Here is a 115,343-nt window from a genome sequence, read left to right as displayed (position 1 = left end):
TCTATTGGTTGCAGCACACTGGATGTGGTGCGCCATAACCCAGACAATTTCCGCATTGTTGCACTGGTGGCGGGTAAAAATGTTACCCGTATGGTCGAGCAGTGCCTGGAATTCACCCCGCGTTACGCCGTGATGGACGATGAGAATAGCGCCCGTCAGGTGAAGGCGGCGCTTTTGCAGCATGGCAGCCGTACTGAGGTGCTGAGCGGGCAACAATCGGCCTGTGATATGGCGGCGCTTGATGACGTTGATCAGGTGATGGCGGCGATTGTTGGCGCTGCCGGTCTGTTGCCGACGCTGGCGGCTATCCATGCGGGGAAAACCATCCTGCTGGCGAATAAAGAGTCGCTGGTGACCTGCGGGCGTCTGTTCATGGATGCGGTGAAACACAGTAAAGCCCAGCTTTTACCGGTAGATAGCGAACATAACGCGATTTTTCAGAGTTTGCCGCAACCTATTCAGCACAACCTGGGATACGCTGACCTCGAGCAAAATGGCGTGGTGTCGATTTTGCTTACCGGGTCTGGTGGCCCGTTCCGTGAAACGCCATTGCGCGATCTGGCGACGATGACGCCCGATCAGGCATGCCGTCATCCGAACTGGTCGATGGGGAGAAAAATCTCTGTCGATTCGGCCACTATGATGAATAAAGGTCTGGAATACATTGAAGCGCGTTGGTTGTTCAATGCCAGCGCAAGCCAGATGGAAGTGCTGATTCATCCGCAGTCTGTGATTCACTCCATGGTGCGTTATCAGGACGGTAGCGTCCTGGCGCAATTGGGAGAGCCGGACATGCGCACGCCAATTGCCCATACGATGGCATGGCCGAATCGAGTCTCTTCTGGCGTGAAGCCGCTTGATTTTTGCTCGCTCAGCGCGTTGACGTTCTCTGCGCCGGATTATCAGCGTTATCCGTGCCTGAAACTGGCGATGGACGCCTTCGAGCAGGGACAAGCCGCCACAACAGCGCTTAATGCGGCGAATGAGGTCACTGTCGCCGCATTTCTTGCTCAGCAGATTCGTTTTACCGATATTGCCAGTCTGAATTTGTCGGTACTGGAGAACATGGATCTGCAGGAGCCACAAAGCGTAGACGACGTACTGAAGGTCGATGCCATCGCACGGGAAGTCGCCAGAAAACAAGTCACGCGACGCGCCATATGACGATAATCCATCTACAGTAGATCGTGCTATTTGTTAGCGTTGTGCTTCAGTGATATAGTCTGCGCCACCTGATCGCAGGTATTTGGCTTTTTTCGGTCAGGTAAGCCGTGGTTTGACACGGCTTTTTTTTGTAAAGGCTTCAGTATTCCTGAGTACCGTTAAATCCTTTCAGGGACTAAAAACGCGTTATGTTGTCTGCAACTCAACCATTAAGCGAAAATTTGCCAGCACATGGCTGTCGTCATGTTGCGATCATTATGGATGGCAATGGTCGCTGGGCGAAGAAACAAGGGAAGATTCGAGCCTTTGGGCACAAGGCCGGGGCAAAATCTGTCCGTCGTGCTGTGTCTTTCGCTGCCAATAACGGTATTGACGCGTTAACGCTGTATGCCTTTAGTAGTGAGAACTGGAACCGACCAGCGCAGGAAGTCAGTGCGTTAATGGAGCTGTTTGTGTGGGCGCTTGATAGTGAAGTAAAAAGCCTGCACCGCCATAACGTGCGTCTGCGCATTATTGGAGATACCAGTCGATTTAACTCGCGTTTGCAAGAACGTATTCGCAAATCTGAAGCGCTCACGGCCCAGAATACCGGGTTGACGCTGAATATTGCCGCGAACTACGGCGGACGTTGGGATATTGTCCAGGGAGTCAGGCAACTGGCGGAACAGGTGCAGGAAGGTCTGCTGCGCCCTGATCAGATCGATGAAGAAATGCTAAGTCAGCAAATCTGCATGCATGAGCTGGCTCCTGTGGATTTAGTAATTAGGACTGGGGGAGAGCATCGCATCAGTAATTTTTTGCTGTGGCAAATTGCCTACGCCGAACTTTACTTTACTGATGTTCTTTGGCCCGATTTCGATGAACAAGACTTTGAAGGTGCGCTGCATGCCTTTGCTAATCGAGAGCGTCGTTTCGGCGGCACCGAGCCCGGTGATGACAAAGCCTGATGGGGGTCGCTTTTGCTGAAGTATCGCCTGATTTCTGCTTTTGTTTTAATACCTGTTGTCATCGCGGCACTTTTTCTGTTGCCGCCGGTGGGGTTCGCCATTGTTACGCTGGTCGTTTGTATGCTGGCCGCCTGGGAATGGGGACAGTTAAGCGGTTTTGCCACTCGTACACAACGGGTCTGGCTGGCGGTGCTGTGCGGGTTATTGCTGGCACTGATGCTATTTTTATTACCCGAATATCATCACAATATTCGCCAACCGCTGGTTGAAGCCTCGCTTTGGCTGTCGCTGGGCTGGTGGATTGTGGCGTTGTTGCTGGTGTTGTTTTATCCGGGCTCAGCCGCAATGTGGCGTAACTCGAAGATATTACGCGTTATTTTCGGCGTACTGACCATCGTTCCCTTCTTCTGGGGAATGCTGGCGCTGCGCGCCTGGCACTATGATGAGAATCATTACAGTGGCGCTGTGTGGCTGCTCTATGTCATGATCCTCGTCTGGGGAGCAGACTCCGGGGCGTATATGTTTGGCAAACTGTTTGGCAAACATAAGCTGGCGCCTAAGGTTTCTCCCGGTAAAACATGGCAAGGTTTTATTGGTGGTCTGGTGACCGCTGCGGTGATCTCATGGGGTTACAGTATGTGGGCTAACCTTGATGTCGCGCCTTCAACCTTGTTCATATGCTCTATTGTTGCTGCGTTGGCCTCTGTGCTGGGTGACTTAACGGAGAGTATGTTTAAGCGTGAAGCGGGAATTAAGGATAGCGGTCATTTGATCCCAGGACATGGTGGTATTCTTGATCGTATTGATAGCCTGACGGCTGCAGTACCGGTCTTTGCGTGCCTGCTGTTGTTGGTATTCAGGACGCTTTAACGGAAGGTATTATGCTGAGTATTCTCTGGAATCTGGCTGCATTCATCATCGCACTGGGTGTGCTTATCACCGTGCATGAATTTGGTCATTTCTGGGTTGCCCGGCGCTGCGGCGTTCGTGTCGAGCGCTTTTCCATTGGTTTTGGTAAAGCGCTTTGGCGACGCACCGATCGTTTTGGCACTGAGTATGTCATCGCTCTTATCCCCCTCGGCGGTTACGTCAAAATGTTGGATGAGCGCGCAGAGCCGGTAATACCGGAACTGCGCCACCATGCATTCAATAACAAAACCGTTGGACAGCGGGCGGCGATTATCGCCGCAGGTCCGATTGCAAACTTCCTTTTCGCTATATTTGCTTACTGGCTGGTCTTTATCATCGGTGTCCCTGGTGTGCGTCCGGTCGTTGGCGAAATAACGCCCAACTCCATTGCTGCCCAGGCGCAAATTCGGCCAGGTACGGAACTTAAAGCCGTTGATGGTATCGAAACCCCTGATTGGGATGCCGTCCGTTTACAATTGGTGTCGAAAATCGGCGATGAGCATACGACAATCAGCGTGGCGCCGTTTGGGAGTAACCAACGCCAGGACAAAACGCTGGATTTGCGTCAGTGGGCATTTGAGCCAGACAAAGAAGATCCTGTATCGTCTTTAGGGATTCGACCACGCGGTCCACAGATTGAACCCGTGTTGTCAGAAGTGCAGACGAACTCCGCAGCAAGTAAGGCGGGTTTGCAAGCTGGCGACAGGATCGTTAAAGTCGATGGTCAATCGCTAACGCAATGGATGATGTTCGTGACGCTGGTGCGCGATAATCCGGGTAAACCGTTAGCACTCGAAATCGAAAGACAAGGGAGTTCCTTGTCTTTGACGTTAATTCCGGATACAAAACCGGTTAACGGTAAAGCAGAAGGTTTTGCGGGCGTGGTGCCTAAAATTATACCTCTGCCAGATGAGTACAAGACAGTACGCCAGTATGGGCCGTTCAGCGCCATCCTCGAAGCCACGGACAAAACGTGGCAGTTGATGAAGCTGACGGTCAGTATGCTGGGAAAATTGATTACCGGTGATGTGAAACTGAACAACCTCAGTGGGCCGATTTCTATCGCTCAGGGGGCTGGGATGTCAGCGGAGTTTGGGGGCATTTATTACCTGATGTTTCTTGCGCTTATCAGCGTGAACTTAGGGATAATCAACCTGTTTCCGTTGCCCGTTCTTGACGGGGGGCATCTGCTGTTCCTGGCGATTGAAAAGCTGAAGGGCGGTCCGGTATCCGAGCGGGTTCAAGACTTTAGTTATCGCATTGGCTCGATTTTGCTGGTGTTGTTAATGGGGCTTGCACTTTTCAATGATTTCTCTCGGTTGTAAGAGAGTGTTAGGAAGAACGCATAATAACGATGGCGATGAAAAAGTTGCTCATAGCGTCGCTGCTGTTTAGCAGCGCCACCGTATACGGTGCTGAAGGGTTCGTAGTGAAGGACATTCATTTCGAAGGCCTGCAGCGAGTCGCTGTTGGTGCGGCCCTCCTAAGTATGCCGGTGCGCACAGGCGACACGGTTAATGATGAAGATATCAGTAATACCATTCGCGCTCTGTTTGCCACTGGTAACTTTGAGGATGTCCGTGTCCTGCGTGACGGTGATACCCTTCTGGTTCAGGTAAAAGAACGTCCGACGATTGCCAGCATTACTTTCTCCGGTAACAAATCGGTAAAAGAAGAAATGCTTAAGCAAAACCTCGAGGCGTCTGGCGTACGTGTTGGCGAATCTCTGGATCGCACCACTCTGGCTGATATCGAAAAAGGACTGGAAGACTTCTACTATAGCGTCGGTAAATACAGTGCCAGCGTGAAAGCGGTTGTCACGCCGTTGCCGCGTAACCGTGTTGACCTCAAACTGGTGTTCCAGGAAGGCGTATCGGCGAAGATCCAACAGATCAATATCGTCGGTAACCATGCCTTCAGCACTGACGAACTCATTTCTCACTTCCAACTGCGGGATGAAGTACCGTGGTGGAACGTCGTGGGCGACCGTAAGTACCAGAAACAGAAACTGGCGGGCGACCTCGAAACGTTGCGCAGTTACTATCTGGATCGCGGTTACGCGCGGTTCAACATTGACTCTACGCAGGTAAGTCTGACCCCAGACAAGAAAGGGATCTACATCACCGTTAACATCACCGAAGGCGAACAGTACAAGCTTTCAGGTGTTGAAGTGAGCGGTAACCTGGCGGGTCATTCTGCTGAAATTGAGAGCCTGACGAAGATTGAGCCGGGCGAACTCTATAACGGCACCAAAGTGACCAAAATGGAAGATGATATCAAGAAGCTTCTGGGTCGCTATGGTTATGCATATCCGCGTGTACAGTCGCAGCCTGAAATCAACGATGCTGACAAAACCGTAAAATTACGTGTGAACGTGGACGCGGGTAACCGTTTCTATGTGCGTAAGATCCGTTTTGAAGGTAACGATACCTCCAAAGATTCCGTTTTGCGCCGTGAAATGCGTCAGATGGAAGGGGCATGGTTAGGCAGCGACCTGGTCGATCAGGGTAAAGAGCGTCTGAGCCGTCTGGGTTACTTTGAAACCGTCGACACCGATACACAGCGTGTTCCAGGCATCCCGGATCAGGTTGATGTGGTTTACAAGGTTAAAGAACGTAACACCGGTAGCTTCAACTTCGGTGTGGGTTACGGTACGGAAAGCGGCGTCAGCTTCCAGGCCGGCGTTCAGCAGGACAACTGGTTGGGTACGGGTTATTCCGTTGGGATCAACGGTACCAAAAACGACTATCAAACCTATACTGAGTTGTCTGTAACGAACCCGTACTTTACCGTTGATGGCGTTAGCCTCGGTGGTCGTGTCTTCTATAACGACTTTGAAGCTGATGATGCTGACCTGTCCGACTATACCAACAAAAGCTATGGTACGGACGTCACGCTGGGCTTCCCAATCAACGAATACAACACGCTGCGTGCCGGTTTAGGTTATGTGCATAACAAACTGTCTAACATGCAGCCGCAGGTAGCGATGTGGCGTTATCTTGATTCGATGGGAGAAAATCCAGACCCGACGAATGATAACAACAGTTTTGCTGCAGATGACTTCACCTTCAACTATGGTTGGACATACAACAAACTTGACCGCGGGTACTTCCCGACGGAAGGGACGCGTATCAACCTGAACGGTAAAGTGACCATTCCGGGCTCAGACAACGAATACTACAAAGCGACATTGGATACGGCGACCTATGTGCCGATTGATGATGATCACAAATGGGTGGTTCTGGGTCGTACCCGTTGGGGTTATGGTGATGGCTTAGGCGGCAAAGAAATGCCGTTCTATGAGAACTTCTATGCGGGTGGTTCAAGCACCGTGCGTGGTTTCCAGTCCAACACCATTGGTCCGAAGGCACTGTATTTACCTGCGAACAGTCGTCATGACGGTGACGATGATTTCGAAAACGAGTGCGCAAGCACTAACACAGCGCCGTGCGAATCTGATGATGCAGTGGGCGGTAACGCGATGGCTGTCGCCAGCCTGGAATTCATTACCCCAACGCCGTTCATTAGCGAAAAATACGCCAACTCGGTCCGTACCTCTTTCTTCTGGGATATGGGTACCGTGTGGGATACTAACTGGGATTCCAGCAAGTATGCCGGTTATCCGGACTACAGCGATCCAAGCAATATCCGTATGTCTGCAGGTATCGCATTACAATGGATGTCCCCATTGGGGCCGTTGGTCTTCTCCTATGCCCAGCCGTTTAAGGATTACGATGGAGACAAAAAAGAGCAGTTCCAGTTTAACATTGGTAAAACCTGGTAATTGTTCTTCGCAAAGGAATGTAAGTGTTGTGTAGCGATGACTTTTGGCGATCCCATTAAGGGTCGCCTGGCCACGCAAAGAGCTGTACCTTCGGGTGCAAATGGGATGGTAAGGAGTTTATTGTGAAAAAGTGGTTATTAGCTGCAGGTCTCGGTTTAGCAATGGTTACGTCCGCACAGGCTGCTGACAAAATTGCAATCGTCAACATGGGTAGTCTGTTCCAGCAGGTTGCGCAGAAGACGGGTGTTTCCAGCACGCTGGAAAATGAGTTCAAAGGCCGTGCCAGCGAACTGCAGCGTATGGAATCCGATCTGCAATCTAAAATGCAACGTCTGCAGTCTATGAAGGCTGGTAGCGATCGTACTAAGCTGGAAAAAGAAGTCATGGCTCAACGTCAGGCTTTTGCTCAGAAAGCACAGTCTTTTGAGCAGGATCGTGCGCGCCGTTCCAACGAAGAACGTGGCAAACTGGTTACTCGTATCCAGACTGCTGTGAAATCCGTCGCTAACAGCCAGGATATCGATCTGGTCGTTGATGCTAACACCGTTGCTTACAACAGCAGCGAAGTGAAAGATATCACCGCTGACGTACTGAAACAGGTTAAATAAGTAATGCCTTCAATTCGACTGGCTGATTTAGCAGAGCAGTTGGATGCAGAATTACACGGTGATGGCGATATCGTCATCACCGGCGTTGCGTCCATGCAATCTGCGCAAACAGGTAATATCACGTTCATGGTAAATCCTAAGTACCGTGAGCATCTGGCTTTATGTCAGGCTTCTGCCGTCGTGATGACGCAGGATGATCTTCCTTTTGCTAAGAGTGCCGCCCTGGTAGTGAAGAATCCCTACCTGACGTATGCGCGAATGGCACAAATTTTAGATACCACGCCGCAGCCAGCGCAAAACATTGCACCCAGTGCAGTGATTGATGCAACGGCGACGCTGGGTAACAATGTCTCCGTAGGTGCAAACGCGGTGATCGAATCTGGCGTAACGCTTGGCGATAACGTGGTTATCGGTCCGGGTTGCTTCGTTGGAAAGAATACAAAAATCGGCGCAGGTTCACGCTTGTGGGCAAATGTGACGATTTACCACGACATTCAGATTGGTGAAAATTGTCTGATCCAGTCCAGCACGGTTGTGGGTGCAGACGGTTTTGGCTATGCCAACGATCGTGGTAATTGGGTGAAGATCCCGCAACTTGGTCGCGTTATTATCGGCGATCGCGTGGAGATCGGCGCTTGTACAACTATCGATCGTGGTGCGCTGGACGATACCATTATCGGTAATGGTGTGATCATTGATAATCAGTGCCAGATTGCACATAACGTCGTGATTGGCGACAATACGGCGGTTGCCGGTGGCGTCATAATGGCGGGCAGCCTGAAGATTGGCCGTTACTGCATGATTGGCGGCGCCAGTGTGATCAACGGGCATATGGAAATATGCGACAAAGTCACGGTAACTGGCATGGGTATGGTGATGCGTCCTATCACTGAACCTGGCGTCTATTCCTCAGGCATTCCGTTGCAACCTAATAAAGTATGGCGTAAAACCGCTGCGCTGGTGATGAACATTGATGATATGAGCAAGCGTCTCAAAACGATTGAGCGCAAGGTTAATCAGCAAGACTAACGCTTCACCTTTTGCGTGCCAAACTTTCCGGCCTGTCAGCATTCTTTCGATTGCGGCAGGCCGTGTTATTATTGCCTTTTAGTATATTTAGACAGGAAGAGTATTTTGACTACTAACACTCATACTCTGCATATTGAAGAGATTTTAGAACTTCTGCCGCACCGTTTTCCGTTTTTGCTGGTTGATCGTGTGCTGGATTTTGAAGAAGGTCGTTTTCTGCGCGCAGTGAAGAATGTTTCCGTTAACGAGCCATTTTTCCAGGGCCATTTCCCTGGCAAACCGATTTTTCCGGGCGTGCTGATTCTGGAAGCAATGGCTCAGGCAACAGGTATCCTCGCCTTTAAAAGCGTAGGAAAACTGGAGCCAGGTGAACTGTATTACTTCGCAGGTATTGACGAAGCACGCTTTAAGCGTCCTGTCGTGCCAGGCGATCAGATGATCATGGAAGTCACTTTCGAGAAAACACGCCGTGGCCTGACCCGCTTTAAAGGGGTTGCTCTGGTTGACGGTAAAGTCGTTTGCGAAGCAACTATGATGTGTGCCCGTAGCCGGGAGGCCTGATACGTGATTGATAAATCCGCCTTTATTCATCCTACCGCCATTGTGGAAGAAGGCGCCTCTATTGGCGCTAATGCTCACATTGGCCCTTTTTGTATTGTTGGACCCCATGTAGAAATTGGTGAGGGTACCGTACTGAAGTCTCACGTTGTCGTGAATGGCCATACTAAAATTGGTCGCGATAATGAGATTTATCAGTTCGCCTCTATCGGTGAAGTTAACCAGGATCTGAAATATGCGGGTGAACCGACCCGTGTGGAAATTGGCGATCGTAACCGCATTCGCGAAAGCGTCACCATTCATCGTGGCACAGTGCAGGGTGGTGGGCTGACGAAGGTGGGCAGCGATAACTTACTGATGATCAATGCCCACGTGGCGCATGATTGTACGATAGGTAACCGCTGTATTCTGGCCAATAACGCGACCCTTGCGGGCCATGTTTCGCTTGATGATTTTGTCATCATCGGCGGCATGACCGCTGTGCACCAGTTCTGCATTATCGGTGCGCACGTGATGGTTGGCGGTTGTTCTGGCGTTGCTCAGGACGTTCCGCCGTACGTTATTGCTCAGGGCAACCACGCGACGCCGTTTGGCGTCAACATCGAAGGGCTGAAGCGCCGCGGTTTCACCCGCGAAGCGATCACTGCGATTCGCAACGCCTATAAAGCGTTGTACCGTAGCGGCAAAACGCTGGAAGAAGCCAAACCGGAAATCGCCGAACTGGCGAAGCAGTACCCGGACGTTCAGCTATTCAGTGATTTCTTTGCCCGCTCAACACGCGGTCTGATTCGTTAATGGCTGAACAGCGCCCTTTAACGATTGCCCTGGTCGCCGGAGAAACCTCCGGCGATATTCTTGGTGCAGGTCTGATCCGTGCTCTCAAATTACGTGTGCCCAACGCCCGTTTTGTCGGTGTTGCCGGCCCACTCATGCAGGCCGAAGGTTGCGAAGCCTGGTACGAAATGGAAGAGCTGGCGGTGATGGGCATTGTTGAAGTGCTCGGACGCTTGCGCCGTTTGCTGCACATTCGAGCCGATCTCACGACGCGTTTTACCGACCTGCAACCGGATGTCTTTGTGGGTATTGATGCCCCGGATTTTAACATCACCCTTGAGGGCAACCTCAAAAAGCAGGGTATTAAAACCATTCATTACGTCAGTCCGTCCGTCTGGGCGTGGCGACAGAAACGTGTTTTCAAAATAGGCAGATCCACCCATATGGTGCTGGCGTTTCTGCCTTTCGAAAAAGCGTTTTACGATAAATTTAATGTACCGTGCCGCTTTATTGGTCACACGATGGCGGATGCCATGCCGCTGGATCCGGATAAAAATGCGGCCCGCGATGTGCTGGGGATCCCTCACGATGCCCATTGCCTCGCATTGTTACCTGGCAGCCGTGGCGCAGAAGTCGAAATGCTCAGCGCTGACTTCCTGAAAACCGCGCAGTTGTTGCGACAACACTATCCCGATCTTGAAGTCGTGGTGCCGTTGGTCAATGCCAAACGTCGCGAGCAGTTCGAGCGAATCAAAGCTGAAGTGGCACCTGATCTCTCAGTCCATTTGCTTGATGGAATGGGACGTGAAGCCATGGTGGCGAGCGATGCAGCCCTGCTGGCGTCGGGAACGGCGGCGCTGGAGTGTATGCTGGCGAAATGTCCGATGGTGGTGGGTTATCGCATGAAGCCCTTCACGTTCTGGTTAGCGAAACGACTGGTAAAAACCGACTATGTTTCGCTGCCTAATCTGCTGGCAGGAAGAGAGTTAGTCAAAGAGCTGTTGCAGGAAGAGTGTGAACCGAAGGCGTTGGCGGAAGCATTATTGCCCCTGTTGGCAAACGGTAAAACCAGCCACGCAATGCACGACACATTCCGCGCACTGCATCAGCAGATCCGTTGCAATGCCGATGAGCAGGCAGCGGATGCAGTTCTGGAGTTAGCACGATGATTGAATTTGTTTATCCGCATACCCATTTAGTGGCCGGTGTGGATGAAGTCGGGCGCGGGCCTCTGGTCGGCGCGGTCGTTACCGCCGCCGTCATTCTTGATCCGGCCCGCCCAATTGTGGGGCTCAACGACTCAAAAAAGCTTTCAGAAAAGCGTCGCCTGGCGCTGTATGACGAAATTAAAGAAAAAGCGTTAAGCTGGAGCCTGGGGCGTGCGGAGCCGCATGAGATCGATGAGCTGAATATTTTGCACGCGACCATGCTGGCGATGCAGCGAGCCGTTGCGGGCCTGCATATTGCGCCGGAATACGTGCTGATAGACGGTAATCGCTGTCCGGCGCTGCCGGTGCCTTCTATGGCCGTGGTGAAAGGCGATAGCCGGGTGGCGGAAATAAGTGCCGCATCCATTCTGGCAAAAGTGACGCGAGATGCTGAGATGACCGCGCTGGACGCCGTATTTCCCCAATATGGCTTTGCGAAACACAAAGGTTATCCAACCGCTTTTCATCTGGAAGCGCTGGCCGAATATGGTGCGACGGAGCATCACCGACGCAGCTTTGCTCCTGTCAAACGTGCACTGGGACTTGCGTCCTGATTCTTGCGTCGAGAATAAGTAAACCGGAATCTAAAGATGTCTGAACCACGTTTCGTTCACCTACGGGTGCACAGCGACTACTCTATGATCGATGGGCTGGCGAAAACCGGACCGCTGGTGAAAAAGGCGGCCGCGTTGGGCATGCCTGCGCTGGCGATCACCGATTTTACTAACCTTTGCGGTCTGGTGAAGTTCTACGGAGCGGGCCACGGCGCGGGGATAAAACCTATCGTCGGTGCTGATTTTCACGTTCAGAGCGAGCAACTGGGCGATGAACTCACCCAGTTGACGGTACTGGCGGCGAACAATACCGGTTATCAGAATCTGACGTTATTGATCTCTAAAGCGTATCAGCGCGGTTATGGCGCAGCCGGGCCGATTATCGATCGTGACTGGCTGGTCGAATTAAAAGAGGGATTGATTCTGCTCTCTGGCGGGCGGATGGGCGATGTGGGGCGTTGCCTGTTGCGTGGTAACAGCGCGCTGGCTGAAGAGTGTGTCGCGTTTTACGAAGAACATTTTCCCGATCGTTACTTCCTTGAGCTTATTCGCACCGGCAGACCGGATGAAGAGACGTACCTGCATGCGGCGGTAGAGCTGGCTGAAACGCGCGGCTTGCCGGTCGTGGCCACCAACGACGTCCGTTTTCTCGAAACGGGCGATTTTGATGCGCATGAAATTCGCGTCGCCATCCACGATGGCTTTACCCTTGACGATCCAAAGCGTCCACGTAACTATTCGCCGCAGCAGTATATGCGCAGCGAAGAGGAGATGTGCGAGCTTTTTGCCGACATCCCGGAAGCGCTGGAAAACACCGTTGAGATAGCCAAGCGCTGCAACGTGACGGTGCGCCTCGGTGAGTACTTCCTGCCTCAGTTCCCGACCGGCGATATGACCACCGAGGATTTCCTCGTGGCAAAATCCCATGAAGGGCTGGAGGAGCGTCTGGAGTTCCTGTTCCCCGATCCTGAAGTCCGCGCGCAGAAGCGCCCGCCTTACGATGAACGTCTGGAGATTGAACTCAAAGTTATCAACCAAATGGGCTTCCCGGGTTACTTCCTGATCGTTATGGAGTTTATCCAGTGGTCGAAAGATAACGGCGTGCCGGTCGGGCCGGGACGTGGTTCCGGTGCGGGCTCACTGGTGGCCTATGCACTCAAAATTACCGACCTTGATCCGTTGGAATTTGACCTGCTGTTCGAACGTTTCCTTAACCCGGAACGTGTTTCTATGCCTGACTTCGACGTTGACTTCTGCATGGAGAAACGCGACCAGGTAATCGAGCACGTGGCGGATATGTATGGTCGCGATGCGGTATCACAGATCATTACTTTCGGTACGATGGCGGCAAAAGCGGTTATCCGTGACGTTGGCCGCGTGCTGGGGCATCCGTACGGCTTTGTGGACCGCATATCTAAGCTGGTGCCTCCCGATCCGGGCATGACATTAGCAAAAGCGTTTGAAGCAGAACCGCAACTGCCAGAAATTTACGAGGCAGATGAAGAGGTTAAAGCGCTGATTGATATGGCGCGTAAGCTGGAAGGCGTCACACGTAACGCCGGTAAACACGCCGGTGGTGTGGTGATCGCGCCAACCAAAATTACCGATTTTGCGCCGCTGTATTGTGATGAACAGGGGCTGCATCCGGTCACCCAGTTTGATAAAAACGACGTGGAATATGCCGGGCTGGTGAAGTTCGACTTCCTGGGCCTGCGTACGCTGACTATCATTAACTGGGCGCTGGAGATGATCAACGCCCGCCGTGAGAAAAACGGCGAGCCGCCGCTGGATATCGCTGCGATTCCGTTAGACGACAAGAAAAGCTTCGACATGCTGCAGCGCTCGGAGACTACTGCAGTCTTCCAGCTTGAATCCCGCGGCATGAAAGACCTGATCAAACGTCTGCAGCCTGACTGCTTCGAAGATATGATAGCCCTGGTGGCGCTGTTCCGTCCTGGTCCGTTGCAATCAGGGATGGTAGATAACTTTATCGACCGTAAGCATGGTCGCGAAGAGATTTCCTATCCGGATGTTCAATGGCAGCATGAGTGTCTGAAACCGGTGCTGGAGCCAACCTACGGCATCATCCTGTACCAGGAACAGGTCATGCAGATTGCCCAGGAACTCTCCGGCTATACGCTCGGCGGCGCGGATATGCTGCGTCGTGCGATGGGTAAGAAAAAGCCGGAAGAGATGGCCAAGCAGCGCGGCACCTTTGAAGAAGGGGCGAAAAAACGCGGTGTTGACGGCGAACTGGCGATGAAAATCTTTGACCTGGTGGAGAAATTCGCCGGTTACGGGTTTAACAAATCTCACTCCGCCGCTTATGCCCTGGTATCGTATCAAACGCTGTGGCTGAAAGCGCACTATCCGGCGGAGTTTATGGCCGCGGTAATGACCGCCGATATGGACAACACCGAGAAGGTAGTTGGCCTGGTCGATGAGTGCTGGCGCATGGGGCTGAAGATCCTGCCGCCGGATATCAACTCCGGGCTGTATCATTTCCACGTCAATGATGACGGTGAGATTGTTTACGGCATCGGCGCGATTAAAGGCGTGGGCGAAGGCCCGATTGAAGCTATTATTGAAGCGCGTAACGAAGGCGGCTATTTCCGGGAGCTGTTTGATCTGTGTGCGCGTACGGACACCAAAAAACTTAACCGCCGGGTGCTGGAAAAACTGATCATGTCCGGGGCGTTTGACCGCCTTGGGCCGCATCGGGCCGCACTGATGAATGCGTTGGGCGATGCCCTGAAAGCCGCCGACCAGCACGCGAAAGCCGAAGCTATCGGTCAGGCGGATATGTTTGGTGTTCTGGCGGAAGAACCGGAGCAAGTAGAGCAATCCTACGCCAGTTGCCAGCCATGGCCTGAGCAGGTGGTGTTAGATGGGGAGCGAGAAACGTTAGGGTTGTACCTGACGGGACACCCCATCAACCAGTATTTAAAAGAAATTGAGCGCTATGTCGGAGGCTACAGGCTGAAAGACATGCATCCGACAGAACGTGGTAAAGTCACCACGGCTGCGGGGCTCGTCATTGCCGCAAGGGTTATGGTCACCAAGCGCGGCAATCGTATCGGCATCTGCACTCTGGATGACCGTTCCGGGCGTCTGGAAGTCATGTTGTTTACCGATGCCCTGGATAAATACCAGCAATTGCTGGAAAAAGACCGCATACTTATCGTCAGCGGACAGGTCAGCTTTGATGACTTCAGCGGGGGGCTTAAAATGACCGCCCGCGAAGTGATGGATATTGACGAAGCCCGTGAAAAATATGCTCGCGGGCTTGCTATCTCGCTGACGGACAGGCAAATTGATGACCAGCTTTTAAACCGACTCCGTCAGTCTCTGGAACCCCACCGCTCGGGGACAATTCCAGTACATCTCTACTATCAGAGGGCGGATGCACGTGCGCGGTTGCGCTTTGGCGCATCGTGGCGTGTCTCTCCGAGCGATCGTTTACTTAACGATCTCCGTGGCCTCATTGGTTCGGAGCAGGTGGAACTGGAGTTTGACTAATACAGGAATACTATGAGTCTGAATTTCCTTGATTTTGAACAGCCGATTGCAGAGCTGGAAGCGAAAATCGATTCTTTGACTGCGGTGAGCCGTCAGGATGAGAAACTGGATATTAACATCGATGAAGAAGTCCATCGTCTGCGCGAAAAAAGCGTAGAGCTGACGCGCAAAATCTTCGCCGATCTTGGCGCATGGCAGGTTGCCCAACTGGCACGCCACCCACAGCGTCCATATACCCTGGATTATGTCCGCCTGGCGTTTGATGAATTTGACGAACTGGCGGGCGATCGCGCTTATGCAGATGATAAAGCTATCGTCGGCGGTATCGCACGTCTGGAAGGTCGTCCGGTGATGATCATTGGTCACCAGAAAGGCCGTGAGACAAAAGAAAAAATCCGTCGTAACTTCGGTATGCCAGCGCCGGAAGGCTATCGTAAAGCGCTGCGTTTGATGGAAATGGCCGAGCGTTTCAACATGCCGATCATTACCTTTATCGACACCCCTGGCGCCTATCCAGGTGTCGGTGCGGAAGAGCGCGGTCAGTCCGAAGCTATTGCCCGCAACCTGCGTGAAATGTCACGTCTTAGCGTCCCGGTTATCTGCACCGTTATCGGTGAGGGTGGTTCCGGCGGCGCACTGGCGATTGGCGTGGGTGACAAGGTTAACATGCTGCAGTACAGCACTTATTCCGTTATCTCTCCGGAAGGTTGCGCCTCTATCCTCTGGAAGAGCGCAGACAAAGCGCCGCTGGCTGCAGAAGCAATGGGCATCATCGCTCCGCGTCTGAAAGAGCTGAAGCTTATCGATTCGATCATTCCAGAACCGCTGGGCGGCGCGCATCGCAACCCGGAAACCATGGCGGCGTCTTTGAAAGCGCAATTGTTGTCTGATTTGGCCGATCTCGATGTGTTGAGCAAAGACGATTTGAAAAATCGTCGTTATCAGCGTCTGATGAGCTACGGCTACGCGTAACGCGCTACTTTTCTGAAAAGGGCCACTTTTTGTGGCCCTTTTTTTTACCTGCGGTTTGACCAGGCTATGATTAGCTAAGGATTTTCCAGGAGGAACGCATGAATATCATTGCCATAATGGGGCCGCACGGGGTTTTTTATAAAGACGAGCCCATCAAGGAGCTTGAACATTCTCTGCAATCACAGGGATTCCAGATAATCTGGCCACAAAATAGCGTTGACCTGCTCAAGTTTATCGAACACAACCCGCGGATCTGCGGCGTGATTTTTGACTGGGATGAATACAGCCTCGAACTGTGTAGCGATATAAACCAACTGAACGAATATCTTCCCCTTTACGCGTTTATTAATACGCACTCGACCATGGATGTGAGTGCGCAGGATATGCGGATGGCGCTGTGGTTTTTTGAGTACGCGCTGGGTCAGTCCGACGATATCGCAACGCGCATTCGCCAGTACACCAACGAATACCTGGAAAACATCACACCGCCGTTTACCCGGGCGTTGTTTACCTATGTGAAAGAGGGGAAGTACACCTTTTGTACGCCAGGCCATATGGCGGGGACGGCATACCAAAAGAGTCCTGTTGGTTGCCTGTTCTATGATTTTTTTGGCGGTAATACGCTGAAAGCCGACGTCTCTATTTCTGTTACCGAGTTAGGATCTTTGCTGGATCATACGGGCCCACACCTGGAAGCCGAAGAATACATTGCCCGCACATTTGGCGCAGAACAGAGTTACATGGTGACGAATGGAACCTCGACATCGAATAAAATTGTCGGGATGTATGCGGCTCCGGCAGGCAGTACATTGCTTATCGATCGCAACTGTCATAAATCTCTCGCGCACTTGCTGATGATGAGCGATGTGGTTCCCATTTGGTTGAAACCCACGCGAAATGCGCTTGGCATTCTTGGCGGGATCCCCCGGCGAGAATTCTCCCGTACCAACATTGAACGTAAAGTGGCAGAAACGGCACGGGCGCAGTGGCCGGTACATGCGGTCATCACCAACTCGACCTACGACGGCTTGCTCTATAACACAAACTGGATCAAGCAAACGCTGGAGGTGCCTTCGATTCATTTTGACTCTGCCTGGGTACCGTACACCCATTTTCATCCGATTTATCAAGGAAAAAGCGGAATGAGCGGTGAACGGGTGCCAGGGAAGGTGATTTTCGAAACGCAATCTACGCACAAGATGCTGGCGGCCTTATCTCAGGCATCCCTCATCCATATTAAAGGTGAGTACGATGAGGATACCTTTAATGAAGCGTTTATGATGCACACCTCAACGTCACCCAGCTATCCCATTGTGGCTTCTATCGAGACGGCGGCGGCAATGCTGCGCGGCAACCCGGGTAAGCGCTTAATCAACCGTTCGGTGGAACGCGCGCTCCATTTTCGTAAAGAGGTGCAGCGGCTACGGGAAGAGTCGGACAGTTGGTTTTTTGATATCTGGCAGCCGGAAGAGATTGATGAAGCGCAGTGCTGGCCTGTCGCGCCAGGGGAAGCGTGGCATGGATTTTCCGATGCCGATAGCGATCACATGTTTCTCGACCCGGTCAAAGTCACGATCCTGACGCCGGGGATGGATGAGCAGGGCACGATGAGCGAGGAAGGGATACCGGCGGCGCTGGTGGCGAAATTCCTCGATGAACGCGGTGTGGTTGTTGAGAAAACAGGGCCATATAACCTGTTGTTCCTGTTTAGCATCGGTATCGATAAAACGCGGGCGATGGGTTTGCTGCGCGGTCTGACGGAGTTCAAGCGCTCTTACGATCTTAACCTTCGCGTTAAAAATATGCTGCCGGATCTGTACGCGGAAGATCCCGATTTTTATCGCAATATGCGGATTCAGGATCTGGCTCAGGGGATCCATACCCTGATCCGTCAGCACGATCTTTCTGGCCTGATGCTGCGGGCGTTCGATACCTTGCCTGAAATGAAAATGACGCCTCACGAAGCCTGGCAGAGGCAGATCAAAGGTGAAGTCGAAACTATCGCGATTGATCAACTGGTGGGGCGTATTTCGGCCAATATGGTGTTGCCTTATCCACCGGGAGTCCCGCTGCTGATGCCGGGGGAAATGATCACCGAAGAGAGTCGGGCCGTGCTCGATTTCCTGTTAATGCTGTGTTCTATCGGCCATCACTATCCTGGGTTTGAAACGGATATTCATGGTGCGAAACAGGATGAAGATGGGGTATACCGTGTGAGAGTCCTAAAAATGGGTTAACCGCTTGCTTTCGCCCGTGATTGACGGGTAACGTGTTGATAACATGCCTAAAGGAGACGCTATGCTGGGATTAAAACAGGTTCACCATATTGCGATCATCGCGACAAACTACGCCGCCAGTAAGGCATTTTATTGCGATGTGCTGGGTTTTACGCTGATGAGCGAAGCGTACAGAGAGGAGCGTGACTCCTGGAAAGGTGACCTGGCGTTGAACGGGCAGTATGTCATTGAACTGTTTTCGTTTCCCTTCCCGCCAGCGCGTCCCAGTCGACCGGAAGCCTGTGGCTTGCGTCATCTTGCCTTTAGCGTCGATGATGTGGAAAAGGCCATTGCGCATCTGGAAGAAAACGGCGTGAAATGCGAGCCCGTGCGTATCGATCCGTTTACCCAAAAACGCTTCACCTTTTTTAACGATCCTGACGGGTTGCCGCTTGAGTTATACGAGCAGTAAGACTTGTCATTACGGCTTCAGCCCGGTAACGTGCCGGGCAACGCCACAGTAAGTAAGCATCATGACGACACTCACCCTGAACACTTCACTCCTGACCAGTCGCCAGATTCTGGTGGCTTTTAGCGGTGGTCTGGATTCCACTGTGCTCCTGCATCAACTGGTGCAGTGGCGGCAACAGAGCCCAGGTCTCACTCTGCGCGCGATTCATGTCCATCATGGACTCAGTCCCCATGCCGACAACTGGGTGGCACACTGTGAGGCGGTGTGTCAGCAATGGCAGGTGCCGCTGGTGGTGGAGCGCGTCCAGCTTCAGGATTCGGGGCTGGGGATTGAAGCGCAGGCTCGCCGCGCGCGGTATGACGCTTTTGCCCGGATATTGCAGCCCGGCGAAGTGCTGGTCACCGCCCAGCATCTCGACGACCAGTGCGAAACCTTTCTGCTGGCGCTGAAGCGCGGCAGCGGCCCGGCGGGGCTTTCGTCGATGGGGGAACGTTCGCCGTTTGCCGGTTCGTCTCTTATTCGCCCGCTGCTGATGGAAACACGTAGCGCACTTGAACAGTGGGCAAGAGCGCATGAGCTACGCTGGATTGAAGATGAGAGCAATCAGGATGATGCCTACGATCGTAATTTTTTACGGCTGCGTATCATCCCGCTCCTGCAACAACGCTGGCCGCACTTTGCCGGAGCGACAGCCCGTAGCGCGGCATTGTGCGCGGAGCAGGAAAGCCTGCTGGATGAGTTGTTAGCTGACGAGGTCATTGGCTGTACCACGTCGCAAGGTTCGCTACAGTTGCAACCGCTCATGGCGATGAGCGATGCCCGCCGTGCTGCAATATTACGTCGTTGGCTGGCGGCGCAGAATGCGCCGATGCCCTCGCGTGACGGGCTGGAGCGCATCTGGCAGGAAGCGGCGCTGGCGCGAGAGGATGCGTCCCCGTGCTTGCGTTTTGGCGAGTATGAAATCCGTCGTTACCAGTCACAACTGTGGTGGATTAAATCCGTTGCAGGGCAAAGCGATACGGTGTTGAGCTGGTTGTCGTGGCAAACGCCGCTGGAATTGCCCGCCGGTCTTGGAACGGTACACCTGGTGGCCGGTGGTGAGCTGCGAACGCCGCGTGCCGACGAGCCGGTCAGTATCCGTTTTAAAGCATCGGGGTTACTGCATATTGCGGGACGCAACGGTGGACGCAAGTTGAAGAAAATCTGGCAGGAGCTGGGCGTTCCCTCCTGGCGACGGGATACAACGCCGATGCTGTTTTATGGCGAAACGCTGATTGCGGCTGCTGGCGTATTTGTTACGCGTGAGGGGCTTGCAGAGGGGGAATCGGGGGTGAAATTGGTGTGGGATAAGAGCATCTGAAATGCCTGATGACGCTGCGCTTATCAGGCCTACGTATCGCATGGCGCGTAGGCCGGATAAGGTGTTTGCAACGCCATCCGGCAACACATATTCAGGATTCGCTGACCACCACGGTTCCAATTTGCGGGTGGCTGAAACTGGAAATTTTGTCGAGACGTAGCTCACGCGTTTCGCCTGAGACATCTGCAATCAGGTATTCCACATTTTTACGAGAGACCAGATCGTTGGCTTTTGCCTGCATAACCTCGCCATCTTTCAGCGTCAGCGTCAGTATTAAATGATGCTGGCAGGCGAGCTCAAGATTGTCGTAGTCATCGCAATTGATGGGTTGATATGTTTCATTCATTGACATAATCGCTCACCAGTAAGTTCGCGGCAGCATAGGCCGCCTTTTCCCTGACCGACTCTGAAATGGCGCTGTCTTCTGCCACTTCATTAAGCACTTTCAATACGCAACCCAGCGCATCCGGGATATACCCTAAGTCTCCGCTGGCGATTTCCGCATACCGCTTGCGTATTAACTCACAATATTTTTCCACATGCCCTCCTGTCAGCATTCTGACTTAACCGTGGATGCAAGTCTAAGCCTACGAAGATAAACTCTGTTTAGCAAGGTGACTATACCATACTCATTCAAGCAATATCAGCGTCTTGATAGCACAGACATAAGGCATCCGTTAACAGCCTTTTGCCGCCGATTTCGTTACAATGTGCGCCTGATTCGAAAGGAGCTCTCTCATGGCGCTTAAAGCGACAATTTATAAAGCTGTTGTCAATGTGGCGGATCTGGATCGCAACCAGTTTCTTGATGCGACATTAACGCTGGCGCGTCACCCCTCTGAAACGCAGGAGCGCATGATGCTGCGCTTGTTGGCGTGGATTAAATATGCCGACGAACGGCTACAGTTTACGCGCGGCCTGAGTGCGGAAGATGAGCCTGAAGCGTGGCTGCGTAACGATCACCTCGGTGTCGATCTGTGGATTGAGCTTGGACTCCCCGATGAGCGCCGTGTTAAGAAAGCCTGTACTCAGGCCGCAGAGGTCGCGCTGTTTACCTACAATAGCCGCGCAGCACAAATCTGGTGGCAACAAAACCAGAGTAAGTGCGCGCAGTTCTCTAACTTGTCCGTGTGGTATCTGGATGATGAACAACTGGCGCAACTGAGCGATTTTGCCGGTCGTACCATGACGTTGCAGGCGACCATACAAGATGGTGCTATTTGGCTGTCGGATGCTCAGAATAATCTGGAAATTCATCTGACTGCGTGGCAACAGGCTTCATGATTGTTATCTCCCGAAACGTCTCTATTCCCGATAATGAGCTGGAGATCACGGCGATTCGAGCTCAGGGAGCGGGTGGGCAGCACGTTAATAAGACCTCGACGGCTATCCATTTGCGTTTTGACATTCGGGCATCCGGGCTGCCAGAGTATTATAAGGAACGCCTGTTAAGCGCCAGTCACCATCTGATCAGTCAGGACGGTGTCATTATTATCAAGGCGCAGGAATACCGCAGCCAGGAGCTAAACCGGGAAGCCGCGATTGCCCGGTTAGTGGCGGTCATTAAAGAATTAACCGCAGTACAGAAAAGCCGTCTGGCGACGAGACCTGGGCGCGCTGCAAAGGAGCGTCGGTTGTCGTCGAAGGCGCAAAAGTCTTCCGTGAAGGCGCTACGCGGTAAAGTTCGCCATTCTCAGGATTGACGAGCGAGATTGAAAATTTTTATAAGGAATTCATGGTGAAAACAGCGATTTTGTCCGTCGTGGCAGCCTGTACACTCTTTTCATTAATGGGGTGTAATAATCGTCACGACGTGGAGGCGTTACAGCCCGCACAGGCAGCAGAATTAAAACCAATGCAGCAAAGCTGGCGTGGTGTGTTGCCCTGCGCGGATTGCGAAGGTATTGAAACGTCTCTGTTTCTTGAAAAAGACGGAACATGGGTGATGAACGAACGCTATCAGGGCGTGCGCAAAGAACCTTCATCATTTGCGTCATACGGCACATGGGCGCGTACTGCGGATAAGCTGGTGCTGACGGACAGTAAAGGCGAGAAGTCTTACTATCGTGCGAAAGGCGATGCCCTGGAGATGCTCGATCGTGAAGGGAATCCGATTGAGTCGCAGTTCAACTACACGCTTGAGTCTGTGTCTGCCAGCCTGCCGGTGACGCCAATGCCCATGCGCGGCATGTATTTCTATATGGCGGATGCGGCGACCTTTACTGATTGCGCAACCGGAAAACGGATGCCGGTAGCGAATAATGCCCAACTGGAACGAGACTATTTGTCGGCGCGTGGGGAAACGGGCAAACCCGTTCTGCTGACGGTTGAAGGTCACTTTACGCTGGAAGCCAATCCGGATACGGGTGAGAAGGTAAAAACACTGATGGCGGATAAAACGATGAAATTTATTCCGGGTCAGGATTGCGCCAGTAAATAACGCGTGAATCTTTGCGAATAACGTTATAAAAAAACCCCGCATCTGCGGGGTTTTTCATGACTTAACCTTTAATGGCTTTCACCAGATAGTTAAGAATGTCACCGGTTTTGATCAGCTGTTTCTCGCCGTTACGACGGTATTTATATTCGATATCGTCGTTGTCGAGGTTACGGTCGCCCAGCACGATGGTATGCGGAATACCAATCAGCTCCATGTCGGCGAACATCACGCCCGGACGCTCTTTACGGTCGTCCATCAGCACTTCGATACCTTGCGCACGCAGCTCTGCGTACAGCTTCTCGGCCAGTTCCTGCACACGGTAGGATTTGTGCATGTTCATTGGCAGAATCGCGACCTGGAACGGGGCGATGGCGTCAGGCCATACGATACCGCGATCGTCGTAATTCTGTTCAATCGCAGCCGCCACAACGCGAGTGACCCCGATACCGTAGCAACCCATGGTCAGGGTCTGGTTACGGCCATCTTCGCCCTGCACGGCGGCTTTCATTGCTTCGGAGTACTTCGTACCCAACTGGAAGATGTGACCAACTTCGATACCGCGTTTAATCAGCAGCGTGCCTTTACCGTCCGGACTTGGATCGCCTGCGACCACGTTACGGATGTCCGCGACTTCCGGAGTAGCAACGTCGCGATCCCAGTTGATGCCGAAGTAGTGTTTACCGTCGATGTTCGCGCCCGCGCCGAAGTCGCTCATCGCCGCCACGGTACGGTCAATGACCATTGGAATAGGCATATTCACCGGGCCGAGAGAACCCGGGCCTGCTTTCACCACGGCACGAATTTCTTCTTCGGTCGCGAAGGTCAGCGGGCTGGCAACCTGCGGCAGTTTTTCTGCTTTCACTTCGTTCAGCTCGTGGTCGCCACGAACCAGCAGCGCAACCAGCGGGTACGCGCTTCCTTCCACCGCTTTCACCAGCAGGGTTTTCACGGTTTTCTCGATAGGCAGATTGAACTGTTCAACCAGTTCGGCGATGGTTTTCGCGTTCGGCGTATCAACCAGCGTCATCTCCTGAGTCGCAGCAGCGCGTGGTTCTTTCGGCGCGACGGCTTCAGCGAATTCGATGTTTGCTGCGTAGTCAGAAGAGTCAGAGAAGATCACATCATCTTCACCGCTCTGCGCCAGCACCTGGAATTCATGGGATGCGCTACCGCCGATTGAACCGGTGTCAGCCTGCACAGCACGGAAATCCAGACCCATACGGCTGAAAATTTTGCTGTAAGCTGCGTACATGGCATCGTAGGTTTCCTGCAGGGATTCCTGAGAAGTATGGAAAGAGTAAGCATCTTTCATCAGGAATTCGCGGGAACGCATCACGCCGAAACGCGGGCGCACTTCGTCACGGAATTTGGTCTGGATCTGGTAGAAGTTCAGCGGCAACTGTTTGTAAGAGCTGAGCTCGTTACGAATCAGGTCGGTGATCACTTCTTCGTGAGTTGGGCCGAGTACGAACGGACGATCGCCACGGTCTGCAATACGCAGCAGTTCCGGGCCATACTGTTCCCAACGACCACTCTCTTGCCACAGTTCAGATGGCTGAACGACCGGCATTAACACCTCGATGGCACCGGCGTTGTTCATCTCTTCACGCACGATGTTTTCGACTTTTTTCAGGACGCGCACGCCGGTCGGCAGCCAGGTGTATAACCCGGAGGCCAGCTTGCGGATCATCCCGGCGCGCAGCATCAGTTGGTGGCTGATAACCTCGGCGTCGGCAGGTGTCTCCTTCAGAGTGGAGAGCAGGTATTGGCTAGTACGCATGTTGTTACGGTTCCAGTTGGACGATCGAACAGGCTCAACGCGAGCCTGACACAAAAAAAGTGATTTACCCGTCATACTTCAAGTTGCATGTGCGTTGGCTTTCCTGCAACTCGAATTATTTAGGGGTTAGTTTACCAGCGAGAAAGGGATGTCAAAAGAGAAGGCCGCGAAATTACCGTGGTTCCAGCGCAAAGACTTCAAAACCCTCTTCAGTGACGCGCCAGCGCACGTTGAAATCGTGTAGCCAGACGGCGTAGGTTTTACCCGTCTCTTCACCCTTACGATAGGCAGGACGCGGATCCTGCGCCAGCACTTCACGAATAAACGTTTTTAATTGCGGATAATGCTTTTCCAGTGCCAGAAGCTGTTGCTCTACCTCTGCGGTGAAACTCACCGCCATTTCGGCAACCGGGGCATGTTGCGCGTAGCTTGCGGTGGCATCGGGTAACGCCTCGGCAAAGGGCAGATAGGGTTTGATATCGACAACCGGCGTGCCATCGACCAGATCCAAACTGCCCAGCTTTAATATGACGCTCTCTTTCTGGCAGACGATGCCTTTCAACTCAACCAGCGACATGCCGACAGGGTTAGGGCGAAAGGTCGAACGCGTGGCAAAAACGCCCATTCTGGCATTTCCCCCCAGGCGAGGCGGGCGCACAGTGGGGCGCCATCCACCTTCCATTGTCTGATGAAAGACAAAAATCACCCACAAATGACTAAACGCCTCCAGGCCGCGAACGGCATCGGCCTGGTTATAGGGTGCGAGCAAATGCAGTTCACCGTTGGCGCTTTTCACCAGACCCGGCTGGCGCGGAACAGCGAACTTTTCTTTATAAGGAGAGCGGATAACGCCTATTTGCTCGAACTGAAAATGGCTCATTTAGACGAAATGTTCAGGGCCGAACCAATACAAACCGCCTGACGGTAGCAACCTGGCGTACCACTGGTGACTTCGCAGCTGTGCTGCAGAACCGCATTAGCTTTCATTTTAGATGCGTTAATCTGCATGCGTTTGCGTGCGGTTGGAATGCTTGGAGGGGAGTCCTGATTCGATGCCTGGCAGGATTCTCCGCTGACTTCGCCAAGATCGCGGAACGGTTTACCCACTAAATCTTCAGCGTTGGTAATAATTCTGACCGGTGTCGCGCGCGGTGTTTTTGGTTTTTCCGGCTCCGCTTTAGGCGGGGTTGCGGTGCTTTGAACGGGTTCAACAGGGGATCTGCTTAACATAGAACAGCCGCTCAGCATGAGTGCTACTAAACAGATCGGTAAAGCACGCATAATATTTCCTCAATGAATGATCTAATCGTCAGATATTGAATCAGTTGCCTGCATAAATGACAAGACGGGCTTTCGCCCGTCCTGAATAATATTACAGATTGTGCAAACAGCCTAAAATTACCAGCCTTTAACCGCGCCGCCATTGAAGACTTTATTTGCTGCTTCGTAGACTTCGTCAGACTGGTAAGCCTGAACGAATTTCTTCACGTTTTCAGCATCTTTGTTATCTTCGCGAGTCACGACCAGGTTTACGTACGGGGAGTCCTTGTCTTCAACAAAGATACCGTCTTTTGCCGGGGTCAGGTTAATCTGGCTTGCATAGGTGGTATTGATGACGGCCAGTGCAATCTGGGCATCGTCCAGAGAACGCGGCAGCTGCGGCGCTTCCAGCTCAACCAGCTTCAGGTTTTTCGGGTTTTCGGTAACGTCCAGCGCCGTCGGCAGCAGGCCAACGCCTTCTTTCAGTTTGATCAAGCCCACTTTTTGCAGCAGCAGTAGGGAACGACCAAGGTTAGTCGGGTCATTTGGGATAGCGACCTGTGAACCGTCCTGCAGCTCATCCAGCGATTTGATTTTTTTGGAATAGCCAGCAATCGGGTAAACGAACGTGTTGCCTACTGCCACCAGTTTGTAGCCACGATCTTTGATCTGCTGATCCAGATAAGGTTTGTGCTGGAAAGCGTTAGCATCGATATCGCCTTTGCTCAGCGCTTCGTTTGGCAGTACGTAGTCGTTGAACGTGACCAGCTCAACATCCAGACCGTATTTTTCTTTTGCCACTTTCTGGGCCACTTCAGCAACTTGTTGTTCCGCGCCGACAATCACGCCCACTTTGATGTGGTTCGGATCTTTTTCATCCTGACCGCAACCCACAAGTGCCAGAGAACCGATCAAGGCTCCAACTGCCGCAAAGGTTTTGAATTTGAACGCCATGCTTATTTCCTTAATGAGTTATTTGTGTTGTGTTTAATGTTACTTATGCGTCACTGCCCGAACGATGCGATCGCCGGATAACTGAATTAAATAAACCAGAACGACGAGTAATACCAGCACCGTATTCATCACGGTCGCATTGTATCCGATGTAACCGTATTGATAGCCAATTTGGCCTAACCCGCCAGCACCGACGGCACCGCCCATCGCCGAGTAACCGACCAGCGTAATGAGCGTAATGGTTGCTGCGTTCACCAGACCCGGCAGTGCTTCTGGCAGGAGCACTTTACGCACGATCTGTAGCGGCGTGGCCCCCATCGCCCGGGATGCTTCGATAAGCCCGGCAGGGATTTCCAGCAGGGCGTTTTCTACCATACGCGCGATGAACGGCGCGGCGCCAACCGTCAGCGGTACGATGGCCGCCTGCAGACCAATTGACGTGCCAACAATCATTCTTGTGAATGGAATCATCCACACTAAGAGGATAATGAAAGGGATAGAACGGAAAATATTGACCAACGCAGAAAGCGTACGGTAAAGCTTTGCGTTTTCTATAATTTGCCCTGGACGCGTGACATACAGCAGCACGCCTACTGGCAGCCCAATGACAAAACCAAAAAAGCCGGACACAAACGTCATCGCCAGCGTTTCCCAGACGCCACGCACCAGCAACCATATCATCGGCTCAGACATAACCCAGTACCTCTACTTTTACATGGTGTTGCTGCAGCCAGGCAATGGCGGCTTGCGTTTCTTCTGGCGTACCGTGCATTTCCGTCAGCATGATGCCGAACTTCACACCGCCTGCGTAATCCATCTGCGCACTAATAATGTTGTTATTCACGTTGAAGCGGCGCGCCGTTTCTGAGAGCAGAGGGGCATCAACCGACTGACCGGTAAATTCCATACGCAGCATTGGGACGCTATCTGGATGCGGCTCAGGTTTTAAACGTTCCAGATAATCTTCCGGAATATCCAGATGCAGGGTGGACTGAATAAATTTCTGTGCCAGCGGGGTTTTCGGGTGTGAAAACACTTCGCTCACCGTGTCCTGTTCAATCAGCTCGCCGTCACTGATGACCGCCACGCAATCACAGATACGCTTAACCACGTCCATTTCATGCGTAATAAGAAGAATGGTCAGACCGAGACGACGGTTAATGTCTTTCAATAATTCCAGAATGGAGCGCGTCGTCGCCGGATCCAGCGCGCTGGTGGCTTCGTCACACAGCAGGACTTTCGGATTGCTGGCCAGTGCGCGGGCAATCGCGACACGTTGCTTTTGACCGCCGGAGAGATTGGCCGGGTAGCTGTCATGCTTATCACTGAGGCCAACCAAATCCAACAGTTCTGACACGCGACGTTTAATCTCGTCTTTAGGCGTGTTGTCCAGTTCCAGCGGTAAAGCGACGTTACCAAATACGGTACGTGAAGATAACAGGTTAAAATGCTGGAAAATCATGCCTATCTGGCGACGGGATTTTGTCAGCTCAGATTCTGACAATGTAGTCAGTTCCTGACCGCCAACCTGCACGCTGCCTTCGGTTGGACGTTCAAGCAGGTTTACACAGCGAATTAATGTACTTTTACCGGCACCGGAGGCGCCAATAACGCCATAAATTTGCCCGGCAGGGACATGCAGGCTGACATTATTCAGAGCCTGAATGGTGCGAGTCCCCTGGTGGAACACTTTGGTGATATTCGAAAGTTTAATCATTGATTATTTATTATCGTAATTAAGTTAGCCGTGGCATTTTCGTCTGCCTGATACGGTCGACGCCGTTAACAAGATGGATGTTAAGGCATCCAGACGTCTAAATCAATCCGGCTTTCGACGATGAGCACTTTCTTGCTTGCGGAAACATGCGATACTAGCGGCATATACCTTATTCAGGAGTAAGCCGGTGGCAAAATCAGTACCTGCAATTTTTCTCGACCGTGATGGCACAATCAATGTGGATCATGGCTACGTGCATGAAATAGACGAGTTTGAGTTTATCGATGGCGTTATCGACGCAATGCGTGAACTTAAGAAGATGGGTTATGCGCTGGTGGTTGTTACTAACCAGTCGGGTATTGCACGCGGTAAGTTTACCGAAGCGCAGTTTGAAACGCTGACTGAATGGATGGATTGGTCGCTGGCCGACCGGGATGTTGAACTGGACGGTATCTATTATTGTCCGCATCACCCGCAGGGGAGTGTTGAAGAGTTCCGCCAGGTCTGCGACTGCCGTAAACCGCATCCCGGTATGTTTATCTCCGCGCGCGATTTCCTGCACATCGATATGGCTGCTTCTTATATGGTCGGCGATAAAGTAGAAGACATGCAGGCAGCGGCAGCAGCCAATGTCGGAACAAAAGTTTTGGTGCGTACAGGTAAACCTGTCACACCTGAAGCGGAAAATGCAGCAGATTGGGTGATAAATAGCCTTGCAGATCTGCCTCAGGCCATCAAAAAGCAGCAAAAATAGGCGTTATGGTGAAAAGGTGAACGGTTGACGCGTTTTTTCTATTTTTGACTTGTCAGCCCGAAATAACTCCCTATAATGCGCCTCCATCGACACGGCGGATGTGAATCACTTCACACAAACAGCCGGTTCGGTTGAAGAGAAAAATTCTGAAAATCAGGGTTGACTCTGAAAGAGGAAAGCGTAATATACGCCACCTCGCGACAGAGCGCTAAAGCGCGTCGCAACTGCTCTTTAACAATTTATCAGACAATCTGTGTGGGCACTCGAAGATACGGATTCTTAACGTCGAAAGACGAAAAATGAATACCAAGTCTCAAGAGTGAACATACGTAATTCATTACGAAGTTTAATTCACGAGCATCAAACTTAAATTGAAGAGTTTGATCATGGCTCAGATTGAACGCTGGCGGCAGGCCTAACACATGCAAGTCGAACGGTAGCACAGAGGAGCTTGCTCCTTGGGTGACGAGTGGCGGACGGGTGAGTAATGTCTGGGAAACTGCCCGATGGAGGGGGATAACTACTGGAAACGGTAGCTAATACCGCATAACGTCGCAAGACCAAAGAGGGGGACCTTCGGGCCTCTTGCCATCGGATGTGCCCAGATGGGATTAGCTAGTAGGTGGGGTAACGGCTCACCTAGGCGACGATCCCTAGCTGGTCTGAGAGGATGACCAGCCACACTGGAACTGAGACACGGTCCAGACTCCTACGGGAGGCAGCAGTGGGGAATATTGCACAATGGGCGCAAGCCTGATGCAGCCATGCCGCGTGTATGAAGAAGGCCTTCGGGTTGTAAAGTACTTTCAGCGAGGAGGAAGGCAATACGGTTAATAACCGTGTTGATTGACGTTACTCGCAGAAGAAGCACCGGCTAACTCCGTGCCAGCAGCCGCGGTAATACGGAGGGTGCAAGCGTTAATCGGAATTACTGGGCGTAAAGCGCACGCAGGCGGTCTGTCAAGTCGGATGTGAAATCCCCGGGCTCAACCTGGGAACTGCATCCGAAACTGGCAGGCTAGAGTCTTGTAGAGGGGGGTAGAATTCCAGGTGTAGCGGTGAAATGCGTAGAGATCTGGAGGAATACCGGTGGCGAAGGCGGCCCCCTGGACAAAGACTGACGCTCAGGTGCGAAAGCGTGGGGAGCAAACAGGATTAGATACCCTGGTAGTCCACGCCGTAAACGATGTCGACTTGGAGGTTGTTCCCTTGAGGAGTGGCTTCCGGAGCTAACGCGTTAAGTCGACCGCCTGGGGAGTACGGCCGCAAGGTTAAAACTCAAATGAATTGACGGGGGCCCGCACAAGCGGTGGAGCATGTGGTTTAATTCGATGCAACGCGAAGAACCTTACCTACTCTTGACATCCACGGAATTTAGCAGAGATGCTTTAGTGCCTTCGGGAACCGTGAGACAGGTGCTGCATGGCTGTCGTCAGCTCGTGTTGTGAAATGTTGGGTTAAGTCCCGCAACGAGCGCAACCCTTATCCTTTGTTGCCAGCGGTTCGGCCGGGAACTCAAAGGAGACTGCCAGTGATAAACTGGAGGAAGGTGGGGATGACGTCAAGTCATCATGGCCCTTACGAGTAGGGCTACACACGTGCTACAATGGCATATACAAAGAGAAGCGACCTCGCGAGAGCAAGCGGACCTCATAAAGTATGTCGTAGTCCGGATCGGAGTCTGCAACTCGACTCCGTGAAGTCGGAATCGCTAGTAATCGTGGATCAGAATGCCACGGTGAATACGTTCCCGGGCCTTGTACACACCGCCCGTCACACCATGGGAGTGGGTTGCAAAAGAAGTAGGTAGCTTAACCTTCGGGAGGGCGCTTACCACTTTGTGATTCATGACTGGGGTGAAGTCGTAACAAGGTAACCGTAGGGGAACCTGCGGTTGGATCACCTCCTTACCTTAAAGAACCTGCCTTTGTAGTGCTCACACAGATTGTCTGATGAAAAGTAAATAGCAAGGCGTCTTGCGATTGAGACTTCAGTGTCCCCTTCGTCTAGAGGCCCAGGACACCGCCCTTTCACGGCGGTAACAGGGGTTCGAATCCCCTAGGGGACGCCACTTGCTGGTTCGTGAGTGAAAGTCACCTGCCGTAATATCTCAAAACTGACTTACGAGTCATGTTTGAGATATTTGCTCTTTAAAAATCTGGATCAAGCTGAAAATTGAAACGACACACTGTGTCTGTTCTCCGTAATAAGAACAGGCAAGCGGTGTGTTCGAGTCTCTCAAATTTTCGCAACACGATGTGTTTTACGAAACACCTTCGGGTTGTGAGGTTAAGCGACTAAGCGTACACGGTGGATGCCCTGGCAGTCAGAGGCGATGAAGGACGTGCTAATCTGCGATAAGCGTCGGTAAGGTGATATGAACCGTTATAACCGGCGATTTCCGAATGGGGAAACCCAGTGTGATTCGTCACACTATCATTACGTGAATACATAGCGTAATGAAGCGAACCGGGGGAACTGAAACATCTAAGTACCCCGAGGAAAAGAAATCAACCGAGATTCCCCCAGTAGCGGCGAGCGAACGGGGAGCAGCCCAGAGTCTGAATCAGCATGTGTGGTAGTGGAACGGTCTGGAAAGTCCGGCGATACAGGGTGATAGCCCCGTACACAAAATCGCATGTGTTGTGAACTCGAAGAGTAGGGCGGGACACGTGGTATCCTGTCTGAATATGGGGGGACCATCCTCCAAGGCTAAATACTCCTGACTGACCGATAGTGAACCAGTACCGTGAGGGAAAGGCGAAAAGAACCCCGGCGAGGGGAGTGAAAAAGAACCTGAAACCGTGTACGTACAAGCAGTGGGAGCCTCTTTAATGGGGTGACTGCGTACCTTTTGTATAATGGGTCAGCGACTTATATTCTGTAGCAAGGTTAACCGAATAGGGGAGCCGAAGGGAAACCGAGTCTTAACTGGGCGTTAAGTTGCAGGGTATAGACCCGAAACCCGGTGATCTAGCCATGGGCAGGTTGAAGGTTGGGTAACACTAACTGGAGGACCGAACCGACTAATGTTGAAAAATTAGCGGATGACTTGTGGCTGGGGGTGAAAGGCCAATCAAACCGGGAGATAGCTGGTTCTCCCCGAAAGCTATTTAGGTAGCGCCTCGTGAACTCATCTTCGGGGGTAGAGCACTGTTTCGGCTAGGGGGTCATCCCGACTTACCAACCCGATGCAAACTGCGAATACCGAAGAATGTTATCACGGGAGACACACGGCGGGTGCTAACGTCCGTCGTGAAGAGGGAAACAACCCAGACCGCCAGCTAAGGTCCCAAAGTCACAGTTAAGTGGGAAACGATGTGGGAAGGCACAGACAGCCAGGATGTTGGCTTAGAAGCAGCCATCATTTAAAGAAAGCGTAATAGCTCACTGGTCGAGTCGGCCTGCGCGGAAGATGTAACGGGGCTAAACTGTGCACCGAAGCTGCGGCAGCGACACTATGTGTTGTTGGGTAGGGGAGCGTTCTGTAAGCCGTTGAAGGTGGCCTGTGAGGGTTGCTGGAGGTATCAGAAGTGCGAATGCTGACATAAGTAACGATAATGCGGGTGAAAAGCCCGCACGCCGGAAGACCAAGGGTTCCTGTCCAACGTTAATCGGGGCAGGGTGAGTCGACCCCTAAGGCGAGGCCGAAAGGCGTAGTCGATGGGAAACAGGTTAATATTCCTGTACTTGGTGTTACTGCGAAGGGGGGACGGAGAAGGCTATGTTGGCCGGGCGACGGTTGTCCCGGTTTAAGCATGTAGGCGGAGCGTTTAGGTAAATCCGGACGCTTACTAACGCTGAGGTGTGATGACGAGGCACTACGGTGCTGAAGTAACAAATGCCCTGCTTCCAGGAAAAGCCTCTAAGCATCAGGTAACACAAAATCGTACCCCAAACCGACACAGGTGGTCAGGTAGAGAATACCAAGGCGCTTGAGAGAACTCGGGTGAAGGAACTAGGCAAAATGGTGCCGTAACTTCGGGAGAAGGCACGCTGATATGTAGGTGAAGCGACTTGCTCGTGGAGCTGAAATCAGTCGAAGATACCAGCTGGCTGCAACTGTTTATTAAAAACACAGCACTGTGCAAACACGAAAGTGGACGTATACGGTGTGACGCCTGCCCGGTGCCGGAAGGTTAATTGATGGGGTTATCCTTAGGGAGAAGCTCTTGATCGAAGCCCCGGTAAACGGCGGCCGTAACTATAACGGTCCTAAGGTAGCGAAATTCCTTGTCGGGTAAGTTCCGACCTGCACGAATGGCGTAATGATGGCCAGGCTGTCTCCACCCGAGACTCAGTGAAATTGAACTCGCTGTGAAGATGCAGTGTACCCGCGGCAAGACGGAAAGACCCCGTGAACCTTTACTATAGCTTGACACTGAACACTGGTCCTTGATGTGTAGGATAGGTGGGAGGCTTTGAAGTGTGGACGCCAGTCTGCATGGAGCCAACCTTGAAATACCACCCTTTAATGGCTGGTGTTCTAACGTAGACCCGTAATCCGGGTTGCGGACAGTGTCTGGTGGGTAGTTTGACTGGGGCGGTCTCCTCCTAAAGAGTAACGGAGGAGCACGAAGGTTAGCTAATCCTGGTCGGACATCAGGAGGTTAGTGCAAAGGCATAAGCTAGCTTGACTGCGAGAGTGACGGCTCGAGCAGGTGCGAAAGCAGGTCTTAGTGATCCGGTGGTTCTGAATGGAAGGGCCATCGCTCAACGGATAAAAGGTACTCCGGGGATAACAGGCTGATACCGCCCAAGAGTTCATATCGACGGCGGTGTTTGGCACCTCGATGTCGGCTCATCACATCCTGGGGCTGAAGTAGGTCCCAAGGGTATGGCTGTTCGCCATTTAAAGTGGTACGCGAGCTGGGTTTAGAACGTCGTGAGACAGTTCGGTCCCTATCTGCCGTGGGCGCTGGAGAATTGAGGGGGGCTGCTCCTAGTACGAGAGGACCGGAGTGGACGCATCACTGGTGTTCGGGTTGTCATGCCAATGGCATTGCCCGGTAGCTAAATGCGGAAGAGATAAGTGCTGAAAGCATCTAAGCACGAAACTTGCCCCGAGATGAGTTCTCCCTGAGACTATAAGTCTCCTGAAGGAACGTTGAAGACTACGACGTTGATAGGTCGGGTGTGTAAGTGTAGCGATACATTGAGCTAACCGATACTAATGAACCGTGAGGCTTAACCTTACAACGCCAAAGGTGTTTTGGTGAAAGAAAGACATCAATATCAGCTTGATACAGATTGAATTAACGCGCAGAGAAGCGAGTTAATAAACAGAATTTGCCTGGCGGCTGTAGCGCGGTGGTCCCACCTGACCCCATGCCGAACTCAGAAGTGAAACGCCGTAGCGCCGATGGTAGTGTGGGGTCTCCCCATGCGAGAGTAGGGAACTGCCAGGCATCAAATTAAGCAGTAACCGGAATTTCCGGTAGTCGTAGAAAAATTCGGTGGAGCGGTAGTTCAGTTGGTTAGAATACCTGCCTGTCACGCAGGGGGTCGCGGGTTCGAGTCCCGTCCGTTCCGCCACTTATTGAAAGCCCTGAGTGAATACTCAGGGCTTTTTCTTTATCTGCGATTTGGTTATTGCTAGATTTGCAAAAATCTTCTGCGTTTTACCCTCTTTTTCCTCATCTCTGCCACAGCGATAATCCTCCTCTGCTAATGAACAACATTAATAAAGAGGAATTCAATGACAATCCCTGCATTTGGTTTAGGCACTTTTCGCTTGAAAGACGACGTCGTCATCGCATCTGTAAAAACCGCCATTGAGCTGGGTTATCGTGCTGTCGATACCGCACAAATCTATGATAATGAAGCCGCTGTTGGCCAGGCTATCGCAGAAAGCAATGTACCGCGCAGCGAACTCTATATCACCACCAAGGTCTGGACAGAAAATCTGAGTAAAGAGAAGCTGATCCCAAGCCTGAAAGAAAGTCTGAAAAAACTGCGTACTGACTACGTTGACCTGACGCTGATTCACTGGCCGTCACCTAATGATACGGTGTCGGTAGAAGAGTTTATGTCTGCGTTACTGGAAGCGAAAAAACAGGGGCTGACCCGCCAGATTGGGATTTCAAACTTTACAATCCCGCTGATGGAACGTGCTATCGCTGCAGTTGGTGTAGAAAACATCGCAACCAACCAGATTGAGCTTTCTCCGTATCTGCAAAACCGTAAAGTGGTGGATTGGGCGAGCGAACACGGTATTCACATTACCTCCTACATGACGCTGGCTTATGGCAACGCGTTGAAAGATGGAACCATTATCCGTATTGCGACGAAGCATGACTCCACTCCTGCTCAGGTGATTCTGGCATGGGCGATGGGCGAGGGTTATTCAGTGATCCCGTCCTCAACCCGACGTGAAAACCTGGCAAGCAACCTACAGGCGTTGGATCTGCAACTGGATGTCGAGGACAAAAAAGCGATCGCCGCGCTGGATTGCAACGATCGTCTGGTGAGTCCGGAAGGACTGGCGCCGAACTGGGATTAATTCACCTGCGTGCGGGTGGCAACGCTACCCGCATGTTCACTGAGAAAATCGATAAACGCGCGAATCCGTGGACTGACCGCCTTATCGCTGTAGTACACCGCACTAAACGGCATCTCGACCGGAACACGATGTTCGGCGAGCAGTTCAACAAATTCTCCCCGCTCCAGCTCTTTCGCAATCATATAGTCAGACAGACATGCGATCCCGTTGCCGCTTAAACACAGCTGTTTTATCGTCTCTCCGCTATTAGAAGCAAGCCCGCTGGTAATCTCATGAAGCTGACCATCGCAGCAGGAGACCGGCCAGGTATTCAGCGTAGCCGGTTCGGTAAAGCCTAAACAGAGATGATCTTTCAGATCGGCGACGGTTTCAGGCTTGCCATACTGTGCAATGTAATCCGGTGAAGCGATAATTTTGCGGTAGCTGGTAAACAGCGGACGAGCGCGAAGGCTGGAATCGCTTAATGCACCGGCGCGGATCGCCACATCCACCTTCCTCTCAATAAGATTGATAAACGTCTCCGAGGAGACCAGTGAAAGGGTTATTTCCGGATAACGTTCGCGAAATGGCTTGATCAGCGGTGTCAGAAAGTTAAGCGTCACCGGCGTTGCGGCATCGATACGCAGCAATCCACGTGGGGTATTGCGTGTTTCCATAATCTCCGTTTCTGCGGCGGCCATTTCCTGCAATATTGACTGTACGCGCCTGAAATAACGCTCGCCTTCTTCCGTGAGGCTTAACTGGCGTGTTGTGCGATTCAACAAACTCACACCCAATTTCATTTCCAGTTTTTTGACGGCACGACTCACTGCGGAGTTAGCCTGGCCAAGTTGTTCTGCGGCGCGGCTAAAGCTACCACTTTCCACCACAGCAACAAAAATGGTGAGTTCTTCTGATGTTGCTTTCATTTTTGCACCTGAAGCAAAATTATATTGAGATTTTGGATATTTTTGTTATTAAAACACCACTGCATACTACGTGTCATCTACTTAGTGATGATATGGAGTGACTTATGCCGTTAGCGTTACTTGCACTGACAATCAGTGCCTTTGCAATTGGCACAACCGAATTTGTGATAGTGGGTCTGGTGCCGACTATTGCCGAACAACTGTCGATCTCGTTGCCTTCTGCGGGGTTATTGGTCTCAATCTACGCTCTGGGGGTCGCGATCGGTGCCCCGGTGCTGACAGCATTAACCGGACGTTTCCCGCGTAAACAGTTGCTGGTTGCGCTGATGGTTCTGTTTACTGCCGGGAATATTTTGGCATGGCAGGCGCCAGGGTACATGACTTTGGTCGTTGCTCGTCTGCTGACGGGACTGGCGCATGGGGTGTTCTTCTCTATTGGCTCGACCATTGCGACGAGTCTGGTGCCAAAAGAGAAAGCCGCGTCAGCGATTGCCATTATGTTTGGCGGCTTAACGGTTGCCCTGGTAACCGGCGTTCCACTGGGGACATTTATCGGTCAGCATTTTGGCTGGCGTGAAACGTTCCTTGCCGTCTCAATGCTCGGTATTATCGCACTTATCAGCAGCCTGATTCTGATTCCGGCTAATATACCAGGCCGCGCTGCCGCGACGATGCGCGATCAGATTCGTGTGTTAACGCACCCACGCCTGCTGATTATCTATGCCATCACCGCGTTAGGCTACGGTGGCGTATTTACCGCGTTTACCTTTCTGGCACCAATGATGCAGAACCTGGCGGGTTTTTCACCGGCAGCGGTGAGCTGGATTTTGCTGGGGTATGGTGTTTCTGTTGCTATCGGCAATATCTGGGGCGGCAAGCTGGCGGATAAGCATGGCGCAGTTCCGGCGTTGAAATTTATCTTTGCCGCGCTGGTTGTGCTGTTGATGGTCTTCCAGTTCACGGCGTCAGTACAATATGCTGCGCTGGCGACCATCCTGGTGATGGGGATCTTTGCGTTTGGTAACGTGCCAGGATTGCAGGTGTATGTGGTACAAAAAGCGGAACAATACACGCCAAATGCGGTGGATGTCGCTTCAGGCCTGAATATTGCGGCATTCAACATTGGGATTGCGATAGGGTCCATTGTCGGCGGGCAAACCGTACAGCACTTTGGTTTAGCGCAAACACCGTGGATTGGTGCGGTGATCGTGCTGGGCGCTTTCTTACTGATGGGCGTCAGTGGAAGGCTGGATAAACCATCACGCGTTGCCCTGGGCTAAACTATTGATGTAAGTGCTCGCTTACAAAACAATATGTAATTGTCCGTTGAAAGTGTGAGCTAAAATCCCTATAACAGAAGAACCAGTCCGGAACCGGGCTGGTTGACGTTATAGAGGTTTGAAAGTCAAAAGTGCGAAAAAACACCTATGCCATGCGCTATGTCGCCGGACAACCTGCAGAACGGATTTTACCGCCTGGGTCGTTTGCGAGTATCGGCCAGGCATTACCCGCCGGAGAGCCGTTAAGCAGTGAAGACCGCATTCGGATCCTGGTGTGGAATATTTTCAAACAGCAACGTGCCGAATGGCTGTCGGTGCTGAAGAACTTCGGCAAAGATGCGCATCTTGTTTTACTGCAAGAAGCGCAAACCACGCCTGAGCTGGTGCAGTTTGCCACCGCGAACTACCTGGCGGCCGACCAGGTTCCGGCTTTTGTTCTGCCTCAACATCCTTCCGGCGTGATGACGCTTTCAGCCGCTCACCCTGTTTACTGCTGCCCCCTGCGCGAACGTGAGCCGATCTTACGCCTGGCGAAATCTGCGTTGGTCACGGTCTATCCGTTGCCTGATTCGCGATTATTGATGGTCGTGAATATCCATGCGGTTAATTTCAGCCTGGGGGTCGATGTCTACAGCAAGCAGCTACTGCCGATTGGTGACCAGATTGCACACCATAGCGGCCCGGTGATAATGGCTGGCGATTTCAATGCCTGGAGCCGCCAGCGTATGAATGCGCTGTACCGCTTCGCGCGTGAAATGTCGCTTCGTCAGGTGCGCTTTACGGATGATCAGCGCCGTCGGGCCTTTGGGCGTCCTCTCGATTTTGTCTTTTATCGTGGTCTGAACGTTAGCGAAGCCTCTGTACTGGTCACGCGCGCGTCCGATCATAACCCACTACTCGTTGAATTCAGTCCCGGCAAACCTGAGCAATAGGTGTGTCAGGTCTGCCGTAGGGCAGGCCTGTAGCGGTGCTGCCCTTTACCTCCCAATCAGAAAAGGGCAACACAATGACAACACACTCTCATCATGACAACGTCGAAAAACAGTTCGGTTCGCAGGCGAATGCCTATTTAATCAGTACCGTACACGCCACCGGCCGTGATTTGCAGCGTCTGGCACAAAGGCTGTCTGCGTTTCCTCTGGCTCAGGTTCTGGACATGGGGTGCGGAGCGGGGCATGCCAGTTTTATTGCCGCGCAGAATGTGCAGCGCGTTGTGGCGTACGACTTGTCCTCGCAAATGCTGGAAGTCGTTGCGCAAGCTGCGAGCGAGAAAGGATTGAGTAATATTTCTACGCTGCAAGGATATGCTGAAACCTTACCCTTCGACGATCACGCGTTTGATGTGGTTATCAGTCGTTATTCTGCCCATCACTGGCATGATGTTGGCATGGCGCTGCGTGAGGTGTGTCGTGTATTGAAACCGGGTGGCAGGTTGATAATGATGGATGTGATGTCGCCGGGCCATCCGGTTCGTGACATCTGGTTGCAGACGGTTGAAGCGCTGCGGGATACCTCGCATGTGCGTAACTATTCAAGCGGTGAGTGGCTGTCTTTCATTAATAACGCGAATTTGGTCGTCGACACGCTGCTGACCGATCGTTTGCCCCTGGAGTTCAGCTCATGGGTAGCACGGATGCGCACACCGGCCGCATTAGTGGAAGCCATACGCATGTATCAGGAGAGTGCATCGGGGGAGGTGAAGGGCTACTTTGCGTTGCAGGAGGATGGTTCTTTTACCAGTGACACCATCATGATTGAAGCGCGTAGAGCGTAAATAAAAAAGGCACCGGGGGAATCGGTGCCTTTTTATTACATTATTGACCCGTCCTAAATAGCGTTGACACATTTAACTCGCACACTGAGGAGAATGTGATGAACCAATACATTAAACGCACACAACGCGATTACCCACTATCCTTTAAACTGGCCGTTGTTGAACAGGTCGAAAAAGGTGAAATGACTTACCGCCAGGCGCAAGATCGCTACGGTATTCAGGGTAGCTACACAGTCATGGCATGGCTGCGCAAATATGGTCAACTCGACTGGCGTTCCTCCTCTCCTGTCAGAGCATGCGGAGTTAACATGCCTAAAATGCCTCTCACCCCCGAACAGCGAATTAAAGAACTCGAGCAGCAACTCGCTGAATCAGAAATCAAAGCACAGTTTTTTGAAGCGGTTGTGAAAGTTATGAATACGGAGTTCGGAGCGACTCTGACAAAAAAGCAGTTGGACGTCTTATCACGCAAACACAAACGCCGGGACTCACAGTAACACGTGCCTGCCGGTTCCTGGGGATTAGCCGGCAGGCATGGTATCAGTCTTTGCAGCGTGAGCGTGGCCGGGAAATTCAGGCCAGGAACATCATTGAACAGGTGACGACCATCCGGTTGCAACAGCCCCGGCTGGGCACGCGTAAATTGCATTATCTGCTGCGACAACAAGCAGACCCGGCGCTGTATGTTGGCCGTGACCGTCTGTTCCGGATACTGCGTTGCTCGCATTTACTGGTGATGCCGAAGCGGGCCTATCATAAAACGACGAACAGCCATCATCGCTTTTATTGTCACCCTAACTTATTGAAGTCAGGTGAACATCAGGTTGTTGCCAGCCATCCGGAACAGATATGGGTCGCGGATATCACGTATCTTCCACTGCGTCAGGGAACGGCGTATGTCAGTCTGGTAACCGATGTCTGGTCGCGAAAAATAGTGGGATATCATGTACATGAAAGTCTGCATACCCGGCATGTGGCCACCGCACTCAAAATGGCACTGGTGAGCAGGCGTACAACAGCCCCACTGATACATCACTCAGACCGGGGTATCCAGTACTGTTCAACAGAATATCAGGCGCTGCATGAACGTTACGGCGTCATCTGCTCGATGACGGATGGATATGACTGCTATCAGAATGCGCTGGCGGAACGGGTAAACGGGATATTAAAAATGGAATATCTTCTCGTCAGGCCAGAAGATATTGAGCAGGCGAGAAAGATGGTCAGGGAGTCGGTAGAGATTTACAACACACGGCGACCCCATCTGTCGTTAAAATACAAAACGCCCGATGAAGTTCATCAGGCGTTTTAAGGCTGAAAAGTGTCAACCTATATCAGGACTAGTCATATGCTTATCAGGAGTCTGGCATACCGTTGTTTTTCACAAACAACGTTAGCTGATCGCCGGGCTGCAGATTATCCGTATCGTTGTTCCAGCGCATCACATCTTTGATGTTAACGCCGTGACGTTTAGCGATGCTCGAAAGAGAATCCCCTTTACGCACACGATAGGTAATACTGTCGCTGTTGTTTGCCAGTCGCTGCGCGCTTGTGCCCGCGCCAACCGTCAAACTTTGCCCAACTTTCAGGCTGGAACCACGCAGGTTGTTCCACTGCTTCAGATCGCTTGCTTTCACGCCAAGACGCGAAGCGATACCCGAAAGCGTGTCGCCAGAGCGAACCGTGTAGCTACGGCTGTTCAGTGGCGTATTATCTGCAACCAACGTTGACTGTACCGCCGCAATTTCGCCAGAAGCCAGAGATTCACGCAGTTTTGCTGCATGCTTCTTTGGAATCATCACGTATTGCGGGCCACTTGCACCCAACGTGGAGCCTTTCACGCCAGCATTAAATGTCTTTAGCTTGCTGACGGAAATACCCGCCATATCTGCAACCTGCGCCATTTCTACCGGGCTGCTCAAGCGAACACGCGCCAACGCACGACTTTCGTCTGTCGTAGGCAGACGCACGCCATAGCGTTTGCTGTTTTTGAGAATATCGCTCAAAGCCAGCATTTTTGGCACGTACTGCTTCGTTTCCTGAGGCAATGGCAGTGACCAAAAGTCCGTCGCTTTGCCACGAGCTTTGTTCGCTTTCATCGCCTTCATAACGCGACCTTCGCCGCTATTATAAGCCGCTACGGTCAACAGCCAGTCGCCGTCAAACATTTTGTTCAGACGTTGCATCATGTCCAGCGCCGCCGTTGTGGATGCCACAACATCGCGACGAGCATCATAACTGCGCGTCTGTTTTAAACCATAATTGCGCCCCGTGCTCGGAATGATCTGCCAAATGCCAGCTGCATTGGCGCCAGACGTCGCGTGAGGATCAAAAGCGCTCTCCACTATGGGTAGTAGTACCAGTTCCATAGGCATGTTACGTTTTTTAACTTGCCCGGCTATCCAGTACATATACGGCTCTGCCCGTAAAGTTACATCGTGGAGATAGCTCTTATTGCGTAAATATTTCTGTTTCTGTTCGCGAATCCGGTTATTTTCCGGAATTCCCATCTTTAGCTCGTCACCAATGAAAGCCCACAGGTCTTGATCCGGCGCGATAGACGTCCCATCGTCCATCCATCGAGCCTGACTCGTAAACTTTCCTGCTTCCCCTTGACCAGCTGCAGAAAGGCTCTGTGCGTGCTGTTGAACACCAGCGTTCTGAGACGACTGGCACCCCACGAGCAGGACAGAGGCGAGTAATATCGCTTTTGCCTTCATGTGTGTGTCAATAGTTGCTTAAAAGACGACCGATCATAACGGCGAAGTTTGCGAATGACAAGTAGGAATTGTCAGAACCTGTCTTTCTTTGACCTTAACCAGGCAAAACGCTCTTCAGGGTGTTGCAATATTGTTTCTTTGTTTATTTCTTTAATTAAATCAATATCTTCTGTTCTTAGGAAAATATTATTTTGCCGCTCATTTTTCAGAGTAACGGGGAGTGTCATTTGGTTTTTTGCGCGTAACTCATTAACTTTACGATAATATTCATTAATGAACGAATCGTGCGGTAGGATGCTGAGTGCAAACTTAATATTTGATAAAGTATATTCGTGCGCACTACACACCAGTGTATCATCAGGGAGCGCACATATTTTTTTAAGTGATTGATACATTTGAATTGCTGAACCTTCAAATAAACGCCCGCATCCCCCTGAAAACAGAGTATCTCCGCAAAATAGATAAGGTCGGCTAAAGTAACAGATATGTCCTAAAGTGTGACCCGGTGTGGCAAATACACTAAATTCATGCCCTAAAATGAAGGCTGTTTCGCCATCTTTGACTACCTGGGTCGTTCCCTTATCTTGTGTCTCTGCCGGTCCGTAAACCACTATTTTAGGAAAATGCTCACGGAGTTCTTTCACACCGCCAACGTGATCCTGATGATGATGAGTGAGCAAAATCGCTTCTGGTTGCCAGTTATGTTCCGCAATCGCGTCTAACACCGGTTTTGCGTCACCAGGATCGACAATCAGGCAACGTCCTTCATTATTATCAAGAACCCAGATGTAATTGTCCTGAAACGCGGGAATACTGTTAAGATTCATAGATTACCTCTCAAACATAGCGGAAGGTCGTGATGAAACCGGCAAGGATCCCTCAAACTGCTATAGCACCTGAATGCTGGGGCGATTTGCCCTGGGGTGAGTACTATCGTGAGGCGCTGGAACAACAACTTAATCCGTGGTTCGCTAAAATGTATGGTTTTCACCTGCTAAAGGTCGGTAATTTAAGCGCAGAAATCAACTCGGAAGCGTGCGCTGTCTCCCACCAGGTAAATGTTTCCGCACAAGGTTCACCGGTGCAGGTTCAGGCCGACCCATTGCATCTTCCCTTTGCCGACAAATCTGTTGATGTGTGTTTGTTGGCGCACACATTGCCCTGGTGCGCCGATCCGCATCGTTTACTGCATGAAGCCGATCGCGTGTTAATTGATGATGGCTGGCTTGTGTTAAGCGGATTCAATCCGGTGAGCCTGATGGGATTACGCAAATTGGTGCCGGTATTACGTAAAACGAGCCCCTATAACAGCCGAATGTTTACGCTTATGCGTCAGTTCGACTGGTTATCCCTGCTGAATTTTGAAGTGTTGCACTATAGCCGCTTTCACGTCTTGCCCTGGGCAAAGCAGGGAGGGAAGCTGTTGAGTGCGCATGTTCCGGCATTAGGTTGTCTGCAGCTTATTGTCGCGCGCAAGCGAACCATTCCGCTCACGCTTAACCCAATGAAACAAAATAAAAACACAGCGCGAATTCGACAAACCGTCGGCGCGACGCGCCACTACCGTAAACCCGACGCCTAAGCGTCCGGCTGATACCCGGTATCTTCCTGAGTGGGATTCATTGCGGCGGCGCGTGCAAGCTCATCGCAGCGTTCGTTTTCCGGATGGCCGGCATGGCCTTTTACCCATTCCCATTTAATTTGATGCTGGCCCAACGCCGCATCAAGGCGCTTCCAGAGATCAACGTTCTTCACCGGCTTTTTATCCGCGGTTTTCCAGCCACGTTTTTTCCAGTTGTGGATCCACTGCGTAATCCCCTGGCGGACGTACTGACTGTCAGTACTGAGCACAACGTTGCATTGCTCTTTCAGTGCTTCCAGCGCGACAATGGCCGCCATCAACTCCATGCGGTTATTCGTCGTGAGGGTATACCCTTCGTTAAAGGTTTTTTCGCGGCCGCGATAGCGTAAAATAGCACCGTAACCGCCAGGCCCTGGATTGCCGAGACAAGAACCATCGGTGAAAATTTCTACCTGTTTAAGCATCTCTGGTAGACTTCCTGTAATTTGAAATCGAACTGTAAAACGACAAGTCTGACATAAATGACCGCTATGAGCACTGCAATTACACGACAGATCGTCCTGGATACCGAAACCACGGGTATGAACCAGATCGGCGCGCATTACGAAGGGCACAAGATTATTGAAATTGGTGCTGTCGAGGTGGTCAATCGTCGTCTGACGGGAAATAACTTCCACGTCTATCTTAAACCCGACCGACTGGTGGACCCTGAAGCGTTTGGGGTGCACGGTATTGCAGATGAATTTTTGCTCGATAAACCGACGTTTGCCGAGGTCGCCGATGAGTTCCTCGATTACATTCGGGGCGCTGAACTGGTTATTCATAACGCGTCGTTTGATATCGGCTTTATGGATTATGAGTTTAGTAAACTCCATCGCGACATCCCGAAGACGAACACCTTCTGCAAAGTGACCGATAGCCTGGCGCTGGCGAGGAAGATGTTTCCTGGCAAGCGTAACAGCCTCGATGCGTTGTGCTCACGCTATGAAATAGACAACAGCAAACGAACCCTGCACGGCGCATTGCTCGATGCCCAGATTCTGGCCGACGTTTATCTGATGATGACGGGCGGTCAAACGACGATGGCTTTTACGATGGAAGGGGAAAGTCAGCAGCAGCAGGGTGAGGCGGGGATCCAACGTATTGTTCGCCAGGCGGGTAGGTTACGCGTTGTTTTAGCCACTGATGAAGAGCTGGCGGCGCATGAGTCGCGTCTTGACCTTGTTCAGAAGAAGGGCGGAAGTTGTCTCTGGCGAGCCTAGTTTGCCTTTTTACGCGCTAAAAATAACCTCTCGGGCGATTTTTACAGCAAACGATTCGAAACGTGAGAAAAAGCGTTGACGAGGTGCGAAGCAATCCGTAATATTCGCTTCGTTCCCAAGCGGAACACAACGCGGAGTGGTAGTTCAGTTGGTTAGAATACCTGCCTGTCACGCAGGGGGTCGCGGGTTCGAGTCCCGTCCATTCCGCCACTATTCAGAAGGCCTGAATCAGAAATGATTCAGGCCTTCGTCGTTTTCATATCTGTATTTCCCTCCGGTATGCCATTACCCTTTGATTTGTCATCTTCCTCCTGGAACTGCGCGCCGATCTCTCCCTCAACACAATTATTGTGCTTTCGTGGAGTAAATACTCGCCCGACGACTTCCTGCCAGTGAACACGGCAGGGAAGGCGCTGGTAAATACAGCACATCAAGTCATCTTTAATCTGACGAAGATTGCTGAGCGGTTAACCTGAAAAGCGATTCATCACGCAGGCTAAGCGGGGTGAAAAGCTATCACCGATAATGATCGTTTCTTTATTAATGCGTTTCAGCATGTACAGTTTGTCGACGCGTTTGTAGGCGTCGAAAAAAAGATAATCGATTTCATCTGCTGCATCATCATCGGGGGCTTTTTCACGTCCGTCGGGGGTGAGGGTGAAAACGCCTGCGGTATGGCCGAGTGGACTGGCGTAGCGAAAGAACAGTTTACGGTCAACAGTGAACTCGCCCTCATCGCTTTTGAACTTCCCTTGCACTGACAAAGAAAGGTGCCCGGAGTTGTAGCTGGTTATCAACAGGATCCCATTGAGGACCTTTTTTGAGTTATGGACGTCGAGTATCGACGTAAATTCCGAAGAGCAGGAAAAACTGATCTCTTTTTTCTTAGCATTTCCGGAAATGATGAGGAAGGCGATAGCCGCCAGCCCACAAATGGTAATCACAATTGACCATAATAAAGGAGAGTGATCGCTTTCCGGCTTCATATCATTCCTCATGATGACGATACAGGCTGGCACAGTGGTAATAGCCGAGGTTAAGACCGCATTCAGCAGCAAACGACCAGTCAATCAGGTTATGATTGCTCGACCAGGTATTGAGATAGAGATCTTTCGTGTGTGAACAGTTCGGGTTAATGCCAACGGTCTGGAAAATATCCCGCGCCTTCTTTTCGGTAATGGTGTCGGTGAGGGCATTACCTAAAATATGCACACGGCATTTCTCATAGTTGATCGTCCTGAGAATAGAAGCATCCGTCATGAATATTTCATTCGGTATCCAGGTCAGCCAGGTCGTCGCCAGCACAGCAATACCGGTAATTAATGCGGTTATCGCGACTGGCCATCGGTTATGCTTTTTCTTCTTTTGTACCGACACCGGGGGGGCTCTGTCAGTAACCTGTACCTCTTCCCGTTGCTGAATATTGATATTGAGATCACCCATCCGAAATCCCACTCGGGGAATTGTCACGATGAATTCTGCTGGGTGTCCCGTTGACGTTATTGCTTTGCGCAGAAATGAAATGTGCTGGTTGAGGTTAGCATCTGTCGCTCTGGCTCCATTATGCTGAAAAACATTTAGTAAAATCTCGTCACGCGTAGATATCTCTTTGCCATTTTGCAATAAATACAGCAGTAATAGCGATGCTATATTATTCAGTGTGGCCGTCTCACCAGAGGTTAGGTCTTTTAGCATATTTTTATGAGGTCTAAAAACTAAGCCATCGCCAATAATTACGGATTTGATTTTTTTTATTGGTATATGAGAAATCACTGATGTCTCCTTCAAAGCAGGAAATCTCGCATTCGAGTGGTTGAGGCAATAGCATAACATAATTCATTTATAAAAAATGTTCACTCCAATGAACGCTTTGTTAATATTCGCGTAACAATATTTTAATATCCTTTCTGAAGTTATCAGTTCCCCTTCTCGTCTTCTCTATCTTATTGTCATGGCTCGCATTTGATATCCATTGTCATTTTTACAAAACTTTCATAAAAACTTTTTTTAATCATCTAATCTAAATTAAAAAATCATCAACAGATAAAAATGTTATAAATTAGATGAATGTTAGTATTTTATTCTGTTCTGTGTGTTTTCATTGGTCTTTCGTTCCTGTTTTGTCCTGTCACGGGCAGTGACACAACACGATTCTCTGAGTTTGATGGAGAACAGGTTTTCTCATTGTCTCATTTTTTCAGCGACTTAATATAAGCCCCGAAACAGCGTGAACGGCTGTGGAGGGTATTCCGTAGGTAATGCCTGTGAAGTTCAAAATAAGGAGTGGCTTGAGAGTGATTGTCTGCAAGGAAATGCACCGCTGCTACCTGAATATCAGGATTTCCCAGACAGGAATCGTCTGCGGGAATAGAACGTCGAAGTAACCAAAAATAGATATAAGGTTAAGATTTAATATGAAAATGAAAAACGTGGCTATGGCCTGTGCGCTGATGGCGGGAATGACTTTTACTGCTGCTTCTACTTTCGCGGCTGAAAAGGTAGAACCGACTAACGGTAAAATTCATTTTACCGGTTCTTTGGTGAATTCCGCATGTGGTCTGGCTCCTGAATCCAGCCCGGTACAGGTTAATTTTGGTGAGATCCCGACGTCTCAGTTAAAAGACAATCAGCGTGCCGGTGTTAAGCATGCCAAAATCGTTCTGCAAGGTTGTGATACTACCGTCGCGAAAACCGCAACCGTGACCTACAGCCCGGCAACCATTGACAAGGACAACAACGCGCTGGCTGCATTCACCTCTGGTACTGCACAGGGCGCGGGCATCGGTATGATTGACAGCGGTAACCAGGAAGTAAAATGGGGCAAAGCCGCTTCCCAGGTCAACATCACTGACGGCGAAACCGATATCGATTTCGTGGCTTACCTGCAGGCGAACAATGCCTCTGCGGCGGTGACTCCAGGTGATTTCGAATCCACCGTTAATTTCCAGATCGATTATCAGTAATGATCTGAAGCGGGCGCATTGATGCGCCTGCTTAAACCCTCCTGTGAATAACTGAAAGGAAATGCGGTTATGCCTGGATGGCGAACGTTATTGCTTATTATCTTTATGTCGCCTGTATGGGTCATGGCTGGCGTCAATCATATTACCAGTACACCCGGCAAAATGCGGATGCGGGGAAATATTATTGAGGCTGCCTGCTATGTCGATCCGCACGATCGGTCGCTGCTGGTTGAATTTGGCGACATCTCTGCCAGGGATATTTCCGGGAAACCAGAACAGGTGTCTGCACATAATTTCAGCATTCATTTGCTGGGATGTTCATTAGGGGATTCTCAACACCCAGGGAATGTGTTTCAACGCGCCAACATTACCTTTTCCGGCGCACCTGATCGCGATAATCCCGATTATCTGAGTGTGCAATCGGCAACTGAGCATTTAGCGATAGAAATATATGACAGCAAAGGAAAGCAAATTCATCTGGGCGAACCTTCACCGGATTATGCGCTTAACCCAGGAAAAAATACGCTTAATTTTACAGCGTATTTGATCTCCCGTGACGGACGAATGACATCCGGTGAATTTACCGCGGCTACGCATTTTGTTGTGAATTATCTCTGACCTGCTCTGTCAATTCGGATATCTGAAGGTTTACGAACGAAAATGATTACGCTGAAAACAGATAAAAAACGTCTGGCGCTTTGTATTGCTCTGATCTGTGCTTCTTCATGGGTTGAAGCGGATGAGTCAATCGAATTTAATACCGACGTTTTGGATGCCAGCGACAGGCAGAATGTAGATTTGCAGCGCTTTTCTGAAGGTAACTTTGTCGCACCTGGCGAATATCTTCTGGATGTTCGCATTAATGGTCAGGAGATCCCACAGCAGTCGATCCGCTATATTGTCGACCCTGAAAATAAACATAAATCCATGGCATGCCTGACGCCGGAACAGCTCGAATTGCTGGCGCTCAAAGAAGATGCGCTGGTACATATTCGGCCGGTTAGTGCTATCTGCAACGATATTTCCCGTCTGCCTGGGGTAGTACTGAATAACAACGCCGGGGTGTTGGACATTACCGTGCCGCAGGCATGGATGAAATATACCGATCCTGACTGGACGCCACCTGAGCGTTGGGATAATGGCGTGGCGGGGCTGATATTTGACTACAGCATCTCGGGTCAGACCACCCACTATGAACAAGATGGCGGCGATTACCGTTCTCTGTCGGGCTACGGGCAGGCAGGGTTTAATCTCGGTGGCTGGCGTTTTCGCGGACAGTATCAGGCTGATTACTCCTCGGATAATCATCGCGCAAGCATTGACTGGGATCAGATCTACGCCTATCGCCCGCTGCCGATGCAGGCCGCGAAGCTGACGGTAGGTGAAATCTACCTGAATTCTCAGGTATTTGATTCGGTGCGCTTCACGGGCGTTAACCTCGCCAGTGACGAGCGCATGCTACCGCCGAATTTGCAGGGTTACGCACCTGAAGTCCATGGCATTGCCCGCAGTAACGCAAAAGTGACCATCAGCCAGCAGGGGCGAGTCATCTATCAAACCACCGTCCCTGCGGGGCCGTTTAATATTCAGGATCTGCACGGTTCGGTACGCGGCACGCTGGATGTGCGCGTCGAAGAGCAAGATGGCGGCGTACAAACCTTTCAGGTCAATACGGCCGATATTCCCTATCTGACGCGTCCGGGCTACATGCGATACAACGCCGCTGTCGGTAAGCCATCGCGCTATCAACATGACATACAGGGACCGGCGTTTTACAGCGGCGATTTTTCATGGGGGGTCAGCAATGCGTGGTCTCTGTACGGTGGTGCTCTACTGACCGGCGATCGTTACAACGCCTGGTCGATGGGGATCGGGCGGGATTTGAGCTGGCTGGGTGCTTTGTCAGCCGATGCCACGCAATCCGTGAGCCGGGTGAAACATCAGGATGAGAAAAAAGGCATGTCCTTTAAGCTCAGCTATGCCAAAACGTTTGATGAATACAACAGCGCCATCACTTTTGCCGGTTACCGCTTTTCGCAGCGAAACTTCCGCTCTTTCTCGCAGTTCCTCGACGAACAATATGAGAATAACGACAGTGTCGGGAACGAGAAAGAGATGTACACCATCACCGGTAACAAGACCTTTTTTCCTGACGATCCGCGTTTGGCAACGACGCTGTACCTGACCTACACCCACCAGAACTACTGGGATCGCCGCTCACAGGATCGCTACGGAATGTCGATGGGGCACAGCTTTTCGTTCGCCGGTATTCGGGGGATCAGCGCCAACCTTGCGGCTTACCGCTCTGAGTATCAGGGAAAACGGGATGACAGTCTTTCGCTCTCCCTCTCAATTCCGTGGAACGATGGTCGTTCTATGGATTATGAGCTGCAAAACAGCGGCAACCAGACCAGCCAGATGGTTTCGTATTCCGATAACCGCGACCGAAACAACCCGTGGCGCCTGCGGGCTGGTGTCTCTGGTGAAGGCCATACTGCGTTTGATGGCTATTACAAGCACCGCAGCATGATGGCGGAGCTCGAGTCTAACGTCAGTTGGCAGCAATCACGCTACCTCTCCGTTGGCGGCACGATGCGTGGCGGCTTTACCGCGACGCGTCACGGCGCGGCGCTGCATAACAGCCAGGCGTCGATGAACACCGCCCGCGTGATGGTCGATACCGACGGTGTCGCTAACGTGCCGCTGAACGGCGAGCAGGCGCACTCCAACCGCTTCGGCATTGCCGTGGTGCCAGATGTCGTGAGTTATCACAGCTTTGATACCCGCATCGACGTGGACGCGATGGATGAAGACATTTCCGCGACTAAGGCCATCGTGACCAACACCCTAACGGAAGGGGCGATTGGCTATCAACGCTTTGCTGTGGCCCAGGGGCAAAAAATGATGGCGACGTTGCGCCTGAAAGATGGCTCTGCGCCGCCGTTTGGTGCCGAAGTATTCAATGCCAACGGCGTCAGTGTCGCCATGGTGATGGAAAACGGCGTGGCCTGGATTGCAGGCGTGAACCCTGAAGAAGCTCTTTCTGTTGCCTGGGGCGGCCGTGTGCAGTGCCGCTTGCAGGTGCCTCAACACCTTAATCCGGAAGGTAACGTGCTGTTGCCTTGTGAATAATTTCTATAACTTGAATGAATCATGCCATGAAAAACCAAGCTTTTTACTCCGTGCAGCGCTGGCTGAAACCCGTAGCCTGCGGTTTGCTGTTTGTCGCAGAGATCAATGTCTCATGGGCGGGCATTGCGCTCGACCGTACCCGGCTGATCATCACCGGTGATGCTCGCTCCGTCAGTGCGAACTTAACCAACACCAGCCCGAGTATCCCGTTTCTGGCGCAGTCGTGGGTGGAGGATGCCAGCGGGGCAAAGATCACCTCGCCATTGATGGTCTTGCCACCACTTCAACGCATCAATGGTGGGCAAAAGGGGATTGCCCGTGTCACAAAAACCAGTGGCATTAACGCGTTGCCGCAAGATCGCGAAAGCCTCTTTTATCTGAACGTTCGCGAAATTCCGCCCAAACCTGATAAGCCGAACGTCCTGCAACTGGCGATGCAGTCGCGCATCAAGCTGTTTTATCGCCCGACCGCCATCGTGCCGGAATCACCCGGTGCTGTGTGGCAAAACCAGGTGGTCTTTCACAAGCAGGGCATCCACTGGACGGTGGATAATCCGACGCCTTATTTCGTCACCCTCATCGGCCTGAGCCGTAAACCGGAAGCGCAAGGCGGCGGCAAGCTGACGGACTTCCCCGGGATCATGGTGTCGCCCAAATCCTCTCATGATTTCATCGTCACTGATGGCGGTGTCAGCCAGTTCAGCATGATGTATGTGAACGATTTTGGTGGTCATCCCGAACTGAATTTCAGCTGCACAGGCAATGTGTGTAAGGCATTGCCCATGGAGAAGCAGCCCCGGTAACAGGACTCAGTCAATGAAAAAGATGCTTTTCGTTCTGCTGATGGCGGGAGTGGCCTGTACGGTTCAGGCCAAAAGCGGGCGCCAGGATATGAGTAACGTGTCCGGTGAGTATGGCAACGTCCGCTTTCACGGTCGGGTTTTTGTTTCTCCGTGTGTGCTGGATATGGCGTCACGCGACCAGACCATCGATCTTGGTGATATTTCCGCCAGCCGGTTTCACCAGGCCGGCGATCGAAGCGATCCGGTGTTGGTCACGCTGTACCTGAATGACTGCTTAAAAGGCTCCGGTCATACCCTGCGGGATTTCCCCGGGCAGACCAGTGAAATGCCCGAACGGGTGCACAGTACGCTGGAACGCGGGGTTTCGATGACGCTGATGGCCGAAAGCGCGCCGGAAAACAGCGATTTGGGCCGTATTCATGGCGACGTGCGGGGCGCGGGCATCCGGCTGTTGACCGAACGTAATCAGTTGATTCACCTCAGTCAGCCGCAGCGTATGTGGATCCTTAAACCGGGGGATAACGCCATACACTTTCTTGCGGCGCTGGAATCCATCGGGCGTGAGGTGACCGCTGGCGAATTTCACAGTCTGGTCAGAGTGAAGCTGGAGTATCTATGAGCAAATTGCACAAAACGCTGTTGTGGGCAGCACTGGCAGGCTGCCCGCTGGCAGCGCTGGCGTTTACTCAGGGGGAAGGGGAGCCGCAAGGGGGTGTGCCACATCAATATGAAATTGAGCTGAAATCGCTGGATGTGAGCAAAAACCACGCGGGCGGGAGAACAAACCCGTTCACCTGGAATCTGGGAAGTTTGTATGTGGTGGATTTTCACTGCGAGCAGGCGGATATCTCCCGACAGCCGATTTACTACACCACGACCTCGACGATGCCTCTCTCAAACCAGGGGCCGAACCGGTTTCGTCTGAACGAGTATCTGGATGTGGAAGTGCAGGTGTGGGTCGCCGGGCGCTATAACCGATATGCCCAGGCCCCTTTTACCGATGTTTCTAACCGCAACAGCAATAACAGTTGCAAGAAGCGTAAAGGCTACGTACGCGCCACTAACGTTAAAAGTGGTTCGAAAGGAAAAGTGACGTTTATTGTCACTAAACCAATAATTAACGGCATCAATATCGCTTCGCAGTCCCTCCTGGAAGTTGCCGGGCGCATGGGTAATGCGGGGCCTACACCAACAACCGCGATTTCCCGCGTGGTCATTAAATCCGGGCTGATTACCGTGCCAGATAAATGCACCTTTAACCGGGGCGACAAGATCAGTGTTGAATTTGGCGATCTACCCGGTTCCGCCGCAAAACTCAACGGCACCAATTTCAGCAAGTCGATTCCCATTCATGTGCACTGTGAGGGCGGCAGCTTTGACCAGGGGGCGCTGAACATCGATCTCGGTGTACAAACCAGCACGGCCTCAGGTACCGCGGAGTTTAACGATCGTTTTCTCGGCACCCTCAGCAATGGGCAAAAACGCGACGATCTCGGCATCGAAATTAAAGATGAGAGCGGAAGCCCCGTGGTGCCAAATCAGTTCTACAACATGAAGGGCTTTTACCAGAACCAGGGCGACTGGAACCTCACTGCGGCGCCGGTGGCAAAGCCGGGCGTGGGGAGCGTAAAGGAGGGGGAGTTCGAAGCCTCTGCCACCGTCGTTGCGCAGTTTCAGTAGGGTGATGCCATGATATTCAGGACGTTAATAATAGCCAGCGTGCTGTTGCTCAGCGGCGGCGCGCTGGGTGATACCAAACTGGTCGGCGGCGATATGTATTTTCACGGCACCGTCAGGGCACTCGCCTGCAGCCTTCCTCCGGGTGGTGACAAAATTGAGGTCGATTTCGGGCAGATAGCCACCCAGGATCTCTATTCATCAGGGCGCAGTAAGCCAGAAAAATTCAGTATTCAGTTACGTGACTGTAACCCAGACGTCTTTCGCGGGATCTCCGTCACCTTCGAAGGCAGCGAAGATGCAGAGTTACCCGATCATCTGGCTCTGGATAGCAGTGAGCACGGCGGTGCGTCTGGGATCGGCATTGGGATGAGTGAAGAGAACGGTACGGCAATCCGACTCGGCGAGAGCACGTCAGTGAAAGAGATTACTGAAGGGTCGATGACACTCAATTTTCTGGCATGGGTCGCGGCCGAGCCGACGGCGATAAAAAACCAGTCTCTGGAATACGGTTCGTTCAGCGCCAGCGGAACCTGGACGCTGAATTACCAGTAGCATGATGAACAGACTGAATCGCCTGGCCCCGTTGTCCGCGCAGAGATTCTTACTCGCTGCCAGTCTGCTTTTCTGGTGTGGAGGAATGCATCTTTACTGGCCGAATAACGGCGGCAGTGGTCTGTCGTTGCCGCTCAATATTCTGTCCTGGATCTACGCCGTTGTACTGGCAGGGAGCGTGTCCGTGTTGCTGCCTTGCCGACGCTGGCGGCTTACTTTACCTGCCGCCGGGTTTATGGCGGGTTCGCTGATTCTGACACTCCTTTGCCTGCTAACGCCCATGGTCTGGAAAACGGAGGCATTGCTGGTGGCTGGCGCATTGTTGGGTGGCGCACTTTTGTACCTGGCTGTGCTGCAAATTCCGCTGACGGTAAACATACTGACGGTCTTGCTGGCATTGCTATGGAGTGCCTGTCTCCTCGAATGTCTCGCGTTTGTTTATCAGTATCTGCATCTGCCGGGCGTTGGCTACTGGGAGTTTGCCTGGTGGCGCAGTACGCGGCCTTACGGAATTTTTCAACAGGTCAATCTGATGGCCAGTTTTACCGCCTGCGGCGTATTGCTGTCGGCGCTACTCTTTTTACGGATCCATGGCCGCTCCCGCGTAGTCATTGGGTTTGCCTGTGTGTTGATGGGATTTGTACTGCATGAATGTCAGTCGCAAACCGGCTATTTGTCTCTGGTCGTTGGAGAAGTATTGCTGCTGGTCATTTTTCCTTCGCAGCGGCGGACGTTGCTGCTACTCCTGGTACCGCTGGTGGCTGGAATGGCGATGGGGGCAGTCACTCGCCATTTTCTCTCTGTTGCGACAGTGGATCATCTGACGTCATCTCATATTCGCTGGTCGGTGCTGAAAACGTCTCTGGCGCTGTTTGTAGAACGACCGTGGATGGGCTGGGGTGTCGGCAGTTTTGCTGCGGTATTTCTTGAACGTGCGGGACGTTTTGGGCTGAGCAGTATGTCACATCCGCATAACGAGCTGGTGCTATGGATGGTGGAGGGCGGTCTGGTCGGGCTGGCTGGCGCGGTCTGTTTTATCGCAGGTGGTTTCTGGCTTTGGATAAGTGGAAATCACTGGCGGCGTGCGTGCCTGGTGGCAGCGCTGCCCGTGGTGATTCATATGCTGACGGAATACCCGGTCAGACAGTCGACGCCTCACTGGCTGCTGCTGATCCTGTTGCTACGTTGTGCAGACAGTACCGTTAAGAGGTACCGACTGGCGCTTCCTGCGACTGACTTTGTTCGCGTGGTGGCGTTTATCGCGGCACTGGCCTTGACGCCGTTGTTGCTCCTCACGCTGCAGACGCAACAACGATTGACGGTGGCGGAGCGGCAGTCAGAGCAGTGGCGTCTTGCCGAATCGCTCCCTGTGGGCGGCTGGCTAATGGCCACGCGTTACCGGTTTGATGTCGAAATGGGCCATCTGCAACGTTACCAGCGAACCCGGGACGCTCGCTGGCTAGCGCCGGTTCGCCGCTGGGCGCCTGAATATGTGCGTGTTCACCCAGACCCGAATATCTCCTTCACGCAAATCTTGCTTGCGTTGCATCAGCAGGATATGCCCGGTGCGCGTCGTCTGGCGGCACGTTTTTACCTCGAATACCCAAATGATCGCCGTATCCCCTGGTTGCAGGATGCACGACGTCCTTTTAATCAAAAAATGGAATGACATGAACAGACTCAGTGAACGGGCTCTTTATACCCAAGAGCTTCCCCGCAATGCCGAACTGATGCAGATAACCGGGCTGCGCCTGCAGCGTATCCATTTTTTTCATGATGCAGCGCAGGATGTCCGTGAAGTGCTGAGCCTGGTACAGACACCGCTTCATCTGGATCTTTTTTTTCAGCGTCTTTCCGCCATAGAGAAGCAGCAACTCTTTCTGTGGCAAATGCAGCGGGTACTGGCGCTGCGGGGATGCTTTTCGCTGAATTTATCGGTCAGGATGCTGACCTGCCAGCGGTGGATAAACCTGCTTACTGAACAGGTGCATCAGGGACGGATTATTATCGAAATTCAGGATCCTGGTACGATGATGCGTCTGGGAAAGGCCGAACAGAAGGTGGTGTGCGCTGCATTAAACACTCTGATACGGTATGGGTTTCGCATCTGGCTGGATGACGTATTACCAGCGCAGTTTTTTGTCTGGCGACAGACTGGCATTCAATTTGATGCAGTCAAAATCGAAACCGGAATGTTTCATCAGTTCAGGAGCTCGGGATCGCAGTTGACTATGCTGGTCAATCAGTTCCGCGAACTAGGGGGGCAGGTAGTGATCGAAGGGGTTGAAACACCAGAGGACTATACCCTCTGTCGTGTAAGCGGTGCTGATGCTGTACAGGGATATCTGTTTGAGCAGGAAATTTTGCCAGAAGACCTTAATCCGCAATGATTCAGGCCTTCGTCGTTTTCGTTTCTGTAAAATCTATAAAGCCCGCTGCCTGACGCAACGGGCTATCGGCATTATTCGCTCAGCGTCTGGGCAATTTCATTTTGTACCAGTTTACGCTGTTCCGGGGTCAATACCTTGTTCAGCTCAAAGTAGTATTTCACGCGGTAGTAGCGGGATTGTTGTTCAACACTGCCGATCGCCGTCAGTTGTTTTTTGACTGCTGACTCGTCCCATTTCCCGGATCTAATGACATTAATCAGTTCGCCGTCTTTAATGTCCTTCATGGAAATCTTGCTCACATTGGCTTCCAGCTCGCTGTGCAGCTTTTTAATTTGCTCAACCTGAGCGTCGGTCAGTTTGAGCTGTTGCACCACCGGATCCTGGGAAGGAACGGGTGTCTCAGACACGTTTGATGCAAAAGAACTAAAAGAGGCACCGGCCAGCGCTGCCGCGACTAAGGTCATACGTACGAAATTCTTCATTATTTCATCCTGATAAAGAAGTTATGAACTGCGCTTACCACTCAAACAACGAGGGAACATCTCAGGATACGTTGAAAGGTGAGGGGAACCGCACGAATTTGTTTTACGAGAGGTTACTGAGTGAAACAATCTTCACTCTGGTCACACCGTTAGTTAAGATCGGTGTTTCCCCCCATTCATCGGCTTAAACCCGCTATGGGAAACATTTCGCCATAGCGGAAGCGGCGCGCGGATTTATTGCAGCGTGAACGGATCGGCATCCTGCCATGCCGGGAATTTTTCCCGGTATTCCCGCAGCGTGCTGAGCGATAACTCTGCGTCAATGCGGGTTGCGTGATGGGGTTCAGCGGTGGCGATAACCTCACCCTGCGGGCTAATCACCCGACTGTCTCCACGGTAATGGTGGCCGTTGCCGTCAGTACCGACCCGGTTACAGCCTGCAACATATGCCTGATTTTCAATGGCCCGCGCGGTCAGCAACGCCTGCCAGTGTAACGAGCGCGGAGCTGGCCAGTTAGCCACAAACAGCGCCAGATCGTAATCGTTGAGATTGCGGGACCACACCGGAAAACGCAGGTCGTAACAGATCAGCGGCAGGATACGCCAGCCGCGCCAGTTCACAATGACGCGCTCAGTACCCGGTTCATAATGGTGATGTTCCTCCGCCATTCGGAACAAGTGGCGTTTATCATAATGATGAACGGTTCCTTGCGGCTCGACGAGTAAAAATCGGTTAACCGGCCCGCGTTCTGACTGTAGCGCCGCACTGCCTGCAATCAGGGCGTTGGTCTGTTCCGCCTTTTTGCGCATCCACTCGATGAGGGTTTCCTGAGAGAGTGAACGGACTGCCGCTTCCATGGCAAAGCCGGTAGTAAACATCTCGGGTAATACGATGATGTCACGTCCGGTGATGGTTTCCAGTTGTCTGTCAAAGTGGCGCAAATTGGCAGGGCCGTCCATCCAGACCAGAGGTTGTTGCAAAAGCGTGATTTTCAAACCGGGCACGATCGTGGCTCCTCGTTAAGCAGCATTTTTACACTGTAGCATGTGCCACGGCGGAGAGGTGGCAATAAAAAAGCCCCGCCTAAAGCGGGGCTGGAACGGGTAGCGGATGTTTATGCGGCTTCGACTTTACGCACTTTCTCCGGCAACTTTACCGGCTGTGTCGCCAGCTCCTCAGGTTCAAAATCATCAACGTTGATACTGCGCAGACGGCTTGCTTCGGCTTTGACCAGAATCGCTGCTTCATCTTTGTCAATCAACCCTTTCGCCAGTGCGTTATGCGCCAGCTCGTCCAGACGGGTAAATGACAAGTTTTTACCCAGCTCTTTGCAGATACGCTGGTGGATAGGGTCGGCGGCCATCACATCCAGCAGCGCTTGTTCGAGTAAGCCGACCGGGTTATGTTCGCTTGGCGTCAGATACTGGCCACGACCAATGCGGGTACGGGTTGCGCTCGGTGTCTGCAGAATCTTCGCGACTTTATGATCCAGTTTGTCGGAAGGTGCGTGGTAGTGGCGACCTGTCGGGAAGATCACCACATTCAGTAAACCTGCCACCAAACGGTTCGGGAAGTTTTGCAGAAGATCGTCCATCGCCTGTTCAGCCTGATACAACGCATCCTGAACGCCCCAGTGAACCAGCGGCAGGTCGGCTTCGTGACGGCCCTCATCGTCATAACGCTTCAGGACGGCAGAGGCGAGATACAATTGACTTAAAATATCGCCCAGGCGTGCAGAGATGCGCTCACGACGTTTCAAGCTACCGCCCAGCACCGCCATCGAGACATCGGAAAGCAGGGCCAGGTTGGCGCTCAGGCGGTTCAGATGCTGATAGTAACGCTTCGTGGCATCCCCTGTCGGCGAGTAGCTGGTTAATCCGCGCGTCAAGCCCAGCCAAAAGCTGCGCACTTTATTGCTGCCGACATGACCAATGTGTTTGAACAACAATTTATCGAAGGCATTGACGTCGTTTTTCTGCGCGGCGGTCATCTCTTCGAGGACGTAAGGATGGCAACGAATGGCGCCTTGTCCGAAGATCATCATGCTGCGGGTCAGAATGTTTGCGCCTTCAACGGTAATGGCGATCGGGGCGCCCTGATAAGCACGGGCCAGGAAGTTGCTTTCGCCCAGCATGATGCCTTTACCGCCCGTGATGTCCATTGCATCGACAATGGACTGCTGCCCGCGATGGGTACAGTGGTACTTCACAATGGCAGAGAGCACCGCAGGTTTTTCGCCCAGCATAATACCGTACGTAACCAACGACGCCGCCGCGTCCATCACGTAGGCATTGCCTGCAATACGCGCCAACGGTTCTTCAATCCCTTCCATTTTACCGATAGAAATTTTGAACTGACGGCGAATATGCGCATAGGCGCCGGTCGCCAGGGCTACCGATTTGACGCCACCGGTAGAGTTAGACGGCAGGGTAATGCCACGGCCAACCGACAGACATTCCACCAGCATACGCCAGCCCTGACCGGCCATTTTCGGCCCACCAATGATGTAATCGATCGGGACGAAAATATCTTTTCCGCGTGTCGGGCCGTTCTGGAATGGAACGTTTAACGGGAAGTGACGGCGACCGATTTCAACGCCCGGCGTGGCGGTCGGGATCAGCGCACAGGTGATGCCCAGATCTTCTTCGCCGCCCAGCAGTTTTTCCGGGTCTGAGAGTTTAAACGCCAGACCCAGTACCGTGGCGATAGGCGCCAGCGTAATGTAACGCTTGTTCCAGGTCAGACGCATCCCCAGCACCTGCTGACCCTGCCATTCACCCATGCAAACTACACCGGTGTCTGGGATCGCGCCAGCATCAGAACCGGCTTCCGGGCTGGTCAACGCAAAGCAAGGGATCTCCTGCCCCCGCGCCAGACGCGGCAGGTAATGGTTTTTCTGTTCTTCAGTACCGTAATGTTGCAGCAGCTCACCTGGGCCTAACGAGTTAGGAACGCCCACGGTGATTGACAGGATCCCGGAGACGCCAGAGAGTTTTTGCAGTACGCGAGATTGCGCATAGGCGGAGAACTCGAGGCCGCCGTACTCTTTCTTGATGATCATCGCGAAGAAGCGATGCTCTTTCAGATAGGCCCACAGCTCAGGAGGAAGATCGGCCAGTTCATGGGTTATCTGGAAATCGTTCGCCATGCGACAGGCTTCTTCCACCGGGCCATCAATGAACGCCTGCTCTTCAGCGGTTAAATGAGGCTGTGGATAGTTGTGCAGTTTCTTCCAGTCGGGTTTGCCCTGGAATAAATCGCCTTCCCACCAGGTCGTACCCGCGTCGATAGCTTCTTTCTCGGTGCGTGACATTGGCGGCATCACTTTACGAAAACCGCGAAACACCGGGGCAGAAATCATCGATTTACGCATCGGCGTAAAGTTAAACGGTACGAGGATAATGGCCAGAGGAACCAGCAGCCAAACTGACCACAGGCCAGCGACGCCAAGCGCGGCTGTCCAGGCGAGCAGGATAAGACTGCTGAGAAATAAGCTTACGCGGTGATAGAACAGTACACCGAGCAGAACAACTGTTGCGAGAATACTCAAAATCATCATAACGAAAAGCTCCCTTTCTTGTAGGAGGTCTGACCACTTGTGATGATATGGTTGTAGTGGATGTTATTTCTTTTAGCAATGTGTTTACAAAATAATTACAACCGAGCTCACATTGTTGCCGTTTTCTCCGGCACAAAAAATCAAAAGGCAGGGGGCTTCCGGTGGCTTGTACTTCTCGCTTCCTGTGGTATCCGGTACACTGCATCCTGTCATTTACATTCATGCTGAAGGATATCCTCATGTACCAGGATCTTATTCGTAACGAACTGAACGAAGCGGCGGAAACGCTGGCTAATTTTTTAAAAGATGATGCCAATATTCACGCCATTCAGCGCGCAGCGGTCCTGCTGGCAGACAGTTTCAAAGCGGGCGGCAAGGTACTTTCCTGTGGTAACGGCGGCTCCCATTGCGATGCCATGCATTTTGCGGAAGAGTTGACCGGTCGTTATCGTGAAAACCGTCCGGGTTATCCGGCCATTGCTATCTCCGATGTCAGCCATATCTCCTGCGTCAGTAACGATTTTGGCTACGATTATATCTTCTCCCGCTACGTTGAAGCTGTTGGGCGCGAAGGTGACGTTCTGCTGGGGATCTCCACGTCAGGAAATTCAGGCAACGTGATCAAGGCAATTGCTGCGGCGCGTGAAAAGGGAATGAAAGTCATCACCCTGACCGGTAAAGACGGCGGAAAAATGGCGGGCAGTGCGGATATCGAAATTCGCGTACCGCATTTTGGCTATGCTGATCGTATCCAGGAAATTCATATCAAAGTTATCCATATCCTGATTCAGTTAATTGAAAAAGAGATGGTTAAGTAAATCTTCGCTGGGGGTGTTGCACCCCCGCTGTTGTGGAGGTGAAGTATGTGCGAACTGCTCGGGATGAGCGCCAATGTGCCCACCGATATCTGTTTTAGTTTCACCGGGCTGGTGCAGCGTGGTGGAGGAACCGGGCCGCATAAAGACGGCTGGGGAATTACCTTCTATGAGGGTAAAGGCTGTCGCACTTTCAAAGATCCACAACCCAGCTTTAATTCTCCCATTGCGAAACTGGTGCAGGACTACCCGATTAAATCGTGTTCCGTGATTGCGCATATTCGTCAGGCGAATCGTGGGGAAGTGGCGCTGGAAAATACCCATCCCTTTACGCGTGAGCTATGGGGAAGAAACTGGAGTTATGCCCACAACGGGCAACTTACCGGGTATAAATCCCTGGAGACCGGCAATTTCCGTCCCATCGGCGAAACTGACAGCGAAAAGGCCTTTTGCTGGCTGTTACACAAACTGACCGCCCGCTACCCGCGCACGCCGGGCAATATGACGTCTGTCTTTAAATATATTGCCACGCTGGCAGGGGAATTACGCGAGAAGGGCGTCTTTAATATGCTGCTGTCTGACGGGCGCTATGTGATGGCGTTCTGTTCAACGAATTTATACTGGATCACGCGTCGTGCGCCGTTTGGTGTGGCGACATTGCTGGATCAGGATGTTGAGATCGACTTTAGCTCGGAAACCACACCTAATGATGTGGTCACCGTGATTGCCACCCAGCCGCTGACCGGGAATGAAACCTGGCAAAAGATCATGCCAGGCGAATGGCGATTATTTTGTCTCGGGGAGCGTGTAGTTTGATGCCAGTTGCGGCTGAACCACTTCGTGACTCAACGGCTTGCTGACCACGTAACGGCCACCGGTAACAGAAATAGTCGGTGGTTTACGGGTCTGTTCAAAGTAATCGTATCCCGGTTTTAGCTGTGACCAGAAATCTTTGTAATAAGAGTACTTATGGCGTTCCATGTTTGCATCGGTCATGCGGAACGGGTAAATACTGACCTGAACGCTGGACTGGCCAAAGACCAGCGCGCCGGTAACAAACTGGAAAATCTCATCGATGCCGTTATCGGTCATGGCATAACAGCCGACGGAAACGCAGGCACCGTGAATCATCAGATATTTCCCTTCATACCCGTGAGCACGGTCATAAGCATTGGGGAAACCGATATTAATGGCTTTGTAGAAGCGGCTGTCGGGCTTGAGCTGACTGCGCTGAACGCTGTAGAAGCCTTCAGGACTTTTGAAATCGCCCTGGCGTTGCTTAGGGCCTAATCCACCGGAATAGTTGCAAATTTTGTAGCTGTCGAGCAATTGATACTGCTCGCCCATCTTGACGTAGAGATCAAGGGTGCGCTCTTCTTTGAAGATCTGAATATAGACCGGCGACCCCATCAACTGTTGCTTATACTCTTTGCTGACTGGCATGGTCGGGCTGCTGCTGCCCAGCAAACCGGCGAATGAGACGCACGGAATCAAAAGCATCGCAATAAACAATGCGATTTTACGCATACTGCTTTTTCCTTGATAAAACGGTTACACATGCCAGAACGGCAAAAGAGTCCCCAAATCGGACTAATCTGGTTTTGAGCGCTCACATTAGCATCACTGAAGTTTTTCGCAAGTCTCTCGTGTTGCGTTTACAATTTAGTGTTTCTTTATATAAGACACGGCGGGAAAGTACAGTCGGAAACGGACGGATTTACTCTCTTTTTATTGCACATTAATACTGTATACTTAAACAGTAATGTGCGGGGGAGAGGAAGATGCGCAAAATCATACATGTCGATATGGACTGCTTTTTTGCGGCGGTTGAAATGCGTGACAACCCTGCACTGCGCGATATTCCCGTTGCTATCGGCGGCAGTCGCGAGCGCCGGGGAGTGATCAGCACAGCGAACTATCCGGCGCGTAAATTTGGTGTGCGTAGTGCCATGCCTACGGGAATGGCGCTTAAACTGTGCCCTCATCTCACATTATTGCCGGGGCGCTATGAGGCTTATAAAGAGGCCTCTCGCCAAATTCAGGCGATCTTCTCGCGATATACCTCGTTGATCGAACCGCTTTCACTGGATGAGGCCTATCTGGATGTTACTGATAGTACTCACTGCATGGGGTCTGCCACGCTGATTGCCCAGGAGATCCGTCAGACAATCTTTAACGAGCTGCAATTGACCGCCTCTGCGGGAATTGCCCCCGTGAAATTCCTGGCAAAAATCGCCTCCGATCTTAATAAACCGAACGGGCAGTATGTCATTGCTCCCGCGGATGTGTCTGCGTTTATCAAAACGTTGCCGCTGGCGAAAATCCCGGGTGTGGGGAAGGTGTCTGCCGCCAAACTGGAGTCGATGGGGCTACGCACCTGTGAGGATGTGCAGCGCTACGATCTGGCGATATTACTCAAACGTTTCGGCAAGTTCGGTCGGGTGCTGTGGGAGCGCAGTCAGGGCATTGATGAGCGGGATGTGAACAATGAACGGCTACGTAAATCGGTCGGCGTTGAGCGTACGCTGGCGGAAGATATTCATGAATGGGCCGAGTGCGAAGCGATCATTGAACGACTGTATCCTGAACTCGAACGGCGTCTGGCAAAGGTGAGGCCGGATTTGCTCATCGCCCGCCAGGGCATCAAATTAAAATTTAATGATTTTCAGCAGACCACCCAGGAACATGTCTGGCCTCGGTTAACGAAAGAAGACCTTATCGCCACAGCCAGAAAAACCTGGGACGAACGTCGGGGAGGACGCGGCGTCCGGTTAGTCGGATTACACGTGACGCTGCTGGATCCGCAACTGGAAAGACAACTGCTACTGGGGCTTTAACCATGACGATGGACGTTTATATTCGGGAATATCAACCCGATGATTTTGAGGCGTTGTGCGAGATTTTTCTCAGCGCTATCAGAGAGGGCGCCAGCAAGGATTACTCGCCGGAACAGATCGCCGCGTGGGCGCAAATTGATGAAATTGTCTGGCAGCGGAAACTGCGGCAATCGGAGGGGCTGGTGGCGGTTTGCCAACAGAAAATTGTGGGGTTCCTCACGGCCAAACAGGATTACATCGACCTGCTATTTGTCTTGCCGGGTGCACAACGTCTGGGGATGGCGACCTGCCTGCTTCGCCATCTGGAACAACGGCATCCTGACACGGCTTTTTGGGTTGAAGCCAGCATCACCGCAAGACCCTTTTTTATTGGGCAAGGTTATCAGATAGTCAAAGAGCAACAGGTAGAGGCCAGAGGGGCGGTTTTTACCAATTTCGTTATGCGAAAAGCCGTGAGGTGAAAATTGCCCGGTAAGCTGAACCTACCGGGCAGGAGAGCAACTTATTTGGCCGGAATTGCTTTCAGCAGTTCGGTCAGCAGAGTCCAGTAATGGCCTACGCTTTCGATATGAACCTGTTCATCCGGGGAGTGCGGCCCGGTAATGGTCGGCCCAATAGAAACCATGTCCATTTCCGGGTACGGTTTCTTAAACAAACCGCATTCCAGACCGGCGTGGATTATCTGGATGTTCGGCGTCTTGTTAAACAGACGCTGATAGGTTTCACGCACGAGGTGCATGACCGGGGAGTTGGCATCCGGCTGCCAGCCTGGGTAACCGCCTTTCGCCTGCGTTTTCGCGCCAGCCAGCTTGCCCAGAGAATCCAGCATACTCACCACGTAGTCTTTACCGCTGTCGATCAGAGAGCGGATCAGGCAGTGGATTTCCACGTTGTCGTCGGTCATGGTGACCACACCCACGTTCAGGGAGGTTTCGACGACGCCTTTCGCCACGTCGGAATTGCGGATAACGCCGTTTGGCGTGGCGTTTAACAGACGGATGAAGCCATCGCGAGAGGATGTGGTCAGCGCCGCTTTCTCGTTGGCAACGGCATCCAGCAGAACAACCAGATTTTTCTCTTTTGCCGCCAGTTCGTTTTTCAGGATTTCCTGATAAGTGTTCGCCAGAGCTTTCAGGGCATCGACTTTATCAGCGGCAACGGCAACGGTAGCAAAGGCTTCACGCGGGATAGCGTTACGCAGAGTACCGCCGTTGAAATCCACCAGGCGCAGATCTAACTCTTCAGCGTGGCCCGCCAGGAAGCGAACCAGCAGTTTGTTGGCATTACCCAGACCGACGTGGATTTCGCCGCCAGAGTGGCCGCCTTTCAGCCCTTTCAGGGTCAGTTTGAAGCTCTGGAAACCTGCGGGAACCGCTTCGCGGGTCAGCGGCAGGTTAGAGGTGAAGTCGATACCACCGGCGCATCCCATGTAGATCTCACCTTCTTCTTCGGAGTCGGTGTTGATCAGAATGTCTGCCTGCAGCCAATTTGCCTGGAGGCCAAATGCACCATCCATACCCGCTTCTTCGGTCATGGTCAGCAGCACTTCCAGCGGGCCGTGAACGACGCTATCGTCAGCGAGCACCGCCAGCGCGGAAGCCATACCGATGCCGTTATCTGCCCCAAGCGTTGTGCCGCGTGCTTTCACCCATTCGCCGTCGATATACGGCTGGATAGGGTCTTTAGCGAAGTCGTGTACGGTGTCGTTGTTTTTCTGCGGCACCATATCGAGGTGCGCCTGCAGGACGACCGGCTTGCGGTTTTCCATCCCAGCGGTAGCAGGTTTGCGAATCAGGATATTCCCGACCTGGTCGCGCTCTACGTGGAAACCTTTCTCGTTTGCCCAGCCGACAATGTGCTCAGCGAGTTGTTCTTCATGATAAGAAGGATGAGGAATTGAACAAATTTTTGCAAAAATATCCCACAACGGTTGTGGAGATAATTGAGACAGTTCAGACACGATGAGTCTCCTTGGCGATGTCCTGCGAAACTTTCTTGCAGGGCACAGGGTTAGCAGAATATAAAACACCACAAGTCAGGCTTGCGAGATGCAATTGAGAATACCACTTTATCCGGCGGCGGGTAGTAGAAAGCACGTAAAAGAGGGGCAGATTCCGCTAAGCACTGGTTTTTAGCGCGTCAGATCTCTATAATCTCGCGCAACCTATTTCCCCCTCGAACACTTTTTAAGCCGTAGATACACAGGCTGGGACACTTCACATGAGCGAAAAATACGTCGTCACCTGGGACATGTTGCAGATTCACGCACGCAAACTGGCAAGCCGCTTGCTGCCTTCTGAACAATGGAAAGGCATTATTGCCGTTAGCCGTGGTGGTCTGGTACCGGGCGCATTGTTGGCGCGTGAGTTGGGTATTCGCCATGTCGATACCGTTTGCATTTCCAGCTATGACCACGACAACCAGCGCGAGCTGAAAGTGGTGAAACGTGCGGAAGGCGACGGTGAAGGTTTCATCGTGATCGATGACCTGGTCGATACCGGCGGCACCGCTGTGGCGATCCGTGAAATGTATCCTAAGGCACATTTTGTCACCATCTTCGCAAAACCGGCTGGTCGTCCGCTGGTGAACGATTATGTTGTTGATATTCCTCAGGATACCTGGATTGAGCAACCGTGGGATATGGGCGTCGTGTTCATTCCGCCGATTTCCGGTCGCTAATCTCTGAAATTTTCAACGCCCGGTAATGCCGGGCGTTGTTCTTTTTACTCACACACGCGTTACAATAGGCCTCAGTAAGTACCTATGGAGGCTGCACGAATGTCACAGGCTAACCTCAGCGAAACCCTGTTTAAACCCCGCTTCAAACACCCTGAAACGTCCACGCTTGTCCGTCGATTCAATAACGGAACGTCGTCGCCTGTGCAGTCCACGCTGGATGGTAAAACCATTCCACACTGGTATCGCATGGTTAACCGTCTAATGTGGATCTGGCGCGGTGTTGACCCCCGTGAAATCCTTGAAGTGCAGGCCCGCATTGTCATGAGCGAGGCCGAGAGGACAGACAAAGAGTTGTACGACACGGTCATTGGCTATCGCGGCGGTAACTGGATCTATGAATGGGCAAAACAGGCCATGGAGTGGCAGCAGAAGGCCAGCCAGGAGCAAGACGCGAAGCTCAGCGGTCGCCACTGGTTACATGCAGCCACCTTATACAGTATTGCCGCCTATCCGCATTTGAAAGGTGACGATCTGGCGGAGCAGGCACAGGCTCTGGCGAACCGTGCCTATGAAGAGGCCGCGCAAAGATTGCCTGGTACATTACGTGAAATAGAATTTTCCGTGCCCGGCGGCGCGCCGGTGACGGGCTTTTTGCATATGCCAAAAGGCGATGGCCCGTTCCCAACGGTGTTAATGTGCGGGGGCCTCGATGCCATGCAAACCGACTATTACACGCTATATGAGCGCTATTTCGCACCGCGCGGCATCGCCATGTTGACGCTGGATATGCCGTCGGTGGGCTTCTCCTCAAAATGGAAATTGACGCAAGACTCCAGTCAATTGCATCAGCATGTCCTGAGAGCGTTGCCTGACGTTGCCTGGGTGGATCATACCCGCGTGGCGGCATTTGGTTTTCGCTTTGGCGCTAACGTCGCGGTACGCCTGGCCTATCTTGAAGCGCCTCGTTTGAAAGCGGTGGCGTGTCTGGGGCCCGTGGTACATGCGCTGTTAAGCGATCCGCAACGCCAGGGGTCAGTACCCGAAATGTATCTTGACGTTCTGGCCAGTCGTCTGGGGATGCACGATGCGTCCGATGAGGCGCTGCGGGTCGAACTGAATCGTTACTCTCTGAAGGTTCAGGGATTGTTAGGCAGACGTTGTCCTACGCCGATGTTATCGGGCTTCTGGAAAAACGATCCGTTTAGCCCGGAAGAGGAGTCGCGCTTAATCACATCTTCATCATCGGACGGTAAGTTGATGGAGATCCCGTTTAACCCGGTGTATCGCAATTTTGACAAAGCACTGAAAGAAATTTCTGAGTGGATCAATCAGAGATTGTGTTAAGAGATTGCTAAATTTTATCGATTTGGTAAAACAGTTGCTTCACCTAAGGAGATCGCAATGACGTTACCGAGTGGACACCCGAGAAGTAGGTTGATCAAGAAATTCACCGCGCTCGGCCCTTACATCCGTGAAGGGCAGTGCGAAGATAATCGATTTTTTTTCGATTGTCTGGCAGTTTGCGTCAACGTGAAACCCGCGCCTGAAAAGCGTGAGTTTTGGGGATGGTGGATGGAACTGGAAGCGCAAGAGAAGCGCTTCACCTACAGCTACCAGTTTGGTCTGTTTGACAAAGACGGCAACTGGACCGCCGTCCCCATAAAAGAGACTGAGGTTGTAGATCGACTGGAATACACCTTACGCGAGTTTCATGAAAAATTGCGCGAGTTGCTGAAGTCTTTAAATCTGGCGCTGGAACCGGCTGAGAACTTTAAAGAGCCGGTTAAATTATCCGCGTAATCGATATTTTACCGGATGGCTTCGTGAAGCCATCCGGCCAACGCATCAGAATTGGTAGGTCATCCCCACAGCAACGATATCATCGCTGTTGATAGCGAGCTTATTGTCGCTGTCCAGTTGGTTGATTTTATAATCAACAAATGCGGACATATTTTTATTGAAGTAATATGTCGCGGCAACATCGATATAATTCACCAGATCTTCATCGCCTACACCTTCAATATCTTTACCCTTTGACAGGACATATCCCAGTGACGGGCGCAGACCAAAGTCAAATTGATACTGGGCCACGGCTTCAAAGTTTTGTGTTTTATTCGCAAAACCTCCCGAAATGGGGGTCATATTGCGGGTTTCGGAATAGAACGTCGCCAGATAAATATCGTTAGCATCATATTTTAAACCGGTCGCCCAGGCTTCTGCTTTATCACCTGTTCCCCGACTTTGCAGATTTTGCTCATTGGTTCGGTCAGAGTTGGTATACGCGCCGCTGATGGCGAAATCACTGCCGCCGAAATCATAGGTCAGAGACGTACCAAAACCGTCGCCGTTCTGTTTTTTCACATCACGGTCTTCATTTTTCCCCTGATATTGCAACGTGATATCAAGGCCGTCGACAACGCCGAAGAAGTCCGTATTTCTGTACGTCGCCAGACCGCTGGCGCGCTTAGTCATAAAGTTATCGGTCTGCGCGGAAGAATCGCCGCCAAACTCCGGGAACATATCTGTCCAGGCTTCGACATCATACAGCGCGCCCAGATTACGACCGTAATCAAAGGAACCCATATTATTTAATTTCAAACCCGCGAAGGCCAGACGCGTTTTTTGTTGTGATGAATCGCTCTCTGCTTTGTTGGCGGCAAATTCCGCTTCCCAGCGACCATAACCGGTCAACTGGTCATTAATTTGCGTTTCACCTTTAAACCCAAAACGCACATAACTTTGGTCGCCGTCTTTACTGTCATTGTCGCTCATATAGTGCATCGCTTTCACTTTGCCATACACATCCAGTTTATTACCGTCTTTGTTATAGACTTCTGCTGCGTGTACGGATGCTGATGCAACAATACCCATCACCATTAATGCCAGAGAGCTCTTTTTCATTTTCATTCCTGATTTAAATAACGCGCTAAAATTTGCCGGGTGCGATTCCCGTTAAAAAAACAGGAGGATTTTTAACGTTTGGTAGTGAAGGTTTTATGACAAATTAAGACTATTTTTAAAAAAGGGTGATTTATTATTGCAGTAATAAAAACGTCAAAAATTGCCGCTACGCTTGCTGATCCTGCTCAACAAAGTCTCATGCTTTGTACGCTGGTTATTGGCAACCGCCGCCAGTCCTGATAAAACGTTCGTTTGATATCATTTTTCCCACTTTGAACGGCAGAGAATCATGAGTGACAGTCAGACGCTGGTGGTAAAACTTGGCACCAGTGTGCTAACGGGCGGATCGCGCCGCCTGAACCGTGCCCATATCGTTGAACTTGTTCGCCAATGTGCGCAGCTACATGCCGCAGGGCATCGTATTGTTATCGTTACCTCGGGGGCGATTGCCGCCGGGCGTGAACATCTGGGTTATCCAGAGCTTCCGGCGACCATTGCGTCTAAACAGCTGCTGGCAGCGGTAGGGCAGAGTCGTCTGATCCAGCTTTGGGAACAGCTATTTTCTATTTATGGCATTCATGTCGGGCAGATGCTGCTGACGCGTGCTGATATGGAAGATCGGGAGCGTTTTCTTAACGCCCGTGACACGCTGCGCGCATTGCTGGACAACAACATCGTCCCTGTCATTAATGAGAACGATGCGGTTGCGACCGCTGAAATTAAAGTCGGCGACAATGACAATCTTTCTGCGCTGGCCGCGATTCTGGCCGGTGCCGATAAACTGCTGCTGCTGACCGATCAGCAGGGACTCTTCACCGCCGATCCGCGCACCAACCCGCAAGCCGAGTTAATCAAAGACGTTTACGGTATTGATGACGCGCTGCGTTCTATCGCCGGAGACAGCGTTTCTGGCCTTGGGACGGGCGGTATGGGAACGAAGCTACAGGCGGCAGATGTGGCCTGCCGCGCAGGCATTGACACGATCATTGCCGCGGGCAGCAAACCGGGTGTTATTGGCGATGTGATGGAAGGCGTTTCCGTCGGCACACGCTTCCACGCACAGGCTTCTCCACTGGAAAACCGTAAACGCTGGATCTTCGGCGCACCGCCCGCCGGTGAAATTACCGTCGATGAAGGGGCTTCTTCAGCGATCCTGGAACGCGGTAGCTCGTTATTGCCAAAAGGCATTAAAAGCGTGGCAGGTAACTTCTCGCGTGGTGAAGTGATCCGCATCTGCAATCTCGAAGGGCGTGATATCGCTCATGGCGTTAGCCGCTACAACAGCGACGCGCTGCGCCGTATTGCGGGTCACCACTCTCAACAGATTGACGCTATTCTTGGCTATGAATATGGCCCGGTTGCCGTCCATCGCGACGACATGATCACCCGCTAAGGAGCGACGTATGCTGGAACAAATGGGTATTGCTGCCAAAGCGGCGTCGTATAAGCTGGCGCTGCTTTCCAGTCGTGAAAAAAACCGCGTGCTGGAAAAAATAGCCGATGAGCTGGAAGCACAAACTGACACTATCCTGAACGCAAATGCGCAGGATGTAGCCGAAGCGCGCGCTAACGGTTTGAGTGAGGCGATGCTGGATCGTCTGGCGTTAACGCCTGCACGGCTGAAAGCGATTGCCGATGACGTTCGCCAGGTCTGTAATTTGGCCGATCCGGTCGGACAGGTGATCGACGGTGGATTGTTGGACAGCGGTCTGCGCCTGGAGCGCCGTCGCGTGCCGCTGGGCGTCATTGGCGTCATTTACGAAGCGCGTCCTAACGTCACCGTTGATGTTGCGTCCCTGTGCCTGAAAACAGGCAACGCTTCGATTCTGCGCGGCGGGAAAGAGACGTATCGCACCAACGCGGCAACGGTACGCGTGATCCAGCAGGCATTAAAAGCCTGCGGTCTACCAGAAGCCGCGGTTCAGGCGATCGACAGCCCGGATCGTGCGCTGGTGAACGAAATGCTGCGCATGGATAAATATATCGACATGCTGATCCCGCGCGGCGGCGCCGGGTTGCACAAACTGTGCCGCGAGCACGCCACGATCCCGGTGATCACGGGCGGGATTGGCGTATGTCATATCTACGTTGATGACAGCGCAGAGATTGCTCCGGCGCTGAAGATTATCGTCAATGCCAAGACCCAGCGCCCGAGCACCTGTAACACGGTGGAAACGCTGCTGGTGCATCAGGATATCGCGGAGCGCTTTCTGCCTGCACTGAGCCAGCAGATGGCGCAGAGCGGCGTTACGCTGCACGCTGACCCTGTGGCACTGGCATCGCTGAACGCGGGACCGGCGAACGTGGTTGCGGTGAAAGATCAAGAGTACGACGACGAGTTTTTGTCGCTCGATCTCAATGTCAAAATCGTGACTGACCTCGATGATGCTATTGCCCATATTCGTGAGCATGGCACTCAACACTCCGACGCCATTTTGACGCGTACGCTGCGCAACGCCGACCGTTTCGTAAACGAAGTGGATTCATCAGCCGTTTACGTTAACGCCTCGACACGCTTTACCGATGGCGGCCAGTTTGGTCTTGGCGCAGAAGTGGCCGTGAGCACGCAAAAATTACACGCACGCGGTCCGATGGGACTGGAAGCACTGACCACTTACAAGTGGATTGGCATTGGTGACGACACTATTCGTGCATAATTAACGCCGGGTGATGCAAAAATAGGCGTTTGATTCGCAAGGCCATTGACGCATCGCCCGGTTAGTTTTAACCTTCTACCCCGTGTTCGCACTTGTGGACATGTCCTCATCAGGGCCGATATAGCTCAGTTGGTAGAGCAGCGCATTCGTAATGCGAAGGTCGTAGGTTCGACTCCTATTATCGGCACCATTCAAGCATCTCTCAAAGTTTACTTAAATCAACTCAAAGCCCGTTTGCTCTGGACGCTCTCGATAGTATCTTGTCCGTATACACCACCAGCCTTTCTAATGGATGTCGATAGGGCGGCAATTGAGGGTTCATAGGCCATTCGACTGCTGGGGTGGAGGATTCCGCACCATTCAACTGGGGATGTTGGAGGAAGGTCTGCTACGCTGTTCCACAACCGAGAACCCAGTACCAGGATTACATCAGGTTCCAGTTCCCGTACAACCTCCACAAAGGGCGCTTGTGCTGCTGCCCACATTGCAGCGGTCGGAGCAACGCGTGCCTCTTCAGCAACGAATGACTGTACAAAGTTATAAAATGCGACATGCTGCCAGGTGGCGCGGCGTTCCTCATCAGTCGGCCAGTCAGTCCGACCGCGCAGGACGTTTGTCAGCTTGCTGAAAAACGCAAAACCCGGAACGTAGGCGCAGTCCTTAATAACCTTTTGAGTAAAGTCAGAGCCGCTATCCTTTTCAACGCCGTAATGTGATTCGCCAAGAACCAACACGCGCACGCCATAGCGGCTGTTATGGTATTTTTCCCCTACAAAGGGCAGGAAGTTAACGCCAGTCAAATTGAGCATATTAATTCCCTTTCTCCCCTTTAAATTGCTTCCAGTGAGTCGCCAGGCGATCTTTATCCAGGCGATAGCGTAGCGGCGTAATCACTTTCCCTTCGTACTCTTCCCATTCGATGCCCGGCGCAAAATGCACGGTCATGGTTTCCGGATTTATGCCCATCATGTGACGGTCATACAACTTATGGAACGTAGGAGCCAGCAGCACACCGTTGCTGGCGTTATAGCAACCGTCTACCGCAGCCCCCTCAATGTGCGCTGCCTCCAGGACACCATTGAGGTGCTTACCCGTGACCGCGCAGCGTTCGTTAAAGTTCTCCATCACCAGCTTGCGAAAAACAGCCTGAGCGCGAGGATCGCGCTGGAATACTTCGGCCACTCGTCCACTGGCTTTTAACTCAACATCGATCAGCTCCTGTTCTTCCTGTTGGATAGCCGCAATCTGTTCCGGTCGTTTATTTTTCAGCTCAAAGCGGAATTGCCCTCCATCATGCGTCCAGATCTCTTCCCCTTTGGCTTTGACCTCACGACGGAAAAGGCGGGCATCAGCATCCTCACCAATCTTCAGAGTCTGCATAGCGTGCCAGGTACTGCGATATTCAATGCCATTCACGATCACCGGATCAATGATGTGCTGTGGGTCTTTTTGCTCGAGTGCCGTACGCGCGGCAGCTTGCGCCTTCTCCCGGGCTTCCTGCTTCTCTTCCTTCGTCCAGGTGCGTTTAACGGGTTCCGTGGTCGTCACCGGCTTGGTTTTCTCTTCCGGTTCGATTTGGTCTCTGGGGGGGATTACCCGATCATTTACCGGAGCTGGCGATACTGCTGCGGGATAAAACTCTGCCATGTAACGTTCTGCCTGGCGATAAGCGTCCAGCCCGTTCCCTTTGTTCTTGATGTGATATTTCAGGAAGTCAGGAAAGTGGATACCCACTAGTGCCCGCGCTTCAGCCATTTGGTCAGTGTTCATGCCTGGGGCGTTTACCGGGAGGCCAGGTAAATCGTAAGTACGCGGGTTTGGCGTATCGATGCGCGTATTTTTGTTATAGGTCACTGGCACGGGCGTAACAAGGCGTGGTTCAACGGTTTTCGTTGGTGTAAGGCCAGCAGTAGACATCAACCCTGTGTTAAATGTCAGCACTCGGGGCTGCATTTGGATCGATGATTTACGGGCAATCGACCACGGGTCAGGACGGCTCATGGCTCGGCGGCGCGACTCGCTTAACGTCTTTAAATACTCTTGATGGTGACGATATTGTTCCGCAAAAGGGCTTTTTTCAACCGTCTGGCGAATATTGGCCGTACTATGACCACGCTCCATTTCCAGCAGTACAATATTCAGAATGTGCTCGCCCATGAAAGCTTGATAATTCATTCCCATACTGGACATTAATGCCTTTGCTTCTTTGCCAAAGGCTTCCATCCTCCGGTTGTACACCTTCATATAGCTGGATTTCTGCGCACGCTGAGCGGCCACAATCTTTTTTAGCTTCTTGTTACGGTTCTTGCGAGCCATGTTAAGACCCTATTTGCGTTATCAGAGAAAAATAAAGACCTATTTATAAATCAGAAACGCTGATTGAATTCATTGCAAAGTAGTTTTCTACGCTTATACCAAGGTGTTGAGAGACCGATTGATAGTATTCGAGAAGGAGCTGCTTACGCGTGGTGTCGTCTGGAGCCATCAACCGAATCACACTTACTGTAGGATCGTCTGAATAGAGGGTTAAATACTGCGTAAAATGTTTGTTGATTTCCAGTTCGCAAAACTGCTCTTCTGACACCCCAATATGTTGGGCGTGTACGATGGCTTCGTGCTGTATATTGTTAATCAACTTACCGTTGTTTTTAACAAACAGCTCACGGGCAGCGTTAAAGCAATCGTCTCTCGTCATCCGGTCAGTCCTTATAAATGTTTAGAAAATCACCATGTCACAAGCAAAATAATACCCTGGTACTTTGATTAAGCATTTAGTCTACATCAATGACGATAATGCTGGTCAGGATGAGGCGAAGATCTCTGATTTAGCACTGCACTGATTTTTGGCCAGGGTCAGGACTCAACCGAAATCAAGTCGCAGTTGGGGGCATAAGTGGGAGCATTCTCAATCTGCGCAGTGAAAATTTTTCAGGTAGCGATTAATTGTGTAATTGAATTTTTCCGTGAACAAATAACGGACTGAAATCACACATTAAAAAGCCCATCTACGTTTTATTGGTCGTCTATACATTTGTTTGGTAATCATGGATGAATCAGCGGGCTGGCTACTTCAACTATTGGGGAAAAACGCGCCGTAAAGGCGACGTCGAGAGTGCTCCTTATCATTTATTACCCTGGCACAGTCTGGATGTTGCAGCATGCGGCTGGCAGATGGTGATGAATAACCAATTTCATGCGGCAGATATTTTTGCTGAACTTGGATTTGCTCGTGGCGACGCGGCGCGTTGGTTTGCATGGGTGCTCGGCGCTCATGATCTCGGAAAATTTGCTCGTGGTTTCCAGCAGTTATCACGCGAGGCGCATCCGTTATTAGTTCCGGCAGTGAGTGGTAAAGCGTATTGCGAACGTCATGATTCACTGGGTTACTGGTTGTGGATAGATTACCTGGAGCCTCGCTGGAAAGAAGCGGCTTGCGACGCAATACCTTTCAGTTATCAGCAGCGATCCAGTTATGCGCTGGATTGCTGGTTTAGGATCACGACAGGGCACCACGGAAAACCACCGGAAAAGAATGTAGAGGGAGCTCTGGCATTTACGCCAGAAGATAAAGCCGCTGCTGAAAACTGGCTAACCGATCTGTCACACCTGCTTGGTATAGATACCTTACCTGAATGTTTTGCTAACAAAACCTGGCGGGAAAAGTTAAAACAGCAGAGTTGGCTGCTGGCCGGGTTGACGGTGCTGGCCGACTGGCTGGGTTCAAATCAGTCTTACTTTCCTCTGGTGAGTGACATCGTTCCCCTTACTGAATATTGGCAACAAGCCCAGAAGCAGGCACAGCAGGCATTGCAGCAATTGCCCTCGCCCTCAGCTATCCAGGACTTTCACTCCTACCGGGCCTTATTCCCTTTTATCGAACAATTAACACCGCTTCAGCAAAAGGCTTTAGAGGTAGATATTTCAGTACCGGGCCCGCAACTGCTGGTTCTTGAAGATGTGACCGGAGCAGGGAAAACGGAAGCCGCACTGATTCTGGCCCATCGCCTGATGTCTGCCGGGAAGGGCGACAGCCTGTACGTTGGGCTCCCCACAATGGCGACATCAAACGCGATGTTTCACCGCCTTTCTTTGGCCTACAGAGCCTTGTTTTCAAAAAGCAGTATGCCTTCGCTGGTTTTAGCACATGGTGCTCGCCATATGTCTGATGCGTTTAATCATTCATTGTGGAGCGAAGAAAATAACGGGCAGCATCAATATGCGGCAGACGAAAGTGCCGCGAGCAGCGCTTGTAATATCTGGTTTGCCGATTCACGGAAAAAATCTCTGCTCGCTGAAGTCGGCGTTGGCACACTCGACCAGCTATTGATGGCTTCAATGCCGTTTAAACATCAGTCGCTGAGATTGCTTGGGCTTTTTGGCAAGCTGCTGATTTTAGATGAGGTTCACGCCTATGACAGCTACATGGTTCGCCTGCTCGAAGGATTACTTGAATTCCATGCCGCTCAGGGCGGTAGCGCGATAATCCTCAGTGCGACATTGCCCTACTCGCTACGTAGCAAATTACTGCGGGCATTCCAAAAAGGGACGGGTGGCAAATTACCGACTCCAACTCCGGATGCGCAGTACCCCTGGTTTTCATTGCTGACCACTCAAGGTCTTCATGAAAGCTTTACCGCTACACGTCCGGAGGTTGCCCGAGAAGTCAGTATCGCGTGGCTAACCCAGGCACAGCAGGCCGTTGAACTGATTGAGAGTGCTGTAAGTGCCGGACAGTGTATTTGCTGGATTCGAAATACGGTGGATGAAGCCACGGAGGTTTATCGTCAACTGAAGGAGCGTGGAACCGTTCCGGCAGAGGATTTGCTGCTTTTTCATAGTCGCTTTGCGTTTATTGACCGTATGAACATTGAAACCCAGGCATTGAGCCGTTTTGGCAAAGAGAGCACTTCTGCTGGCAGGCAGGGCAAGGTGCTTATCGCCACCCAGGTGATTGAGCAAAGCCTGGATATTGACCTCGATATTATGATTAGCGACCTGGCACCGGTCGATTTACTGATTCAGCGCGCGGGTCGTTTGCAACGGCATCAGCGCGGGACGCGTATTCTTCCTGTACTGCATATTTTTGCCCCTGCCTGGCAGGACGCCCCCCAATCTGACTGGTTAACGGAAACGATTCCAGGAACCGGTTTTGTCTATGCCGACCACGCTTGCCTGTGGCGTACGCAGCACATTCTGAGGGAAAAAGGTGCCATCAGGATGCCGGAAGATGCCCGTGAGTTAGTCGAAACGGTTTATCAGGAATGCGTTTCTGCCCCGCCAGGCCTGGAGCGGGCAAGCGACCAGGCCTATGGCAAAAATCTAAGCGCCAGCGGGGCTGCCGCACAAACGCTGCTTCGTCGTGATGATGGCTACTCGCGGATTGCCAGTGATTTTCCCTGGGATGATGTTGAACTCGCGACACGTTTGAGTGATGCCACTGTTGATCTCTATCTCGCCTGGCAAGACGGTGAACCCTATGCCGAAGGGGAAGATCATGCCTGGGAGCAAAGCCGGTTGTCTGTTCGTGAAAGGCTGTGGAGAAAAATGGCGGCCCATATCCCGCATCTGGAGGGCGACGCGCTGGAGCAGTTGCGGTTGAAAATCCGCAATCCACTGGCGCAGGTGGCGCTGCTGGAAAGGGGAAAGGCATCTGAATTTTATAGTTATGAATCAGGTCTGCTGAACCAGGCAGATAAATAAAAGGGAGATTTATGCAGGAGAACATATGTTTTCACTGATTGTTGACGCCTGGCTACCTGTTATCGACCGCGCCGGGCAGCGCCGGAAAATATCACCACGGCAGCTATTCGATAACGACATTGTTGAACTGGCCTGGCCACGGGCGGATTTCCAGGGAGCCGCTTATCAATTGCTGATTGGCCTGATACAGACCACGACACCGCCGCGAGATGAAGAAGAGTGGGATGATATCTGGGAAGACAGTATCGAACCGGAGCGCTGGTGTGAGGCTCTGGAACGGGTTGCTGAAGCATTTCATTTTGGCCCGCAAAAACCGGCTTTTTTGCAGGATTTTGATGCTCTGCCCGTTGAGCCATCGTCGATATCGGGTTTGCTGGTGGATGCGCCAGGTGGAAACACACTCAAGCTCAATAAAGATCATTTTGTAAAACGAAACGCTTACCAGCAATTTTGCCCGCATTGTGCCGCGATAGCCTTGTATACCGTACAGACGAATTCTCCTGCGGCAGGGGCTGGATTTCGTACCAGTATGCGCGGCGGTGGGCCGATGACGACACTGCTCGTGCCGCGTAAAACGGACGAAGCGCTGTGGCGAAAACTTTGGCTAAATGTCATGCCCACGCGTGATGTCTGGCAAAAAGAGCAACTACCGCTGATTTTCCCCTGGCTTGCCCCCACACGCAGCAGTGAAACGCCGAAAAATATTGTGACACCGGATAATGCCCATCCCCTTCAGGCTTACTGGGGGATGCCACGTCGCCTTGAGATTGATTTCAGCCACACGCAGCCTGGTGAGTGCGATTTATGCGGGGAAATGCATGAAGGTTTGCTGACCAGAATGCGCAGTAAAAACTACGGTGTGCAGTACGACACATGGGTTCATCCGCTCTCGCCTTATCGTCGCGCGGCAAAAGATGCCAGCGCGCCAATGATCCCGTTGAAAGGGCAGCCTGGCGGGCTGGCTTACAAAGACTGGCTGGGCTTAGTCATTGAGTCTGAGGAAAAGCTTAACTGTACGTTTCCCGCCAAAGTGGTTAGCGCAAATACCAAACGGAAGCTTACTCATCTGTGGTGTTTTGGTTATGACATGGATAACGCCAAAGCGCGATGCTGGTATGAACACCGCCTGGCATTATCCACATTGCCCACAGCGCATCAGGACGAACTAAAAGATCTGCTGCAACAAGCTGTTGAACTGGCAGCGGGCAGCCTGCCTTTATTGCGCTTCGCATTAAAAGAGGCGTGGTTCGAAACGCCAAAAGAAGCGAAAGGAGACTTCAGCTTCATTGATATCGCGTTCTGGCAGCAAACCGAAGCCGATTTCAGCACATTGTGGAAGTGTCTAAATCACAATCCGTCAGCCACATTCCCTGAAGCACGCGAAGCGTTATCTCAGTGGCAGATTTCGCTGCGTGATTATCTGTTCCGGGCATTTGATGAGCGTGCTTTTACCAACCCTGATGAGGTTGCAGACCTCGCGCGAATTCTGCGCGCCCGCCTTAACCTTCATAAAAATTTCAACAAACAGAAGTGTTTAAAAGTGTTGTTGCAGTTAACGCATGAGTACGAGGAGAAACAGGATGTTTGAAGTTGATACCGCAAAACCCACAATCCTCACGGACCCGGCGGCGGCTAAAGTGCTGCGCCGCTGGTTTGATTTTTTGCAGGAACGCAATAATCAGCATCAGGGGGTTGCGACAAATGGCCGCGCCTGGCGTGCGGAATTACGCCGCTCTGCGCAGCCTTTTGGTGCCTTAACCACAGCCGCATTTTTTCAACTTAATCAGTCGCTTTTTGCAGCTGCACGTTTGCAACAAAGTGATACCTTCGCGCTGGCAATCGTGGCTTATGTTGTCGCCCATGCACGAAAGGATGAGCCAAAAGTGAGCTTTGCTCGCCAGCTTGGCGAACAAATCAACGGTTCGGTTTGTCTTTCTCGTTTGCGTTTTGATCGCCTGCTGTCCGTCAGGACACCCGCCGAATTGTGCAGCCAACTCACCCGGGCGGTGAAGTTACGGGGCGATAACGGCGTCAATATCGTTTCGTTAGCCGACGGTATTCTTCTGTGGATGCGTGAATGGCAGCAGCGAGAAGAAAATATGCCTGTCGACAGTAACCCGTTTAACCGTTTCAGTGTGCGCTGGGCTAGTGAGTACTTGCTGGCGACAGAAAAATAATAGTTAAAATTAATGGAATAATCATCATGACAACATTTATTCAGCTTCACATTCTTACCGCTTATGCTCCATCAAATTTAAACCGTGACGACACGGGTCGCCCTAAAACCGCCATTATGGGCGGCGTTGAGCGTTTGCGTGTTTCGTCGCAAAGCCTGAAACGCGCCTGGCGCACGTCGGAGGTTTTTGAAGATGCGCTAAGTGGGCATATCGGCACCCGCACTCGCCGCCTGGGAACCCAAATCTTTAAACAGTTACAGGAAAAAGGCGTTGCCGGGAAAACGGCGCTATCAATTGCCGGGAAGATTGCCGGCCAGTTTGGCAAATTGAAAAGTGATAAAGGAGCCAGTGCTGAAGATAATCTTGAAATTGAACAGTTGGTTCATGTCAGTCCGGAAGAGCAGCAACAAATTCAACAACTGTTGGCGGTACTTATCACCGAGGATCGCGAACCAAATGATGAAGAATTAAAACTGCTGCGCGCTAATGCGCAGGCGGTAGATATTGCGCTATTTGGCCGCATGTTGGCATCCAAACCCGAGTTCAATGTAGAAGCGGCATGCCAGGTAGCACACGCCTTAGGGGTAAGTGCTGTCACCGTTGAGGAGGATTTCTTTACGGCTGTAGACGACCTTAACGGAAATGAGACTTCAGGTTCAGCCCATATGGGAGAGCAGGGCTTCGCATCGGCGCTTTTCTATAGCTACATCTGCATTAGCCGCGATTTATTGCTGGAAAATCTTAACGGTAACGAAGAACTGGTTCAACGAACCCTCCGCGCATTTACTGAGACAGCGTTAACCGTTTCGCCTGGCGGCAAACAAAATAGCTTCGCTTCACGCGCATGGGCTTCGTATGTTCTGGCTGAAAAGGGAACGCAGCAACCGCGAGCATTATCTGTCGCATTTTTCAGCCCCGTGCGTGGCGAAGATCAACATGCTCAGGCAATAACGCGCTTACAGCAGCAACAGCAGAAATTTACTCGCGCTTATGGGCAGCAGGCTGATGAACAACGGTATGAAATGAACGTGGAATCGGGCGATGGCACCCTTCAGGAATTGCTGAACTTTGTCAGCCAGTAAGGAGTGATGATGTCCCGATATCTGATCTTTCAACTTTATGCGCCGTTAGTTTCCTGGGGAGAGGCCGCAGTGGGGGAAATTCGTCACACCTCGGCTATACCCAGTCGCTCTGCACTGCTTGGGTTACTGGCGGCTGCGTTGGGTATCAGGCGAGAAGATGAGCCGCAACTTCAGGTTTTTAATCAGCACTATCATTTTGCGGTCAGGCCACTTTCACCGCGTGAGCATTGGGTGCGCGATTACCATACCGTTCAGGTGCCCAAAGAGAATCGCAAACGCTGCTACGCTACACGTCGCGATGAACTGATTCTTTCGTCGGATGAACCAGAAACAATGCTGACTTCACGGGAATACCGATGCGATGCCTGTTATCACATAGCCGTGCGGGAAACACCGGAAGCACCGTTCACGCTTGATGTGCTGGCAAGCGCGCTATTGGCGCCCGTATTTCCGCTGTACCTGGGGCGGAAATCCTGCCCGCCAGCATTGCCATTAAATCCACAGATTATCGAGGGAACGTTGTCTGCGGTGTTTCATCGGGCTTACACCGACGAAAGCTACGGCTTTCATTGTGAAGAACTGGCCGCTATCCGTTCCGCGCCGTTATTTTGCGTCTGGGAAGGGGAGCATGAGGGCGTATCAGAATTCGCCACGCATCAGCGCAGTGATCAACCTCTCAGCCGGCGCCGTTGGCAATTTACGACCCGCGTACAGCATTCTGGCTATCTCATGGAGGAGGGTTAATGTTTCTTTCCCGCGTCTCACTTGATTTGACGAAATTGCCTTCTGCCATGATGCACAAATGGCAGGTTTCCAGGCCCTATGCCAGCCATCAATGGTTATGGCAGCTCTTCACACAGCAGGATGAAAGAACGTTTTTATTCCGCCATGAATCCACGCCACAAGGAGAGCGGTTTTATCTGCTCTCGGATGTTGCCCCTGTTACGGAAGACGCTCTTTTTTCTATCAGCACGAAACCATTCACTCCGCAACTGGTGGATGGCATGACGCTGGTTTTTGCTTTGCGGGCCAATCCAGTCGTGACGCGTAATGGTAAGCGAAGCGATGTGTTAATGGATGCAAAATATCAGGCCAAATTACAAGGGGTAGACCCAGGCGAATTTGCCGCCAGGCAAAGTGAAGCTGCCATTGCGTGGTTAAAGGTACAGGGTGAAAGAGGGGGCTTTGCGATTGATGCGCTGGATGTAAACGTGGTGGGTCAGCAGCGCCAGTGTTTTGCCCGCAAGTCAGGCGAGCGCCCTATAACGTTCACAACCGTGGATTTTGCCGGAAACCTGACGGTGACAAATACCTCACTTTTTATGCAGACCCTGAAAAACGGACTGGGTAAAAGCAAAGCGATGGGGTGTGGGTTGATGCTGATTCGTCGGGGGTAAGATGAGCTACATCCCCTTATCACCTATCCCTTTGAAAGATCGTACGTCGATGATCTTCCTTCAGTATGGTCAGATTGATGTCATTGACGGCGCTTTTGTCCTTATCGATAAAACAGGCATACGTACGCATATTCCCGTGGGATCGATAGCCTGCATTATGCTTGAGCCGGGCACCCGAATTTCTCATGCCGCGGTGCGTCTGGCCGCAACAACCGGAACCTTGCTTGTTTGGGTGGGGGAGGCTGGGGTGCGAATGTATGCCAGTGGTCAGCCGGGTGGTGCGCGATCCGACAGATTACTGTATCAGGCAAAACTGGCGCTGGATGAAGATTTGCGTCTTAAAGTGGTGCGCAAAATGTTTGAACTCCGTTTTGGTGAGCCTGCACCCAGCAGGCGTTCTGTTGAGCAATTACGGGGAATTGAAGGTGCACGCGTTCGCCAGACTTATGTTTTATTGGCGAAACGTTACGGCGTGAAGTGGAATGGCCGTCGCTATGACCCAAAAGACTGGGAAAAAGGGGATGTGGTAAATCAGTGCATAAGTGCTGCTACAGCCTGTCTTTATGGCATCACCGAGGCGGCTATTCTGGCTGCGGGTTATGCACCCGCCATTGGTTTTGTCCATTCAGGTAAACCACTCTCATTTGTTTACGATATTGCGGATATTGTGAAATTTGAGGGTGTTGTTCCCATGGCTTTTGAGATAGCTGCACGAACACCTCTCAACCCGGATAAGGAAGTACGTCTGGCCTGCCGTGACGTTTTTCGGAGTCAAAAAACGCTGGCGCGATTGATCCCATTGATAGAAGAGGTTCTGGCTGCCGGGGAAATCGAGTTACCAAAACCGTTTGAAGATGCTCAACCTCCTGCGATACCTGAACCTGTTTCTATGGGGGATGTGGGGCATCGGGGGTAGAACCATGAGTATGCTTGTTGTTGTTACCGAAAATGTCCCACCGCGCTTGAGGGGGCGTCTCGCGGTCTGGTTACTCGAAGTGAGATCGGGTGTTTATGTGGGAGAGGTTTCTCGCAAAGTTCGTGAAATGATTTGGTTGCAGATAACCGAACTGGCCCAGACCGGTAATATCGTTATGGCCTGGGCGGTGAATAACGAATCAGGATTTGATTTTCAAACATGGGGTGAAAACAGGCGCATGCCGGTAGACCTGGATGGTTTAAGGTTAGTGGCATTTCACCCTGTGGAAAATCAATAAGTTACAGTTCTTTAAAAACAAGGAAAAGTTGGTGGATTTTTATCTGTGATAAAGCTCTTTGAGATCAGTTATATAGTTCAAGAGTGTTCCCCGCGCCAGCGGGGATAAACCGTATTCGCGGGACTTGCCGCCGAATCGCAAAACGTGTTCCCCGCGCCAGCGGGGATAAACCGTCCCGGCTTTTGGTCTGAGGCTGGCGCGGTGGGTGTTCCCCGCGCCAGCGGGGATAAACCGGCCTGAATCACCCAGCGCGTTTCGTGCCAGATGTGTTCCCCGCGCCAGCGGGGATAAACCGCTTCAGGCCTTCCACATGCTCGCCGCGCATCAGTGTTCCCCGCGCCAGCGGGGATAAACCGGAGGGGAGACATCTCCATTTCAGGCTGCCAACGTGTTCCCCGCGCCAGCGGGGATAAACCGGCGTACAACTGGACGGGATTTAGTGCGTTAACGTGTTCCCCGCGCCAGCGGGGATAAACCGCCGTTTGACGAGGTGCGCAGCATGGCAGATGAGTGTTCCCCGCGCCAGCGGGGATAAACCGCGATTCGCAGTGACATCGGGTTGAGTATCGACGTGTTCCCCGCGCCAGCGGGGATAAACCGCAGATCAGAAACAGACACACGCCGATAACGGTGTGTTCCCCGCGCCAGCGGGGATAAACCGATGGAATTTAGACCACCATCAAACGCGCCCAGGTGTTCCCCGCGCCAGCGGGGATAAACCGGATTTGTACAGCACATCCTCAGTATCTGGATGGTGTTCCCCGCGCCAGCGGGGATAAACCGTCCTGCACAGCTTGTTAGCCTCCTTTGTGGCTGTGTTCCCCGCGCCAGCGGGGATAAACCGGAAAAAACGGAATAAAAACAAGGGGCTTAATGGTGTTCCCCGCGCCAGCGGGGATAAACCGCAAATAACCCGCAGGAGGCTATCTATTCGGGCGTGTTCCCCGCGCCAGCGGGGATAAACCGATGGTGCTGCATTCTAATTCACCGTTCGGCACGTGTTCCCCGCGCCAGCGGGGATAAACCGTAAGAGATACCAAATGGCGACAGATAGACCGCGTGTTCCCCGCGCCAGCGGGGATAAACCGTCATTCGGTAATGTTGGCAGCCTGTATTGTGTGTGTTCCCCGCGCCAGCGGGGATAAACCGCGTCCATTGACATAATCCCCGCCGCTACTGACGTGTTCCCCGCGCCAGCGGGGATAAACCGCGGCAAAATCGGCAGTTCGCTGCATTGCGCGGGTGTTCCCCGCGCCAGCGGGGATAAACCGAACGGGAGAAGTTCCTCAATCTGCTTCTTGCTGTGTTCCCCGCGCCAGCGGGGATAAACCGCAATGAAAAAGGCAGAACGCCAGCACCTAGCAGTGTTCCCCGCGCCAGCGGGGATAAACCGATTTGGCCTGAGCATTTCGCCCCGGTTGTAACGTGTTCCCCGCGCCAGCGGGGATAAACCGCCCATAATCCCTGAACCGTCGAAAAGTGACCAGTGTTCCCCGCGCCAGCGGGGATAAACCGCTGGGGCTTGAATTGATGGGCGGTAAAATCTTGTGTTCCCCGCGCCAGCGGGGATAAACCGCACAGGCCTTGTTATTAATCTCAATTGACGACGTGTTCCCCGCGCCAGCGGGGATAAACCGATATTAACTTTAACATGAACGGTGGCGGCTATGTGTTCCCCGCGCCAGCGGGGATAAACCGACTACTCAAAGGATAACTACACGGATGCAGTGGTGTTCCCCGCGCCAGCGGGGATAAACCGGTGGTGGCACTAATGCAGACGCGGCCACCGATGTGTTCCCCGCGCCAGCGGGGATAAACCGACTTTTACGCAGTCCAGCGACGCTATATGCCTGTGTTCCCCGCGCCAGCGGGGATAAACCGGCATGATCGAACAGTTTGATGATGCGATTAGCGTGTTCCCCGCGCCAGCGGGGATAAACCGAATGGATTGTTGCTGGAAAGCTGACGGAGAAAGTGTTCCCCGCGCCAGCGGGGATAAACCGGTATCATTCAGCGCCGACGCCTCATCTTCCATGTGTTCCCCGCGCCAGCGGGGATAAACCAGAGGAACTTTTAGAAATCACGCGAAACAACCTGTGTTCCCCGCGCCAGCGGGGATAAACCGGCGCTATTATCATTCTATCTATTCGCCAGCGGGTGTTCCCCGCGCCAGCGGGGATAAACCGCCTAGCGCCCCGCCCGCGGCCGTCATGCTCCAGTGTTCCCCGCGCCAGCGGGGATAAACCGGCACTTCGCCCCGCAGACTTGGTGGCTATAAAGTGTTCCCCGCGCCAGCGGGGATAAACCGCAGAAGAAATCAGCGTGGCAGAGGCAAAAAAGGTGTTCCCCGCGCCAGCGGGGATAAACCGGCAGTATTACAAAATCATGACCGTGGAGGAGGGTGTTCCCCGCGCCAGCGGGGATAAACCGGCTCCAGCCGCCCGGAAACAGAGTTAATTATTGTGTTCCCCGCGCCAGCGGGGATAAACCGCGTTTTGCAGAATTAATGTCATCCATCATTAAGTGTTCCCCGCGCCAGCGGGGATAAACCGAAGTCAGCAAGCAGCTGGCCGCCCAGCGCGGCGTGTTCCCCGCGCCAGCGGGGATAAACCGCGAATTGTTTCTTGCTGAATGAGTGGCGGTAAGTGTTCCCCGCGCCAGCGGGGATAAACCGAACTGTAGGAACGGATGTAAATCAGATACCTGGTGTTCCCCGCGCCAGCGGGGATAAACCGCGCACAAAAAACGGGGTCGAGGTAATTGGTTAGTGTTCCCCGCGCCAGCGGGGATAAACCGCGCACAAAAAACGGGGTCGAGGTAATTGGTTAGTGTTCCCCGCGCCAGCGGGGATAAACCGCGAACTGCGTGCCGCGCTGGTATTCCTGCGCCGTGTTCCCCGCGCCAGCGGGGATAAACCGCGGCGGAAAATTTATCATGGTTCTCTCTGAGGGTGTTCCCCGCGCCAGCGGGGATAAACCGTTGATGAGCTACAGGAACGCCGCAAGGCTGATGTGTTCCCCGCGCCAGCGGGGATAAACCGGACGGGGATGATCACATCCGAATGATCAAACAGTGTTCCCCGCGCCAGCGGGGATAAACCGTGTATACAGTGGAAGTGGAGACGACCACGCTCGTGTTCCCCGCGCCAGCGGGGATAAACCGGCGATGTACGCTGCGACTATCGAGTCTGAGCTGTGTTCCCCGCGTCAGCGGGGATAAACCGTATACCACAGTGCCAGTAGTTGCCAGATATGCGTGTTCCCCGCGTTAGCGGAGATAAACCGGACATCGCTGACTTCATCATCCCGTATCTGACGTGTTCCCCGTGCCAGCGGGGATAAACCGGAGTATGTGGACTGGTTTAACAGTCCATTTGCGTGTTCCCCGCGTCAGCGGGGATAAACTGACAGCGACATATTTACGTATTCGGCTCAGGTGGTGTTCCCCGTACCAGCCGGGATGTCAGCTACGTCCTGCCATGCGTAAAGAAAGACGTCATTTTCCACGAATAGAAAGCGGTGCTCAAGCGTTTACTCATTGTTCACCTGCCAAACTCATCCAGGAGTCGAAAATGAACGCTAACGCTTTTCCTCGTCGCACCACCCCTTTTATGGTTCTTCCCCTGCTGCTCATCTGCCTGCAAACGCCACAGGTGTTGGCAATGGGTAATAATGACAGCAATAGCAAAACGCCTGACTGCCCGTCAGGGCAGGTCTATGACAGTGTCAGCAAGCAGTGTGTGCCTGAAAAATCCAGCAGTCTGAGTGACGAAGATAAAACGAATTATGCTTATCACCTGGCGAAAAAAGGCGAGTATCAGGCGGCGTTAAACCTGCTGGATACGCTCAAAAATAGTAATACGGCTGAGGCCTGGAACTATCGCGGTTACGCTACGCGTAAGCTTGGCCGCACGGATGAAGGCATTGGCTATTATCAGCGCTCGCTGGCGCTTGAACCCAACTATGCTAAAGCGAGGGAATATCTCGGCGAGGCCTGGATGGTGAAGGGACGTCCGGATCTGGCAAAAGAGCAGCTTAATATCATTGCCGGGATTTGCGGGCAGAGTTGCGAGGAATATCGCGATCTTCAGGCCGCGATCAACGGTCATCCAGAATCCTGATTCATTGAGGGCCAAATCATTACCACCAGCGACGTTCGCCAGCAGCTTGCCGCTCATCTGACGCGTCTTTGGCGTTATGGACTGGTATTGTCGCGCGACCGGGATCTTGCTGAAGAACTGGTTCAGTCCACCTGCGTACGCGCGCTCGAGAGGGGCGCGCAGTACACGTCTGGCACGCGCATCGACAGATGGCTGTTCTCTATCCTGCATTCCATCTGGATCTCTGAGCTGCGCTCTCGGCATGTGCGAACAGGGCAGGGGTTCGTCGCCAGCGAAGATTTAATTGCCCCGGATTACCGTGAGCAGGATGACGCCTGTCTGCATTACCAGACCATCATGCAGCGGGTAAATGCGCTGCCGGAAGCGCAGCGCAATACGGTATTTTTAGTCTATGTTGAAGGGTTTACCTATCAGGAGGCGGCCCAGACGTTAGCGGTTCCGATTGGCACGATAATGAGCCGACTGGCGACGGCACGGGCAACGCTGGCTAAATCCGCTGATGCCCAGCCTCCAAAAAGGGAGAGACACCCATGAAATATCCTCCGTATAACGACGATGCCATTGTTGCCTGGCTTGACGGAGAGATGAGCCAGGACGATGCGCGTAAGTTTGAAGCGCAGTTGCGAAGTGATGAGCAACTTTCCGAACGTACCGCGGAACTGATGAAAAGCAATCAGGACTTTAAACGCGCGTTTGCCCCTTTGCTCGATGAAGCCCCGCTCGCGCGGATGCAGGAAAACCTGGAAAGGCATCTGAATAAAACCTCTGCGCCAGCGTCAGGTATCCGTCGACGCACGCTGGTGGCCGCCTCGATCGGTTTTCTGGTGATGGGGACGGGGGTTGGCTATCTGGTGCGTCCGCTGAACGGCGCACAAAGTGAAAACGAACATATTCGCGATCTCGAGGCGCAATATATGGCGCTTTACAGTGTTGAGACGCTGCTGGATATGGACAGTTCAGCGCCGGTTTTGCAGCGCGGGCTTGCTCGCGCCGCTCAGGATGTCGGGCTGCAACTGCGTGAGCAGCAGCTCGAACTGCATGGCGCGGAGCTGAAAATGGTGCGGATGCTGCGCTACGACAAGATGCCTATCGCCCAGATAGTCTGGGGGCACGTCGATTACGGCCCGATGGCGCTGTGTATTTCGCCGCAGGAAGGTGGAAATTCGACGGAGATCACCAGTGAGCAGCGCCACAGCATGAATATTGCCTGGTGGAGCCGAAGGGGATATCAGTTTGTCCTGATTGGCCGTAACCCGGCGGCACACCTACAGGAAAGCGCGCGCCAACTGTACGCGGCGCTTTCTCTATAAGGCTTTTAAAACGCGGCTGAGTCGCGTGCCATCCGTTGCCCCGTGTTCACCCGCCTCCTTAAACAGACGCGTAAAATTGTCTGGCGAAATCCTCCATGGGGATGGGCTTACCGTATAAATATCCCTGCAAAAACGTCACGTTGCGCGCTTTCAGATACGCGGCCTGAACGTCATTTTCTACCCCTTCCGCCACGGTATGCAGATGTAATCGGGAGGCCAGATCAATGATATTGTCGATGATATGAACAGAGTGCGAATCGATGCCAATATTGCTGACAAAGCTTTTGTCGATTTTAAGGACGTCCACGTTGAAGCTTTGTAAATACTTCAGGCTGGAATTGCCCATGCCGAAATCATCAATGGCGATCAGTACGCCCAGTTTGTGCAGCTCTGCCACCAGTCTTTCCGTTGCGCTATCGGTGACCAGTAATTCCCGCTCGGTGAGCTCCAGAACCAGCTTAACAGGGTTGTCGCTGAATGCCTGGATGAAGGCCCGGCAGTCTTCCACCAGATTGAAGTCTTTTAATTGACTGGCGCTGATGTTGAACGCGAAATGGAAATCCTTCGGCAGCAAATGTACCAGCGGTACAAACTGTTTACGCACCTGGGTCATCAACATCCGGGTCATCGGCATAATGAGATTACAGCTTTCCGCCAACGGGATGAACCGGTCTGGTGGGATAATGCCGAGCGTGGGATGTGACCAGCGCATTAAAATCTCGCAACCTATCCAGTGCGTATGCTCCCCGGAGACGACCGGCTGGAAATAGGGAATAAACTCCTGGAGTTCCAGCGCCTGACGTAATTCATGTTCTGGGGTGATATATCGACCTGACCAGCGAAATACGCCAAAACCCACAATAACGGCCAGTAACAGCCAGGCGAAAAGCGTGAACCGGGAGAAGATCCAGAAGTAATGGACATAGTTCGCCGGGGAAATAACGGTCACTATCCGGAAAGGATATCGGGTCGAGGCCTGCTCCAGGTACCCCGACATGCTGGAGGAGAACTGAGGAACCGAAGAGGTCTGCCACTGCTGCTGACCGACGGCCAGGCCCAGTGGTAAATTGATGCTCATCACATTGAGTTCGGAAAGAATGTGATCGCCATAGAGCCTGACCACAATACTGTCGTTGCCGATGACCATCCGATAGATAATCAGCGGCTGGCCTTTTCTGACCCGGGTGTCGTTCATCAGGTAGAGCATGCCGTTGGTATAATTATCAACGTTGATATTTTCTAAGTTGTTACCGTACAGAGATGAACAGTAAATCTTGTTTCCCTGAGCCAGATTGACGCTACGCACGTCTTGCGAGTAGGCCACCTGTGTTCTGAGCTGGAATTCCACTGGCTCAAGACAGGGTTTGCCGAGATTATCTTTTACGGCGAGCGACGCATATTTGGCGCTGTCCAGCGTCCCTTCGACCAGTTGCAGGGCATGGGTCATCCGCAGGGCAGTGGTTCGCTTGAGATTTGATGTTGTTTGCCAGAAAGTGCTGACTACCCCTAACAGGATACAAAATAACCCCACAAGAATGGCGCGAACCAGTCGGTATTTGAATCGACGCTTCTTTAACAGACCAAACGGCATAACATTGCCTCTGTACCTCAAGTTAACTGCATAGTTTTACCATCTTGCCAGCAAAAGAGGGTGACAGAATCTGTTATTGTTAAAAAAACATCATCAGTGTGACCGAGCAGGGGTAAGGCCGCCGTTTTTCCCGGAGCCAGACGGCGTTTAACGCGTGAGAATGGCAAATTGATGTGGGGTTTTTAGGCGGGTAGAGTGGTGGCCATGATGAAGCGACAAACTTCAAAAACCACCAGAACAGGGAATGTTCAGCCGATTTCCAGCTTCACTTTTTGACCATCGTCTGCGTTTTTGCAACTTCCTTCAGACCACCTTCATTCACGGCATGGGTATAGCCCATATCTTTGAGCAGGGCCTGGGCTTTACCGGAGTTATTGCCCGTATTGCAATACAGATGCAGGGTGTCGTTTTTATCCTGAGTGACTTCACTGATGCGTTGGTCTATCTGGGAAAGGGGAATATTTACGGCGCCGCTGACATGATTTTCCTGAAACTGACTGTCATCACGAACATCAATCCAGTGCTCAGCCGCGAACACGGAGGTAGACGCTATCAGCAGGCTGCTGGCAAGGAGAAGTTTTTTCATCATTCGGGTTTGGTGAACCATCGTAATGGGTTTCCTTTATTGTTTAGGTGAAATATTGCCATCAAATTCAATTGTGATGTCATGACAATTAACGGGCTCGATTCTGACGGTGAAAACAGTACAGGAACAAAAGAGAAAAAACATTGCAGGCACGCGGATTTTTTTAAAACGCTTTTCTGGACTGACTCACGACAGCAGACATTTTTTCCTCCACACCGCGAGGCCTTTTTGTGCCCTCCGAACTCCCGCCCGTGAGACGCTGATGTATAAAAGGGAGGACGCATCAATACAACTCCTTAAATCAATTGCGATTTCTAAAAAATTCACCCTCCGTACAGCTTCTGTTAGGCATGTGTAATTCAGAATTTATCGATCTAAATAGTGTCAGTTGCACCCAATGTGCTGCGTGGTGGTATGTATTTTGATGTGGTTTTTTAGCAGTTCAATGACCTGGCATTGTTCATGTACAGGATCTTTAGCAATACAACATTTCTTAAAAGACAGAAACGCCCTGCCGAATGAGGTTCAAAAGGCAAGTTTGGCTGTTTAAAACCGTTCCCGTACGAACTCAAGGTCACAAAGTAAAAGAGGAATGGGAGAGGGTGAGTGTGAGTGTATTCACCTCTAAAACAGCGAAAACTCGCCGGTTATCCTCCTGAATTATTGGTATTGCATACGCATTGTTGATGATAAGTAAATTTCATGGCTAACAAGACACAAAAGAATAAAGGTCACGTCATTGCTCCTGAGCAAGGCAATCTTTACCCCACGATAGAATTAGGACAGGTACAGGAATTTCGCTTTTTGCACGCCTCTGTGGACGCTGCAATGGAGAAGATCTCGAGAGTACTGGAGCAATTTTTGCGATCCGTTGGCTGTCTTCGTGTTGAGCCGCTTGAGCTGGCGTTTCGTGAATTATCCCCCGTCGAGCGAGAGCAGTGGGTGTGGTGCGCCGCACTCGCGCCGCACGGCGGTCGTGCCAGAAAAATGTTTCGCTTTGGCGTGCATCGGTCGGCGGTCACTGCGATGACGGAAACGGCGCTGGGCCTCAAGCCGGGAACGCAGATTGAGGCGAACGGCGATCAACCACCAAGTGAAACTGAGCGCCGTTTTCTGAATCGGATGGGAGTGGCTCTCACCCTGGGAGTCAGAACGGAATACCCCGCATTGCACGATCTCGACTGGCAGCAGCACTCTACGGATGCCCCGGAAAAAAAAGGGTTATGCCTGACGTTGCGGCTGGTTTTCCAGGATCAATCCTGGCCGCTGACCCTCCACTGGCACATGGCGTTTTCTGAATTGCTGGAGAAGCTGACCGATCAGACGCCGGTAGCATCGCCCATTACCCGGCCACAACTGGAAGCCTCATTGCGAAAAATCCCGGTTCAGCTCAAGACGACCTTGTTCAGTACCAAACTGACGATGGTCGAGCTGGAGCAATTTCTGCGCGGGGAAGTGCTTCCTGTTGCGCCGCTGGAGCGGGTGACGCTGGGCTGCGGCAGTTTCTCAATCGGTGTCGGCCAACTCTATGATCGCAATGGGCACCTGGCATTTCAACTGCATGACGTGTCTCAACAGACACCTTAAATACCCTCTGGAGGTTTTGAATGGCTAAAGAATCGAAAATGGATCTGGACATGGCCGGATTAGATGTTGAGGGATTTGACGATCTGTTTGCCAGCGAGGGCGACGTGCTCAACGAGAGTGCGCCAGAAGAGAGAGTCGTTGAAAAGCGTCCTTTATCTTTCTTCCATCGCTTGCCGGTGACGCTTTCCCTCGAAGTCGCAAGCGTTGAGATCTCGCTGGAAGAGTTGATGACGCTGGCCGAAGGGGCTGTCGTTCAAATGAATAAACTGAGTCATCAGCCGCTGGATGTGAAGGTCAATGGGGTGTTGATCGGCGCTGCCGAAGTGGTCATCGTCGAGGGGCACTACGGATTGCGGATGACCGAATTGTTTGATGACATCAACTGGTCAAAGCTGGCGTGATGTAATGAAAACAGCGCTTCTCCTGTTGTTCACCCTGGTGCCAGCATCCGCCTTTGCCAGCGACGTCCCTCTGCTGACCATTACCGGTGGCGAGGGCCAGCAGGACTTTTCGGTCAAGTTACAGGTTCTGCTGTTGATGACCGTGCTGGGATTACTTCCCTCCATGCTGTTGTTGATGACCTGTTTCACCCGAATCATTATTGTGTTGGGGATATTGCGCCAGGCAATCGGTTTGCAGAGTTCTCCCCCGAATCGTCTGCTGATCTCTATCGCACTCAGTATGACCCTGTTGCTGATGAAACCCGTCTGGCAGGACATTTATCAAAATGCGTTCGTCCCCTATGACGAAGACAAGATGACGCTGATGCAGGCGGTGTCCAGAGCTGAGCAACCGCTGCGTAAGTTTATGCTGGCGCAGACGAGAAAGACCGATCTGGATCTGATGCTGAGGGTGGCGGGAGAGTCGCGTACGACCTCTGCGCAAGAGGTTAATTTCTTTATTCTGATGCCCGCATTCGTACTGAGCGAATTGAAGACGGCATTTCAGATAGGATTCATGCTGTTCATTCCGTTTGTGGTCATCGACATGGTGGTGGCGACAGTACTGATGTCGATGGGGATGATGATGCTTTCACCCATCATCATCTCTTTGCCGATCAAATTGATGGTGTTTGTCCTTGCGGATGGCTGGAGCATGGTGGTCAACACCCTCTCGATGAGCTTCGGAGGGATTCAGTGACGCCCGATAACCTGATGGCGATGATGGTCGAGGCGACCTGGACCATCATCATGCTGGTCTGCATTATTGTTCTGCCGGGTATGCTGGTGGGGTTGCTGGTAAGCATTATTCAGGCGGTGACCCAAATCCAGGAACAGACTCTGAGCTTCCTGCCCCGCTTTGTCGTAACGATGCTGATGATCGTCTTTGCGGGACAGTGGATGGTCAGACAAGTGCTGGAGCTCTTCTCCAGCATCAATCAGTACATTCTTTATTCCCTGCGCTGACCATGCTTGAGATATCTGCGGGCGAATTATTGCAGGCATGGGGGCGTGTCTGGTGGCCATTCTTACGGATTGGCAGCGCCTTTGCCGTCCTGCCGTTGCTGGGATACCCGCTGATCCCCATCCAGGTTCGCGTCTTGCTGGCGTTTCTGATTGCCGTGCTGGCAGCGCCCTTGTTGCCCGCCATGCCAGCGGTCGATCCTCTGTCGTTGAATGCCGTTTTGCTGAGTCTGGAGCAGATCTTTCTCGGGGCCATGATGGCGCTCTTTCCGGTGTGTCTGATTCAGGTGCTGGTCATGGCTGGCGAGCTGCTTTCCATGCAGATGGGCCTGAGCATGGCGCGTATGAATGATCCCGTTAATGGCCTTGCCATTCCGGTGCTGGGCAGTTTTTTCAGCAATATGGGGTTGTTGCTCTACGCCAGTATGAACGGCCACCTGGTGATGCTGGAGGTGCTGGTAGAGAGTTTCAGGGTCTGGACGGTAGGTTCCGGGCCGTTCAACGTGGATTCTTCCAGCCTTATCCAGTTATTTTCCTGGCTGCTGGCGGCGGCGTTGATGCTGTCGCTGCCCGCGATGGTGGCGATGTATCTGGTCAACTTCACCTTTGGGGTGCTCTCAAGGGTTGCGCCGTCCCTCAATATCTTTGTGCTGGGCTTTCCTATGGCCCTGTTATGCGGGTTGTTTTGTATTTTGTTGATTATCAGTGGATTACCGGATCGATTTTCCGATCTGGCGCATAGCATATTCCTCAGCGTGCGCGGCTATTACGGGGGTGAAGGATGAGTGCGGAAAAAACCGAAAAACCCTCGTCGCACCGACTGGGTAAAGCGCGCGACAAAGGGCAAATTCCACGCTCCAAAGATTTGGGCATGGCGATAATCCTGGTCGTCGTCGCGTCTCTGGCGATGCCGCTTTTTGCCCGGTTGGGTAACGCGTTGAGTCAGATACTGACGTTTAATTTGTCCCTGACCCATGAGGAGGTTCACGATCCCGCGCAGATGCTCAGCCACCTGGGGCAGAGTCTCATTGAGACACTGTTAGCACTGCTACCCCTGGCGGGACTCATTATTGCCGTCGGCGTACTGGCGCACATCGTGATGGGAGGATGGAATTTTTCCCTGGAACCTCTGCTTCCCCAATTCTCAAGGGTAAGTCCAATGAAGGGATTTAAACGGATCTTTGGTATGCAGTCGTTGGCCGAATTTACCAAGTCGGTACTGAAAATCGTCGTGATTTCCGCCACCATTTTGCTGTACGTCAGAACCGAATCCGACACCATTGCCGCCCTCTATTATATCGGGTTGAAGGATTCCGTCAGAATGGGAATGGCCATTCTGGTCGATGGCATTTTTTATATGGCGCTGGCGATGTTGGCGATCGGTATTCTTGATGCTCCCTACCAGCAATGGAACCATCTGCGCGGGCTTCGGATGAGCAAACAGGAGCTGAAGGAGGAGCACAAAAATCTGCAAGGTAACCCGGAAATAAAAGGGCGTATCCGGCGGATCCAGATGTCGATGGCGATGCGTTCAATGCGCCGTACCTTAAAGGCCTGTACGTCGGTGGTGATCGCTTCGGTGTCCGGTACTACATCAATCGTCAATTGACCCGGTTGGGTGACGTTGATGGTGACGCCGGGGATCATGTCGCTGATGGTATTGCTCTGGGACTCGTAGCGGATACCGGTATTCTGACCGCCGTACCAGACGATGGCGTTTTGCGCCTGGCTCAGCGTTTTCTGGGTGACGGAAGGGTCAGAGAAGGTGATGGTAAACCCGTTATCAACGCCGGTGTCGTCGCTGGTCACCACCAGGTTGTAGCTGCCGGTATCATCCTTCAGTACCGAGGCAGAGACACCCAGATCATCGCCCTGGGCATTAATGGCATTAGAGAGCGACTCGACCGTCGGCGGGTTGAGGGTGCTGGTATCAATGACCAGACTCACCGGATTGCCATCGGCATCCGTGCCATCAATCGTCAGGGTGCCGGCGGGCACATTGCCGCTGGTACCGAAGTTGAGTGACTCCTGCTGCGCCTTGGCGACCTGCTCGACATAGAGTTCGTGGTGACCCGGGATGGCGCCCGCACCGGTAGATACGGTCGCGCCGGAGTTCTCCGGTAATACTGTCGCTTTGGTGGTATTGAAGCCGTCGTTGTCCGCATACAGCGCTTTCGCTGCCGTCTGTACGCTGGTAATGGCGGTTTCAATTTCTCCCCAGGCGGCGATCTGTGCGTCCACATCGGCCATCTGGGCCTGATAGCGCTCATCGTAAGGCGCCCGCTCGAGCGCGGTGAAGTAGCTGGCCAGATAGGAGGGGTTAATCATAGTGTGTGTATGCCTCTCAGTGAGCGCTGAACATCGTAAAAGCAAGAATCGTGCCGATTTTTATTTAACGATATGCAGACGTAGCACATTCAGAACCATCACAAAAAAATGGACTGCCGGGGCAGTCCATTCAGTGAGACGGTAAGCCGTAATTAGCCGATCATGTTCAGAGCCAGACCTGACATCTGCTTGGCGCTTTGCAGAACCATGGTGCCGGACTGTTGCAGCATCATCTGCTTGGACATGTTGGCCCCTTCTTCCGCGAAGTCGGCATCCATGATTCGCCCTTTCGCCACCTCCGTGTTCATTTCCACGTTCATCAGGTTGCTCTTGGTGTGTTCCAGGGAGTTGATATAAGCACCAGTGGCCGAGCGGGCTGCGGAGATGTCTTCGGAAGCGGTTCCCAGGCTGTCCAAAATGGCCGGGGCGCTGCCGGAGACCAGAGACAATCCACTCAGACCCCCCAGAGAGGTCTTCATCGTCGTTATCTCGGTTGAGACATCAACCTGGATGTTATCGCTACCCTGGCGACCGATTTGTACGTTGATGGCGCCACTACCCAACTTATCAAACAGGTTGTTGCCGGCGTACTGGGTGTCGGTAACGATACGGTTCGCTTCGGAGGCGAGTTTCTGGAACTCCTCGTCCATGGCTTGCAGGTCGGCGGTGGAGTTGGTGCCGTTCGATGCCTGGGTCGCCAGTTCGGTCATACGGTCGGTGATGCTGGTCAGTTCAGCCATCGCCTGGTCAGCGGTCTGCAGCATGTCCTGGGTCTTTTCAATATTACCGATACCGGCGTTCATACCGACCATATCGGAGTTCATGCGGTTGGCGATGGTCAGGCCGGCGGCATCATCCTTGGCGCTGTTGATACGATAACCGGTGCCCAGACGCTCCATGGAGGTGTTCAGGGAGTCGGTGGACTTGGCCAGGGAGTTCTGAGCCACCAGGGAGGCGTAGTTAGTTTGAATAGAAATAGCCATGACAATATTCCTTATAAAGTGCTAGCTGAAACGTAATGCGACATTACGCATATCGAGAAGGGCCCGGCTGACCGGCCTGACCGTCCATCTAGTGAAAAAACGGCAGGTTGGAGCAGTAACTTAAATGGCGAGAGATTTTTTTATTCAGGCAGGCCGATATCGACGAAAAAGAGGGGGGATGGCGTAATGCTGGCGAGTTAAGCAATGAGGGAGAATCTGTCACTCTGGCGGAGGGTGACGTTCACCTTATGTCCACGGCCTCTCTGCAATCACCCTACCTGTGAACGTGCAAGGGAGGCTCGCCTGTACTTAACCCGTTCACGGGACATGAAATGCCAGAAAAGCGGAGAACATAAAGTGAACGGAACCCTTCGCAAAACCAGCATATTGTCCGTTCTGGTTAAAGGCCATATGGCTTATCGGATTGCCAGCGCTTAACTGACCAGCATTAGGGGAGTCGGAGTGGAATTCATTGTTGGCACGGTATTTGCTATTTACCAGACAATAATGCCGTGAATGTCAGCGAAGACAGAGAAAAGTGTGATGACTCAACCTCTCCCCCATCTGGTGCGAATCTATCTCGATCCCTTTACGATGCCCATGTTGCAACAGTTGCTTCATTTTTGCCGTCACAGCGAAGAAGAGCACACCACGTCCCTTACCACCTGGGGACGTTCGACTTTGCAGGAGGGTGAACAGTTGCACCCGCGTCATCAGCATTTTCAGCAGGGCATCGCTCCTGTGATTGGGGTTTACGAGCGATTGGTCGCGCTGTGCGAGCAGCATGGGCGCATCGAGGTGGAGATTCACTCCAATCTTATCTATAGCTCAGATGCGCTGGCGCCATTGCTCAATGCGCTGCACTTTCTCAACTATCCGGTGCGGACGCTGCATCTCTATGAAGATGGAACGTTCGACTACTGTGAGTTGCTCAAACTCAGCGATGAACCGGAGCGGCTGACACAACGGGAAGCGATACTGTCTCGCCTTGAGCGCTATCTCTATGAATCTCCTCGAAGCGTCGGCTTTAGTGGGCCGGGACAAGACAAGATAATCGTGGGGCAGGGGTGGCACCGGTTCTATCCTACCCGCTACCACATGGTTCGACCTGACATTATGACCCGCTTGCCCGCCTTAAAATCGCTGGCCGACGAGCTGCATCCCCATATGGAGCGAACCGACTGGGGGGATTTTGATTTGCTGGCCCCCCATCAGCAGGCGTGGTTATTCCATGCCGTTGGGGTTGACAGGGCATCCCTGGAGCAACTGCTGGCCGGGTGTGAAGATGCGATCATCGTGTTGGGAACGTCGCAAAACGTTCAGGACGCACAAGGCCTGGCGGCGCGCGGGATAATCCGACTCCATCACGATTTACTCAAGCATATCCGCAAGGAGGGTTCTCCTCTTTATATTCGCGGCAAGCCGGCTTTGCTCTTTAAGGGACATCCGGCGGGGCACATCGTCAATGACCATATTGCTCGCCAACATCCCCGGCTGATCCCCCTGCCGGCGTCTATGCCGATGGAATTGCTGCTGATGCTCAAGATTCCCATTCGGGGCATCTGCGGCTTTATGTCCAGTACCCACCTGAGTCTGAGCAAGGAACAGATCCCCTTTATTCTCGCGCCGCCTGAGAAAAACGTGCCGCGCGACGTGGCGTTGCGCCAGTGGCCTCTGCAACGACTGGCGCTGCTGCTGGGGATCGTGGAAGAACGGCAGATTGTGCTCTACAGCGAACTCTATCGACGCGGTGAAATCCCTTATCCGTATTGGGATAAATACACCAGCCAGACTTTGGCGGGACGAAGGGCAATGGACGATATCAAGCGGGGATCGGGTCTGACGTTTCCGCAAAAGACGTTGGCGCTGGGTTTTTATATCAGTCACCCGAATGCGTTCATCGCCCTGGAGAAGAGCCTGGACAATCTGATTCGGATGGGATTCCCGTGCATCCTGGCTATCGATGAGACGAGCCCGGACTTTAGCGCGGTGTGCGAGCACATGAACACGGTAACACGCAAAGATCTGCAGGCATTTACCCTTGCGGCAATCAACGAGGCGGACTTCCGTTTCGACTGCTTCGCCGTCCCTGCGGGGCGCGAAGACCTGCATCGCTATGGTTATCACTGGACAGAATATGGCCCGGTGAGCAGTCAGGGCACTCAGCAGCAGATGATTCTGGGGATCCTTAATGCCCAGAAGAAATATGTGATTTTAATGTGAAGTGAGGAAATCGATGAGAACGCGCCTGATGTTCACGCTGTTATCGCTGCTGTCCGCACAGGCGGTGGCAAACCGGACTGAATTCAACATCAATACCGACACCCTGAGCGAACGTGCCTGTTACTTCGACGGTAAACGCTATTCCGAAGGCGCTGAGTTGCAGAACGGCGAAGAGACTATTCGCTGCGGTGTGCTGGACGATGTGACTGAAAACGGCGCGTTGGGGTGGTTGCGGGAAGGCGATACAGAAAAATCCAGCATCAGGCAACGTCAGGATGACACGGGCCGGGTCATCGAGATCCGTAAATAAGCGGCCCGGAACGGGATGTGGGCGGTTGAGTTAAACACATGACAATTTTTGCCAGGAATCACCATGCTTTCGATACTTCCCCTTATTGGGCGAACTGACGCCTTGTTTGTTCAGGACATCAGCGATGTGGGATCCGCGCTGGGTAGGCACGTTTCCCAATCCCGCTTTCTTGTTTTAGGCGGCGCGGGCTCTATCGGTCAGGCCGTTACCCGGGAGATTTTTAAACGCCAGCCCAAAAAGCTGCATGTTGTTGATATTAGTGAAAACAACATCGTCGAACTGGTTCGTGATATCCGCAGTTCACTGGGCTATATCGACGGGGATTTTCAGACCTTTGCCCTAGATATCGGTTCTCTCGAGTATGACGCGTTTATCGAGGCCGATGGTCAGTATGACTATGTTCTCAATTTGTCGGCCCTCAAGCATGTGCGCAGCGAAAAAGATCCGTACACCCTGATGAGAATGATCGACGTCAACGTCTTTAATACTGACAAGACGCTTCGCCAGTCGATTGCGGCAGGCGTTAAAAAATACTTCTGCGTGTCCACTGATAAGGCGGCCAACCCCGTCAACATGATGGGCGCTTCCAAGCGGATTATGGAGATGTTCCTGATGCGCAGAAGCGAGCAAATGACTATTTCTACCGCGCGTTTTGCCAATGTGGCGTTCTCAGACGGTTCCCTGCTTCACGGTTTTAATCAGAGGTTGCACAAGCGTCAGCCAATCGTGGCTCCGAACGATATCAAACGCTATTTCGTGACCCCGCAGGAGGCCGGTGAACTGTGTCTGATGTCCTGCATTTTTGGTGAAAACAGAGACATTTTCTTCCCTAAATTGCGCGAAGAACAGCATCTCATCACCTTTGCGGAGATCGCCGCCAAATACCTCCAACAGCGGGGGTATGAGCCGTATCTCTGTCGGGATGAGAATGAGGCGCGCGAGCTTGCAAAGACATTACCGGAGCAAGGACGTTGGCCTTGCCTGTTCACCGCCAGCGATACGACGGGCGAAAAAGAGGTTGAAGAGTTCTTCACGGAAAACGAAACGCTGGATATGGCGCGATTCAACCGCATCGGCGTGATTAAAAATGCCCCTGGTTACCCGTCAGAATTGCTGGACGTCTTTGAGCAAAAAATTGATGCGATGAGAGCAAATCGTCGATGGAGCAAGGAGGAGATCGTTGCTCTTTTCTTCGAGGTGATACCCGATTTCGGTCACCAGGAAACCGGTAAATATCTTGATGCAAAGATGTAAGGTGGATCCCATGCAATCATCCCGTCTGGTCACGTTTATTCGCGATATTTATAAAACCAATGGGCCTATCCCGCTGCATGCGCCGGTTTTCTCGCAAAAGGAACGCATTAACGTCACGGATACGATTGAGAGTTCGTTTGTCTCCAGCGTGGGGAACTATGTCGGTGAATTTGAACGCCGGATAGAAGCGTTTACCGGCAGCACGCGTGCGGTGGCGACCGTTAACGGAACGGCAGCGCTTCATGCCGCCTTATACATGGCCGGTATTCAGCACAATGACCTGGTGATAACTCAGGCGCTGACGTTTGTGGCAACCTGCAACGCGCTTTATCACATGGGGGCGCAACCTGTCTTTGTCGATGTCTCAAAAACCAGTCTTAGCCTCTGCCCGCGAGCCGTTGAGGCGTATCTGCAAGAGTATGCCGAGCTGACCGAATTGGGGTGCTACCACAAACAAACGGGGCAGCGTATCAAGGCGGTTGTGCCAATGCACACCTTCGGCCACCCTGCTGAACTGGATGCGTTACTGCTGCTGTGTCAGCAATGGCGTCTGATCCTTATCGAGGATGCGGCGGAAAGCCTGGGCTCCTTCTACAAGGGGCAACATACGGGAACGGTGGGCGAGTTTGGCAGCCTCAGTTTCAACGGCAACAAGATAATCACCACCGGCGGCGGCGGCATGGTGTTATGTCGAAGCGAAGAGCAGGGCGCTCATACCCGGCATGTCACAACGACGGCGAAGTTGCCCCATCCATACGAATTCTTCCACGATGAACCGGGGTTTAACTACCGTATGCCGAACCTCAATGCTGCGCTGGGGTGCGCTCAGATGGAAGCACTGCCGACGTTCCTGAAACAGAAAAGGGCATTAGCACACCATTACGCGGCGTTCTTCCAGGGGCAAGACTGTCAGTTTGTACGGGAACCGGGATACGCGAGTTCCAACTACTGGCTCAATGCCATTATCTGCGAGAGCGAGGCTCAGCGAGACGCGTTGCTGACCGAAACCAACGCCAGTGGCGTAATGACGCGCCCCGTCTGGAAGCTGATGCATCGACTGCCGATGTTTGCCGGTGCGCTTCGTGGGGAACTGCGCGTTTCCGAGTGGCTTGAAAGCCGGGTGATTAACCTGCCCAGCTCGCCTGTGGAGGTCTGACGCAATGAGACGAATTGCGGTCTTTACCGGCACCCGGGCGGAGTATGGGTTGCTCTACTGGTTGATGAAAGAGATTGCTGCGACTCCCGATCTGGAGTTGCAAACGGTGGTTTCCGGCGCGCATTTGTCACCGGAATTCGGACTGACCTACCGGCAGATAGAGCAGGATGGTTTTCAGATTGATGAGCGCGTTGAGATGTTGCTCTCTTCTGACACTGCGGTGGGCGTCATCAAAAGCATGGGCGTTGCGCTGATCGGCATGGCCGATGCCCTGGCACGGCTTGCACCGGATGTGCTGGTGATCCTCGGGGATCGTTACGAGGCGCTGGCGATGGCACAGGCGGCGACGATCATGAGAATTCCCGTGGCGCACCTGCATGGTGGTGAAATTACCGAAGGCGCTTACGATGATGCCCTTCGTCATGCGATAACCAAATTCAGTTATCTCCATTTCACCGCCAATGAAGACTATCGTCAGCGCGTTGTCCAGCTTGGAGAAGCGCCTGAGCGGGTGTTCAATCTGGGAGCCGTGGGGCTTGAACACATCGACAGGACACCGCTGATGACCCGGGAGGCGTTGAGCGCATCGCTGGGATTCACGCTCGACAAACCCTATTTCGTGGTGACTTACCATCCCGTCACTCTCTTTTCAGAACCTGCGGTAGAGAGCTTTCAGGCATTGCTAAACGCACTGGATGAGTATCCCGACTACCCGGTCATAGTGACGTATCCCAACGCGGATAATGGTGGGCGACAACTCATTGCGTTACTTAAGCACTATGCGGCGTTACAGCCAGAGCGGGTGCTGGCTCTCCCTTCTCTGGGCCACCTGCGATATCTCAGTGCGGTCAAACATTGCGCTGTCGTTATTGGTAACTCTTCCAGCGGCATTATCGAAGTGCCTTCGCTCGGGGTGCCAACGGTGAATATCGGGCAACGGCAGAAGGGGAGAATGGCGGCTGCCAGCGTGGTGAATTGCTCGCCCGATAGCGTCTCTATTTCATCTGCCATCAACGACGCGCTGTGTCCTCTTCCCGCCAGTGCCTTTGTTAATCCGTATGGCACGGGGGACGTGAGCCGCCGCATTGTAGCGGTACTGCGTGGTTATCCGCTGACATCAGCCAAAGCCTTTCATGATATCGCCAGGAGTTTACCCCAATGATCCGCATTATCGCCGAGGCAGGCGTCAATCATAATGGGGATGAGTCCCTGGCCCATGCGCTGGTCGATGCCGCCTGGCAGGCCGGTGCAGACATCGTGAAATTTCAAACGTTTAGGGCCGATAAACTGGTCACCGGCAATGCCCGGCAAGCCGATTATCAGACGGCCAATACGGGGAAATCGGAAAGCCAGCTCGCCATGCTCTCCCGATTAGAGCTCTCTTTTGACGCGCATCTTAGCCTCATCCGCCATTGTGAAGCGCTGGGGATCGGATTTCTTTCCACGGCCTTTGATGACGATAGCCTTGATTTCCTCGTTCGCGATATCAGGCTGCAAACCCTGAAAATTCCCTCTGGCGAGCTGACCAATGCGCCCTTTGTTCTCAGACATGCCCGCAGTGGCTGCAACCTGATTGTGTCCACCGGGATGGCGACCCTGGCCGAGGTGGAATCAGCGCTGGCGGTCATCGCCTTTGGCATGGTTCGGGAACACGATGCGCTGCCTGGGATGGAAGCCTTTATGGCGGCCTATGCCTCACCGCAGGGGCAGGCGGCGCTACGCGAAAAAGTGACGCTGCTGCATTGCACCACCGAATACCCGGCGCCGATGTCTGACATCAATCTTAATGCGATGGCGACGCTGGCCCAGGCCTTCGGCTTGCCGGTGGGCTACTCCGATCATAGCGAGGGAATTACGGTGCCTGTTGCCGCCGCCGCCCGTGGTGCCTGTCTTATCGAAAAACACTTTACCCTCGATAAAACGATGGCGGGGCCGGATCACAAGGCGTCACTGGAGCCGTCTGAACTGGCCGACATGGTCACTGCTATTCGCAATGTGGAGATGGCGCTCGGCAATGGCATCAAGGGGCCGCGTCCGTGTGAGCTGAAAAATAAAGCCATTGCCAGAAAGAGCCTGGTAGCGGCCTGCGATATCGCGCCGGGTATGCTGCTTAACGAGCAGAACGTGGCAATCAAGCGACCCGGTGAGGGGATGAGCCCCTATTCCTGGTGGGATGTTATCGGCAAGCGAGCAAGTCATGCCTACCGGGCGGGAGATCTTATCCGTGAATAAGCCGCTCATTATGATTGGCGCGGGCGGCCATGCTTCAGTACTGGCCGATATCCTCACCCGACAAGGGCAGACGATCCTTGCGTTGGTTGCGCCATATTCATCAGGTAAAGGGGCGTTGGCGGGATTACCGCTGTGGCAGGACGAGACGCTCTGCATGACGGTTCCCCCCGAAAAATGTGTGTTGGTCAACGGGATAGGATCACTGCCGGGATGCGGGCTGCGCGGGCGAATCTTCTCGCGCTATCGCGAAATGGGATATCGCTTTGCCAGCGTCCTTGCACAGGAAGCGGTCATCTCTGCCCATGCAAGCCTCGGACTGGGGGTGCAGGTGATGCCGGGTGCCATTGTACAAAGCGGGGCGCAGATTGGTGACAACTGCATCATCAATACCGGTGCCATTGTCGAGCATGACTGTGTGGTGGGCCGCCACGCTCACCTTGCCCCGCGTGCGGTTTTATGCGGTGGCGTGACGCTGGGAGAGCACGTGCATGTCGGTAGCGGAGCCGTTGTTGTCCAGGGGCTGCAACTGGGGAACGAGGCGGTTGTCGGCGCGGGGGCGATTTTGACCCGTAACCTGCCTGAAAATCACATTGTCTATCCTGCCCGTCCTTATTTGACCGAGCGGAATCATAAACAGGGATAAAATTGCAATGAGCAAAGATTGGAAAAAGATCTTGTTATCACCCCAGGATTCTCTGCGTGATGCCTTGTCTATCGTCAATGAAGAAGCCCTGCGCGTGGCCATGGTTGTTGATGATCAGGAGAGACTGCTGGGGGTCGTCACGGATGGCGATATCAGACGTGCAATTCTGGCTGACGTGAGTCTGAGCACTGCGGTTTCCGCGGTCATGAACTGCAATCCGGTGACGTCTCCCATGAATTGCAGCCGAAGCGAAGTCCTCGCAGAAATGAAGACGCGCAGCATTCTTTCTATTCCGGTGGTGGCTGAGGATGGCCGCCTGGTCGGGCTGGAAACCTGGGAAACGGCTTCGGCGCATCGGCGATATGAAAATCCTGTCTTTATCATGGCGGGGGGATTCGGGACACGCCTGAAACCGCTGACGGATCATTGTCCAAAGCCGATGCTGAAAATTGGCGGAAAACCGATGCTGGAAATCCTGGTTGAGCGTTTTTCAAAAACCGGTTTCAGAAATATTTATATTTCCACCCACTATTTGCCAGACATCATCAGGGATTATTTTGGTGACGGCCGTCACTGGGGGGTTAATATTGAATATGTGCACGAAGAAACGCCTCTTGGCACTGGCGGAGCGTTGGGGTTGCTACCCGACAACATCCCTGACTTACCCCTGATTATGATCAATGGCGATGTGCTGACCTCGCTCGATTTTGAACGTTTCATGCTATTTCATGATACGCACTCACCGGCGGCCACCATGTGTATTCGCCAGTATGAATATCAGGTGCCTTATGGCGTTATCAGTTGTGATGGTGAAAAAGTTATCGAAATGACAGAAAAACCGATCCACCGTTATTTCGTTAATGCGGGTATTTATATGTTGAGCCAGACGGTTCTTAAAAGCGTGCCCAAAGACATATCCATTGATATGCCCGCACTGCTGGATTCAAATATCAATGGTGGCTCCAGCGTATTGATGTTCCCCATTCACGAATATTGGCTAGATATTGGTCGTCTGGATGATTTTCATCGTGCCCAGACCGATATTCATCAGTTGGTGTGGTAAATGAAAATAGCCATCATTCCAGCGCGTGGGGGGAGCAGACGTTTACCTGGCAAGAATATAAAGAATTTATCCGGTAAACCCATGATCGCCTGGTCTATTGAGGCTGCGCTAAACAGTACATTATTTGATCGGGTTCTGGTGAGCACCGATTGCCAGGAAATATCGGATATCGCAGAGCACTATGGCGCCATTGTACCTTGCTTAAGACCTGCTATACTGGCAAGTGACACTGCAACAACAAATGATGTTATTTCTCATATGGTTGGAATTGTTGAAGCGCAGTGGGGAAGCGTGAATACGATCACCTTACTGCAACCGACATCACCGCTACGAACCGTATCAAATATTGTTGAGGCTCACGCGTTGTATGAGGAAATGGACGCGTTGAGCGTTATTTCTGTCTGTGAAATGGAACATCCTGTTCAATTGTGCAATAAACTACCAGCAGATCATTCCATGTCTGGTTTTGTTCAGGAAAAATATAATGTAAGAAGTCAGGAGTTAGAGTCCTATTACCGAATTAATGGGGCTATCTACATTTTTGACAGAACATTTGTGGGTTCTTTAACCGCTATCTATGGCGATAAATCATACGCCTACATTATGAGGCAAGAGGAATCAATCGATATTGATAGCATACTGGATTTTGACATTGCAGAAATCATTATGACCCGACGATGACGACTCTTTAGTCATTAAATGGGATTGTAAAACTACCGATATGACCAGAAATAGCGCATATCTTAGAAAAAGGATATATGTCCATTTCAAAGGTAAATCCTTATAATAAACAGGTGTACTTATCGGCCAAAAAGTAAAAAATAGCGGGGCTGGCAATAAAACATAATAGGGTGGGGCATAACTTTTTTTTAAGGTGTGTTCGTTTTTTTATGTGATTTGCATCCCATATTTTTGATACAACGTTTTGATTATTTGATTAAAATTCCATTGACTCTACTTAAGTTAAATCTTTTAATTGGCAACCTTATTGTTGTAAGTGTGTGTAGCTCATGAAAATACTCCTGGTCGAAGACGACAAGTTACTTAATCATCATTTAACCAGTTTATTGACTGAGTCCGACAATCAGGTATACAGCACCGATCGTGCTCAGATAGCACTGCACTATGCGGCCGATTACCCTATTGATGTGGCCATTATCGATCTCGGTTTACCTGATCTGAGCGGCGTGCAACTCATCAGTGAGTTGAGAGCACGGCGAATACCCTTTCCCATTATTGTGCTGACCGCCCGTGGCAGTTGGCAGGATAAAGTGGAAGGGCTGGAGGCCGGGGCCGATGACTATATGGTCAAACCGTTTCAGAAAGATGAGTTGCTGGCGCGGCTCAACGCCTTAGTGCGCCGCAGCGCCGGTTTTATCTCGCCCAGGGTGAAGGTGGGAAATTATGAACTGGACCTCTCCCGTAAAGAGTTGACCATTGGTAGCGAGGCGGTCGTACTGACCAGCTTTGAATATCAGATCCTGGAGTATCTGATGCGAAATGCTCTCCAGGTCGTCTCTAAGCAACAACTACTCGACCAGCTTTATGGCGATGGCGAGGGGGACCCGAATGTCGTGGAGGTGATGGTCAGCCGTCTGCGCAAAAAGCTGGATCCAGGAGGAACCATTCTGCCCATTTCCACTATTCGTCGTCAGGGTTACATCTTTACGATTCCCTGCAACTGAGTACGACAATCCGGCTTTTTATCTGCTGGCGAGAACCCATGCAACTGATCCTTCGCTCCCTCCATTTCAAGCTGATCATGAGCGCCATGTTGATCATTGCGGTCATGATGTCCTTCTCGGTCTATGTGCTCTACATGGGGCATGCCGAAGAGCAGTCTCAGAAGGTCAGCACTCGCATGCAGGAAAATCTCTCCAGTCTACTCTCTGCCGGGCATCCGGCCTCGCACGGGTTCAAGAATTTTGACAACACCCGGCAGGATATTAGCGACCCTGAGCTGGACACATTGATCTGCCGCGCCGATGGGCAGTTGAGCTGGTCGAGCCTGTTTATCCCGGAGGTGATCAAATCCAAAGAGACCCTGTGTCAGGATCTGATGAACCACCTTGGCGGATTATCTCAGGATTATTTTTTCAAGCATTACACCATTAAGAGCGGTGAGAGCTACTTTATCTACAGTTTGCGCTTCCAGCGTAACCATGGTGATGGCCCCACGACTTACTATGTGGTGATGTTCAACTCCGATGCCGACTTTCGCGTCCAGACGCGGGCCTACCTTTACTGGTGCATTCGCCAGGCGCTGTTGGCATATTCGTTACTCGGCATTCTGTTGATGCTCGCCTGTTTCTGGAGTCTTTCTTCACTGCGCACCATGGCAGGTCAGATAGATGAAATCCGGGAAGGTAAACGGGAAGCGCTTTCTAATCATTACGAGCGGGAATTACTGCCGCTAACCGGGTCGGTCAACCAACTACTGGAAAACGAGCGGCAACAGACTCAGCGTTACCAGCACGCTTTGAACGATCTGGCACACAGCCTGAAGACCCGGCTGTCTTTGATCCAGATTACGACGCAGGAGTTCAGGCACGGTCGGGAGAGCCATGACAATATCGACGATCAGATCGTTATTATGGATCAGATCATCCAGTATCAGCTCCGTCGTGCCGTCTCCGGGCGTAAGCGCCTCGCCAGCAAGGGCACTGAACCGGTGCCGCTCATCGAGAAACTGCTGGCGAGCCTCTCCAGGGTCTACCGGCATAAGAAGTTGCAGACTCGCTTTTTATTTGATGATGATGTCTTTTTTGCCGGGGAACAGGGCGATCTGATGGAGCTCATGGGCAATCTCCTCGACAACGCGTTCAAGTTTGCGATCGGTGAAATCAAGGTGACCGTCAGCCACAACTATAATCGACTGAAGATTGAGGTCGAAGACGATGGCCCAGGTGTCGCGCCGGACAAACTGCAACAGATCTTCTTGCGCGGGGTGCGGGCCGACAGCTCATCCGGCCAGGGGATTGGCCTCGCCGTGGCGACTGAAATCGTACACAGCTATGGCGGGCAAATCAGGGTTGAGACGTCCCCTCTGGGCGGGGCTCATTTTATTCTGATATTCACCGACTAGTCTGCTTCCTCTACTAACATTACGGTGGTCAACGAAAACGGGCCGCCGTTTTCACAGACCCTCTGCGGGTTACTTTTTATGCTACATCTCAACCGCCGATCTTTTATGTAATGCCCCCCCTTTTCTAATCGTTCCATTTTCCTGATGGAACTGCGCAAACAATATACCAGGAAGAGTGAGCGTCAATATTCTGAGAATGGCGGCGTTCATCGTTATTACTTAATAAATTATTTATTATTTTAAATTTATTATTTGATTTGGCGGTTTTATGTCCTGGTGTATTTTTATTCGAATTATTTAAATAATCCTATTTGTTTAAATTTAGCGATGTGAAAACTATTTCCCAAGTCACAGATCTTGTTTCTGAAATGATGTTTTATATTACAAGGTTGAATGTTCTTGTTTTCTTGGGTTGCTGTTCCTTTAATTTCAGATAATTATTTTGATATTGCTTTTTATGTAACCAAAAGATTACTGCGATTGTTGATTATTATTGCAGTCTAATGACATTTTTCCGTTTGTTTGACGTTTTCATGAACAGGTCGTGAGGGCGTTTGACTCAGGTGCTGTCTGCTCTTAGGCAACGGCCAGTACGGCTTGATTTGTAGTTTATTTTTTACTCTGAAATTGTTTCGGAGTGCATTATTAGTTTAATAAAATAGGAATAAATAATGACGCGTGCTTTTAAACTGAGTTGCATTGCATTAGTTTTGACTTCCGCAAGCGCTCAGGCATTAACACTTGATTATCGTCACGAGTATAAACAAGACAGTAAGACACAAGCTAACCGTTTAAAACTTTCGCACACGGCGCCAAATGGTGTTTTCGCCAGTGTTGAAGGTAAAATGGAAGAAAGCACAAAGGTTCAGAGTGATGGTTTCAAAGAAGGTAACGGCTCTTTCTCAGGAGCAGGCAGTGAATGGGAATTAGGCAAGAACTACGTTATCAACGATCAACTGACGTTAGCGCCAGCGTTAAACCTCGATAACGGTGATAAATTTGTTGGCTATCGTGCACAGCTTAAAGCTATTTATAAACTCAACGAGAATTGGGTAACAACCCTTCGCTGGCGTGGTGGTATCCAGAATGATGAGGATCCAAACGTTGCTAACAAAAACTATAACCAGTTTAACTGGGAGTTGGGATACGCAAACTCTGCATTTTCAATTATGGGTGATGTAGAGCGTCGCTTTACTAACTACGATGATTATGAAGGTGACAACGGTTACTGGTTGTTCAACGTGACGGCGGCGATGCCGATTAATAAACAATGGACGCCTTATACTGAAGTCGGTTATGTACCGCGTTATAACACCGTGGACGAAGACGATGAAATGGAATTCCGTTATCGTTTAGGGATTAAATACAACTTCTAATCGTTGAAATTCTGCGCTTCGCAGAGTGTTCCTGTGACAGGATAATCCGCTCCCCGGATGACTGATTGATATCAGTTTCCGGGGATTTGCTGAGGAATTATTGTATTTATGAGGCATTGCTCACGTTTTATGGGTGAGTGACGTCTTTTTTTACCGATAAACCCAGACGTGCTGGTTTTTTTGACGTTCGTTGTTACGCTCAATTTAAAAACACAATAAAATCAATAGATTGTAAATCATTCCTGCTGTTATTTCCGCATTGATGCCTGCCATTTTTTTGACCATCCTCACCAAAACGCGTTGATCTGTATCAGGGGGAATCGGCCACTCTCCTGAAGAGTACAGTGAACCCACGTCATCTTGTTTACATCAACACCGACAATGTGGTTATTCCCTGTCGATCCATCTTAAATGCAAAAATACCTTTATCAACTCTATGTTTATTAAGAAAAATGTTTAAAATTTTTGAGCAGATTTCTATGTCAATCATTATTCACGGTTTGCCGATATAAAATCTGTAGAAGTAGATGTTTGTCGACTTTTCATCTTAAATTATGCTATTTGGTACTAGACAAAACTAGTAACCGGTTATCAAATGGTTAAATAATATTTCACCGAATGTAAAACAACGACCAGCGTCATAAAGGACGGCGTGCATTCTGGTGTTTACAAACACGACAACACCTCCCCAGGAGAATTTATGTCTTCCACTGTTAATCCAAACGAAAGCCGAACGTTCTTCGGCCATCCCTATCCGTTGGGATCGCTATTCTTCACAGAAATGTGGGAGCGATTCTCGTTTTACGGCATCCGCCCCTTACTGATCCTGTTTATGGCCGCGACCGTCTATGACGGCGGCATGGGACTGGCCCGCGAAAATGCGTCCGCCATTGTGGGTATTTTTGCCGGTACCATGTATCTTGCCGCGCTACCCGGCGGCTGGCTGGCGGATAACTGGCTCGGTCAGCAGAAGGCGGTCTGGTACGGCTCTATTCTGATTGCGCTCGGCCACCTCTCTATCGCACTGTCCGCCTGGATGGGAGATAACCTGTTCTTTATCGGCCTGATGTTTATCGTTCTCGGTTCCGGCTTGTTCAAAACCTGTATCTCGGTGATGGTGGGGACGCTGTATAAGAAAGGCGATGCGCGTCGTGACGGCGGTTTCTCGTTGTTTTATATGGGGATCAATATCGGGTCGTTTATCGCGCCGCTGATCTCCGGCTGGCTGATTAAATCTCACGGCTGGCACTGGGGCTTTGGTATCGGCGGTATCGGAATGCTGGTGGCGTTGATTATCTTCCGCGTGTTTGCCGTTCCAGCGATGAAACGCTATGACAGTGAAGTGGGCCTGGATTCAACCTGGAACAGCCCTGTCGCGAAGAAGAAGGGCGTGGGTGGCTGGCTTTTGGCGCTGGCGGTTGTTATGGCTATCGTCGTCACGCTGATTGCTCAGGGTGTGATTGTGATTAACCCGGTCGCGGTGGCCAGCATGTTGGTTTACGTGATTGCGGCTTCAGTGGCGCTCTACTTCATTTATCTGTTTATGTTTGCCGGTCTTAGCCGTAAAGAGCGCGCCAGACTGCTGGTCTGCTTTATTTTGCTGGTGTCTGCCGCCTTCTTCTGGTCTGCCTTTGAGCAGAAGCCGACGTCATTCAACCTGTTTGCTAACGACTACACCAACCGTATGATCGGCGATTTCGAAATTCCGGCCGTGTGGTTCCAGTCGATCAACGCATTGTTCATTATTCTGCTAGCACCGGTATTTAGCTGGGCATGGCCGAAACTGGCGCAGAACAATGTGCGTCCGAGCAGTATTACCAAGTTCGTTATCGGTATTTTGTGTGCCGCCGCAGGTTTTGGTTTGATGATGCTGGCTGCGCAAAACGTTCTGAGTAACGGCGGGGCGGGCGTATCACCGCTGTGGCTGGTCGGGAGTATCCTGATGCTGACGCTTGGCGAACTGTGTCTGAGCCCGATTGGGCTTGCCACCATGACGCTGCTGGCGCCAGACAGAATGCGCGGTCAGATGATGGGGCTGTGGTTCTGCGCCAGCGCGCTGGGTAATCTGGCGGCAGGTTTGATTGGCGGTCATGTGAAAGCCGACCAACTGGATATGTTGCCGGATCTCTTCGCGCGTTGCTCCATTGCGCTGCTGATCTGTGCCGCGGTGCTGATCGTGCTGATTGTTCCGGTGCGTCGTATGCTGGCAAATGCTCAGGCGAATAATGAGCAAAAACCGATGACCAATGCCTGATAAACCGTGGTGTTGAACCGTAAAAAAACCGGCATGTGTGAAGTGCCGGTTTTTCCGTTTGAAGGGAGCCTTTAATCAGAATGGCTTCCGGCAGAGATGAACTGCCGCCTTCCCATCACTTCCCGAAAAGTAACGCTGTATATTTCGTTGAAATGGCGCCGCTACGCTTTCCGTCTGTGCCGTAATACCGGTCTTCGCGGCATAACCGTTCTTTGACATCGCAGAAAGTACCGTTGGCAAAGGTAAACTCGGTCGTATCAAATTCCCCCTGTGAAAACAGTCTCTTTGCGGCTTTTTCACCGAGGTACTTTTCGGTCTTATCGCGGGAAACGCCCTTCGCGCTGTCAGCGCAAATATACTGGTCGCACAGTACGCCCGCTTCCGGAGAGTGGAGCGCGGCAGGTTGCTTCGCACAGGCTGATGTCGCCACGGCGGCCAACAGCAATGGCAGGGAGTATGAAAGAATGTTTTTATTCAATGGAATATCTCAGTAAGTCGTTGGGAGCGTTCAGTCTAAACGGAACAATAGCGCGCTGCCAACCGCTTATCCGCAGACATCCCCACGGATACCGCAGGAGGAGAGGGTAGCCATTCTCTTAACTTAAGGGGTCAATACAGCAGAAAAATCGTTGAACAACACCCCCGGGATCTGTTCGCGGGGGTGTTGATGAGGTTAAGGCGTGACGATGTTGAACCAGAACTCAAATTTATCCATGTAGCCGAGCATCTGGTCGAGTTTGGCGCCATCACCGGTCACCTTCACGTCGCCACTATCCTGCGCCTGTTTCAGCGTGACTTCTTTCAGGATAATTTTGTTCAACGTGTCGCGATTCAGTGAAATGGTCGCGTCAGCCTCTTTCGCTTCGGCATTGGCGGTGTGGTTCAGGACGCCGTTCTCCAGCTCCAGTTTGTACTTGCCGCCGTCGCTGCCGAGGTCGATGTTGAACACCGATTTCGCATCACCGGCTTTTTGACCGTTGATATGCACCGCCAGATAATCAAAGAACATTTCCGGGGTCATCGCACGTACGGTATCCGGGCTGGCGGTGTTCGGGGTTGGGCCTTTCACCACGCCATTACGCAGCTCCTGCGCGCCGGTCAGGTAGAAGTTACGCCACGGGCCAGATTCGGCCTGATAGCCCAGTTGCTCCAGCGCATCCGCTTCCAGGTTACGCGCATCCTGGTTATTAGGATCGGCGAACACCACTTTACTGACCACCTGGGCGACCCAGCGGTAATTCCCCTGGTCAAAGTCGGTTTTCGCTTTTTGCAGGATGGCCTCCGCGCCGCCCATGTATTCGACGAATTTCTTCGCCGCTTCTTCTGGCGGCAGTTCATCCAGGGTCGCCGGATTGCCGTCAAACCAGCCGAGATAGAGCACGTAGGTGGCTTTCACATCGTGGCTGACCGAACCGTAGTAACCACGGTTAGCCCACGTATGCGCCAGCGAGTCCGGCAGTTTAAAGTTGGCGGCAATCTCATCGCGGGTCAGGCCTTCGTTGGCCATACGTAAGGTCTGGTCGTTGATATAACGATAGAGGTCACGCTGGCTCTTCAGCAGCTTGACGACATTCTCGTTACCCCACGTCGGCCAGTGGTGCTGCGCCATCAAAATTTCAGCTTTATCGCCCCAGCGAACAATCGCTTCGTTAATGTATTTTGACCACGGCAGCGGCTCGCGAATTTTCGCGCCGCGCAGCGAGTAAGTGTTATGCAGGGTGTGGGTCACGTCTTCTGCGGATTCAATGAGTTTTTTCTCTTCGATAAACCACAGCATTTCAGAAGGCGCTTCGGAGCCTGGCGCCAACATA

103 protein-coding genes, 4 tRNA genes, 3 rRNA genes, 2 pseudogenes and 1 CRISPR repeat array (2 of these 113 running past the window's edge) are annotated in these 115,343 nt (G+C 52.1%); of the genes and pseudogenes, 82 read left to right on the top strand and 30 right to left on the bottom strand.

Features of this window, described 5'->3' with window-relative positions:
• The 16 genes from ispC to tilS all read left to right on the top strand — a co-directional run.
• Nucleotides 1–1,164, top strand: partial view of a 1-deoxy-D-xylulose-5-phosphate reductoisomerase gene (ispC, locus tag ACO7SM_RS17470; protein WP_490468567.1) — the 3' portion only. The gene continues 33 nt to the left of window position 1, outside the view; only the last 1,164 of its 1,197 coding nucleotides appear in the window; its start codon lies off the left edge, out of view; the stop codon is at nt 1,162–1,164.
• A gap of 188 nt (nt 1,165–1,352) precedes the next feature.
• The gene (gene ispU, locus ACO7SM_RS17465; protein WP_162381150.1) at nt 1,353–2,111 is read left to right on the top strand and encodes a (2E,6E)-farnesyl-diphosphate-specific ditrans,polycis-undecaprenyl-diphosphate synthase; all 759 of its coding nucleotides are present in this window, start codon (nt 1,353–1,355) and stop codon (nt 2,109–2,111) included.
• A 12-nt stretch (nt 2,112–2,123) separates the two neighbouring features.
• On the top strand, nt 2,124–2,981 hold the full coding sequence (gene cdsA, locus ACO7SM_RS17460; protein ID WP_490468566.1) for a phosphatidate cytidylyltransferase: 858 nt from the start codon (nt 2,124–2,126) through the stop codon (nt 2,979–2,981).
• Nucleotides 2,982–2,992: 11 nt separating this feature from the next.
• Nucleotides 2,993–4,345 carry a sigma E protease regulator RseP gene (gene rseP / locus ACO7SM_RS17455; RefSeq protein WP_192611146.1) on the top strand — a complete coding sequence of 451 codons (1,353 nt, stop codon included), beginning with the start codon at nt 2,993–2,995 and terminating at the stop codon, nt 4,343–4,345.
• Between the two features lie 29 nt (nt 4,346–4,374).
• Nucleotides 4,375–6,804, top strand: a complete 2,430-nt coding sequence (gene bamA / locus ACO7SM_RS17450; protein WP_490468565.1) for an outer membrane protein assembly factor BamA — start codon at nt 4,375–4,377, stop codon at nt 6,802–6,804.
• A 122-nt stretch (nt 6,805–6,926) separates the two neighbouring features.
• A complete protein-coding gene (skp, locus tag ACO7SM_RS17445; RefSeq protein WP_490468564.1) occupies nt 6,927–7,412 on the top strand; it encodes a molecular chaperone Skp in 486 nt (161 codons plus the stop codon).
• 3 nt (nt 7,413–7,415) lie between these two features.
• Complete coding sequence (gene lpxD / locus ACO7SM_RS17440) at nt 7,416–8,441, top strand: UDP-3-O-(3-hydroxymyristoyl)glucosamine N-acyltransferase (protein WP_490468563.1); 1,026 nt, start codon at nt 7,416–7,418, stop codon at nt 8,439–8,441.
• 105 nt (nt 8,442–8,546) lie between these two features.
• On the top strand, nt 8,547–9,002 hold the full coding sequence (gene fabZ, locus ACO7SM_RS17435; protein ID WP_003018528.1) for a 3-hydroxyacyl-ACP dehydratase FabZ: 456 nt from the start codon (nt 8,547–8,549) through the stop codon (nt 9,000–9,002).
• 3 nt (nt 9,003–9,005) lie between these two features.
• Nucleotides 9,006–9,794, top strand: coding sequence for an acyl-ACP--UDP-N-acetylglucosamine O-acyltransferase (lpxA, locus tag ACO7SM_RS17430; RefSeq protein WP_192611150.1), 789 nt, complete (start codon nt 9,006–9,008; stop codon nt 9,792–9,794).
• Entirely contained in the window at nt 9,794–10,942 is a 1,149-nt protein-coding gene (gene lpxB, locus ACO7SM_RS17425; protein ID WP_490468562.1) for a lipid-A-disaccharide synthase, read from the top strand. Before lpxA ends, lpxB begins: the two co-directional genes overlap by 1 nt.
• Nucleotides 10,939–11,535, top strand: a complete 597-nt coding sequence (rnhB, locus tag ACO7SM_RS17420; protein WP_490468561.1) for a ribonuclease HII — start codon at nt 10,939–10,941, stop codon at nt 11,533–11,535. Before lpxB ends, rnhB begins: the two co-directional genes overlap by 4 nt.
• 36 nt (nt 11,536–11,571) lie before the next feature.
• A complete protein-coding gene (dnaE, locus tag ACO7SM_RS17415; protein ID WP_490468560.1) occupies nt 11,572–15,054 on the top strand; it encodes a DNA polymerase III subunit alpha in 3,483 nt (1,160 codons plus the stop codon).
• A gap of 12 nt (nt 15,055–15,066) precedes the next feature.
• Nucleotides 15,067–16,026, top strand: coding sequence for an acetyl-CoA carboxylase carboxyl transferase subunit alpha (gene accA, locus ACO7SM_RS17410; RefSeq protein WP_203358859.1), 960 nt, complete (start codon nt 15,067–15,069; stop codon nt 16,024–16,026).
• 98 nt (nt 16,027–16,124) lie between these two features.
• On the top strand, nt 16,125–18,263 hold the full coding sequence (ldcC, locus tag ACO7SM_RS17405; RefSeq protein ID WP_490468559.1) for a lysine decarboxylase LdcC: 2,139 nt from the start codon (nt 16,125–16,127) through the stop codon (nt 18,261–18,263).
• 61 nt (nt 18,264–18,324) lie between these two features.
• Nucleotides 18,325–18,714 carry a VOC family protein gene (locus tag ACO7SM_RS17400; protein ID WP_192611156.1) on the top strand — a complete coding sequence of 130 codons (390 nt, stop codon included), beginning with the start codon at nt 18,325–18,327 and terminating at the stop codon, nt 18,712–18,714.
• Between the two features lie 61 nt (nt 18,715–18,775).
• The gene (tilS, locus tag ACO7SM_RS17395) at nt 18,776–20,074 is read left to right on the top strand and encodes a tRNA lysidine(34) synthetase TilS (protein WP_490468558.1); all 1,299 of its coding nucleotides are present in this window, start codon (nt 18,776–18,778) and stop codon (nt 20,072–20,074) included.
• A 91-nt stretch (nt 20,075–20,165) separates the two neighbouring features.
• Here the strand turns inward: tilS and rof are convergent, their stop codons facing one another.
• Nucleotides 20,166–20,426, bottom strand: coding sequence for a Rho-binding antiterminator (gene rof / locus ACO7SM_RS17390; RefSeq protein WP_162381175.1), 261 nt, complete (start codon nt 20,424–20,426; stop codon nt 20,166–20,168).
• A complete protein-coding gene (locus ACO7SM_RS17385; protein WP_203358855.1) occupies nt 20,413–20,613 on the bottom strand; it encodes a YaeP family protein in 201 nt (66 codons plus the stop codon). Before ACO7SM_RS17385 ends, rof begins: the two co-directional genes overlap by 14 nt.
• A gap of 199 nt (nt 20,614–20,812) precedes the next feature.
• Here ACO7SM_RS17385 and ACO7SM_RS17380 point away from each other — a divergent pair, with 199 nt between their 5' ends.
• The 3 genes from ACO7SM_RS17380 to nlpE are packed head-to-tail and all read left to right on the top strand — an operon-like array spanning nt 20,813 to nt 22,514.
• Complete coding sequence (locus ACO7SM_RS17380) at nt 20,813–21,358, top strand: YaeQ family protein (protein ID WP_276292778.1); 546 nt, start codon at nt 20,813–20,815, stop codon at nt 21,356–21,358.
• Nucleotides 21,355–21,777, top strand: coding sequence for an alternative ribosome rescue aminoacyl-tRNA hydrolase ArfB (gene arfB / locus ACO7SM_RS17375; protein WP_192611160.1), 423 nt, complete (start codon nt 21,355–21,357; stop codon nt 21,775–21,777). Before ACO7SM_RS17380 ends, arfB begins: the two co-directional genes overlap by 4 nt.
• Nucleotides 21,778–21,809: 32 nt before the next feature.
• Nucleotides 21,810–22,514: an envelope stress response activation lipoprotein NlpE gene (gene nlpE, locus ACO7SM_RS17370; protein ID WP_192611161.1), complete on the top strand. Its 705-nt coding sequence runs from the start codon at nt 21,810–21,812 to the stop codon at nt 22,512–22,514.
• A 61-nt stretch (nt 22,515–22,575) separates the two neighbouring features.
• Here nlpE and proS read toward each other — a convergent pair whose 3' ends face one another.
• The 6 genes from proS to metN all read right to left on the bottom strand — a co-directional run bounded on the left by proS (nt 22,576) and on the right by metN (nt 28,225).
• Nucleotides 22,576–24,294 carry a proline--tRNA ligase gene (gene proS, locus ACO7SM_RS17365; protein WP_192611162.1) on the bottom strand — a complete coding sequence of 573 codons (1,719 nt, stop codon included), beginning with the start codon at nt 24,292–24,294 and terminating at the stop codon, nt 22,576–22,578.
• A 172-nt stretch (nt 24,295–24,466) separates the two neighbouring features.
• Complete coding sequence (gene tsaA / locus ACO7SM_RS17360) at nt 24,467–25,174, bottom strand: tRNA (N6-threonylcarbamoyladenosine(37)-N6)-methyltransferase TrmO (RefSeq protein WP_490468557.1); 708 nt, start codon at nt 25,172–25,174, stop codon at nt 24,467–24,469.
• Entirely contained in the window at nt 25,171–25,575 is a 405-nt protein-coding gene (gene rcsF, locus ACO7SM_RS17355; RefSeq protein WP_490468556.1) for an Rcs stress response system protein RcsF, read from the bottom strand. Before rcsF ends, tsaA begins: the two co-directional genes overlap by 4 nt.
• 117 nt (nt 25,576–25,692) lie before the next feature.
• Nucleotides 25,693–26,508, bottom strand: a complete 816-nt coding sequence (gene metQ, locus ACO7SM_RS17350; RefSeq protein ID WP_192611165.1) for a methionine ABC transporter substrate-binding lipoprotein MetQ — start codon at nt 26,506–26,508, stop codon at nt 25,693–25,695.
• 39 nt (nt 26,509–26,547) lie between these two features.
• Nucleotides 26,548–27,201 (bottom strand): methionine ABC transporter permease MetI, encoded by a 654-nt coding sequence (locus tag ACO7SM_RS17345; RefSeq protein WP_192611166.1) that lies wholly within the window; start codon nt 27,199–27,201, stop codon nt 26,548–26,550.
• The gene (gene metN, locus ACO7SM_RS17340) at nt 27,194–28,225 is read right to left on the bottom strand and encodes a methionine ABC transporter ATP-binding protein MetN (protein ID WP_490468555.1); all 1,032 of its coding nucleotides are present in this window, start codon (nt 28,223–28,225) and stop codon (nt 27,194–27,196) included. Before metN ends, ACO7SM_RS17345 begins: the two co-directional genes overlap by 8 nt.
• 187 nt (nt 28,226–28,412) lie before the next feature.
• Between metN and gmhB the strand changes: the two genes are divergently transcribed.
• From gmhB to dkgB, 7 genes are all read left to right on the top strand, one after another.
• On the top strand, nt 28,413–28,979 hold the full coding sequence (gmhB, locus tag ACO7SM_RS17335) for a D-glycero-beta-D-manno-heptose 1,7-bisphosphate 7-phosphatase (protein WP_203358848.1): 567 nt from the start codon (nt 28,413–28,415) through the stop codon (nt 28,977–28,979).
• 368 nt (nt 28,980–29,347) lie between these two features.
• A 16S ribosomal RNA gene (locus ACO7SM_RS17330) occupies nt 29,348–30,889 on the top strand.
• Between the two features lie 85 nt (nt 30,890–30,974).
• Nucleotides 30,975–31,050: transfer RNA gene (locus ACO7SM_RS17325), tRNA-Glu, on the top strand.
• 216 nt (nt 31,051–31,266) lie between these two features.
• Nucleotides 31,267–34,174, top strand: a 23S ribosomal RNA gene (locus ACO7SM_RS17320).
• A gap of 97 nt (nt 34,175–34,271) precedes the next feature.
• Nucleotides 34,272–34,387 (top strand): 5S ribosomal RNA (gene rrf, locus ACO7SM_RS17315).
• Together the 16S, 23S and 5S rRNA genes with 2 tRNA genes alongside form the textbook arrangement of a ribosomal RNA operon.
• A 50-nt stretch (nt 34,388–34,437) precedes the next feature.
• Nucleotides 34,438–34,514 (top strand) — tRNA-Asp (locus ACO7SM_RS17310).
• A gap of 163 nt (nt 34,515–34,677) precedes the next feature.
• Nucleotides 34,678–35,481, top strand: a complete 804-nt coding sequence (dkgB, locus tag ACO7SM_RS17305) for a 2,5-didehydrogluconate reductase DkgB (RefSeq protein WP_490468554.1) — start codon at nt 34,678–34,680, stop codon at nt 35,479–35,481.
• On the opposite strand, the gene yafC is transcribed toward dkgB, so the two are convergent.
• Nucleotides 35,478–36,389 (bottom strand): DNA-binding transcriptional regulator YafC, encoded by a 912-nt coding sequence (gene yafC / locus ACO7SM_RS17300; protein ID WP_490468553.1) that lies wholly within the window; start codon nt 36,387–36,389, stop codon nt 35,478–35,480. The two genes, dkgB and yafC, sit on opposite strands and share 4 nt — an antisense overlap.
• Nucleotides 36,390–36,493: 104 nt before the next feature.
• On the opposite strand from yafC, the gene ACO7SM_RS17295 reads away from it, so the two are divergent.
• The 4 genes from ACO7SM_RS17295 to ACO7SM_RS17280 all read left to right on the top strand — a co-directional run bounded on the left by ACO7SM_RS17295 (nt 36,494) and on the right by ACO7SM_RS17280 (nt 40,755).
• The gene (locus tag ACO7SM_RS17295) at nt 36,494–37,669 is read left to right on the top strand and encodes an MFS transporter (protein ID WP_490468552.1); all 1,176 of its coding nucleotides are present in this window, start codon (nt 36,494–36,496) and stop codon (nt 37,667–37,669) included.
• A 131-nt stretch (nt 37,670–37,800) separates the two neighbouring features.
• Entirely contained in the window at nt 37,801–38,601 is an 801-nt protein-coding gene (locus ACO7SM_RS17290; protein ID WP_203358844.1) for an endonuclease/exonuclease/phosphatase family protein, read from the top strand.
• 74 nt (nt 38,602–38,675) lie between these two features.
• Entirely contained in the window at nt 38,676–39,443 is a 768-nt protein-coding gene (locus ACO7SM_RS17285; protein WP_490468551.1) for a class I SAM-dependent methyltransferase, read from the top strand.
• 98 nt (nt 39,444–39,541) lie between these two features.
• Nucleotides 39,542–40,755, top strand: a protein-coding gene (locus tag ACO7SM_RS17280; RefSeq protein WP_490467723.1) for an IS3 family transposase whose coding sequence is annotated in 2 segments (ribosomal slippage) — nt 39,542–39,884 and nt 39,884–40,755 — 1,215 coding nt in all. Because the reading frame shifts where the segments join, the coding sequence is not laid out codon by codon here.
• A gap of 43 nt (nt 40,756–40,798) precedes the next feature.
• Here the strand turns inward: ACO7SM_RS17280 and mltD are convergent.
• Entirely contained in the window at nt 40,799–42,163 is a 1,365-nt protein-coding gene (gene mltD, locus ACO7SM_RS17275; protein WP_490468550.1) for a murein transglycosylase D, read from the bottom strand.
• Between the two features lie 71 nt (nt 42,164–42,234).
• Complete coding sequence (gene gloB, locus ACO7SM_RS17270) at nt 42,235–42,990, bottom strand: hydroxyacylglutathione hydrolase (RefSeq protein WP_490468549.1); 756 nt, start codon at nt 42,988–42,990, stop codon at nt 42,235–42,237.
• Nucleotides 42,991–43,022: 32 nt separating this feature from the next.
• Between gloB and ACO7SM_RS17265 the strand changes: the two genes are divergently transcribed.
• Nucleotides 43,023–43,745, top strand: a complete 723-nt coding sequence (locus ACO7SM_RS17265) for a class I SAM-dependent methyltransferase (protein WP_490468548.1) — start codon at nt 43,023–43,025, stop codon at nt 43,743–43,745.
• Here ACO7SM_RS17265 and rnhA read toward each other — a convergent pair.
• Nucleotides 43,742–44,209 (bottom strand): ribonuclease HI, encoded by a 468-nt coding sequence (gene rnhA / locus ACO7SM_RS17260; protein WP_490468547.1) that lies wholly within the window; start codon nt 44,207–44,209, stop codon nt 43,742–43,744. The two genes, ACO7SM_RS17265 and rnhA, sit on opposite strands and share 4 nt — an antisense overlap.
• A gap of 66 nt (nt 44,210–44,275) precedes the next feature.
• On the opposite strand from rnhA, the gene dnaQ reads away from it, so the two are divergent.
• Together dnaQ and ACO7SM_RS17250 are read left to right on the top strand one after the other, a co-directional pair.
• A complete protein-coding gene (dnaQ, locus tag ACO7SM_RS17255) occupies nt 44,276–45,007 on the top strand; it encodes a DNA polymerase III subunit epsilon (protein ID WP_490468546.1) in 732 nt (243 codons plus the stop codon).
• 133 nt (nt 45,008–45,140) lie between these two features.
• Nucleotides 45,141–45,217 (top strand) — tRNA-Asp (locus ACO7SM_RS17250).
• A 257-nt stretch (nt 45,218–45,474) separates the two neighbouring features.
• On the opposite strand, the gene ACO7SM_RS17245 is transcribed toward ACO7SM_RS17250, so the two are convergent.
• The 3 genes and pseudogenes from ACO7SM_RS17245 to ACO7SM_RS17235 form a co-directional block, all read right to left on the bottom strand.
• Nucleotides 45,475–45,993, bottom strand: coding sequence for a hypothetical protein (locus ACO7SM_RS17245; RefSeq protein ID WP_490468545.1), 519 nt, complete (start codon nt 45,991–45,993; stop codon nt 45,475–45,477).
• Nucleotide 45,994: 1 nt separating this feature from the next.
• The gene (locus ACO7SM_RS17240) at nt 45,995–46,450 is read right to left on the bottom strand and encodes a hypothetical protein (protein ID WP_490471012.1); all 456 of its coding nucleotides are present in this window, start codon (nt 46,448–46,450) and stop codon (nt 45,995–45,997) included.
• 57 nt (nt 46,451–46,507) lie between these two features.
• Nucleotides 46,508–46,702 (bottom strand): annotated as a pseudogene (locus ACO7SM_RS17235) (winged helix-turn-helix domain-containing protein); the annotation flags it as partial.
• Between the two features lie 719 nt (nt 46,703–47,421).
• On the opposite strand from ACO7SM_RS17235, the gene ACO7SM_RS17230 reads away from it, so the two are divergent.
• The 9 genes from ACO7SM_RS17230 (at nt 47,422) to ACO7SM_RS17190 (ending at nt 56,527) form a co-directional block, all read left to right on the top strand.
• A complete protein-coding gene (locus tag ACO7SM_RS17230; protein WP_490468544.1) occupies nt 47,422–47,970 on the top strand; it encodes a fimbrial protein in 549 nt (182 codons plus the stop codon).
• Nucleotides 47,971–48,039: 69 nt separating this feature from the next.
• A complete protein-coding gene (locus tag ACO7SM_RS17225; RefSeq protein ID WP_490468543.1) occupies nt 48,040–48,588 on the top strand; it encodes a fimbrial protein in 549 nt (182 codons plus the stop codon).
• Nucleotides 48,589–48,630: 42 nt separating this feature from the next.
• Nucleotides 48,631–51,102: a fimbria/pilus outer membrane usher protein gene (locus ACO7SM_RS17220; RefSeq protein ID WP_490468542.1), complete on the top strand. Its 2,472-nt coding sequence runs from the start codon at nt 48,631–48,633 to the stop codon at nt 51,100–51,102.
• A 26-nt stretch (nt 51,103–51,128) separates the two neighbouring features.
• Complete coding sequence (locus tag ACO7SM_RS17215; RefSeq protein WP_490468541.1) at nt 51,129–51,905, top strand: fimbrial biogenesis chaperone; 777 nt, start codon at nt 51,129–51,131, stop codon at nt 51,903–51,905.
• Between the two features lie 13 nt (nt 51,906–51,918).
• Nucleotides 51,919–52,524: a fimbrial protein gene (locus ACO7SM_RS17210; protein WP_490468540.1), complete on the top strand. Its 606-nt coding sequence runs from the start codon at nt 51,919–51,921 to the stop codon at nt 52,522–52,524.
• Nucleotides 52,521–53,585 carry a fimbrial protein gene (locus tag ACO7SM_RS17205; protein ID WP_490468539.1) on the top strand — a complete coding sequence of 355 codons (1,065 nt, stop codon included), beginning with the start codon at nt 52,521–52,523 and terminating at the stop codon, nt 53,583–53,585. The genes ACO7SM_RS17210 and ACO7SM_RS17205 overlap by 4 nt, the downstream gene beginning before the upstream one ends.
• Before the next feature lie 9 nt (nt 53,586–53,594).
• Nucleotides 53,595–54,137 carry a fimbrial protein gene (locus ACO7SM_RS17200; protein ID WP_490468538.1) on the top strand — a complete coding sequence of 181 codons (543 nt, stop codon included), beginning with the start codon at nt 53,595–53,597 and terminating at the stop codon, nt 54,135–54,137.
• 1 nt (nt 54,138) lies between these two features.
• Entirely contained in the window at nt 54,139–55,806 is a 1,668-nt protein-coding gene (locus ACO7SM_RS17195; protein ID WP_490468537.1) for an O-antigen ligase family protein, read from the top strand.
• A 1-nt stretch (nt 55,807) separates the two neighbouring features.
• Nucleotides 55,808–56,527 (top strand): EAL domain-containing protein, encoded by a 720-nt coding sequence (locus ACO7SM_RS17190; protein WP_490468536.1) that lies wholly within the window; start codon nt 55,808–55,810, stop codon nt 56,525–56,527.
• Between the two features lie 71 nt (nt 56,528–56,598).
• Here the strand turns inward: ACO7SM_RS17190 and ACO7SM_RS17185 are convergent, their stop codons facing one another.
• The 3 genes from ACO7SM_RS17185 to fadE all read right to left on the bottom strand — a co-directional run bounded on the left by ACO7SM_RS17185 (nt 56,599) and on the right by fadE (nt 60,569).
• Nucleotides 56,599–57,009, bottom strand: coding sequence for a Spy/CpxP family protein refolding chaperone (locus ACO7SM_RS17185; RefSeq protein WP_490468535.1), 411 nt, complete (start codon nt 57,007–57,009; stop codon nt 56,599–56,601).
• 234 nt (nt 57,010–57,243) lie between these two features.
• Nucleotides 57,244–58,014: an amidohydrolase gene (locus tag ACO7SM_RS17180; protein WP_490468534.1), complete on the bottom strand. Its 771-nt coding sequence runs from the start codon at nt 58,012–58,014 to the stop codon at nt 57,244–57,246.
• 110 nt (nt 58,015–58,124) lie between these two features.
• A complete protein-coding gene (gene fadE / locus ACO7SM_RS17175; protein WP_490468533.1) occupies nt 58,125–60,569 on the bottom strand; it encodes an acyl-CoA dehydrogenase FadE in 2,445 nt (814 codons plus the stop codon).
• Between the two features lie 239 nt (nt 60,570–60,808).
• Here fadE and lpcA point away from each other — a divergent pair, with 239 nt between their 5' ends.
• Complete coding sequence (gene lpcA / locus ACO7SM_RS17170; protein WP_490468532.1) at nt 60,809–61,387, top strand: D-sedoheptulose 7-phosphate isomerase; 579 nt, start codon at nt 60,809–60,811, stop codon at nt 61,385–61,387.
• Nucleotides 61,388–61,432: 45 nt separating this feature from the next.
• Nucleotides 61,433–62,200 carry a class II glutamine amidotransferase gene (locus tag ACO7SM_RS17165; RefSeq protein ID WP_192611190.1) on the top strand — a complete coding sequence of 256 codons (768 nt, stop codon included), beginning with the start codon at nt 61,433–61,435 and terminating at the stop codon, nt 62,198–62,200.
• Here the strand turns inward: ACO7SM_RS17165 and dpaA are convergent.
• Nucleotides 62,171–62,911, bottom strand: a complete 741-nt coding sequence (gene dpaA, locus ACO7SM_RS17160) for a peptidoglycan meso-diaminopimelic acid protein amidase (protein WP_490468531.1) — start codon at nt 62,909–62,911, stop codon at nt 62,171–62,173. The two genes, ACO7SM_RS17165 and dpaA, sit on opposite strands and share 30 nt — an antisense overlap.
• A gap of 254 nt (nt 62,912–63,165) precedes the next feature.
• Between dpaA and dinB the strand changes: the two genes are divergently transcribed.
• Both dinB and ACO7SM_RS17150 read left to right on the top strand, forming a co-directional pair.
• Nucleotides 63,166–64,221 (top strand): DNA polymerase IV, encoded by a 1,056-nt coding sequence (dinB, locus tag ACO7SM_RS17155; protein ID WP_490468530.1) that lies wholly within the window; start codon nt 63,166–63,168, stop codon nt 64,219–64,221.
• 8 nt (nt 64,222–64,229) lie between these two features.
• Nucleotides 64,230–64,682 carry a GNAT family N-acetyltransferase gene (locus ACO7SM_RS17150; protein WP_490470975.1) on the top strand — a complete coding sequence of 151 codons (453 nt, stop codon included), beginning with the start codon at nt 64,230–64,232 and terminating at the stop codon, nt 64,680–64,682.
• 41 nt (nt 64,683–64,723) lie between these two features.
• Here ACO7SM_RS17150 and pepD read toward each other — a convergent pair whose 3' ends face one another.
• A complete protein-coding gene (gene pepD, locus ACO7SM_RS17145; RefSeq protein WP_490468529.1) occupies nt 64,724–66,181 on the bottom strand; it encodes a cytosol nonspecific dipeptidase in 1,458 nt (485 codons plus the stop codon).
• Between the two features lie 260 nt (nt 66,182–66,441).
• On the opposite strand from pepD, the gene gpt reads away from it, so the two are divergent.
• The 3 genes from gpt to crl all read left to right on the top strand — a co-directional run bounded on the left by gpt (nt 66,442) and on the right by crl (nt 68,700).
• Nucleotides 66,442–66,900: a xanthine phosphoribosyltransferase gene (gpt, locus tag ACO7SM_RS17140; RefSeq protein ID WP_203358818.1), complete on the top strand. Its 459-nt coding sequence runs from the start codon at nt 66,442–66,444 to the stop codon at nt 66,898–66,900.
• A gap of 99 nt (nt 66,901–66,999) precedes the next feature.
• Complete coding sequence (frsA, locus tag ACO7SM_RS17135) at nt 67,000–68,244, top strand: esterase FrsA (RefSeq protein ID WP_490468528.1); 1,245 nt, start codon at nt 67,000–67,002, stop codon at nt 68,242–68,244.
• A gap of 57 nt (nt 68,245–68,301) precedes the next feature.
• Nucleotides 68,302–68,700: a sigma factor-binding protein Crl gene (crl, locus tag ACO7SM_RS17130; protein WP_490468527.1), complete on the top strand. Its 399-nt coding sequence runs from the start codon at nt 68,302–68,304 to the stop codon at nt 68,698–68,700.
• A 45-nt stretch (nt 68,701–68,745) separates the two neighbouring features.
• Here the strand turns inward: crl and phoE are convergent, their stop codons facing one another.
• On the bottom strand, nt 68,746–69,801 hold the full coding sequence (gene phoE / locus ACO7SM_RS17125; protein WP_490468526.1) for a phosphoporin PhoE: 1,056 nt from the start codon (nt 69,799–69,801) through the stop codon (nt 68,746–68,748).
• Nucleotides 69,802–70,090: 289 nt separating this feature from the next.
• On the opposite strand from phoE, the gene proB reads away from it, so the two are divergent.
• The 3 genes from proB (at nt 70,091) to ACO7SM_RS17110 (ending at nt 72,648) form a co-directional block, all read left to right on the top strand.
• Nucleotides 70,091–71,194, top strand: a complete 1,104-nt coding sequence (gene proB / locus ACO7SM_RS17120) for a glutamate 5-kinase (RefSeq protein WP_490468525.1) — start codon at nt 70,091–70,093, stop codon at nt 71,192–71,194.
• 10 nt (nt 71,195–71,204) lie between these two features.
• Entirely contained in the window at nt 71,205–72,458 is a 1,254-nt protein-coding gene (gene proA / locus ACO7SM_RS17115) for a glutamate-5-semialdehyde dehydrogenase (protein WP_490468524.1), read from the top strand.
• Between the two features lie 114 nt (nt 72,459–72,572).
• Nucleotides 72,573–72,648, top strand: a tRNA-Thr gene (locus tag ACO7SM_RS17110).
• A gap of 28 nt (nt 72,649–72,676) precedes the next feature.
• Here the strand turns inward: ACO7SM_RS17110 and ACO7SM_RS17105 are convergent.
• Genes ACO7SM_RS17105 through ACO7SM_RS17095 form a run of 3 tightly spaced genes read right to left on the bottom strand, consistent with a single transcriptional unit; the run spans nt 72,677 to nt 75,153 of the window.
• Nucleotides 72,677–73,267 carry a hypothetical protein gene (locus tag ACO7SM_RS17105; protein WP_490468523.1) on the bottom strand — a complete coding sequence of 197 codons (591 nt, stop codon included), beginning with the start codon at nt 73,265–73,267 and terminating at the stop codon, nt 72,677–72,679.
• Nucleotide 73,268: 1 nt separating this feature from the next.
• Complete coding sequence (locus ACO7SM_RS17100) at nt 73,269–74,774, bottom strand: HNH endonuclease (protein ID WP_490468522.1); 1,506 nt, start codon at nt 74,772–74,774, stop codon at nt 73,269–73,271.
• Nucleotides 74,775–74,817: 43 nt separating this feature from the next.
• Entirely contained in the window at nt 74,818–75,153 is a 336-nt protein-coding gene (locus tag ACO7SM_RS17095) for a DUF6388 family protein (RefSeq protein WP_490468521.1), read from the bottom strand.
• Between the two features lie 353 nt (nt 75,154–75,506).
• Between ACO7SM_RS17095 and cas3 the strand changes: the two genes are divergently transcribed.
• The 11 genes from cas3 (at nt 75,507) to ACO7SM_RS17040 (ending at nt 89,458) form a co-directional block, all read left to right on the top strand.
• Nucleotides 75,507–78,158: a CRISPR-associated helicase Cas3' gene (gene cas3, locus ACO7SM_RS17090; RefSeq protein WP_490468520.1), complete on the top strand. Its 2,652-nt coding sequence runs from the start codon at nt 75,507–75,509 to the stop codon at nt 78,156–78,158.
• 25 nt (nt 78,159–78,183) lie between these two features.
• The gene (gene casA / locus ACO7SM_RS17085) at nt 78,184–79,746 is read left to right on the top strand and encodes a type I-E CRISPR-associated protein Cse1/CasA (RefSeq protein WP_490468519.1); all 1,563 of its coding nucleotides are present in this window, start codon (nt 78,184–78,186) and stop codon (nt 79,744–79,746) included.
• Nucleotides 79,739–80,335 carry a type I-E CRISPR-associated protein Cse2/CasB gene (casB, locus tag ACO7SM_RS17080; protein WP_490468518.1) on the top strand — a complete coding sequence of 199 codons (597 nt, stop codon included), beginning with the start codon at nt 79,739–79,741 and terminating at the stop codon, nt 80,333–80,335. Before casA ends, casB begins: the two co-directional genes overlap by 8 nt.
• 26 nt (nt 80,336–80,361) lie before the next feature.
• Nucleotides 80,362–81,417, top strand: coding sequence for a type I-E CRISPR-associated protein Cas7/Cse4/CasC (cas7e, locus tag ACO7SM_RS17075; RefSeq protein WP_490468517.1), 1,056 nt, complete (start codon nt 80,362–80,364; stop codon nt 81,415–81,417).
• A 9-nt stretch (nt 81,418–81,426) separates the two neighbouring features.
• Nucleotides 81,427–82,161 (top strand): type I-E CRISPR-associated protein Cas5/CasD, encoded by a 735-nt coding sequence (gene cas5e / locus ACO7SM_RS17070; protein WP_490470974.1) that lies wholly within the window; start codon nt 81,427–81,429, stop codon nt 82,159–82,161.
• Nucleotides 82,161–82,814, top strand: coding sequence for a type I-E CRISPR-associated protein Cas6/Cse3/CasE (gene cas6e, locus ACO7SM_RS17065; RefSeq protein WP_490468516.1), 654 nt, complete (start codon nt 82,161–82,163; stop codon nt 82,812–82,814). Before cas5e ends, cas6e begins: the two co-directional genes overlap by 1 nt.
• 1 nt (nt 82,815) lies before the next feature.
• Nucleotides 82,816–83,730: a type I-E CRISPR-associated endonuclease Cas1e gene (gene cas1e / locus ACO7SM_RS17060; protein WP_490468515.1), complete on the top strand. Its 915-nt coding sequence runs from the start codon at nt 82,816–82,818 to the stop codon at nt 83,728–83,730.
• Between the two features lie 4 nt (nt 83,731–83,734).
• Nucleotides 83,735–84,028, top strand: coding sequence for a type I-E CRISPR-associated endoribonuclease Cas2e (gene cas2e, locus ACO7SM_RS17055; protein WP_490468514.1), 294 nt, complete (start codon nt 83,735–83,737; stop codon nt 84,026–84,028).
• Nucleotides 84,029–84,111: 83 nt separating this feature from the next.
• Nucleotides 84,112–87,434: direct repeats of the CRISPR family, unit length 29 nt; unit sequence GTGTTCCCCGCGCCAGCGGGGATAAACCG.
• Nucleotides 87,435–87,599: 165 nt separating this feature from the next.
• Nucleotides 87,600–88,148 carry a tetratricopeptide repeat protein gene (locus ACO7SM_RS17050; protein ID WP_490468513.1) on the top strand — a complete coding sequence of 183 codons (549 nt, stop codon included), beginning with the start codon at nt 87,600–87,602 and terminating at the stop codon, nt 88,146–88,148.
• Nucleotides 88,149–88,151: 3 nt separating this feature from the next.
• Entirely contained in the window at nt 88,152–88,682 is a 531-nt protein-coding gene (locus ACO7SM_RS17045; RefSeq protein ID WP_490470973.1) for a sigma-70 family RNA polymerase sigma factor, read from the top strand.
• Nucleotides 88,679–89,458, top strand: coding sequence for an anti-sigma factor family protein (locus tag ACO7SM_RS17040; protein ID WP_490468512.1), 780 nt, complete (start codon nt 88,679–88,681; stop codon nt 89,456–89,458). Before ACO7SM_RS17045 ends, ACO7SM_RS17040 begins: the two co-directional genes overlap by 4 nt.
• A gap of 58 nt (nt 89,459–89,516) precedes the next feature.
• Here ACO7SM_RS17040 and ACO7SM_RS17035 read toward each other — a convergent pair whose 3' ends face one another.
• Nucleotides 89,517–91,049 carry an EAL domain-containing protein gene (locus ACO7SM_RS17035; RefSeq protein ID WP_490468511.1) on the bottom strand — a complete coding sequence of 511 codons (1,533 nt, stop codon included), beginning with the start codon at nt 91,047–91,049 and terminating at the stop codon, nt 89,517–89,519.
• 265 nt (nt 91,050–91,314) lie between these two features.
• Nucleotides 91,315–91,638, bottom strand: a complete 324-nt coding sequence (pspE, locus tag ACO7SM_RS17030; protein WP_490470972.1) for a thiosulfate sulfurtransferase PspE — start codon at nt 91,636–91,638, stop codon at nt 91,315–91,317.
• A gap of 699 nt (nt 91,639–92,337) precedes the next feature.
• Between pspE and ACO7SM_RS17025 the strand changes: the two genes are divergently transcribed.
• Genes ACO7SM_RS17025 through ACO7SM_RS17000 form a run of 6 tightly spaced genes read left to right on the top strand, consistent with a single transcriptional unit; the run spans nt 92,338 to nt 96,234 of the window.
• Complete coding sequence (locus ACO7SM_RS17025) at nt 92,338–93,222, top strand: FliM/FliN family flagellar motor switch protein (RefSeq protein ID WP_490468510.1); 885 nt, start codon at nt 92,338–92,340, stop codon at nt 93,220–93,222.
• 20 nt (nt 93,223–93,242) lie between these two features.
• Nucleotides 93,243–93,623 carry a FliM/FliN family flagellar motor switch protein gene (locus tag ACO7SM_RS17020; RefSeq protein ID WP_276292724.1) on the top strand — a complete coding sequence of 127 codons (381 nt, stop codon included), beginning with the start codon at nt 93,243–93,245 and terminating at the stop codon, nt 93,621–93,623.
• A gap of 4 nt (nt 93,624–93,627) precedes the next feature.
• Nucleotides 93,628–94,362, top strand: coding sequence for a flagellar type III secretion system pore protein FliP (fliP, locus tag ACO7SM_RS17015; protein WP_203358795.1), 735 nt, complete (start codon nt 93,628–93,630; stop codon nt 94,360–94,362).
• A gap of 14 nt (nt 94,363–94,376) precedes the next feature.
• On the top strand, nt 94,377–94,628 hold the full coding sequence (locus ACO7SM_RS17010) for a flagellar biosynthetic protein FliQ (RefSeq protein WP_490470971.1): 252 nt from the start codon (nt 94,377–94,379) through the stop codon (nt 94,626–94,628).
• Between the two features lie 2 nt (nt 94,629–94,630).
• Nucleotides 94,631–95,410 carry a flagellar biosynthetic protein FliR gene (gene fliR, locus ACO7SM_RS17005; protein WP_490468509.1) on the top strand — a complete coding sequence of 260 codons (780 nt, stop codon included), beginning with the start codon at nt 94,631–94,633 and terminating at the stop codon, nt 95,408–95,410.
• Nucleotides 95,407–96,234 (top strand): EscU/YscU/HrcU family type III secretion system export apparatus switch protein, encoded by an 828-nt coding sequence (locus ACO7SM_RS17000; RefSeq protein ID WP_490468508.1) that lies wholly within the window; start codon nt 95,407–95,409, stop codon nt 96,232–96,234. Before fliR ends, ACO7SM_RS17000 begins: the two co-directional genes overlap by 4 nt.
• Here ACO7SM_RS17000 and fliD read toward each other — a convergent pair.
• Both fliD and ACO7SM_RS16990 read right to left on the bottom strand, forming a co-directional pair.
• A pseudogene (gene fliD, locus ACO7SM_RS16995) lies at nt 96,234–96,875 on the bottom strand (flagellar filament capping protein FliD); the annotation flags it as partial. The gene ACO7SM_RS17000 and the pseudogene fliD sit on opposite strands and share 1 nt — an antisense overlap.
• 230 nt (nt 96,876–97,105) lie before the next feature.
• Nucleotides 97,106–97,936, bottom strand: coding sequence for a flagellin N-terminal helical domain-containing protein (locus tag ACO7SM_RS16990; RefSeq protein WP_490468507.1), 831 nt, complete (start codon nt 97,934–97,936; stop codon nt 97,106–97,108).
• Between the two features lie 543 nt (nt 97,937–98,479).
• Here ACO7SM_RS16990 and ACO7SM_RS16985 point away from each other — a divergent pair.
• From ACO7SM_RS16985 to ACO7SM_RS16925, 13 genes are all read left to right on the top strand, one after another.
• On the top strand, nt 98,480–100,159 hold the full coding sequence (locus tag ACO7SM_RS16985) for a hypothetical protein (protein WP_490468506.1): 1,680 nt from the start codon (nt 98,480–98,482) through the stop codon (nt 100,157–100,159).
• Between the two features lie 13 nt (nt 100,160–100,172).
• Nucleotides 100,173–100,469, top strand: a complete 297-nt coding sequence (locus tag ACO7SM_RS16980) for a DUF1496 domain-containing protein (protein ID WP_490468505.1) — start codon at nt 100,173–100,175, stop codon at nt 100,467–100,469.
• Nucleotides 100,470–100,595: 126 nt separating this feature from the next.
• A complete protein-coding gene (locus ACO7SM_RS16975; RefSeq protein ID WP_490468504.1) occupies nt 100,596–101,723 on the top strand; it encodes a UDP-N-acetylglucosamine 4,6-dehydratase in 1,128 nt (375 codons plus the stop codon).
• Between the two features lie 10 nt (nt 101,724–101,733).
• Nucleotides 101,734–102,879 (top strand): LegC family aminotransferase, encoded by a 1,146-nt coding sequence (locus ACO7SM_RS16970; RefSeq protein WP_490468503.1) that lies wholly within the window; start codon nt 101,734–101,736, stop codon nt 102,877–102,879.
• 4 nt (nt 102,880–102,883) lie between these two features.
• Nucleotides 102,884–104,041, top strand: a complete 1,158-nt coding sequence (gene neuC, locus ACO7SM_RS16965) for a UDP-N-acetylglucosamine 2-epimerase (RefSeq protein WP_490468502.1) — start codon at nt 102,884–102,886, stop codon at nt 104,039–104,041.
• Complete coding sequence (neuB, locus tag ACO7SM_RS16960) at nt 104,038–105,111, top strand: N-acetylneuraminate synthase (RefSeq protein WP_490468501.1); 1,074 nt, start codon at nt 104,038–104,040, stop codon at nt 105,109–105,111. The genes neuC and neuB overlap by 4 nt, the downstream gene beginning before the upstream one ends.
• Nucleotides 105,104–105,754: an acetyltransferase gene (locus ACO7SM_RS16955; RefSeq protein WP_490468500.1), complete on the top strand. Its 651-nt coding sequence runs from the start codon at nt 105,104–105,106 to the stop codon at nt 105,752–105,754. The genes neuB and ACO7SM_RS16955 overlap by 8 nt, the downstream gene beginning before the upstream one ends.
• A 7-nt stretch (nt 105,755–105,761) precedes the next feature.
• Entirely contained in the window at nt 105,762–106,817 is a 1,056-nt protein-coding gene (locus tag ACO7SM_RS16950; protein ID WP_490468499.1) for a nucleotidyltransferase family protein, read from the top strand.
• Nucleotides 106,818–107,498 carry an acylneuraminate cytidylyltransferase family protein gene (locus ACO7SM_RS16945; RefSeq protein ID WP_490468498.1) on the top strand — a complete coding sequence of 227 codons (681 nt, stop codon included), beginning with the start codon at nt 106,818–106,820 and terminating at the stop codon, nt 107,496–107,498. It begins immediately after the preceding gene.
• A gap of 329 nt (nt 107,499–107,827) precedes the next feature.
• Nucleotides 107,828–108,502, top strand: coding sequence for a response regulator (locus ACO7SM_RS16940; RefSeq protein WP_490468497.1), 675 nt, complete (start codon nt 107,828–107,830; stop codon nt 108,500–108,502).
• Between the two features lie 38 nt (nt 108,503–108,540).
• Nucleotides 108,541–109,902 carry an ATP-binding protein gene (locus ACO7SM_RS16935; protein ID WP_490468496.1) on the top strand — a complete coding sequence of 454 codons (1,362 nt, stop codon included), beginning with the start codon at nt 108,541–108,543 and terminating at the stop codon, nt 109,900–109,902.
• Between the two features lie 671 nt (nt 109,903–110,573).
• Entirely contained in the window at nt 110,574–111,278 is a 705-nt protein-coding gene (locus ACO7SM_RS16930; protein WP_490468495.1) for an oligogalacturonate-specific porin KdgM family protein, read from the top strand.
• A 700-nt stretch (nt 111,279–111,978) separates the two neighbouring features.
• Entirely contained in the window at nt 111,979–113,532 is a 1,554-nt protein-coding gene (locus ACO7SM_RS16925; RefSeq protein ID WP_490468494.1) for a peptide MFS transporter, read from the top strand.
• Nucleotides 113,533–113,647: 115 nt separating this feature from the next.
• Here ACO7SM_RS16925 and ACO7SM_RS16920 read toward each other — a convergent pair whose 3' ends face one another.
• Nucleotides 113,648–114,010, bottom strand: coding sequence for a YcgJ family protein (locus ACO7SM_RS16920; RefSeq protein WP_490468493.1), 363 nt, complete (start codon nt 114,008–114,010; stop codon nt 113,648–113,650).
• Between the two features lie 195 nt (nt 114,011–114,205).
• Nucleotides 114,206–115,343, bottom strand: partial view of an alkyl/aryl-sulfatase gene (locus ACO7SM_RS16915; RefSeq protein ID WP_490468492.1) — the 3' portion only. It continues 839 nt past the right edge of the window; only the last 1,138 of its 1,977 coding nucleotides appear in the window; its start codon lies off the right edge, out of view; the stop codon is at nt 114,206–114,208.

The organism is Citrobacter sp. LJND-P06 (assembly GCF_058188415.1).
Note: the sequence above shows the minus strand (reverse complement) of the source record. Positions and strands in the feature narration are given on the sequence as shown.

Excerpts from the sequence above, each read along its gene's own strand:
- ispU (WP_162381150.1), top strand. The coding sequence starts at position 1,353 with ATGTTGTCTGCAACTCAACCATTAAGCGAAAATTTGCCAGCACATGGC.
- rseP (WP_192611146.1), top strand. The coding sequence starts at position 2,993 with ATGCTGAGTATTCTCTGGAATCTGGCTGCATTCATCATCGCACTGGGT.
- bamA (WP_490468565.1), top strand. The coding sequence starts at position 4,375 with ATGGCGATGAAAAAGTTGCTCATAGCGTCGCTGCTGTTTAGCAGCGCC.
- lpxD (WP_490468563.1), top strand. The coding sequence starts at position 7,416 with ATGCCTTCAATTCGACTGGCTGATTTAGCAGAGCAGTTGGATGCAGAA.
- lpxB (WP_490468562.1), top strand. The coding sequence starts at position 9,794 with ATGGCTGAACAGCGCCCTTTAACGATTGCCCTGGTCGCCGGAGAAACC.
- rnhB (WP_490468561.1), top strand. The coding sequence starts at position 10,939 with ATGATTGAATTTGTTTATCCGCATACCCATTTAGTGGCCGGTGTGGAT.
- dnaE (WP_490468560.1), top strand. The coding sequence starts at position 11,572 with ATGTCTGAACCACGTTTCGTTCACCTACGGGTGCACAGCGACTACTCT.
- accA (WP_203358859.1), top strand. The coding sequence starts at position 15,067 with ATGAGTCTGAATTTCCTTGATTTTGAACAGCCGATTGCAGAGCTGGAA.
- ldcC (WP_490468559.1), top strand. The coding sequence starts at position 16,125 with ATGAATATCATTGCCATAATGGGGCCGCACGGGGTTTTTTATAAAGAC.
- ACO7SM_RS17400 (WP_192611156.1), top strand. The coding sequence starts at position 18,325 with ATGCTGGGATTAAAACAGGTTCACCATATTGCGATCATCGCGACAAAC.
- tilS (WP_490468558.1), top strand. The coding sequence starts at position 18,776 with ATGACGACACTCACCCTGAACACTTCACTCCTGACCAGTCGCCAGATT.
- rof (WP_162381175.1), bottom strand. The coding sequence starts at position 20,426 with ATGTCAATGAATGAAACATATCAACCCATCAATTGCGATGACTACGAC.
- ACO7SM_RS17380 (WP_276292778.1), top strand. The coding sequence starts at position 20,813 with ATGGCGCTTAAAGCGACAATTTATAAAGCTGTTGTCAATGTGGCGGAT.
- arfB (WP_192611160.1), top strand. The coding sequence starts at position 21,355 with ATGATTGTTATCTCCCGAAACGTCTCTATTCCCGATAATGAGCTGGAG.
- nlpE (WP_192611161.1), top strand. The coding sequence starts at position 21,810 with ATGGTGAAAACAGCGATTTTGTCCGTCGTGGCAGCCTGTACACTCTTT.
- proS (WP_192611162.1), bottom strand. The coding sequence starts at position 24,294 with ATGCGTACTAGCCAATACCTGCTCTCCACTCTGAAGGAGACACCTGCC.
- tsaA (WP_490468557.1), bottom strand. The coding sequence starts at position 25,174 with ATGAGCCATTTTCAGTTCGAGCAAATAGGCGTTATCCGCTCTCCTTAT.
- rcsF (WP_490468556.1), bottom strand. The coding sequence starts at position 25,575 with ATGCGTGCTTTACCGATCTGTTTAGTAGCACTCATGCTGAGCGGCTGT.
- metQ (WP_192611165.1), bottom strand. The coding sequence starts at position 26,508 with ATGGCGTTCAAATTCAAAACCTTTGCGGCAGTTGGAGCCTTGATCGGT.
- ACO7SM_RS17345 (WP_192611166.1), bottom strand. The coding sequence starts at position 27,201 with ATGTCTGAGCCGATGATATGGTTGCTGGTGCGTGGCGTCTGGGAAACG.
- metN (WP_490468555.1), bottom strand. The coding sequence starts at position 28,225 with ATGATTAAACTTTCGAATATCACCAAAGTGTTCCACCAGGGGACTCGC.
- dkgB (WP_490468554.1), top strand. The coding sequence starts at position 34,678 with ATGACAATCCCTGCATTTGGTTTAGGCACTTTTCGCTTGAAAGACGAC.
- yafC (WP_490468553.1), bottom strand. The coding sequence starts at position 36,389 with ATGAAAGCAACATCAGAAGAACTCACCATTTTTGTTGCTGTGGTGGAA.
- ACO7SM_RS17295 (WP_490468552.1), top strand. The coding sequence starts at position 36,494 with ATGCCGTTAGCGTTACTTGCACTGACAATCAGTGCCTTTGCAATTGGC.
- ACO7SM_RS17285 (WP_490468551.1), top strand. The coding sequence starts at position 38,676 with ATGACAACACACTCTCATCATGACAACGTCGAAAAACAGTTCGGTTCG.
- mltD (WP_490468550.1), bottom strand. The coding sequence starts at position 42,163 with ATGAAGGCAAAAGCGATATTACTCGCCTCTGTCCTGCTCGTGGGGTGC.
- gloB (WP_490468549.1), bottom strand. The coding sequence starts at position 42,990 with ATGAATCTTAACAGTATTCCCGCGTTTCAGGACAATTACATCTGGGTT.
- ACO7SM_RS17265 (WP_490468548.1), top strand. The coding sequence starts at position 43,023 with ATGAAACCGGCAAGGATCCCTCAAACTGCTATAGCACCTGAATGCTGG.
- rnhA (WP_490468547.1), bottom strand. The coding sequence starts at position 44,209 with ATGCTTAAACAGGTAGAAATTTTCACCGATGGTTCTTGTCTCGGCAAT.
- dnaQ (WP_490468546.1), top strand. The coding sequence starts at position 44,276 with ATGAGCACTGCAATTACACGACAGATCGTCCTGGATACCGAAACCACG.
- ACO7SM_RS17245 (WP_490468545.1), bottom strand. The coding sequence starts at position 45,993 with ATGAAGCCGGAAAGCGATCACTCTCCTTTATTATGGTCAATTGTGATT.
- ACO7SM_RS17240 (WP_490471012.1), bottom strand. The coding sequence starts at position 46,450 with ATGGGTGATCTCAATATCAATATTCAGCAACGGGAAGAGGTACAGGTT.
- ACO7SM_RS17230 (WP_490468544.1), top strand. The coding sequence starts at position 47,422 with ATGAAAATGAAAAACGTGGCTATGGCCTGTGCGCTGATGGCGGGAATG.
- ACO7SM_RS17225 (WP_490468543.1), top strand. The coding sequence starts at position 48,040 with ATGCCTGGATGGCGAACGTTATTGCTTATTATCTTTATGTCGCCTGTA.
- ACO7SM_RS17220 (WP_490468542.1), top strand. The coding sequence starts at position 48,631 with ATGATTACGCTGAAAACAGATAAAAAACGTCTGGCGCTTTGTATTGCT.
- ACO7SM_RS17215 (WP_490468541.1), top strand. The coding sequence starts at position 51,129 with ATGAAAAACCAAGCTTTTTACTCCGTGCAGCGCTGGCTGAAACCCGTA.
- ACO7SM_RS17210 (WP_490468540.1), top strand. The coding sequence starts at position 51,919 with ATGAAAAAGATGCTTTTCGTTCTGCTGATGGCGGGAGTGGCCTGTACG.
- ACO7SM_RS17205 (WP_490468539.1), top strand. The coding sequence starts at position 52,521 with ATGAGCAAATTGCACAAAACGCTGTTGTGGGCAGCACTGGCAGGCTGC.
- ACO7SM_RS17200 (WP_490468538.1), top strand. The coding sequence starts at position 53,595 with ATGATATTCAGGACGTTAATAATAGCCAGCGTGCTGTTGCTCAGCGGC.
- ACO7SM_RS17195 (WP_490468537.1), top strand. The coding sequence starts at position 54,139 with ATGATGAACAGACTGAATCGCCTGGCCCCGTTGTCCGCGCAGAGATTC.
- ACO7SM_RS17190 (WP_490468536.1), top strand. The coding sequence starts at position 55,808 with ATGAACAGACTCAGTGAACGGGCTCTTTATACCCAAGAGCTTCCCCGC.
- ACO7SM_RS17185 (WP_490468535.1), bottom strand. The coding sequence starts at position 57,009 with ATGAAGAATTTCGTACGTATGACCTTAGTCGCGGCAGCGCTGGCCGGT.
- fadE (WP_490468533.1), bottom strand. The coding sequence starts at position 60,569 with ATGATGATTTTGAGTATTCTCGCAACAGTTGTTCTGCTCGGTGTACTG.
- lpcA (WP_490468532.1), top strand. The coding sequence starts at position 60,809 with ATGTACCAGGATCTTATTCGTAACGAACTGAACGAAGCGGCGGAAACG.
- ACO7SM_RS17165 (WP_192611190.1), top strand. The coding sequence starts at position 61,433 with ATGTGCGAACTGCTCGGGATGAGCGCCAATGTGCCCACCGATATCTGT.
- dpaA (WP_490468531.1), bottom strand. The coding sequence starts at position 62,911 with ATGCGTAAAATCGCATTGTTTATTGCGATGCTTTTGATTCCGTGCGTC.
- dinB (WP_490468530.1), top strand. The coding sequence starts at position 63,166 with ATGCGCAAAATCATACATGTCGATATGGACTGCTTTTTTGCGGCGGTT.
- ACO7SM_RS17150 (WP_490470975.1), top strand. The coding sequence starts at position 64,230 with ATGGACGTTTATATTCGGGAATATCAACCCGATGATTTTGAGGCGTTG.
- gpt (WP_203358818.1), top strand. The coding sequence starts at position 66,442 with ATGAGCGAAAAATACGTCGTCACCTGGGACATGTTGCAGATTCACGCA.
- frsA (WP_490468528.1), top strand. The coding sequence starts at position 67,000 with ATGTCACAGGCTAACCTCAGCGAAACCCTGTTTAAACCCCGCTTCAAA.
- crl (WP_490468527.1), top strand. The coding sequence starts at position 68,302 with ATGACGTTACCGAGTGGACACCCGAGAAGTAGGTTGATCAAGAAATTC.
- phoE (WP_490468526.1), bottom strand. The coding sequence starts at position 69,801 with ATGAAAAAGAGCTCTCTGGCATTAATGGTGATGGGTATTGTTGCATCA.
- proB (WP_490468525.1), top strand. The coding sequence starts at position 70,091 with ATGAGTGACAGTCAGACGCTGGTGGTAAAACTTGGCACCAGTGTGCTA.
- proA (WP_490468524.1), top strand. The coding sequence starts at position 71,205 with ATGCTGGAACAAATGGGTATTGCTGCCAAAGCGGCGTCGTATAAGCTG.
- ACO7SM_RS17105 (WP_490468523.1), bottom strand. The coding sequence starts at position 73,267 with ATGCTCAATTTGACTGGCGTTAACTTCCTGCCCTTTGTAGGGGAAAAA.
- ACO7SM_RS17100 (WP_490468522.1), bottom strand. The coding sequence starts at position 74,774 with ATGGCTCGCAAGAACCGTAACAAGAAGCTAAAAAAGATTGTGGCCGCT.
- ACO7SM_RS17095 (WP_490468521.1), bottom strand. The coding sequence starts at position 75,153 with ATGACGAGAGACGATTGCTTTAACGCTGCCCGTGAGCTGTTTGTTAAA.
- cas3 (WP_490468520.1), top strand. The coding sequence starts at position 75,507 with ATGAATCAGCGGGCTGGCTACTTCAACTATTGGGGAAAAACGCGCCGT.
- casA (WP_490468519.1), top strand. The coding sequence starts at position 78,184 with ATGTTTTCACTGATTGTTGACGCCTGGCTACCTGTTATCGACCGCGCC.
- casB (WP_490468518.1), top strand. The coding sequence starts at position 79,739 with ATGTTTGAAGTTGATACCGCAAAACCCACAATCCTCACGGACCCGGCG.
- cas7e (WP_490468517.1), top strand. The coding sequence starts at position 80,362 with ATGACAACATTTATTCAGCTTCACATTCTTACCGCTTATGCTCCATCA.
- cas5e (WP_490470974.1), top strand. The coding sequence starts at position 81,427 with ATGTCCCGATATCTGATCTTTCAACTTTATGCGCCGTTAGTTTCCTGG.
- cas6e (WP_490468516.1), top strand. The coding sequence starts at position 82,161 with ATGTTTCTTTCCCGCGTCTCACTTGATTTGACGAAATTGCCTTCTGCC.
- cas1e (WP_490468515.1), top strand. The coding sequence starts at position 82,816 with ATGAGCTACATCCCCTTATCACCTATCCCTTTGAAAGATCGTACGTCG.
- cas2e (WP_490468514.1), top strand. The coding sequence starts at position 83,735 with ATGAGTATGCTTGTTGTTGTTACCGAAAATGTCCCACCGCGCTTGAGG.
- ACO7SM_RS17050 (WP_490468513.1), top strand. The coding sequence starts at position 87,600 with ATGAACGCTAACGCTTTTCCTCGTCGCACCACCCCTTTTATGGTTCTT.
- ACO7SM_RS17040 (WP_490468512.1), top strand. The coding sequence starts at position 88,679 with ATGAAATATCCTCCGTATAACGACGATGCCATTGTTGCCTGGCTTGAC.
- ACO7SM_RS17035 (WP_490468511.1), bottom strand. The coding sequence starts at position 91,049 with ATGCCGTTTGGTCTGTTAAAGAAGCGTCGATTCAAATACCGACTGGTT.
- pspE (WP_490470972.1), bottom strand. The coding sequence starts at position 91,638 with ATGATGAAAAAACTTCTCCTTGCCAGCAGCCTGCTGATAGCGTCTACC.
- ACO7SM_RS17025 (WP_490468510.1), top strand. The coding sequence starts at position 92,338 with ATGGCTAACAAGACACAAAAGAATAAAGGTCACGTCATTGCTCCTGAG.
- ACO7SM_RS17020 (WP_276292724.1), top strand. The coding sequence starts at position 93,243 with ATGGCTAAAGAATCGAAAATGGATCTGGACATGGCCGGATTAGATGTT.
- fliP (WP_203358795.1), top strand. The coding sequence starts at position 93,628 with ATGAAAACAGCGCTTCTCCTGTTGTTCACCCTGGTGCCAGCATCCGCC.
- ACO7SM_RS17010 (WP_490470971.1), top strand. The coding sequence starts at position 94,377 with ATGGCGATGATGGTCGAGGCGACCTGGACCATCATCATGCTGGTCTGC.
- fliR (WP_490468509.1), top strand. The coding sequence starts at position 94,631 with ATGCTTGAGATATCTGCGGGCGAATTATTGCAGGCATGGGGGCGTGTC.
- ACO7SM_RS17000 (WP_490468508.1), top strand. The coding sequence starts at position 95,407 with ATGAGTGCGGAAAAAACCGAAAAACCCTCGTCGCACCGACTGGGTAAA.
- ACO7SM_RS16990 (WP_490468507.1), bottom strand. The coding sequence starts at position 97,936 with ATGGCTATTTCTATTCAAACTAACTACGCCTCCCTGGTGGCTCAGAAC.
- ACO7SM_RS16985 (WP_490468506.1), top strand. The coding sequence starts at position 98,480 with ATGACTCAACCTCTCCCCCATCTGGTGCGAATCTATCTCGATCCCTTT.
- ACO7SM_RS16980 (WP_490468505.1), top strand. The coding sequence starts at position 100,173 with ATGAGAACGCGCCTGATGTTCACGCTGTTATCGCTGCTGTCCGCACAG.
- ACO7SM_RS16970 (WP_490468503.1), top strand. The coding sequence starts at position 101,734 with ATGCAATCATCCCGTCTGGTCACGTTTATTCGCGATATTTATAAAACC.
- neuC (WP_490468502.1), top strand. The coding sequence starts at position 102,884 with ATGAGACGAATTGCGGTCTTTACCGGCACCCGGGCGGAGTATGGGTTG.
- neuB (WP_490468501.1), top strand. The coding sequence starts at position 104,038 with ATGATCCGCATTATCGCCGAGGCAGGCGTCAATCATAATGGGGATGAG.
- ACO7SM_RS16950 (WP_490468499.1), top strand. The coding sequence starts at position 105,762 with ATGAGCAAAGATTGGAAAAAGATCTTGTTATCACCCCAGGATTCTCTG.
- ACO7SM_RS16945 (WP_490468498.1), top strand. The coding sequence starts at position 106,818 with ATGAAAATAGCCATCATTCCAGCGCGTGGGGGGAGCAGACGTTTACCT.
- ACO7SM_RS16940 (WP_490468497.1), top strand. The coding sequence starts at position 107,828 with ATGAAAATACTCCTGGTCGAAGACGACAAGTTACTTAATCATCATTTA.
- ACO7SM_RS16935 (WP_490468496.1), top strand. The coding sequence starts at position 108,541 with ATGCAACTGATCCTTCGCTCCCTCCATTTCAAGCTGATCATGAGCGCC.
- ACO7SM_RS16930 (WP_490468495.1), top strand. The coding sequence starts at position 110,574 with ATGACGCGTGCTTTTAAACTGAGTTGCATTGCATTAGTTTTGACTTCC.
- ACO7SM_RS16925 (WP_490468494.1), top strand. The coding sequence starts at position 111,979 with ATGTCTTCCACTGTTAATCCAAACGAAAGCCGAACGTTCTTCGGCCAT.